The sequence below is a fragment of the Polaribacter sp. HL-MS24 genome (assembly GCF_032758595.1).
In the GTDB taxonomy this organism is placed as follows: Bacteria; Bacteroidota; Bacteroidia; order Flavobacteriales; family Flavobacteriaceae; genus Polaribacter.
On record NZ_CP136415.1, the window covers coordinates 658701 to 774043 of the forward strand.

Here is a 115343-nt window from a genome sequence, read left to right on the forward strand (position 1 = left end):
CATCTCCCGCTGAAACGGTCAATCCATTTAGATTTAGTGCAATGACATTATAGGTATCTGCTGCAACAGTGCTACTTGCGTTAAAGTTGATTCCGAAAGCTTCATCACTACATACCGTGAAAAATTGATCACTGACCACAGGCTCTGGAGCGATGGTAACAGTAATGGTAAAAGGGCTTCCCTCACAGCTATTGACTGTAGAAACAGGGAGTACCGTATATGCAACCGTACCTGAACTTGCACTAGTATTGCTAATGGTTCCTGTGATGTTTCCTATTCCTGAATCACCTTGTGAGACTCCACTAACCGTTCCTGTGATTTGGCTTACTGTCCATGTAAAAGTACTGGCAATGGAGTTCCCTCCAGTTGTAATATTCGCCTGTGGATCAAAATCAAAGGCAACATCTGAAGAGACTGTTTCTACTGAAGCAACACCTACAGGCTCGGGATTTACAGTAACTGTTACCGTAAAAGCATCTCCCTCACAACCATTGTTACCAACAGGGACAAAAGTGTAAATAACATCAACAGCGCTTGAGATGGTATTGCTCCAAGTATCACTACTGATGGCAGTATTGGCATATCCTGTTTGAACTGTACTGTTTCCTGAACCTGGAAGCAATCCATTCTCTTCAATGTTCGTCAGATTGTAACTGGAAACAGGAAGGTTCTCAGAACCATTTAGGGTGTAATTTAGCAATTCATCACTACACACCTCAATGCTTTGAGCAGCAACAACAGGTGCTGGATTGACGGTCACTGTAACCGTAAAAGAATTTCCTGCTGTTCCGTCAGTACTCACAGGAACAACTGTATAGATCACATCAACTGGTGCATCGGTTGTATTGGTAAAGGCATCGTCTGCCAAATCACTTGCCAACAAATCATTGGCAATACTTGCATCTCCCGCTGAAACGGTCAATCCATTTAGATTTAGTGCAATGACATTATAGGTATCTGCTGCAACAGTGCTACTTGCGTTAAAGTTGATTCCAAAAGCTTCATCACTACATACCGTGAAAAATTGATCACTGACCACAGGCTCTGGAGCGATGGTAACAGTAATGGTAAAAGGGCTTCCCTCACAGCTATTGGCTGTAGAAACAGGGAGTACCGTATATGCAACCGTACCTGAACTTGCACTAGTATTGCTAATGGTTCCTGTGATGTTTCCTATTCCTGAATCACCTTGTGAGACTCCGCTAACCGTTCCTGTGATTTGGCTTACTGTCCATGTAAAAGTACTAGCAATGGAGTTTCCTCCAGTTGTAATATTCGCCTGTGGATCAAAATCAAAGGCAACATCTGAAGAGACTGTTTCTACTGAAGCAACACCTACAGGCTCGGGATTTACAGTAACTGTTACCGTAAAAGCATCTCCCTCACAACCATTGTTACCAACAGGGACAAAGGTATAAATAACATCAACAGCGCTTGAGGTGGTATTGCTCCAAGTATCACTACTGATGGCAGTATTGGCATATCCTGTTTGAACTGTACTGTTTCCTGAACCTGGAAGCAATCCATTCTCTTCAATGTTCGTCAGATTGTAACTGGAAACAGGAAGGTTCTCAGAATCATTTAGGGTGTAATTTAGCAATTCGTCACTACACACCTCAATGCTTTGAGCAGCAACAACAGGTGCTGGATTGACGGTCACTGTAACCGTAAAAGAATTTCCTGCTGTTCCGTCAGTACTCACAGGAACAACTGTATAGATCACATCAACTGGTGCATCGGTTGTATTGGTAAAGGCATCGTCTGCCAAATCACTTGCCAACAAATCATTGGCAATCGCTGCATCTCCCGCTGAAACGGTCAATCCATTTAGATTTAGTGCAATGACATTATAGGTATCTGCTGCAACAGTGCTACTTGCGTTAAAGTTGATTCCGAAAGCTTCATCACTACATACCGTGAAAAATTGATCACTGACCACAGGCTCTGGAGCGATGGTAACAGTAATGGTAAAAGGGCTTCCCTCACAACCATTCTCAGAAGTTGGAAGTACCGTATATGCAACCGTACCTGAACTTGCACTGGTATTGCTAATGGTTCCTGTGATGTTTCCTATTCCTGAATCACCTTGTGAGACTCCACTAACCGTTCCTGTGATTTGGCTTACTGTCCATGTAAAAGTACTGGCAATGGAGTTCCCTCCAGTTGTAATATTCGCCTGTGGATCAAAATCAAAGGCAACATCTGAAGAGACTGTTTCTACTGAAGCAACACCTACAGGCTCGGGATTTACAGTAACTGTTACCGTAAAAGCATCTCCCTCACAACCATTGTTACCAACAGGGACAAAGGTATAAATAACATCAACAGCGCTTGAGGTGGTATTGCTCCAAGTATCACTACTGATGGCAGTATTGGCATATCCTGTTTGAACTGTACTATTTCCTGAACCTGGAAGCAATCCATTCTCTTCAATGTTCGTCAGATTGTAACTGGAAACAGGAAGGTTCTCAGAATCATTTAGGGTGTAATTTAGCAATTCGTCACTACACACCTCAATGCTTTGAGCAGCAACAACAGGTGCTGGATCTATAATAACATAAAAGGTGAAAGAATCACCTTCACAGCCCGCTCCTGACACTGGAACGACCGTGTAAACAACAATTACAGAATTACTAGTGGTATTGGTAAAAGCATCGTCTGCTAAATCACTTGCCAATAGCCCATTACCAACACCTGCTCCTCCGCCAGATACCGTCAATCCTTTTAAATTTAGTGCAGTGACATTATAGGTGTCTGCTGCAACAGTGTTACTTGCGTTAAAGTTGATTCCCAAAGCTTCGTCACTACATGCTGCATATATTTGAGTGTTAACCTCTGGTTCTGGATTTACCGTCATGGTTACCGTAAATGGGTCTCCAAGACATCCATTCGGGGCAGTAGGGATTACTGTATATTCAACCGCACCTGAACTTGCACTGGTATTGCTAATGGTTCCTGTAACATTTCCCGTTCCTGAATCACCTTCTGAAACTCCACTAACCGTTCCTGTGATTTGAGTAACATTCCAAGTATAGCTTGTGCCTGATGGAACAATATCACCACCAGCGGTACAACTGTTTAGAGGGATGATGGTATATTCTTCCCCAGAGCAGACCGCTTCAGGTGCCTTATCCTCTATTTGAGGAGTAGGATCTACGGTAAAAACAAAATCAACTGGGTTCCCTGGGCAGCCATCGACCGTAGGAACTACCTGAATTGTGATAGTGCCAGTTTCATTACAGTTATTGACTAAGGTCATGACTGGAAGTGAATTCGTTGTTTGTTGTCCAATTGGAAATCCCGAAATCGGATCTGATGTAGTCGCTTCCCAAACGTAGGTCGTGTTCGCAATATCAGAGGTAAGTACAACTTCTTCAGTTGCATCTCCAGAACAAATTTGTTGGGTCAGATTCGAATTGGTATTGGAAACGGTTGGAGCTTTTTTTAGGGTAAATTCAAAATCATCGGAGTCTCCTCCTCCACAATTTCCAAAAGCAGCAACTTTAATGATATAAACTCCAAATTCTGTAACGCTTATTTGAGGAAATTCTGTAGTTGCTGATGTTCCATTTACAAAACTAAAATTACTTGCCACCGTAACACCATCACTTTCAAAAACTTCCCATAAATAGTTTACTGGTATATATGGCGATTCGCTATAGGTTGGAGCGATTGATGCATCTGAAAAATCTAGGATATATCCCGCTGGTGCTTCCTAGCAAATCTGTTGTGTATCAGGAGAAAATGATACCGTTGGATCTGAGATAATGAGAATTTCTTTGGTCTCGATAACAGTTTCACATGTATTTTCGAGCTGTAAAGAAACGTTGTAGCTACCAGGTTGGGTAAATTCAATACTTACATTTGTTTGATTTTCTGCATTGATCGTATCTCCAGTATCTGCATCTACGATTGTAAAACCAGTAGATGTTGCAGGAGTACCTGCTACAGGTGCTACGCTCCATGTATAAGTAGGGTCTCCACAAGATGATGGATCAATCCCCACCGTATTGGATGTATTATTGAAAGCAATGGTTACTGGAGCACAAAGAGTTGTTGACGGATTATAAGTAAAGTCAGGCGCTGGTGTTGGTTCTACAATAATTGTTTTTTCAATCATTGAAAATTCATTACACCCAGAAGTTGTATTGGTTGTTAACCTTAGGGTGTAACATCCCGGAACAGTAGTAAAGTTACTCGGAACAGTAAGTACTGATTGACCAGAATCTGGATTTATAGTAATCCAGCCTTCATAAGCACTCCCGGGGGTATTACTCAAAACTTCTTCATAGTCGGAATAATACGGAGGAAAAAACTCCCATTTAGAAACATAATCAGTACTACATGTGCCTGAAAGTCCGTATTGTGGCAATGTTGAAGTTTCAATCGCAACGATTTCTGAATTGGCACAAACTTTATCTGGTTTTGTAAAATCTGATATTGGAGATGAGTTTACATTCACCCATTTTGTTGTTCCACTCCCATTCAATAGAGGAGTATCACAATTGTAAACTTCGTTGTCAAAAAGATATTTGTTAAATAGGTTAAAATCTACTTGAAAGTAAAAATTACCATCTTCTGAACTTGGATTTACGACTTGTTCTTCAGCATCGCAGGTAACCTTGGTAAAGACATGAACGATCTCACTACAGTTCATTATTTGATTGTGAGTTAGTTCTATTAGTGGAGATCCATCTCCAAAATTGAAATTGTATTTTGAACCTGGATAGTTGTATTTGATTGCATTCGTATCTATAGTAAAGACCACATCAGAATCTAAACAAACTCGGTCACTAGACAAATTTCCTAGAGATGTATTCCCCGTATTTACCATGAATACGACCCCATAAGTCATGGATATTCCATCAACAGTCTTTGTATACTCAATCAAATAGGTTCCAACACTGATACTATCAGGAACCGAAATTTGAGCTCCAATGGATAAAACAGTTCCTGTATCTATTTGATAATCTATTACTGGGGTTGCTGGATTATCTACTAATTTATAAAGTGTAGCCTTGTTATTTGCAGGAGAAATATTGTCAAAAATTATAGAAAAACCGGTTCCAGTTTGATAGTCACTGGCTGAGTTTAGGATACCGATATGATAATTATTACTATCATAGTCTAAACATTTTGAAAAATCCTGTAAAGACAAAAACCCTCCAGAGGAACCGGATGGCAACGATAAGATTGAATTTGTGATTGTATCTGTGGAAATCGTAAATTCATTTGTAGAAATCTCCACCTGAATATCTTCAGGATTATTAAGAGATAATGCTGTAATTTTTAAGGTATAATTTCCAGGACTTGTATCTGCAGGAATCACTCCATTTAGAATAGGGATATAAAACTCATCTTTAGTACTTAGGAGGGTTTCTGTACTCGTCGATGAGTTTACCAGAAACAATTTGAATTGATTGTCTATTTCATAGACACCTACTGGATTGATAAACACCGTAATATTTGAACCAGGTCCATACGTTAAATCATCTTGAAACTTGAGGATCTCAATTGACTTGGGAGTATCGATACAATTTTGTAGGGTTGTTTGTTGTGAAAAACTTAAAAAGGAAATGGTGACTGCAAAAATAAAAAGCAGCGCTTTTTTCGCAATTGAAGATGGGGAATCTTTCATAATTTATGTGTTGTCTACTGAAATAGTACTATTCTAAAGCATTTTTTCTGTATTTAAAAATATTTTTTTCTCATGATTTAAAAAAAAAGACTGTAATTTAAAAAAAATAAAGATACCAATAATCCCAAAGTTGGTGTGAAAAATTTGATTTAATTATTTTGTAAAAAAGTCAAAATCGTTTTAAATTATATCATTAAAATTGAATTCAAAACTAAATTAATAAAAAAAATAATAAAATAACACAAAAACAACATTTACATAAATTTAGTTTTCATAACTGAACAAATTTGAAAAGATTATATTAAATACTAATAAAAAAAACCATCAAAAGCGAACTCTTGATGGTTTAATTCTAATGATCATATTTGCCTATTATTTCCTCTTTTATGATCGAAATAACGCAAAAAAAAAATAACACACCAACTATCTTGGTGCATAGTTTGTGACGGCGGTTTTTAAAACTTCTGCTCGGTCAAAAGACATGGTTTTTGTTTTAAAATTGGCATACAACTCCATTTGATCGGTATAGTGGGGACTCTCTGGTCTTCGGCTATTCCCGTATGAAATCACTGATTCGTAATAGGTTTTGGTAGGTGTAAATCGTACCAACCCGATATAGGATTCACCGTGTGTTATTTTTAAACGTCCGTCTCCATAAGGTTCTCCTCGCATGGCAGTGACTACATCTGGCATTCCAAAAATAGGGAGCTCTTTGGATCCTCTCACCAACTTTTGAAAATCGCCTAACTGAACACGTTCTTTGTGAAAATGCCTATTTATATATTTTTTTGTCTTTTTCAAGGCTTTGTATAATGCCTCCTCTGTAAAAATACGATCGGCTCCCAACGCATCATAAAATGGTTGCAACTGATAATACAATACAGCATAAGCTCCAGCTCCAAAAGATGCTGGGTCAGTAATTCTATCCCAATTCTGAATCTCTTCCAACAAAATTCGAACGTCTGGATAGTCTTCGCTTTTCATCGCAAACAAGGGGTTTATATCCATAAAATTATAATGAAAAGGAATGGGAAATTGGTGATCGTATTTGATGCTTTTAAAACGTTTATAATTAATCAACTCTTCTTCTTGAAGTAACTTCAATAAGCGTGTAGAACGATTGTTGTCGTAGGTTTCAAAATTCATATCCTTAGAAAAATTTTCCGCTTTCGGATTGTCTGCCGCACCTGATGATTTAAACGGACTATGGTTGGCATTGTACACAAAGCCCGAAGTCGGACTCACCACCTGTGGCAAATCTTGTATGTCATAATAGGTATCCCACAAGGTCTTGCGCGTATTCCCCGGAACCACATCAGTCCAATCATACCCCGATGCTCTAATTGGAATTTTACCATTTGAAATATAAAAAATTGTATCGTTTTTATCTGCATAGCCAATATTATAGCCCGGGAGAGCTTTCATTTCTAGAGCTGAATAAAACTCGGTAAAGTTCGTTGCCTTATTCATATGCCACCATTGCTCAAGGGCATTGATATTGGTTATACTAGGAGTTCTTACTGAATACACACCCGTTTTGTTTTTTAGAGTAGGACCATAGATACTCTTATAAAACTTTTTACGAATCGGAATGTTGATTCCCAAAAATTTAACACTGAGCTTGGCTTTGTATTTCTCTAGTAGATATTCTACCCCATCAACGAGGTATACATCATCTTTGGTCGGATGCATTTCCAGTGCAAAAACGTCTGCTTTGTCGGGATAATTCACTGTATGTGTCCAACCTAAAAACTCGTTTGCTCCAGTAAGTAAACACGGAGATCCTGGAAAAGTAGCCCCAATCATGTTGGTTCCTTCTTTGCTTACCAAATGGGCTTCGTACCAAGAGGTTGGCCCTTCCAAGGGTTGATGTGTATTGATCGCTAAAAAAGTTTCTTCAGACTGGGTTCTACTTCTACTGATTGCCATTAAATTGGAACCCTTAGTGTCTTGTTCAATCTCATAAGGCCATGATAACTTGTTATCGACAATGCCTTTGACCAGCTTATCTGCACCATTTGAAATAAACAGTTGCAATTGTGTATAATGGAGTAATTTTTTAGGCGTGATTGGAAACAATTCTTTTTTAAGAATTTCATTAGGGTGTTTTTCGGCAAATGCGTTCAACCCCTCGGTAAACCCTTCAAGAAGCTTTATAAAATCTTTATCTAGGGTATGATACTGTTCGTCAACCGTTTTTTCAGCTTCAATCAGCTGCACCAAAAAATCGGCACCCGCTCCTTTTAAACCGATGAGTTTTCCAAGAAGTCCATTTCCTGCCAAATAGGCTTTTTGTAGGAGTTCAAAATGATCTTCTGCTTGTGCCCAAGCAAAACCATAAGCAACTTCTGAATCTGTAGCAGCATAAATATGAGGAACTCCATAGGCATCTCTTACAATTTCAATATTGTCTGGATTTATCTGAGCAAAATTCTTAAAAGAAATACATAAAAGGAATAGCAGTAGTACAATTTTTTTCATTTGGAGATGTTTTTCTCAAAAATACAACTTTTTGTATTTAAGGATGATGAAAGAAATTTCGAACTTAAAATGAAGAGTAATCGAATTTAAAAAATGGAAGTAAGTTTCCTAATCCAAAACTTTAAAATAGATATCCCAAAGAAAAAGGGTCTGAAAAAAAAGTGAGCATGTTTAATTTTCAATTGATACTCTTCTTTATATAATTGATAATTATATCTTTTGGAAAGACCATTCAATTCACAATTCGCTATGAGAAGTGGAATTTTTTTTGCCCTAGTAGAGCTGATAAAAAGAGACAAATTCAGCTCATAATCTCCTAAAACTTTCAACGTAGGATCAAAGGCTTTCCGATTGAAAATTTCGCGTTTATAAAATACTGACTGATGGTGTACTGTATTCTTAAACCAAAGAAGGAAACTCCAATTGGAACTAAAAATAGGTTTTTTTGGAACTTCTGAATCATAAGCAATATTTCCAAGTAAGACCTGAATCTCAGGTTCAATTTTATTGTTAAAAATTTCCTCAAGAACAGTAGGACTCTCAAAAACATCTCCTGCTCCAATAAAATAAAGCCATTTTCCATGAGACATTGCGACCCCTTTATTCATTGCTTCATAGATTCCAGAATCGTTCTCAGAAATTGCATAAAAGGGCGCTTTCAATTGCGCAAGATAAGTTTGTGTTTCTGCTGAAGACATACCATCAACAATCCACACCTCAAAGTTTTTAAAAGTCTGTTTTTCAATACTCGATACAGTTTTTCGCAACCCTTCAGGGTTGTTTAAAACTGGAATTACGATGGAGACAGTAGGTTTGATTGGTTTAATTTTTAAAATAGTAATCTAGTTTTTTTACTTCTTCTTCCCAACATAAAATCTCTTTCGCCTTTCGCTGATTTTCTTTTATCTCGGAAATTAAATCTGAATTTTTTAAAATTGTATTGATGGTTGCAGCAATTTTTTTGGGTGAATAATCTTCTACAATCAATCCAACTTTGTAAGTATTAATAATCTTTGCGATTTCAACCAAATTTCCAGCTATTATTGGTAATTCTGCATGAATATAATCGAATAATTTATTGGGTAGCGAAAACTCAAAACTCATCCCTAATGGTTCCTCTAACACCATTCCTAAGGTTGCTATTTTGGTATAATTGGCTAACTTCTCTCTAGAAATTCTTCCTAAAAAATGTACGCGATGGTTCATTTTTTCTAACGCAACAAAATCTTTTATTTCCTGTTCTACTTTTCCGTAACCAATAATCACCAAATCTAAATTCTCTATAAATTTTAAGGCTTTAATCATTGGCTTCAATCCTCTTCCTAGGTTTAAAACTCCTTGATACAAAATCGTTTTCCGATCGGTTGGAAAAGCCACTTCTTCAACAATAACTGTATCTTTTTTAAACGGAACATTACGAATGACACCCATTGAATTCTCATATTTATGGTGGTAAAAATGAGAAATTGAATCGCTAACTGTATAAGATTTTTTAATTCTAGGTAAAAAATAATCTTCCATCTTTCGCCAAAATCCTTGTACAAATTTTCTGCCTTGCAATTCTGGTCCTTCTGAAAAAAGCTCGTGACTGTCATAGACTAAATCAATATTTTTCAACTTACTGACCCAAAAACAGGCAGGCAATGTATCTAAATCGTTGGCAAGAATACAATCAAATTTTTTAAAGAATAAAAAGAAGAATAAACGCACATTGTATTCTGCATAAAACAGAAAATTGTGATTGAAAAGGTGTTTTTTTCGATGAATATGATAACTTCTAGAAACGTCTATTGTATTAGGTAAAACTCTTCCGTACACAGTAACCGAAAAATTCTTTTCCTGCAAATAAGTTGCAATTTTATGAACTCTATAGTCTGTAGAAATATCATTGGTTACCGCAACAAAAATTTGCTTTTCATTCGTCAAATTAAATTGAATTTAAATTACACTACAACTTGCTGTGCTACTTCAAACAAGCTTCCTCCCTCACATTTCATGGTTTTGTGCTTGAATTTTACAATGAGTTGATAATCATGAGTCGCCATTAAAATGGTCTTTCCGCTTTGGTGAATCGTATTGAGAAGCTCCATAACTTCCAACGAAGTTTTAGGGTCTAAATTCCCAGTGGGCTCGTCTGCTAAAATTAATTCTGGATCGTTGAGCAATGCTCTTGCGATAGCAACTCGTTGTTGCTCTCCTCCCGATAGCTCATAGGTTTTTTTGTAATACTTACTTTGGATCCCTACTTTTTCAAGAACTTCGTTGATTTTATTTTTAATCGCAGTTTTGTCTTTCCAACCTGTCGCTTTTAAAACAAATTCCAAATTTCCAAAAACAGTTCGGTCATTTAACAATTTAAAATCCTGAAAAACAATTCCTATTTTTCTTCTTAAAAAAGGAATCTCTTTTTCTTTTAAACTCTTTAAATCAAAATCAACAATAGTTCCGCTTCCACTTTGCAATTTCAAATCGCCATAAAGCGTTTTCATCAAACTACTCTTTCCGCTTCCTGTTTTACCAATTAGATAATAAAATTCTCCTTTTTGCAAAGTCAAATTCACCTTCGACAAGACCAAATTATCTCGTTGATAGATGTCTGCATTTTCTAAATTTAAAACTGTATTTTCCATACAACCGTGTAGTTTTTACAAACTTATAAGTTTCTTTCGATTTTTAAGTGAAAATTACAAACTATTCTTACTTTTGACTTGCTAAAACTATTTTTTTTAGACTATCATCAAACAAAATACTAAAAAGTCCGTTAACCATCTAGAGAAACAAAAACAAATCTATGAAGTTTTTTTCAAGCAGGTTCTTATGCACCTGTTCACTTTCTTTACTGGGGTTCAATAGTGCATTTTCACAGCAATCTTATGGGGACACAAACCCCAAAGCAGCTTTTCAAAACGCCTTAAGATTGTACCAAAGCAAAGCATATTCTGTTGCACAAAAAACTTTTGAGAATCTTTCAATAGAAGCTCCAAAGTATTCCTCCCTACATAGTGAAGCTTCTTACTATGAAGCCATGTGTGCCGTATTTCTCAATCAGAAAAATGCAGAAGAGAAAATCAAACTATTTATAACAGAAAACCCTACAAGTATTCAAAAAAACAATGCTTTTTGGAATGTAGGAAATTATTATTTTTCCCTTAATAACGCAGCTCGTTCGTTGAAATGGTTTCAAAAAGTAGCTCCTGAAACCTTATCCAAAGAACAAAAAAATGAATTGAATTTTAAAATGGGCTATGCGCTACTGAGTACCAAAAATTATGAATTGGCACAAAAACGTTTTTCATCGTTACGCAACAATCCAAAATACGGCAATGATGCAAGTTATTATTATGGTTTTATCGCCTACACCTTGGAAGATTATGATACAGCAGAAGCTTCATTTAAAAAATTAGAAAACAACAATTCATATGCCGCATCTGTATCCTATCATTTATTAGATATTTATTTTAAATCTGGTGAATTTGATCGCTGTATAGCCCTAGGAAATCAGTTATTACTGACAGTAAAGTCTAGGGAACAATCGATGATTTCTAAAATTGTGGGAGAAAGTTACTTTCATCTCAAAAAATACAAAGAAGCCATTCCTTTTTTAAAGGCCTATAAAGGGGAAAGACGAAAATGGAACCACAATGATTATTATCAATTGGGCTATGCGTATTACAAACAAAATGATTTTAAAAATGCCATCAACAACTTCAATAAAATTATAGGAAGTCAAAATGAAGTCTCTCAAAATGCCTACTATCATTTAGGAGAAAGCTATTTGAATGTGCTTAAAAAAGCAGAAGCTCTTAGTGCTTTCAAAGCTGCTAGTGAAATGGATTTTGACTTACAAATAAAAGAAGATGCAGCCTTAAATTATGCTAAATTGAGCTACGAAGAGGGCAATCCTTTTCAAAGTGTAGCCGATATTTTACAAAATTTCTTAAAAGCCTATCCAACATCTACATCCTATCAAGAAATCAATAATTTGATTGTAAATTCTTTTATTCAACAACAAGACTATGTGGGTGCACTGCAGTACCTCTCAAAAAACAAGTCCAAAGAAAATACTACACTCGAATTTGAAGTTGCTCTGTACCGAGGAATTCAATTGTATCAAACAAATCAAATTGAAGAAGCTTTGCCTTTTTTCACCCAAGCTAGGCAGTCAAAAAATCAACAAATTGGATTCAAAGCAAGGTATTGGGAAGCAGAAGCACTCTATCAATTGGAAAAATATGATGCATCCTTAGCGAACTTTCTTCAATTAAAAAAGATCCTCAAATGGAATTCAGATCCCGAATTCTCTGAAATAAACTACGCCATTGGGTACACGTATTTTAAGCTCCAGAAATACGAACAAGCCATTCCTTATTTCGAAAATATTTCTAAAAAAGAAGATCTTCCCAAAGAAATTGTTGAAGACGCATTGATTCGATTGGGAGATAGTTATTATGCCACAAAAGCATATCAAAAAGCAATAATTTCCTACCAAAAACTCATTGACAGATCAGGTATCGGAGCCGATTACGCACAATATCAAATAGGAATGAGTTATGGTTTTACCGATAAAAATGACGCCAAAATCAACGCTTTACAGAAAGTAGTAAATCAATATGAAGTATCCGATTTAAAAGACGATGCTTTGTTTCAATTGGGAAATACCTACACGAAACTCAAAAACAATCGAGCGGCAGAACAGGCGTTTGACCAACTTTTAGAGAAGTATCCAAACAGCACTTTCACGCCCAAAGTACTCGTCAGACAAGGATTACTGTATTATAATGAAGGTGAAAACGAAGACGCTTTGAATACATTCAAACAAATTGCGCGTTTGTATCCAAATTCTTCAGAAGCTTTTGAGGCCGTTTCGAATGCTAGAAATGTCTATATCGACCTAGGAAATATTGAAGAATATGTGAACTGGGTTAAAGAATTAAAATTTATCAATATTACCAATTCGGAAGTCGACAACACCACCTTTGCCGCTGCAGAAAAAAAATATATAGCTTCTACTAATTTAGAGGACATTGTTGCTAGTTTAGTAGACTACTGCACCAAGTTCCCAGAAGGGCTACACATTCTTAAAGCGAACTTTTATTTAGGAAAAACGTACTTTAATCAAAAATTATATCCCGAAGCTATTGCTCCTTACAGTCGTGTTTTAGAAGAGGGACAAAATGAATATAGCGAAGCAGCCCTCAATGAATTGTCTCAGATCTACCTGTTTGATGAAGCGTTTCAAAAAGCTCTTCCATTGTTGAAAAGATTGGAGCGGGAAGCCAATTCACCAACCAATATTTTATATGCTCAAAGTAATTTGATGCAAGGCTATTACAAAATGCAAGCTTACGAACTTGCTATTGCCTATGCTAAAAAAATTCTTTTACGAGAGAAGCTCGATACACTTTTAGAAAATGACGCAAAAGTCATCATAGCACGATCGGCATTTCATACAAATGATCCCACTACTGCTGAAGCATTTTACACAGAAGTTGAAAAAAATGCTACTGGAGAACTAAAAGCCGAATCCTTATATTTCAATGCCTTTTTTAAAAATAAAAAAGCAGCATACGAATCGTCGAATGAAATCGTACAAAAACTAATTGCAAATTATTCATCCTACAAGTATTGGGGCGTAAAAAGCTATGTATTGATGGCAAAAAACTACTACGGCTTGCAAGATGTGTATCAAGCAACCTATGTCTTAGAAAATGTTATTCAGAATTTCAAAGAATTTGAAGACATTGTCAAAGAAGCACAAATAGCATTAGAAACCATTAAGGCAACGGAAGCAAAAAGAGGCAGCTCGATACTGCCAGAAAAAAACAAAAATTAATGAAAAACCGTGGTATCTTATTCCTATTATTGAGTTCTTTTGTTGTGGTTAATGCACAAGAAAAGAAAAGTATAGACACTGTAAAAACGGAAATTGTAACTATAATTACCACATACAATCCAAAAATTGCAGATGCGTCCAAGATAAAGAGGACACCAGAACTTACACTAAGTGAAAAAAGCAAAAAAAGAAAGTTGCAATACCCCATCTATTCAGTCCCAGTTGCATCTACCTTTATGCCCAAAACTGGCACCCCAAAGAGTGTAGACCTTGGTAAAAGAGATCGGATTTATAAAAATTATATTGCAGCAGGGTATGGGAATTATTCAACTCCCTTTTTAGAAGCTGCTCTTCGATCAAACAATTCTCGTAATAAGAGTGGAATGGGATTGACCGCCAAGTATATTTCTTCCAACCAAGACATTCAAAACACCTCTTTAACGAGTAGCTATTCCAACTTTAATACTTCGCTGTTTTACAAACAACAAGAACGTGATTTTGATTGGAAAATTACGCTAAATTCTGCACAAGACAAATACAATTGGTATGGAATTCCTGAGTTTTTGAAACAAACTGCCATTCTGAGTGAGATTGTCCCACAACAAAAATATAATTTCACTCAATTGATAGGGGATTTGAATTTTAAAAACTCCTTCATAGAAAATGGTACTGCAAACCTTTCTTATTTTTCTGATGCATATCAGAGCGTTGAAATACTTGGACTTGTCCAAACAAAATTTAATTTCCCATTGGATTTTATTGACAGACAATTGAATGCACTCCCGGTAAACACCCAATTCGAAATCTTCAAAGGAAATTTTAAAAAAGACTATGTTGGCGATTCAGAAGTTAACTATTCAATAATAACTACCAAAATTCAACCCTCTTATCGCTTTAGTTATGAAGATATTTCGTTCAAAACAGGATTTAAAATAGCGGCTTCTTTTGACACAGAAAATAATGTTACTAATCTGTTATTCTATCCCGATGTAGAAATTTCTGCTCCCATCATTGTAAATTTTTTAACAATTTATGCTGGAGTTACGGGAGATTTAAACACCAATACCTACCGTGGTTTTACTGCAGAAAACCCTTATGTCTCTCCAACTCTGTTTATGACTCAAACGAGTGAAAAACAACATTTTTTTCTTGGCTCCAACACAAGCCTCAACACAGAATTCAGTTTTCATTTTAAAGCGAGTTATAAAAACGAAGAAGACAAACCTTTATTTGTTCGAAATAACTCAAAGTCAAACGGAAATACTCTATTAACCAATGGAAAAGCATTGGAAGGGTATGAATATGGCAACTCTTTTCATGTAGTGTATGATGATGTGACCACCACTCGTTTATTGGCTGAAGTAGAATACCAAGCTACTCCAAAAATTACCACTAGCGCAACTGTGCAATATGATAGCTACCAGCTTACAAATGAAAATGAAGCTTGGAATCTTCCCCAACTGCAAGCATCCATTCTTGGAACCTATCAAAGTGGGAACTGGTACGCTAGTTCAACTCTTTATTTTATGGGTGAGCGAAAAGATGGAACCTACAGCGGAACCTTCCTTTCCAACAGAGATGGAATTCACAGCATCGATTCTTTTATCGATATAAACGTGAATGGCGGCTATCGATTCAATGACCATTTTTCGGTATTTTTAAAACTCAACAACATCCTCAATAGCAGTTATCAACAATTTTCAAACTTCGATGTACAGGGTTTTCAAGCCCTAGGAGGTTTGACTTATCAATTTGATTTTTAAAATAAAAAAAAGCAGGTTTTTATTCAATTTCATTTTCGTAAATTTAGACTTTAATCAATTTACTAAAAATGTACAAATCCTCTCTATTCCTTGCACTCACCTTCGTTTTTTTTTCTTGTCTTCAACAGCAAGAAAAAATTAGTTCTTCTACCCAATTATCCAAAGAAGAAAAAATAGATTCCACAAAAATCAAAAGTCTTTTCAATGCTGCCCTAACCCAAGGTGAGTCTTATGAATGGTTACGAGATTTAACACAAACTATTGGAGGAAGACTATCCGGTTCGCCAGAAGCCGCAAAAGCAGTCGTTTGGGGAGAACAATTAATGAAGAGTGTGGGTTTAGACTCTGTATGGCTGCAACCTGTAATGGTACCCCACTGGGTTCGTGGAGAAAAGGAAATTGCTTACTATTTGAATAATGGAAAACAAATAAATGTTCCAATTTGTGCTTTAGGTTTTTCAATAGCCACCCCAAAGGAAGGACTTTCTGCAGAAGTAATTGAAGTACACAGTTTGGAGGAAGCCAAAGCTTTGGGAGAAAAAATGCGTGGCAAAATCGTGTTTTTTAATCGACCTTTTGACAATACCCTCATCAATACCTTTGCAGCCTATGGAGGCTGTGTAGGACAACGGGTTCAAGGGGCTGCTGTTTGTGGGGTATATGGAGCCAAAGGGGTCATTGTCCGTTCTATGACAAATGCTATAGATGATTATCCGCATACAGGAACCATGAGCTATGGCGATTTAGAACCCGAACAATACATTCCAACTGCGGCCATTAGCTCTCGGGCTGCAACTATTTTGAGTGCAGACCTAAAAGCAAACCCTACCTTGAAATTCTACTTTAAACAAAGTTGCCAAACGTTACCCGATGCACCCTCTTTTAATGTGGTCGGGCAAATTACAGGAAGTGAAACTCCCGAAAACATAATGGTTGTTGGCGGTCACTTAGATTCATGGGATTTAGGTGACGGTGCTCACGATGATGGAACTGGTATCGTACAGTCTTTAGAAGTCGCGGCATTGTTTAAGAAAAATAATTTTCGTCTCAAAAACACCTTAAGAGTGGTCTTCTTTATGAATGAAGAAAACGGAACTCGGGGTGCAAAAAAATATGCTGAATTGGCAAAACTCAATCAGGAAAACCATATTGGAGGTTTAGAATCGGATGCCGGTGGACATACACCAAGAGGATTTTCAATTGATGCAAACCTTGCCAATACAACTCTGCTGCAAAGCTGGAAAAAATTACTAGCTCCCTACGGATTACATGACCTCGAACAAGGAGGTTCTGGTGCCGACATCTCACCTCTTAAAGCAGAAACAGTGACTCTTGTTGGATATCGTCCCGACAGTCAACGTTATTTTGACTACCACCACACAAGCATTGATACATTTGACAAGGTAAACAAACGCGAACTAGAATTGGGAAGTGCATCGATGGCGAGTTTCTTATACCTAATGGACAAATACCTATACAACAACACCCCTATAAAACCTTAAAACATGGAGTATTTCATTCTAAGTTTAAAAATCATTTTTGGAGTTTTTTTTAGCTATGCAGGAATCATGCATTTGATAAAGCCCGAATTTTTCAAACATTTTATCCCGAATTTCTTACCCAAACGAGCGGTGAATTCTATTTTTGGAATCATCGAAATTGCTTTGGGAATGGGTTTGTTTTTTAATCAAACTGTGAAAGAAGCTGCCATGGGAATTTTTGTTTTAATGTGGTTTTTCTTACCCATTCACATTTGGGATCTTACCAAAGAAAGACCCGCCATTGGCTCCAAAAAACTCGCCATTATTAGGATTCCCTTTCAGTTTGTATTGTTGTACCTCTCCTATCTAATCTATACACATTCATGAAAAAAATAACTACCATTATTTGTATTGTATTTACTATTCTTTCTTGCAAACAGGAAACCGCAGACCTAATCGTAATCAATGCGAATGCCTATACAGTGAATCCTTCATTTGATAAAGTAGAAGCCTTTGCAATCAAAGATGGGAAATTTATTGGTATTGGAAGCAATCGAGAAATTCAAAAAAAATACAAGCCAAAAGAAATTGTAGACGCTCAAAACAGCACCATTATTCCAGGATTAATTGATGCACATTGTCATTTTTATAGAATGGGACTGCAACAACAAAAAGTAAGCTTAGAGGGCACTAAAAGTTATGAAGAAGTACTCCAAAAAATTGTTGCCTTTCAGAAAGAAAAAAATGTAGAATTTATTACGGGTCGTGGATGGGATCAGAACGATTGGGAGAGTAAAGAATTTCCTACCAAAGAAAAATTAGACCTTTTATTTCCAAATACTCCAGTAGCAATTGGAAGAGTAGATGGCCACGCCTTATTGGTCAATCAAGCAGCCATTGAGCTTTCGGGAATTACAAAAGACTCCCCAGTTTCTGGAGGAGAAATTATTCTTGAAAACGGCAAAATGACAGGAGTTTTAATCGATGCTGCCATGGATTTCATCAAGTTCCCGAAGGTCTCAAAAAAAGAAGCAATTCAAGGACTGTTGGATGCCCAAAAAATCTCTTTTTCTTATGGATTGACTACTGTTGACGACGCGGGTATTGAAAGACAGACCATCGAACTGATTGACAGTTTACAACAAACCAAAGATTTAAAAATGAGAATATATGCGATGGTTTCAGGTGATTCTCAAGAAGCCTTGGATTATTATATCAACAAAGGAATTCTCAAAACAGACAACTTACATGTACGCTCTTTTAAAGTCTATGGAGATGGTGCTTTGGGTTCTCGAGGTGCAGCCATGCGCAGTCCTTATTCCGATAGAGAACATCATTTTGGAGCCTTGATCTATCCGCCAAACAGATATCAAGAGATTGCCAAACAAATAGCAGCATCCGACTTTCAAATGAATACCCATGCTATTGGAGATTCTACAAATCACTGGATGTTGAAAGTCTATAAAGAAGTATTAGCAAATGCAAAAAATAGAAGATGGAGAATTGAGCACGCACAAATCATAGCTCCCGAGGATTTCAAAAATTTTAACAATATACTTCCTTCAGTTCAACCTACCCATGCTACCTCCGATATGTATTGGGCAGAAGATCGAATTGGAGAAACTCGCATGAAAGGAGCCTACGCATTCAAAGACTTGTTGAATCGATATGGAAAAATTGCCTTAGGAACTGACTTTCCTGTAGAGCAGGTAAATCCATTTTTAACCTTCTATGCAGCTACCGCACGAAAAGACCTCTACCAATATCCCAAAGAGGGCTTTCAAATGGAGAATGCGTTGAGCAGGGAAGAAACCTTAAAAGGGATGACTATCTGGGCTGCTTATGCTAATTTTGAAGAAAACGAAAAAGGAAGTATCTCGGTTGGGAAATTTGCAGACTTTGTCATCCTCGATCAAAATATTATGGAAATTGAAACCAAAGAAATTCCGAAAACAAAAGTGATTCACACCTATTTAAACGGAGAGAAAGTTTATTAAAAATCTTATATTTGCCAACAAATTTAAAACACATTTCAATGAAAAAAATCCTTCCCATATTTTTCGCCTTTTTTCTGTTTCTTTCTTGTGCTAAAGACGATGATAATAATTTTGGCGCTCAAACAGAAGCTGACATTCTGAAATATATTGAAGACAACAATTTATCTGCTGAAAGAACCAATTCTGGATTGTTTTATGTGATAAATGAGCTAGGAAATGGAGCAAGACCTACGAGTAGCTCAAACGTTACAGTAGCCTATAAAGGATATTTTTTAAATGGCAATGTTTTTGATCAAAATCAGAACGGATATACCACAAATTTGAATCGAGTAATTTCAGGATGGACCGAAGGAATTCAGCTTTTTAAGGAAGGTGGATCTGGTGTTTTATTAATCCCATCAAAGCTTGGCTATGGTGATCGTGGAAATAGTTCGATCCTGGAGGGGCTGCTTTGGTATTCGACATCAATTTAATCAGCGTGAATTAAAACATGCGATTTTATGATAAAAAAAAAGCGAAACTTTAAAGTTTCGCTTTTTTTTAGCTTCTGATTGGCTTAACAAAATCATCAATTTTTTCAATTCCGTTGTGGTCTAGGTATTTGATAAAGGCAGAACCAATGATGGCTCCATCGGCGTAAGAACAAGCAGTATTAAAGGTAGTTTTGTCTGAAATCCCAAAACCAACAATTAATTTACTTTTCAATCCCATTGCTTGAATTCTTTCAAAATAGGCAATTTGCTGATTTGAAATTTCTCCTTTTGCTCCAGTAATTGAAGAAGAAGCAACCACATATATAAATGCTTTGGTATAACTATCAATTTTCTGAATGCGTTCAACTTCTGTATTGGGTGTGATTAAAAATACATTGGTCAGCCCATACTTATCAAACAATGCTTGGTAGTGATTTTCAAACTCTACCATTGGCAAATCAGGAATGATTAGGGTTTCTATACCACAATCTACTACTTTTTGACAAAATTTTTCTTCCCCATATTTTAGCATTTGATTTAAATAGCCCATTAATACCAAAGGAGTGGTATTCGTGCTTTTAATCGTCATGAGTTGTTCAAAAATAACATCTAAATTAATTCCATTTTCCAAGGCTTTCTGGCTACTGTCCTGAATAGTAGGCCCATCGGCTAAAGGGTCTGAATACGGCAACCCCACTTCAATAAAATCGACTCCACTTTTTTCTAAAGCAGCAATAACCTTGGTCGTATCTCCTAACTTTGGAAAACCTGAGGTGAAATAAATGGATAATACGTTTTTCTTTTCCGACAATAATGAATGTAACTTTTTCATACTATACCAGTTCTTGTTTGAAACGTTTGAGTTCTTCTTCAATGCCACTCCACAATTGAATTCGCACTTCTAGTGATTTTTTGGCAACTTCTAATACCTCTGCCCATTTTTGAGCATCATTGCCACACAATTCTGTAACCATTTGCAAGGACAATGGTCCATGTTCGTCACCATCCAACTCAATATGACGGTTCAAATAGTAGGTGAAACTTTCAAAACCAATATGTTGTTCAGAGGTTGCTTCAGCTACAATTTTTAGAAACATATCCGGAATCACATCTTCTCTTCCAAAAGTGAAGGCCGATGCAATTTTGTGAGTTTCTTTAGAATCTACTATTTGAAAAGTATAAGATACAAAATCCTTTACAGTAGTGTGAATAGAAGTCTTTTCTAAACAATTTTCTACAGAAGCTTCCAACTCAATTTGTTTGATAAAGGCGTTAATTTTTGAGGTATCTGCTCCAATTTCTCGCATGGCATCAAGATACATTTCAAAATGACTTTTAACTACCCCATCTTTATCAAAATCACTTTCTTCTGCTACCGTTATTTCATTAATAAAACGAGCGAGGACTGCATTTTTTCTTGGAACCCAAGGGGTCGTTACAGTGGTTAGCTCAATTTGTAAAGCTTTTAAAAGAGACATAAAATCCCAAACCGCAAAAACATGATTTTCCATAAAAAGTCTGACATCATGAAGTGATTGAAGATTTTTATAAAGGGAATGGTTTTTTAACTGCGCTCTTAAAGGCGCTATTTCGTTTTCTATAAAATCAATATTAGGATTCATTATTCTTTTAAGTATTTAATAAATATTTCTAAATCTTTATCTCCTCTACCCGATAAATTAATAACGACCACTTGGTCTTTTTTTAATTTCATTTTTGGCAAAACTGCCAAAGCATGCGCTGTTTCTAGAGCAGGAATAATCCCTTCAATTTTAGTCAATTCATAGGCAGCAGCCAATGCTTCTTCATCGGTTGCATTCATAAACTTCGCTCTTTTAGTTTCAAACAAAAAAGCGTGTAGTGGTCCAACGCCAGGATAATCTAATCCTGCAGAAATAGAATAAGGCTCAACAATTTGTCCATACTCATCTTGCATTAAAATGGTCTTACTACCGTGAATGATTCCAACTTGTCCTAATTGAGATGTCGCAGCACTTTCTCCAGAATTGACACCCATTCCTGCCGCCTCCACAGCAATTAGCTCCACATCTTCATCTTCCATATAATGATAAAAAGCACCTGCAGCATTACTCCCACCACCTACACAAGCAATAATGGTATCTGGATTTTCTTTGCCTGTCTTTTCTTTCAACTGCCATTTCATTTCTTCCGAAATTACAGCTTGCAAACGTGCAACCATATCTGGATGTGGATGCGGGCCAACTACAGAACCTATTAAGTAAAAAGTTTCTGGATTCTGTATCCAATATCGAATTGCTTCGTTAGTAGCATCTTTTAAGGTTTTACTCCCACTGGTTGCAGGCACTACCTTTGCTCCCAACATTTTCATTCTAGCAACATTGGGTGCTTGCCGTACAATGTCTTTTTCACCCATAAAAACAGTACATTCTAGACCCATTAAGGCACATACTGTGGCAGTAGCAACTCCGTGTTGCCCAGCACCAGTTTCTGCAATTATCTTGGTTTTTCCTAATTTCTTAGCAATCAAAATCTGTCCCACCGTATTGTTTACTTTATGAGCACCCGTATGGTTTAAATCTTCGCGTTTTAAATAAATATGCGCTCCGTATTTTTCTGACAGACGCTTGGCCAAATACAAGGGAGTTGGACGCCCAACATAATCTTTTAGCAACGATTTGTACTCTTTCTGAAATTCTTCTGACTCGATAATTTGAATATAATTATCTTCTAATTCTTTTACATTAGGATATAACAATTCTGGGATAAATGCTCCCCCAAATTGTCCAAAATATCCATTTTCGTCGGGTTGAAATTTTGATTTCATATCTATATAGTGTAACTGTATTATTATGTAATATTAAATTAGTTCGATAGCCTATTTTTAAACTGTTGTAATTGCTTAAAATCTTTCATTCCTAGCGCGATCTCAAATTGACTATTAACATCCAGGGCATAAATTGGTAAATCTGAAGCGATTAATTTTTGAACTTCCTCCACATCATCCGAACCGATTCCACCGCTTAAAAAAAGGGTTTATCGAAAGGATAGTTTTTCAAAACGGCCCAATCAAATTTTATACCATTTCCACCTCTGTCTTTCCCTTTGGTGTCAAATAAAAAATAGTCAACTACCGCTGTATAAGGTTTTAAACTCTCAAAATCAAAAGTGTCTTTGATACCAAACACTTTGATCAATTCTACTTTTTCTGCAGAAAGAACATGCTTGTTTTTTTCTTTTTTTGACAACGATTTTCTTCAAGAAATAACGCGCGTCTCTGAGCTAAAGCCGCTTGCAATTCTTGAACATATTCGACAGATTCATCTCCGTGCAATTGAACTGCATCCAAACGATATTCTTCTACTAAAGAAATTACAATTTCAAGATATTCATTGACAAAAACACCAGTTTTTTTGATGGTAGCTGGAAGCTCTGGAAGAATTCCTTCAAAGTTTCTCTTCGATTGGTCATAGAAAATAAAGCCCATATAATCAGGTTGCAATTCAGCAACTTGTTGGATGTTTTCTACATATTTCATTCCGCAAACTTTCAATTTCATCCTATAGTCTATTTAAATATTTCTTTATACGATTCACGCTTCCACATGTATTCATTCCTATCGAATTTGACTGATAAATTCTTTACAAGCGTTTTCTGGATCCTCTTCTTTCATAAAATTCTCTCCAATTAAAAATCCTTGAAAACCAAATTCTTTTAATCCTGTAATAATTCTAGGATCTGAAATTCCACTTTCTGATATTTTGATAGCAGAGGTGGGAATTTGATTTGCCAACCTCATCGAGTGCTCTAAATCTACTTCAAAGGTTTTTAAATTTCGATTATTGATCCCAATAATTTTGTTGTCTAAATCATTGATCTTGTCTAAATCTTCTTGAGTATGCACCTCATACAAAACTTCCATTCCTAAATCCGTTGCCAAATTTCCAAAATTCTTCAATTCTAATGGAGTCAAACATGAGGCAATCAATAAAATCACATCGGCACCAATTGCTTTGGCTTCTACTATTTGAAATCCATCAACAACAAAATCTTTGCGTAAAATTGGCTTCTGTTGGTTGATCACTCTGGCTTCCATCAAATCTGCCATGGTACCCCCAAAAAACGAAGTATCTGTCAAAATAGATTGCGCAGCAACGTTAGCATCTAGGTATCCGTTGGTAACCTCAGCAATAGTCGCTTTGTCGTTGATAATTCCTTTGGAAGGAGATTGGCGTTTGTATTCCGCAATAATACCCGTAGAACCCACTTCTAACAACGATTTCTTTAATGATAAAACAGTTCTTCCAAAATTGGGGCTTTCAACTAATTTCTTGACAGGAACTTCTGCTTTGATCTTAGCAATTTCCTTCTTTTTAAATGCAATAATTTTATCTAGTATGGTCATGAATAATATGTAATTACGAATTTTAAATTATCAATTTTGAACGGTCTTATAGATGTTTTCAATACTATTTAAAATTTCTTTATCTCTTTTATTAATAATTCTAATTCTTAGTTAACAATTTCAAACATTGTTTTGCTTTCAATCCAAACAAAGAATTCTTTGCTTCTTCATAGGCAGCTTCAAAACTCTTCGTTTCTGAGACTATTTTTAATGCAAAGGCTGCATTGGTAAGCACTACATTATTTTGTGCTTCAGTTCCTTTTCCGTCTAGAATTGATGTGAATATTTTTGCTGCGTCTGCTACTGAATTCCCCCCAAATATTTCAGATTGAGCTATTCTTTTTTGACCGATATCTTCTGGATTGATTAGCTGTTCTCCTTTTTTGGTAAAAAATTTGAATCCACCTGTTAAAGAAATTTCGTCATAGCCGTCTACTGCGTGAATTATTCCATATTGAATTTCCTTTTCTTCTTGAAGAATGTAATTATACAAACGCGCGACTTCCAAATTAAAGGTTCCCAATAAATGATTTTTGGGAGAACTTGGATTGACTAAAGGGCCTAGCATATTGAAAAAAGTTTTTAAAGCCAATGCCTTTCTTGTAGGGCCAACTGCTTTCATTGCTGGATGAAATTTTGGCGCATGTAAAAAACAAATATTTGCTTTTTCCAAATGTGCTCTTAGGATGTGTTCGTCATTGGTAAACTCATAGCCAAAACTCTCCAACATATCAGAGGAACCCGACTGGGAAGATACGGAATAATTTCCGTGCTTTGCTACCATTTGCCCCGTCCCTGCTACAACAAAAGAAGTTAATGTAGAGATGTTAAACGTGTCTTTTCCATCTCCACCAGTTCCCACAATATCAATGGTATTATAGTCTGAAAAATCAACTTTTATCGCCAATTCTTGCAAAGCACTTCTAAATCCAGAAAGCTCGTCAACGGTAATTGGGCGCATCATAAAAACCGTCATAAACGATGCCAAATGCGCATCATTGTATTTTTCGGAAGCAATCTCAATTAAGATGCGTTTTGCTTCTTCTTTAGACAGTTTCTTGTGTTGATATAAGTCGTTTAATATTGCTTTCATTCGAATTCAGTTCTAAAAATTTGAAAGTGTCAAGTTGAAAAGTACTTTTTGCCTAAAACTTAAAAACTTTTAATTTAATTACTTTTTTACACTTTCTATAAAGTTGCGAACCAATTGTTCTCCAACATCGGTTAAAATTGATTCTGGATGAAATTGTACTGCACTAATTTGAAATTCTTTATGTTGTATGGCCTGAATACCGCCTTCCTGATCTCTTGCCGTAACTCTCAGTGCTTGAGGAAAACCTTCATCGGTTGCTGCCCAAGAATGGTAGCGTGCTGCTAAAAATACTTCAGATACTTCTTTGAAAATAACAGCACTTGAATCGGTCACTTTCATTTCAGTAGCTACTCCGTGATATACAGTGTCTAAATTGATGATGGTTCCACCAAAAACCTCGGTAATTGCTTGCAAACCCAAACAAACTCCGAATATTGGTTTGATGCCTGCATAACTGCGAATGACTTCTTTTAAGATCCCTGCTTCCTCTGGAATCCCAGGATCTTAGTGATAGCATGATCAAGTCGTATTGCCCGACATCTTCGACACTAATTTCATCGTTTCTATAGACTGCAGGGAAATTTCCTGTAATTTTCTCAACCATATGAACCAGGTTGTAAGTAAACGAATCGTAATTATCTAGTATTAATATTTTCATACTATAGTTTTTAGCTTTTAAGAATTTGCCAATAGCAAACTGCTAAAAGGTATTTTTAAATGTTTTCAGCCAAAATCAATGCTTTTTTTAAGGCGGCTAATTTGTTATTGACTTCTTGTAATTCCTTTTCTTCATCAGAATGAATTACAATTCCTGCTCCTGCTTGTGAATACAAGACGTTATTTTTACTTACAAAAGAACGAATGGCAATGGCTAAATTGACAGAACCGTCTAATCCGATAATTCCAACTGCCCCTCCATAAAACCCTCGAGACTGATTTTCATATTTATCGATCAACTCCATCGCTTTGTATTTTGGAGCCCCGCTTAATGTTCCTGCAGGAAAAGTATCTCCAACAATTTCAATTGGTTCTCCTTTGATTTTTCCTTGAACGGTGGATACTAAATGAATGACGTGACTAAAATATTGTACTTCCTTAAACACCTCTACGGTCACTTGATCGGCGTGTTTACTCAAATCGTTTCGTGCCAAATCAACCAACATCACATGTTCTGCCGTTTCTTTTTTATCTTCAGATAATTTCTTTCCCAACTTGATGTCTTCTGCCATTTCTCCCGTTCTTCGGAAAGTTCCTGCTATTGGGTTGATTGTTGCTTTTCCTCCAGAAATTTTTATTTGTGCTTCTGGCGAAGAACCCATCAATTTAAAATTCCCATAATCAAAATAAAACAAATACGGTGATGGATTAATTGACCGCAAAGCTCTGTATACATTAAACTCGTCTCCTTTAAATTCTTGTTGAAATTGACGCGATAACACCAACTGAAATACATCCCCTCTTTTACAATGAGCTTTCGCCTTTGCTACGTATTCTTTAAAATCATCATTGGTACAATTGGAAGTTTCAGCACCTACAATTTCAAATTTGTGGGTATTAAACGATTGGACATCAATAATCGTTTCAATTTCCGAAATTCTAGAAGTTCCATCTTCTTCCATATTTTCAATCAAGGTCATCTCATCGTTAAAATGATTTATGGCAATAATAAAACGATAGAAGCTATATTGCATTTCTGGAATTGCAGAAGGTGCTTTTTTATTTTTAAACCTAATGTTTTCAAAATACTGTACACTATCAAAAGTTGTATATCCATACAAACCATTGAAGGACTTAAGCTCTTTTGGACAATCCAATGCAATGGATTTTTGAAACACATCAAACAGCTCATAAAAGTTTTTATCGACTTGGTGATCAGCGACTTGCACCCCTTTGTGAGATACAGTAAATCTGGCATCTTCGACCTTCATGGTAACCATTGGCGCTATACAGATAAAAGAAAAACTTTCTTCTTTACTGTGATAATCGGAACTTTCTAATAAGAGGGTGTTTGCATATTTATCTCGAAAACGCAAATACAATCCAACTGGCGTAACGGTATCTGAAATCCTAGTAGTACTGGTTGTTTTAAATTGTATTTCTTTCATTTATGCTGAATTTATCTCACTAACTTATTTTTCTAAAAATGAAAAAGACTTATCGTGAGATAAGTCTTTTTTATATGTCTACATATAGGAAAAGTTCTCACTTATGAATTAAGAGAGTTCCACCACCATTTAATGTTTGTATTATTTTTCATTCTCCCACAAAAATAAGGTAGATTTTTAAAATAGACAACCTTTAAAATGATTTATTTTCTAATAATTCTCACATTCATTTCTTCTACCTTTTTATCGGATAGCTGTGAAGGTGCATTAAATAATAAGTCTTCTGATGAACCTGTTTTTGGGAATGCCATTACTTCTCTAATAGATGCTTTCTTTTCTAAAATCATCATTAATCGATCAATTCCCCATGCAATTCCTCCATGAGGTGGCGCTCCATATTGAAACGCTTTATACATTGTTCCTACGCTTTTTAGCATTCCTTCTTTGTCATAGCCCATATTTTTATAGGTCGCCTCTAGGATTTCTGATTTATGTGCACGAACAGAGCCTCCTCCAATTTCATAACCATTTAAAATTAAATCATATTGTTGAGCAATGATGGTACCTATTTCCTCTCCTTCTCCATTCATATGCTTTTCCAAATCGTAAATTGCTGGCATTGAAAAAGGGTTGTGTGTAAAGGTCCAACGGCCTTCGTCTGTTTTTTCGAACATTGGGAAATCAACTACCCAAGCAGGTCTTAATTCCTTAGGGTTGATCAACTTTAAAATTCGTCCCATTTCTTGACGCACCATATCCAACGCTTTATTTGCAGTGGCATAATCTGCTGCAGAGAAAAATACAATGTCTCCAATTTTTGCAGCTGTTGCTTTGATAATGTTTGCGGCAATTTCTTCCCCTAAAAACTTTATGATTGGCGATTGTAAATCGTTTTCATTCACAATAATGTATGCCAATCCACCAAGCCCATTTTGCTGTGCAATGGCTGTCAAATTTTCAATCTGTCCTTTGGACATGCGTTTGTTTCCTTGTTCTTTTGCAGAAACTTTAATACACTTTACAATTCCACCTTTTTCAATAGGTTTGCTAAAAACTTGAAACGTGGTGTCTTTTACAATTTCAGTAATGTCTTGCATTTGTAATCCGAAACGTAAATCAGGTCTATCACAACCATATTTATCCATCGCATCTTTATAAGTAATGACTTCAAACGGATGTAAAACCCATTTTTTACCATAGATTTTTTGCACTACTTCATTAAAGAGTTTTGTGTTTAAATCGATGATTTGCTGCATACTAGCATACGCCATCTCAATATCTAATTGCGTAAATTCGGGTTGTCTGTCTCCACGAGAATCTTCATCCCTAAAACAACGTGCAATTTGAAAATATTTTTCAAAACCACCCACCATTAACATTTGCTTAAACTGTTGTGGCGCTTGTGGAAGTGTATAAAAAGAACCTGATTGTTTTCTTGTTGGCACAATAAACTCCTTGGCGCCTTCGTCTGTTCCTGCTGTTAAAATTGGTGTTTCAATTTCTAAAAACTCTTCATCATCTAAAATATCACGTAATAACTTTATAACTTTATGGCGGTTTACGATAGCTCTGCGAACCTCATCATTCCTATGGTCTAAAAATTTATATTGAAAACGAACAGTTTCATTGGATTTGACAGCTCTTTTAATTTCAAAGGGTAAGGTCTTAGAAAGGTTTACTATTTCCAAACCGGAAGTTTCCAGCTCTAATTTTCCAGTTCGCAAACCGGCATTATAATCGTTTTCATTTCGTTGAATCACAGTTCCTGTTACAGAAATTACAGACTCTGGTTTTAATTTCACCAATTCGTCAATATTAGCAAACGATTCTCTACTCAAACGAACTTGAAAAATTTGATTGCTTGAGTCTCGTAAATCAATGAAAATTAATTCTCCATGATCTCTAACACTTGATACCCATCCTGAAAGTGTTATTTCTTGGTTAATAGAGCTCTCAGATAATTGAGAAATTTTATGCGTCCTGTATTCATCTTTAATGATGATTGGAATTTGTGGGAAAATTTCTTCTTGAATATGGATTTCATCCTGCTTTTTGGCCTCTGTAGGGTGCTCTACTTCTTTCTTGGTACTTGAACCATCTCCAGAAAGTTGTTTCAGAATTCCTTCCCGAATTACTTTCCCAGAAGCTCCTTTTCCTATAATTCCAATTACTTTTCCAACAAGAATGCCTGCTTTTCCCTGACTTCCTGATTGAATATCTTTTGCAATCGCTTCATTTTCAGAAATTACTTTTGCAATTGCTTCAGTAATTTTATCTTCAGAAATTGTGTGGTCTTCAAAATACTTTTTATAATCGAAAGTTCTGTCTTTTAAGTACGTTGTAATTCCATTTTGAACTAAAACAGAGGTAATTTTATCTTCTTTAAATAGTTGAAAAATTTCAATTAAATGATCGATGTCATGAATGCTTTCATAATCATCTGCGCCTATTGTATTCACCAATGTTTTTGCGACAAAAGAGGGGTCTTGAATTGCAGAATTCATTGTCATGAATGTTTTAGATCGAATTGCATCGGCAGTAAAAAACTTAGCGTCTTGAGGCAAAACACCCCCTTTGATTAAAATAGATTCGACGGCATAGGGCAACGCACTTGTATCAATTTTAATATTTTCAACCACGTCTTTTATGGAAACAAAAGGAAGATCTGGCTCAGAAATAAAACGATAATCCGCTTCAAACTCTTTGGTTCGCATTGTTTTGGTTTGCTTTAAATCAGCATCCCATAGAACCGTCGTTTGGTCGGGTCGAAATTCTTTGTGATCAATATAATAGTTGAACTGCTTTTCAATTTCCTCCTTCAATGCCTCCACCATGAACTTAAAAGAATTTAAATTCTTGATTTCTGTTCTAGGATTGAGTTCATAGGTGTGCTTTTTTCTTAGAGAGACAGAAACATCCGATTTGAATTCTCCTTTTTCTAGATTGGCCTCGGAAATTCCTAAATTTTGAACAATTCTTTGAATGTATTGTGCATAAGTAGATGCATCTTCAATATGACGAATACAAGGCGCTGTTACAATTTCTATTAAGGGAACTCCAGCTTTATTAAAATCAACCAAAGAAATTTTCTTTTCGTGCATTAATTTTGCCGCATCTTCTTCAATATGAGTTTGGGTTAAACTTACTGTAAATTGAGATCCGTCATTTCGATAACAAGAAACTTCACCATCGGGAATTACGGGGTTATGAAACTGGGTAATTTGAATGTTTTTTGGATTGTCTGGATATTCATAATGTTTCCGATCCCAAGAAATTATCTCATTTGAAAAGCTCGATTTCACTGCTTTTCCAAAATAAATGGCCTTTACAATCGCCTCTTTATTAATGGCAGGCAACACCCCCATTTGTCCTGTACAAACGGAACAAATATTGGTGTTTGGCGTTTCTGTTTCTTCATTGGGGCAGGAGCAAAACAATTTTGTCTTCGTATTTAAACGAACATGTGTTTCTATACCGATAATCAATTCTAAATCATGTGCTTTTAAAGCATCATTTAACTGTGCTAATTCCATTATAAAATATCGTTTAAGAAGTTAGCAAATTGTAAAACTTCTGCATCTTGTTTCTTGTCAGCTGTAATTTGAATTCCTGTTGAAGTCCCTTTTGGAATTGTTAACGTGGGTAATTCTCCCAGACTAAAACCTACAGTATAAGCATCAGACAAATACATCGCCAAAGGATCATTTAAACTTTCACCTATTTTGGGGGGGCTTGAGGGGGTTACTGGTGACACAATTACATCGACCTCTTTAAAATCTTCACTAAACCTTGCTGAAATTTGATTCCTTAAATGCTGTGCTTTTAGATAAATCTCATCTGAAAAACCTTGAGATAAAACCTGATTTCCACCAACAATTCTTCTTTTTGATTCTTCAGAAAAATTCTCAGAACGCGTAATTGAATAGGTGTCTTTTAAATTTTCACCTTCAATTCTTGCTCCATAATTGGTACCGTCTAAACGCGATAAGTTGGAAGCTGTCTCTGCCATTGCCAATGTATAGTATGTGGAAACTAAAATATCAGCATCAAAAAAAGTTAAAGCTTTTACTTCTATTCCCGTTGCCTTTATTTTTTCAATAATTGCAAGAAAATCGTCTTTGACATCTTTTGAAATCGCTTCATTCTCAATAAAATTTCGATAATACCCAACTGTTTTTATTTTTTTTGAAGAATTCAAATCTTCTGAAATTACTTCAGAACCATAGGTCGTTTGATCTTTTACATCCTTTCCACTCATTGTATTTAAAACAATTCGGATATCTTCAATAGATTTTGCAATCGGCCCCACACAATCGGTAGAAGATGCGTATGCCATCAATCCGTAACGAGAAATTCTTCCATAGGTGGGCTTGAAACCATATACTTTATTGTACCCTGCGGGCTGCCTGATAGAACCTCCTGTATCTCCTCCAATTGAAAAGGCAGTAAACTCTTTGGCCACATTTACGGCTGATCCTCCACTTGAACCTCCACCAACCAAATCTGGGTGTACGGCATTTAGAACGGCACCAAAAATAGTATTCTCAGAAGAAGAACCATGACCAAAAGAATCACAATTTTCTTTAACGATAGGAATCGCTCCAGCGTCTAATAATTTCTGAATTGAAGTTGCCGTGTAGGAAGCTTTATATTCTTTTAAAAATTGAGAACTCGCGGTTGTATAAGTTCCTTGTAACATATACACATCTTTCACTCCAAAAGGAATGCCTTCTAAGATTCCGATTTTTTCTCCATTTGCAATTTTAGCATCTACTTTTTTAGCCAAAGTCAAAGCAGATGTTTCTAATAAAGAATTTACCGTATGATGGGTGTTTTGCTTTAGTAGCGTTAACTTTTCTTGCACTAATTCTGTACAAGAAATTTCTTTATGCATCAATTGTTGATGTATCCTTATAATTTGTGACTCCATATTAATCTTCTATCACTTTAGCAACCACTAAAAATCCATTCTTTTCTTTTGGAAAATTTTCTCTAATAATCTCTTTTTCCAAAGAAGAACTTTCCAAAACGACATCCTCTCTCAAATCATCTAAAGAAACCGCTGAAGAATGCAACGTATTTGGGGCAATAGTATTCTGATTTGCATTTTTAATTACATCGAATAGTGTACGCACCGATTCCGATGGCTTAGCTCCTTTAATACTAGACAAAATGTCTACTGTCATAATTTTACTCATTTCTTTAATTTTAGATTCAAAAAAAAGCCTTCCAATTTTGGAAGGCTTTATCTATATTTTAAACAACAACCTTCCGTCCTATGTATTAGGATTATTGAAATTACGATTGTTATTATTCTGTATCATATGTATTATACGGACAAATATAGGTAGAAATTATGCTACAAGATACTCTTTTTTATCATTTCACTTCAGCATTACATTATTTATAAAATATTGAAATTTAATTATATATATGATAATTTACAGCACAAACAGTGAACAGTTATTAAACATCATTTTTCATTTTTATTATTTAACAACCCTGAAATGGTAATTTCCTCCCAATTACTCGCGAAAAAAGTCGCTCTATTTTAATTACTATAAATAAAATTCAAATTCAAAATAAAAGATTTAAGCAGCTTTTGATTTCGATACCTTTTAGAAGCATGTAGAAAATTTCGAACTCTTTTTCTAAGGTCATTTTTAAGCCATTTAAGCCACTTTTGTGTTTTCAACAAATGTTGATAATTTGAAAATTTCCTTGCTGAAATCGCAAAAAAAAAGAGTGAAAATTCGTAAATTTGAGTATCATAAAATCGTCTCTTATGGATGATTTTCAATTAAAAAAACTTAAAAATTCACTATATAATGAGCGAAGACAAAAAAAACAACTACGATGCATCCAGTATTCAGGCATTAGAAGGAATGGAACATGTGAGAATGCGTCCATCCATGTATATTGGAGATGTAGGCGTTAGAGGGTTGCACCATTTGGTCTATGAGGTTGTCGATAATTCAATCGATGAGGCAATGGGAGGCTACTGTGATACTATTAATGTGACCATCAATGAAGACAATTCTGTAACCACCAAAGATAATGGACGGGGAATTCCTGTAGGAATTCACAAAAAAGAAGGAGTATCTGCATTACAAGTTGTGATGACAAAAATTGGTGCTGGAGGTAAATTTGACAAAGACTCTTATAAAGTTTCTGGAGGTTTACATGGTGTTGGGGTGAGTTGTGTAAACGCACTCTCGGAACATTTAACTGCAACCGTTCACAAGGAAGGGAAGGTTTGGCAACAAGAATATTCAAAAGGAAAAAGCTTATACCCTGTTAAAACTGTTGGAGAAAGCGATTTTACAGGAACCATTGTTACTTTTTCACCAGACAAAACCATTTTTAAACAAACTACTGAATTCAATTACGACACCTTAGCCACACGTATGCGTGAGCTTTCGTTTTTGAACAAAGGAATAACCATTACCCTAACCGACAGACGAAGAACAGATGATGAAGGAGAATTTCCAACAGAAACTTTTCATAGTGATGAAGGCTTACCAGAATTTATTAAGTACTTAGATTCTACCCGCGAGCAGTTGACAGCAAATGTCATTTCAATGGAAGGTGAAAAAAATGGAATTCCCGTTGAAGTTGCAATGGTATACAATACCTCGTATGCAGAAAACCTACATTCTTATGTAAATAACATCAACACTCATGAAGGAGGGACCCATTTGTCGGGTTTTAGACGTGGTTTGACAAGTACTTTAAAAAAGTATGCAGATGAATCTGGACTGTTAAAAAATGTAAAATTTGAAATTGCTGGTGATGACTTTAGAGAAGGTTTGACCGCTATTATCTCAGTAAAAGTTCAAGAGCCACAATTTGAAGGGCAAACAAAAACAAAATTAGGAAACAGAGAGGTGACTTCAGCAGTTTCACAAGCCGTTTCCGAAATGCTAACTGATTACTTGGAAGAAAATCCCAACGATGCAAAAATCATTGTTCAAAAAGTAATTCTTGCAGCTACCGCAAGACATGCAGCGCGAAAAGCTCGTGAAATGGTTCAACGTAAAACGGTCATGTCTATTGGCGGTTTGCCTTAGGAAATTATCTGATTGTTCAGAAACAGATCCATCACAATGTGAAATTTTCCTAGTAGAGGGAGATTCTGCTGGAGGAACTGCAAAACAAGGTAGAGATCGAAATTTTCAAGCAATTTTACCACTTCGTGGGAAAATCTTGAATGTTGAAAAAGCAATGCAACACAAAGTTTTTGAAAACGAAGAAATCAAAAACATGTATACCGCTTTAGGTGTTTCTATTGGAACAGAAGAAGACCCAAGAGCCTTAAACTTAACAAAAGTAAGATATCATAAAGTAGTGATTATGTGTGATGCCGATGTAGATGGTTCTCACATTGCTACGTTGATCCTAACCTTCTTCTTTAGATACATGAAAGAAATGGTTGAACAAGGATATGTTTATATAGCAACACCTCCTTTGTACCTAGTGAAAAAAGGGCAAAAAAGAGAATATGCGTGGGATGACAATCAACGTGATCTAATTGCTCAAAAACTCGGAGGAGGAGTAACCATTCAACGATACAAAGGTTTGGGAGAGATGAACGCTGAGCAACTTTGGGACACAACAATGAACCCTGAATTTAGAACTCTCCGTAAAGTAGTTATAGAAAGTCCTGCTGAAGCAGATCGTGTTTTCTCAATGTTAATGGGAGATGAAGTTCCACCGAGAAGGGATTTTATTGAGAGAAATGCAAAATATGCTAATATCGATGTTTAACAACTTGTTGAAGCTTAAAAGCCTTACGATTTCGTAGGGCTTTTTTTTCTTAAACTTCTAAAATTTATTGATAAAAACTAACATAAAATATGTTAAAACTTTTATATATTTGTGTTAATTAAAAAAAGCTATTAATTATAAATTAAAAAACAATGAAAAAACACCTACTAGTGTCTCTAAGTATTTTCGCACTTTCATTTAGCACAAAAGCACAAAGTGGATTTGAAGCTATTTTACTAGCAGACAAAGCCGATTCTCAAAAACTGATGCAAGCTTATTTTGCTCCAGGAATTGAAGGTTTTATCAATGCAATGAATAGTGGATGGTACCACACGGCAAAAGTTCATAAAACCTTAGGGTTTGATGTAACGATTGGAGTCAGTGGTGCCTTTATTCCTTCTGAAAGAGAACTCTTTACTATTTCAGCATTAAACTTAGGCTCTGTTTCTTCTTCAAGTACTACTGCGCCTACCTTTGCGGGTTCAAGTGAAGGAACTACGATGACTGTGAATCGGACAATTAACGGACAAGTTGTTTCTACAGATTTTAAATCCTCAGGTGGAATAATTGAAGATTTACCTGCAAATGTAGTGCCAGCACCAAGCGTTCAAATAGCTGTTGGATTGCCTTGGGATTTGGAGACAATGGTAAGAATCTCTCCCGAAATTAATTTTGATGACGGAGGTTCTATAAACATGTTTGGAATAGGTTTTAAGAAAGAAATTACAGATTGGTTTGGCCCTATCGGCAAAACTCCTCTGCATATTTCGTTGCTGGCAGCCTATTCCTCTATGGATGTACAATATGGAATTGGAGATGTTTCTACAAGCAATTTAGAAATTAAAAATGGTTTGGCTTCTTTCAAGTTAACTTCTTTCACTGCGCAAGCCATCGCATCTTTAAATCTTCCCTTCATCAATTTTTATGGAGGAATTGGATATAACAATGGATCCGCAAGCTATAGTTCACAAGGAACCTACACTGGAGTCTATTCAACCACAACTGCACCAATAATTTCTATAAGTGAAACCTTGGATGTTCCTTCAAACTTAGATTTTAATTCAAGTGGATTGGCAGCAACGATTGGTACCCGATTAAGCTTGGGATTCTTTAAAATTTTCGGAAGTTATACCCTTCAAGAATACAATACGTTAAACCTAGGTATGGCAATTAGTATTCGCTAAAAAAAAGTAAAATTTAACAAAAAAAAGCATCTCGTTTAGAGACTATTTTTAACTCATAATTAATTTAATAATGCTGTAAAATTTGTATTTTTACAGCATTATTCTCATTTTAATAAAAACTAAAAAATATGAAAATTACGGTTGTTGGAGCTGGCGCTGTGGGTGCAAGTTGTGCTGAATACATTGCTATAAAAGATTTCGCTTCAGAAGTGGTAATCTTAGACATCAAGGAAGGTTTCGCAGAAGGGAAAGCCATGGATTTAATGCAAACTGCTTCTTTAAATGGTTTTGATACAAAAATTTCAGGAAGCACAAACGATTACTCGAAAACTGCAAATTCCAATATTTGTGTAATTACTTCTGGAATTCCTAGAAAACTAGGAATGACTCGTGAGGAATTGATTGGAATTAACGCCGGAATTGTAAAAATGGTTTCTGCTAATTTGATGAAGCATTCACCAAACACTATTATTATTGTGGTTTCGAACCCAATGGATACAATGACTTATTTGGTTCACAAAACAACCGGACTTCCCAAAAATAGAATTATTGGAATGGGTGGTGCTTTAGATTCAGCTCGTTTTAAATATCGTTTAGCAGAAGCCTTAGAAGCTCCAATTTCTGATGTTGACGGAATGGTGATTGGTGGACACTCTGATAAAGGAATGGTGCCTTTAACACGTTTAGCAACTAGAAACTCTGTTCCTGCTTCTGAATTTCTTTCAGCAGAACGTTTAGAACAAGTTTTACAAGACACCAAGGTGGGTGGAGCTACCCTAACAGGATTGCTGGGTACTTCTGCATGGTATGCGCCTTGGTGCTGCAGTTTCTGGATTGGTACAAGCTATTGCTTGTGATCAAAAGAAAGTTTTCCCTTGTTCTGTTTTATTAGAAGGGGAATATGGTTTGAATGATTTATGTATCGGAGTTCCTGTTGTTTTAGGAAAAAACGGTATCGAAAAAATTATTGAAATCAACTTAACAGATGCGGAAAAAGCACACTTGCAAGAATCAGCAGAAGGTGTTGCAAAAACGAACAGCTTATTGGAATTGTAAAATACAGTCCTCGTTTTTAAACGAAAGACTTCTTAAAAATCCAGCTTCAATGCTGGATTTTTTCTTTTTAAAGATTATCAATTCATAACGATCTTGGAAACAATCAAAAAATAAGCCTATTCGTTTCCATACATTTTTTTCCCTCCTACATAGGTTGCAATTACTTTTACATTCTTAATTTCATTGGGATGTATTTTAAAAATATTTGCATCTAACAAAACAAAATCGGCTAATTTCCCTACCTCTAAAGTTCCCTTGATCTTTTCATCAAAAGAACTAAATGCTGCATTTTTTGTATATGCATTGAGCGCTTCTTCTACCGTTATTTTTTCTTTTGCTACCCAACCTCCAGGATGTTTATGATCTAGAGTTCGTCTTGTACTCGCAGCATAAATCCCAAATAATGGAGACGCTGGAGCAACAGGCCAATCGCTTCCAAAAGCTACGACAGCACCTGCCTTAATCAGAGAGTTGAATGCATAGGTTGTTTTTATTCGTTCTGTTCCAATTAATTCTTCTGCCCATCGCCCATCATCGATTGCGTGATATGGCTGCATACTTGCGATGATGTTTAGGGAAGCAAACCGTTGAATGTCCTTTTTATCGAGGTGTTGTGCATGTTCAATTCGGAATCTTCTATCTTTTAACGTTGATTTTTGAATGATTCGCTCATACATATCCAATAAGGATTCATTAGCTCGATCCCCTATCGCGTGAATTGTCACTTGTAAGTTTTTTGCATCAGCTTGTACCGCATCATCAAACAACCCTTCAATACTATTGATGAAAATTCCTTTGTCGGTAGGTTTATCTGAATAGACATTTTTAAAAGCTGCCGTATGCGACCCCAAAGAACCATCAACAAAACCTTTCAACATTCCTTTTTTATACCAAGTTGTATCCAATGAAGTTCCTTTTGTAACCTCTTCCCATTGATCTATAGGATTTGCGTTATACACTCGAATTTTTAGTGCCTGCTCCATGTAAAGTTCCTTTAGAACCTGAAAACTCCCCAAACTATCAACATCATGAATTGAAGTAACACCTTTGGAAAGCAAATACTCTTGAGCAGATTTTATAGCTTCTTTTTTCACTCTAAATGTCAAAGCTGGAATCTTGTTTAGCACCAAATACATGGCTTCACTTTTTAAAATTCCTGTAGGAGTTCCGTCTAAATTCCGAACAATTTCTCCGTTTTTAACATCGGGTGTATTTCGATCTATTCCTGCGATTTTTAATGCTGCCGAATTGCACAGAATCATGTGCCCATCCAGTCTATAGATTGCAACTGGATTGTCGGATGTGCCTTGGTCTATCCATTCCTTATTTGGCAATTCACCTCCCCAAAGTGTATGGTCCCAATTTCCTTCAACAATCCAACTTCCTTTTTGAAGTGTTTTTGCAAAGGAAGTAATTCTGTCACTAAAAATAGCTTTGGTATTGGCATCTCTTAATTCAACATTTAAAAGACTGTTTCCTCCCATTAATAAATGAACATGTGCATCTATAAACCCAGGAAGGACAAAACGCCCTTGAGCATTGATGATTTTTGTATGTATTCCTTTGTATTTTTCCATTGCATCTTGCGTCCCAATGGCAAGGATCGAATTTCCCTGAATTGCAAACGATTCAGCGATAGGTTGATCGGAATTTCCAGTCCAAATAACAGCATTCTGAAGTATGGTATCAGCGCTATCCGTTGAACTTGTACATGAAGTGCACCAAAAACTAATGAAAATACTAAAGGATAGAATAAAACGCATCATGTGTTTGAATTATGAAATTGAAAGTTCGTCTTGAAAAAAGTAAATATATCTACTTTTTGTAATTCTGAATAGATAATCTATTTCTTCTTAGTTGCTACTATTGACCGCAACAGCAATTTTTGAATCTGCAGTTCCATAGTATAGGAACCATTTGTTTTGAAAACGAACCAGTCCTTCAACAAAACAAACTTCATTTACTTCACCAATCTTTTCATACTCTTTATCAGGATAAATAAAATGATTTTCTTTTCGATCGATTAATTTATAAGGAGAATTCCTATCAAAAAGTGCCTGTCCAGCGGCATAGGTAAATTTTGGAAGACTTTTATCATTAAAATTGGCGGCATTACTCGCATTATAAATCAGTACAATTCCTTCTTCTTTATACATTGCATAGGGGCCTGACTCTACCAATCTACTGTCGAAATAGCCCATACGTGGATGTAAAACCGAGATCATTTTTTTACTCTCTTCATTTTCACATACCTGCCAGTTAACCAAATCTAGAGAGCTAGCTATAAAGATATTGGTGTCTCCAAAATACATCCAATATTTCCCATCAATTTTCTTTGCTATGTTTTTTCCATTCAAAACTTCTACTACAATTGCACCTGCTTTACTCCAAAGATCTTTGTATTTCTCATCCTTAAAAGCCAATCCGTGTTTGGTCCAATTGGTTAAATTTTTAGACGAAGCCACACTCAATCTTGCCGTTTTTCCGTCATACGAAGTATAGGTCATGAGATAGGTTCCATCGTTGGTTTCAATAATTCTAGGATCCTCTACCCCATCAAAATAACAGGTTTTACATTCTTTTTCATAGGTTTCGTTTTCCATTTTTTTATAATTCCATTCATACACTTTCATGGCATCGTTGTCTGGATAAAAGACAGGACTTGGATTTTTTTCAAAATGCAAACCGTCGGAACTGATTGCTAATCCAATTCTAGAAGTCCCATTAATGTCCTGAGCTCTATAGAATAAAAAGACTTTGTCATCCTTAACAATCGCAGAGGGATTTAAAACGTTCCGCTCCTCCCAAGAAACTTTTCTCTGAGAGATTGGATCTGTAAATGTTAAACTTGCTTTGGGATTTAAAATAGGGTTGATACTATCTGTTTTTTCAAAAGGACCAAACCCCCAACCAGAAGCCGATTTTGACTCTTGTGGCTCTTGTAACAGGCCTTCTTTGCAACCAATCAATAAAAATAAGATGCAGATTCCCAGTATTTTTTTCATATCACTTGTTTTTAAGTATCATTTATTGGTACCGCTCACAATTTACAGGTCATGGAACGATTTGGAGCAATTTATCATTTTTAAATTTAAGAAACTCATTCTTGAAGCTAAAAAAAAAGGAACTACATTGCTGTAATTCCTTTTTGAATAGTACTATTACTAAAGTTTAGACCACTTCTACAAACAATCCTTCGGCTGTTTTTGATACTTTGGCAACCTCTTTTTTAGTCAATCCTTTGATGGTTTTATCCCATTTTTTATTGGAAAATCCCGATTGAGTTTTCAAGTCGTTTAAATCTATTTTTTCTGTTTTGGCGATAATGGCGAGTACTGCTTTTTCATCATCATTCAATTCGATAGAAGGAGCTTGTTTCTCTGGTCGCATTTGAGGAAAAAACAAAACTTCTTGAATGGATTGATTATTGGTTAAAAACATAATGAGGCGATCCATACCAATTCCCATACCGGAGGTTGGAGGCATTCCGTATTCCAAGGCTCGTAAGAAATCGTGATCGATAAATTCGGTGGCTTCGTCATCTCCTTTTTGTGCCAATTTTAATTGGTGTTCAAAACGTTCACGTTGATCAATTGGATCGTTTAATTCCGAATAGGCATTGGCGATTTCTTTTCCACAAACCATTAATTCAAAACGTTCTGTTAGTTCAGGGTTGTCTCGATGTTCTTTACACAAAGGGGACATTTCTTTAGGATAATCGGTAATAAAAGTAGGCTGAATGTAGTTTCCTTCACATTTTTCACCAAAAATTTCATCAATTAATTTACCTTTCCCCATGGTTTCATCAACAACTATACCCATTGATTTTGCGGCAGTTCTAATTTCATCTTCCGTTTTTCCATGAATATCAAAACCAGTAAAATGTTTGATCGAATCTGCCATCGTAATTCTTGCATATGGCGCCTTAAAATTAATGGTATGTTCACCAAAAGTGACTTCTGAAGTTCCGTTTACGGCAATTGCACAATGTTCTAACAATTGCTCACAAAAATCCATCATCCAATTGTAATCTTTGTAAGATACATAGATTTCCATTGCAGTAAATTCGGGATTGTGGGTTCTATCCATCCCTTCATTTCTGAAGTTTTTTGAGAACTCATACACACCATCAAACCCACCAACAATCAATCTTTTAAGATACAATTCGTTGGCAATCCTCATGTACAAAGGAATGTCTAGAGAATTGTGGTGGGTCATAAAAGGTCTTGCAGCTGCTCCTACAGGAATGGGCTGCAACACAGGCGTTTCTACCTCAAAATAACCAGCATCATTAAAAAACGAACGCATGGCATTAAACAATTTTGTTCGCTTTACAAATACTTCTTTTACATGTGGATTGACCATAAGGTCGGCATATCGTTGTCGATACCGCATTTCTGGATCGGTAAAGGCGTCGTAAGTAACTCCGTCTTTTACTTTAGGCATTGGCAAAGGCTTCAATGCTTTTGAAAGCAATTTAAAATTTTTGACCATGACTGTTTTTTCGCCCACCTGAGTCGTAAACAATGTCCCTTCAATCCCTACAAAATCTCCTAAATCTAAGAGTTTCTTAAAAACATTGTTATACAAAGATTTATCTTCTCCAGTGCAAATTTCATCACGATTAAAATACAATTGAATTCTTCCTACTCCATCTTGTAATTGTGCAAAAGATGCTTTTCCTTGAATATTGATAGCCATCAAACGTCCCGCAATAATTACAGGTCTCCCTTCAACATACTCTTCTTTAATTGTTGTCGAATTTGAATTGATTGGGAATAAATCTGCAGGATATGGATTGATGCCTAATTCACGTAATTTGGATAGCTTTTCTCTACGTACAACTTCTTGTTCTGATAATTGCATTTGCGGTCTTTGTTTGCTTATAACGATTAAAGTGAACAAAGATACAATCTATTGAAGAGTTAGGCAATGCGCAAATAAAAAGAAAATGAATTGTTGCATCTATAAAAAAGTGTATCTTTGTGGACTACTTTTTATACAAAAGTAACATTTAGTTGTGTTGTTTTGGCACTTTCACAAAAGTGTCATGGTTTTGTTAACCAATGGAAAGCTTCCCTGAAATGGGACGCTTTTTTTTTTGCACTTAAAAGAAATCAGTACTATACTCCATGAATTTAAGAACAAACATTACTACATACACTGCAGCAACAAAAAACTTCATGGTCGCAGAAGCCAGTAGTCCAATAAAAGAACCTAAAGAAGCCTTTAGGGCTCGACGTGTATCTTTGCTGTCATAAATCAATTCTCCAACAAAGGCTCCTAAAAATGCACCAATTAAAATTCCAAAAGGAATCGGAGAAAGTAACCCCAAAATTAAACCAATAGTTGTTCCATAGACTCCATAGCGGCTGCCTCCAAATTTTTTAGTTCCCATACTAGGAATGATATAATCGAGAATCCAAATGAATACTGCTACAGCTAAAGTAATTCCTAAATAAGTCCAATTCATAGGAATTACACTCGTAAGGTGCAAGACCAGAAGTCCAAACCATCCAGTCAAAGGACCTTAGCAAGACGGGTAAAAAAGAACCTACAATTCCGAGAAGAACCAACACAAATCCAAGTACTACTAAAAAAATATCCATGGCTTATTCTTATTTTCACTACGAAAATACATGAATATAGATTGATTAAAAAGGAAAATTTTTATTTTATGATGTATTGGGGAATGGACTCAACTAGAAATTGCTTTCTGATTAAATTGAATACTGCCAATTTTAATGATCATTTAGTATTAAAAAAAAATCACAGATAAAAAGGAATCCTATTTAACAGAGAAATCTCTAGAATACTTCTCAATAAAATTTAGTAATTTCACGCAATAATTTATTCTATGTTATTGCGTGTCCTCTCTTTTTTATGTGTGTTCATTTTTTGCAGTTCTTGTGACCATTTCATGGGTATAGGCAGCTCAAATTCGGAAGTACTAGACACTATTGTAGATTATTCAGTGGTAGATGTATCTCCTTCTTTTAAGGTCTGTGATTCTATTATTGACAAAACCCCAAAGTCGTTTTGCTTTAGAAGCACCATTCATCAAAAAATCAGCAATGAGTTAATCCGAGAGCATTTTACGATTCAGGATTCAATCAATGAAGTGATTTATGTTGACTTGTTGATCAGTACCAAAGGAGTCATTTCTTTAGAGCAAATTGAGTCCTCTAAAAAAATACAAAAAGAATTACCCCAATTAGACAAAATACTTCGAAAAAGTATTGAGGAGTTACCCAAAATCAAATCGGCAATCAAACAAGGAATTCCTGTTACGACCAAATACCGATTGCCTATCAAAATTCAGCTAAAGGAATAAAATACTATTTCTCACCATTAGAGAGTTTTCATTGGAAATATTCTTTAGTTCAACATCTCCCAAAGTTTGTCTTTCAGCTCTTGCAAACCTGATTCTGCCACAGAAGAAATGAATAAAGTTTCCACCCCTTTTGGCAAATCAGCAGCAATTTCTGCTTTGAGTTCTTCGTCCAACATATCCGACTTAGAAATCGCCAACAAACGATCTTTGTCTAATAATTCTGGATTGTGTTGTTTGAGTTCATTTAACAGAATATCGTATTCTTTATTGATATCGTCACTGTCGGCAGCTATCATGAACAATAGGGCAGAATTTCGTTCAATATGTCTTAAAAATCGATGTCCTAGCCCTTTCCCCTCTGCAGCTCCTTCAATGATTCCTGGAATGTCTGCAATGACAAAAGTTTGATGATTTCTATGTTCTACGATTCCTAAGTTGGGTTTAAGTGTGGTAAAAGCATAGTCTGCAATTTTAGGTTTTGCAGAAGTCAATACAGACAATAAGGTAGATTTTCCAGCATTTGGAAAACCAACTAAGCCAACATCTGCAAGTAATTTCAATTCCAAACGAAGCCAAGCTTCAACACCATCCATTCCGGGTTGTGAGTATCTTGGGGTTTGATTTGTAGAAGATTTAAAGTGCCAATTTCCCAGTCCTCCTTTTCCTCCACGAAGCAATACCACCTCTTTTTGATGTTCGGTAATTTCTAAGATAATTTCATCGGTATCGGCATCTCTTACGATCGTTCCTAAAGGAACATCTACATAGACATCGGCTCCATCGGCACCCGTACTTCTACTTGCGCTTCCAGAACCTCCTGAATCGGCTCTAAAGTGTCTTTTAAATTTTAAATGAAATAGGGTCCACATGTTTTTGTCACCACGTAAAATGATGTGCCCACCGCGTCCTCCATCACCTCCATCGGGTCCGCCTTTGGTAATAAACTTTTCTCTATGTAAATGCATAGAACCTTGACCACCTTTTCCTGAAGCAGCATATACTTTTATGTAATCAACAAAGTTACCTTCTGTCATTATATTTTATTTAAAAGATTGATTAAAATCGAGGAACAACCTAGGGTTGATCAGTAGATAATTTTAAATCTTTGGTCATTATTTTCATTTGCGACTTGTACAGAAAACGACTTAAAGAGTATCAAAAACTGCTGATAAACTCTTGGTAATCTCTTCTATAGAACCTACACCATTCACTCCATAATAGGTGCCTTGTTCTTGGTAAAATTCTTTTAGAATCGCTGTTTTTGTATTGTACTCATTGAAGCGGTTTCTAATTTTCTCTTCATCAGTATCGTCTGTTCTTCCACTGGTTTTCCCTCTTTCCAACAAGCGATTCACTAATAAATCTTCAGGCACCTCAAGCGCTACCATTCCATTTATTTTTGCTCCTTTTTCAGCTAAAAAAGCATCTAGGGCTTTTGCTTGAGATTCAGTTCTAGGAAAGCCATCAAAGATAAATCCGTTGGCGCCGGCATTTTTTTCAACCTCTGCTTTCAACATGTTGATCGTTACTTCGTCGGGGACTAGGTTCCCATCATCCATGTACGATTTTGCCAAAACGCCCAATTCAGTTGCATTTTTGATATTGTATCTAAAAACGTCTCCTGTAGAGATGTGTACTAGATTGTATTTTTCTTTTAATAAGGTTGCCTGTGTACCCTTTCCTGCTCCAGGAGGGCCAAATAATACAATGTTTTTCATAGTAGGTGGTGTTGTTTGTTGATATACTGCTGCTTTATTTCTACCCAAACCATCGTAATCTAAACCATAGCCAACGATGAATTTATCTTCGATATTCTTTCCTATATAGTCTATTGGAAGTTCTTTTTTAAAGACGTCGGGTTTAAAAAATAAAGTAACTACTTTTAATTGTTGAACGTTTTGATCTCTGAAAATATTGTAAATTTCCTGTAAGGTTGTACCTGTATCAATGATGTCCTCTAAAATGATAACGGTTCTCCCCGATAAATCCTCATTGAGACCAACGAGTTGTTTTACATTTTCTGTTGAAGAAGTACCTTCATAGGAGCCCAACTTTACAAAAGAAACTTCACAATCTTGATTAAATTCTCTAATAAAATCTGCTGCAAATAAAAAGCATCCATTTAGGATCCCAACAAAAACAGGAACTTCTCCTTCGGGTAAATCCTCTCTAACCTGCTTTGCTAGCGAAGATACAATATGAACGATTTCGTCCTTTGTTATAAAAGGCTTAAAGTATAAATCGTGAAGTTTTATAATTTCCATTATTTGTATCCAATTCTAATCGGTTCTTTTTTTCTGTTTTAGGATCTAATATGTAAGTCAAAACAGAAAATGTTTCTGAGAATTTCATGTCACATTTAGATTCAAATCCCTCAATTTTATCAGATATTCCCGATACTAAAAGCTCTCAAAACTTCAATCTCAACCTGAATCTCTTTTTTATTCTTAAAATCCTAACCAACATATTCATCGCAAATTGAGATCGAAAAAAATAAAATTTTTTGCTTGCTTACTTGAAACATAAAATTACCTGGAAGATGTTCTATATTTCTAATTACAAAGGTACTGTCTTGACCTTGAATAAAAAAACCGCTTTGTAGTTCCTGAAATCAATTCAGCAAAAGCAAAACGGTTATACTATATTTTAAAATAGAACTAATTGTTCTTTTCTTCTTTTTTTGTAGTGTCAAACATGATCGGAGTTGCAACAAATAGTGATGAATAAGTACCAACTATAACACCGATAATTAATGCAAACATAAATCCTTTAATCGAATCTCCACCAAATAAGAAGATTGCTAACATTACTAATAATGTTGTCATAGAGGTATTAATGGTTCTTCCTAAAGTAGAACTTAATGCTTTGTCAACTACTTGACTATATTTCCAATTAGATTGTGACCCTGCAAACTCTCTAATTCTATCAAAGATAACCACGGTATCATTTAATGAATATCCTACTACAGTTAGGATCGCTGCGATAAAGGATTGTCCAATTTCCATGTCAAAAGGCATGAAGTTATAGGTAATCGAAAAGACGCCTAATACAATTAAAACATCGTGAAAAACTGCAACTACAGCTCCAATAGAAAAGGATACTTTTCTAAAACGCAATAAAATATATAAGAACACAACCAATAAAGAAGCAAATACTGCCCATAGTGCCGATGTCTTGATATCATCTGCAATGGTAGGATCAACTTTACGGTAGCTCATGATTCCACTCGCATTTTTTGCTTTTTCAAAACCAGGTTTAAAGTCATTATAGGATGTATCTCCGATATACGATTGCAAACCAATGAACAATGCATTTTGCACTTCTTCATCTACATTTTCACCTTCTTCATCAATTCTATAAACCGTTGTGATTTTTAATTGATTGTCAGTACCGTATGTTTTTACTTCTGGAGCAGTTCCAAAAGCATCTTTTAACGTTTCAGCAACTTCCGTAGCGTTCATCGACTTGTCAAAACGAACAGTAAAAGAACGTCCTCCTTTAAAGTCGACTCCCTGTTTTAATCCAATAGAAAAGATGGATACAATTCCTCCTAAAATAATTGCTCCAGAAACGATGTATGCTATTTTACGTTTTCTTAAGAACTCAATATTCATATTCTGAAACCATCCTTTAGAAATCGTAGTATTAAAAGTTAACTTTGATCCTTTTTTGACCGCTCCATCTATTAATAAACGAGTAATAAATACTGCAGTAAATAATGATGTTCCAATACCTATCATTAATGTCAAGGCGAAACCCTTGATAGGTCCTGTACCGAAAATATATAAAATGATTCCCGTTAACAAGGTGGTGATGTTTGCATCAATAATTGCAGACAAAGCTCCCTTTACAGAGAAACCTTCCTCTACAGATTGTTTTAATCCTTTCTTTTTGAACAAACCTTCTTTAATTCTTTCAAAGATAATTACGTTCGCATCTACCGACATACCAATTGTCAAAATGATTCCCGCAATACCCGGCAATGTCAATACTGCATTGAAAGAGGCTAGAATTCCAAAAATGAATAGAATGTTTACCGCCAAAGCGATATCTGCATACAAACCCGCTTTTCCATAATAAAGAGTCATCCATAGCAACACCAATAAGATGGCCAAACCAAAAGATAAAAAACTAGAATCAATTGCTTCTTTTCCTAAAGAGGGCCCTACTACTTCTGCTTCAATAATTCTTGCAGTTGCAGGTAATTTACCTGCCTTTAATACAGTTGCAATATCTTCTGCTTCAGCAACAGTCATTAATCCACCAGAAATTGAAGTTCTACCTCCTGTAATTGGTTGATTTACGGAAGGAGCTGTATAGACATAATCATCTAAGACTACGGCAACAAATCTTCCCGCATTTTCAGTGGTCATTTTTTCCCAAAGTTTTGCACCATACCCATTCATGGTCATGCTTACTTCTGGTTTGTTTAATTGACTAAATTCTTGAGATGCGTCTAAAATTACATCTCCTTCAATAGGTGCCTTGTCTTTTTTGTTTGATTTGATTGCGTACAAAGCGATCAATTCTGTACCATCAGCTGATTTTGATGGTTTGTAATCCCATAAGAATTTCACATACTTTAGTTCTGTTGGCAACAAATCTTTGACTTCTTTGTTTCTAAGTAATTGATTTACTTGAGCAGTGTCTAAAACTCTCGCTTGTGCCACTAAAGAACTCAATTGTTGTTGGCTTTGCGCTACATTCGGAAATAAATAAGTGAATAAGTTTTTCTGAGCAACCTTTGTAGAATCTGTAGTCTCTCCAAGAATGTCATCGAGGTCATCACTTTCAGTTTCTTTAGTAGATTCTTCTGTTGTGGTATCTTCTTTTAATAGCTCAGCAACTTTAGCATTCGCTGTAAAGAAATAGTTTTGTACTTCTGCATTTGAATACACTTCCCAAAACTGTAATTCCGCTTTGCTTGTGATTAACTTGGTAACTCGCTCGATGTCTTTTGCTCCAGGGAGTTCAATTTGAATTCTACCAGAATTTCCAATTCTTTGGATGTTCGGCTGAGTTACTCCAAATTTATCTATTCTACTTCGCAAAACATCAAATGCTGTACGAATAGAACTATTGATTTCTTGTTGCAAAACTTCTTTCACAACCTCGTTGCTTTCATCAAACTTGATTTTATCTCGTAACGATTTTGTCCCAAAAATTGTAGGGTCACTCAACTTGGTAGTTCCAGCAATTTTTTCAAATTCGGTAAAAAATAAATCCAAATAAGTATCATTACTGCTTTTCAAACTTTGATCAGCAGCTGCTAATGCATTGTTAAAGATTTCATTTTGAGAATCATTGGACAATCCTTTCAAAACTTCTTTTACAGAAACTTGTAAGATTGCATTGATACCTCCTTTTAAATCAAGACCAAGATTCATCTCTTTGTCTTTAAGATCATCGTAGGTATACTTTGTTATTGCTAAATCTACAACCTCAATATTAGCGACACTATCTAAGTACTTTCTTTCGAAAGTAGCTTTTTGTCTAGCATCATTGCTTGGCACCATTTTTGTTGCATAATTTGCAGCATCTTCTTCTACCTTACTTGCGAAAAAAGTGAATGATAATTGGTATAAACTTACTAATCCAAACAGGATAGCAAATAACTTAATAAGGCCTTTGTTTTGCATCTTTAATTTATATTTTATGTCGACTTTTTTAGTTTAAAACGTGCAAATATAGTATTTCATAACAGCCCAACCAATTATTTTCTTATATTTATAATCAGTATTTTAAATTTAAAACCACAAAAATAAGGAAAGTCCTTTTCGGCAATCAACTGGGCGTTAATAAAGGATTTTTAGAAATTCGGAAGTAACAATAAAGAATCAACTAAAGGAAGATTCATATGGACCATTTATCAGACATAGAAATTGCACAAGAAAAAAAAATAGCACACATCAAACTGATTGCAAAAAAATTAAACATTGAAGAGGATGATTTAGAAATGTATGGCAAATACAAAGCAAAACTCCCTTTAAAGCTCATTGATGACACTGCAATAGCAACTAATAATTTAATCTTAGTAACAGCATTGACACCAACACCTGCTGGCGAGGGAAAAACTACAGTTTCTATTGGCTTGACAGAGGGGTTGAACAAGATAGGAAAGCAAGCTACCGTAGTACTCCGAGAGCCTTCGTTAGGTCCTGTATTTGGAATCAAAGGCGGTGCAGCAGGTGGAGGATACTCTCAAGTAGTCCCAATGGAAGACATTAATTTACACTTCACCGGAGATTTCAATGCTGTTGAAAAAGCAAATAACTTGCTTTCTGCTTTAATTGACAATGCAATTCAAAGCAAGACCTCTCCCTTGAATATCGATCCGAGAACAATTCTTTGGAAACGTGTTATTGATATGAATGATCGTGCATTGAGAGACATTACTATTGGCTTGGGAGGTACTGCTAATGGAGTTCCTAGACAAGACGGATTCAACATCACCCCGGCTTCCGAAGTAATGGCTATTCTTTGTATGGCAACCAATTTTAACAATCTAAAACAACGTTTGGGGGATATCTTGGTCGGATTTACCTATGACCAAAGACCTGTTTTTGCCAGAGACTTAAAAGCAGAAAACGCCATGGCAATACTTTTGAAAGACGCCATCAAACCAAATCTAGTTCAAACCTTAGAAGAAAATCCTGCGATTATACATGGTGGGCCTTTTGCGAATATTGCACAAGGAACCAATACCATTATCGCAACCAAAATGGGCCTTTCGCTCTCTAATTACGTAGTTACAGAAGCTGGATTTGGTGCCGATCTGGGTGCCGAAAAATTCTTAAATATTAAATCTGTCTTCGCAAAATTGAATCCAAAATGTGTTGTTCTGGTTGTTACAATCAGAGCCTTGCGTCATCATGGAGGTGCTCCTAAAGAAGCCTATAACACTCCAAATTTAGCATTGGTTGCTAAAGGCTTTGAAAATTTGGAAAAACATATTGAAAATATTCGAAAATTCAATATCGAACCCGTAGTTGCCATCAACTCATTCAGTTCTGATTCTAGGGAAGAGGTTCAGTATGTAATCAATGCCTGTGCCAATTTAGGTGTGCATGCAGTCTTGTCTGAAGGCTGGGAAAAAGGAGGAGAGGGCACCAAAGAACTTGCTCATGCTGTGGTGGATATTGTAGAACACAAAGCTACTCAATACAATCCTTTGTACCACTGGGAAACTCCAGTGAAAGAAAAAATAGAAAAGATCGCTAAAGAAATATATGGCGCAACTCACGTTGCTTATGACAACAAAGCACTGTTAAATTTAAGACGAATAGATCGTCTCGGATTCAATAATTTCGCAATCTGTATGGCGAAGACACAGAAATCTTTTTCTGACAATGAACGATTAATTGGGAGACCCTCGGGTTTTACGGTTACTGTTCGGGAAATAGAAATCGCAGCAGGTGCCCAGTTTTTAATTCCAATTTTAGGGAAAATGATGCGCATGCTAAGGCCTACCTCGTGTTCCTGCTTCCGAGAACATGATCATTGATGACAATGGTGTTATTTCTGGATTGTCTTAATGTACTATCTTCTTCTTTGACTTTTAAAACTCTTATTTGAATTTCATGCCAAGGTGCACCACTTTTTTGGTTTCAAAAAAAGGTTCATCAAAATAATGGGGTAAATCGAATATGGTAGCAGATGTATAGATTTTCAGTTCTTCTGACAAATCTCCTCCTTTCAAGTAAAGAATGCCATTTTTCAATTCATGCTGTTGCTTTTTAGAAATTTTCCCTTTGGTCCAACGAACAAAGGTTTCCATTTGCGCCACAGCTCTACTTACAATAAAATCATAGGTATCTTTAACATCTTCTACTCTTCCATGAGTTGTTTTTACATTATTTAAACCCAACCCTTCTACAACCTCATTAACCACTTTGATCTTTTTACCAATAGAATCAACCAAATGAAATTGTGTTTCTGGAAATAAAATCGCCAATGGAACACCCGGAAATCCTCCACCTGTACCTACATCCATTACTTTAGACCCCGGTTTGAATTCAATTACTTTTGCAATTCCTAAAGAATGTAATACATGTCGTAAGTACAACTCGTCGATATCTTTTCTAGATACTACATTGATCTTCAAGTTCCAATCTTGGTACAACTCTTGGAGCTTAGAAAATTGAGCAACTTGAGTTTCTGTAAGGTTTGTAAAGTATTTCTGAATGATTTCCATGAAAAAAATAAAGGTTCGGCGGCAAAAATAGTTATTTGTGACAGAACATTTCCTAACAAAAACTAACATTTATCATTTAAAACGATTTCAAATAGATTATTTTTGTGGTTAAATTAAATACGAAATGAAAACAATCAATTTTTCAAGAGTAGACAAAACTAAATTTTTCAGGACTTTAAATAAAAGGGTGAATTTTTATTTTAATGAAAATAACATAAAAAAAACTGGGAATTGGAAATTGTATACCAAAGCGATTATCATGTTTTTAACATTTTTGGTGCCTTTTGTATTGGTTTTGACAATCTCTATGCCTCAATGGCTTATGGCTATTTTGATGGTAGTTACTGGAATCGGAATGGCAGGTGTTGGAATGAATGTTATGCACGATAGCAATCACGAATCTTTTTCGAGTAAAAAGTGGGTCAACAAATTAATGGGAAGTAGTATTTATATTCTTGCTGGAAATGTTTACAATTGGAAAGTACAACACAATGTACTACACCATACCTTTACGAATATCAAAGATCATGATGAAGATATCGATGCAGGACGAATTATTCGTTTTTCAAAACATGCCAAATGGTTGAAGATTCATAAAATTCAAAAATACTATTCCATTTTTTTATACGGTTTGCTGACCATTAACTGGGCAATCACCACGGACATCAAACAAATGCACGATTACTTAAAACGTAAATTATCCTATGGTAAATTTCCAAACCCGAAAGTAGAATGGACGAAATTAATCATTTCCAAGATTGTCTATTATGCACTTTGGATTGTTTTGCCTTTGTTGGTTTTAGATATTGCGTGGTGGAAAGTCTTATTAGGATTTTTTGTAATGCACTATACCGCAGGGATGATTTTAAGTCTTGTTTTTCAATTGGCACATATTGTACCCAAAACAGAAATGCCTTTACCAGACAAAGATGGAAATTTAGAACACACTTGGGCAGTCCATCAATTGTATACAACTTCGAACTTTGCCCCTACGAACTGGTTGGTAAGCTTCTATACTGGAGGTCTAAATCATCAAGTTGAACATCATATTTTTCCACACATTTCTCATGTACATTATAAAAAATTGGCTAAAATTGTCAAAGAAACAGCGAAAGAATTTAACTTGCCTTACAATGAATACAAAACGATGACCAAAGCCATTGTAGCGCATTTTAGCCATTTAGGAGCTTTAGGTCGGAAACCAGAATTAGCATAAACAACAACCAACTACTATTAAAGATGACACATCCATTATCGGACAGAATTAACAGTTTACCAGTTTCTCAGACCTTAGCAATGGCTGCGAAAGCAAGAGAATTAAAAGGTCAAGGAATCGATATTATCAGTTTAAGTTTGGGAGAACCCGATTTCAATACCCCCGATTTCATTAAAGATGCGGCTATTGAAGCCATCCATCAAAACTACAACTCCTATTCACCCGTGGATGGATATGTAGAATTAAAAGAAGCTATTTGCACAAAATTTAAACGCGATAACGACTTGGTGTATGAACCCAATCAAATTGTTGTTTCTACTGGAGCAAAACAATCAATTGCTAATATTGCACAAGTATTGCTAAATCCTGGAGATGAAGTATTACTTCCTGCACCTTATTGGGTAAGCTATTCTGCAATTGCGATCTTATGTGAAGCAAAATTTGTTGAAATTCCATCTTCAATTGATGATGATTTTAAAATTACACCTGCGCAACTAGAAGCAGCAATCACTCCAAAAACAAAAATGGTGTTTTTTAATTCGCCAAATAACCCAAGTGGATCTATTTATAGCGAAAAAGAATACAGAGCCTTAGCGGCCGTTTTAGAAAACCACCCACAAATTTATGTTTTATCTGATGAAATCTATGAACATATTAATTACGGAGCAAAGCCTTTTAGTTTTGCTGCCATAGAAAGCATGTATGATAGAACCATTACAGTAAACGGACTTGCAAAAGCATTTGCGATGACTGGATGGAGAATTGGGTATATCGGTGCACCACAGTGGATTGCCAAAGCTTGTACAAAGATGCAAGGTCAGATTACCTCAGGAACAAATTGTATTGCACAAAGAGCTGCAATTACTGCAGTATTAGCTCCTGTGGAAAAAGTACAATACATGGTAGATGAATTTAAAACACGTAGAGATATTGTTTTAGATTTATTAGGAAAAGTAGAAGGATTCAAACTGAATGTTCCAGAAGGAGCATTTTATATTTTTCCTGATGTCTCTGCTTTTTTCGGAAAAACCATTAAAGGATTCAAAATTGAAAATGCAAATGACTTTTCTTTATTCTTATTAGAGAAAGCAAACGTTGCTACCGTAACAGGAGATGCTTTTGGTGCACCAAATTGCATTAGAATGTCTTATGCAGCATCAGAAGCTCAATTAAGAGAAGCTATTCAGAGAATTCAAGACGCACTAAGCTAATTGAAATTTCTTATTATTCTATAAACTCTCAGGAAACTGGGAGTTTTTTTTATCATAGAGGGGCAATTGTGAGCATCAAAGTCAGCAGAATTTGCAGCGCAGAGCGAATTTGATTTGATTCGTTTGTGAACCAAATGTTTAAAAAAAAATCACCTCAAATGAGATGATTTTTAAACTATTCTTATTGAACTTCCTTTAATCTACATTGTCATGTAGAAAAGAATTGTTCGATTTTAACTGAATCTCATCATTCTCTGAATTCAAGCTGGTCTTCGATTTGCTAATAGAAGAATCTACAGCGTCTAAATCGATTCCCAATCTTTTATATGCAGGTTGACGTTCGATATCATCAATATTTTTATTCATTTGATCTGAAAACTTATAGTTGAACCCTTTCATGGTTTTTCTTCGTTCTTCAGCTCTTTTTTGAAGCTCTGTAATGGTCAAACTCAAAGGAGAGACTTCTTCACTTTCTGTTTGTATTTGATTGATTTCTGCTTGAGGTATCGTTGTTTTAAGTTCAAACTGCATAGCGTCTTCCTCTGCATGTGCTGACGATATTGAAGAACTCTTTCCAATCGTTGGCTTTGCATCAAAATCTTCTAAAACATATCTTGTTTCTTGTACAGGTTTTTCAAAAGTAATTACTTCAGCACCAAATACCTCCATATCATTTACATCGACAACTGCTGAGATTTCCTCTTCCTCATTCAATTCAAAACGAATTTCATTAGTAGGTGTAATTTCAGTGTACGAATTCAATGGCAGATCGAATAACAAATCTTGTTGCATGATTGGAGATTCTAAAACTTCTTCTTCAATTTGGTTTTCTTTTGGGGTCACATCTGTAATGACGAATTCATCTTCAGAAACTTCCTCAGGAGCAATCTCATCAAAAACGACTTGAGTGTTTTTGATAGTTTCCGTCGTCGCAACCAAATTCGTTCTTGGCGCTTCTTCTTCCACTTCCTCTTCTAAAATATGAACAATTTTTGGAGTAGGTTTGCTTGATAATGGTGCATCAAAAGCTGAAGTTTTCTGAACTGTGTTCTCCGTAAAATTATAGGTTGCTTTCTGCTCGTCTTCTAACGTATGGACAATTTTCTTTACTTCTGTGTTGGTAATTGTACTTTGCTGATCAGACGCAAAACCTGTAGCAACAATAGTCACTGCGATGGCATCTCCTAAAGATTCATCTTCGCCAATTCCCATAATAATGTTGGCTTCATATCCAGCTTCGGTTTGGATATAATCGTTGACTTCTCCAATTTCGTCCAAGGTTACTTCGTTGGTTCCAGAAACAATCAATAACAAGACATTTTTTGCACCTGTAATTTTATTGTCATTCAGTAAAGGGGAATCTAAAGCCTTTACAATGGCATTCTTAGCCCTACTAGTACCCTCTTCTTTTGCAGACCCCATGATAGCGGTACCGCTATTCGAAAGAACTGTCTTGGCATCGTGTAAGTCAATGTTTTGTTTATAGTGATGAGTAATTACTTCTGCAATACCTCGAGCTGCAGTAGACAATACCTCGTCTGCCTTAGAAAAACCAGCTTTAAAACCGAGGTTTCCATAGACTTCTCTTAATTTATTATTATTGATAACAATTAAAGAATCTACATTATTGCGCAAAGTGTCGATACCAATCTGAGCTTGTTTGGCACGCATTCTTCCTTCAAATTGAAAGGGCATGGTAACGATTCCTACCGTTAAAATATCCATGTCTTTTGCAATTTTTGCAATAATTGGCGCAGCACCCGTTCCGGTTCCCCCACCCATTCCTGCAGTAATAAAAACCATCTTCGTTTGTGTGTTGAGCATCTTTTGAATCTCTTCAATACTCTCTTGCGCTGCTTTTTCTCCTACATCAGGATTCGCTCCAGCTCCTAAGCCAGAAGTCAAATTTGCCCCTAACTGAATTTTATTAGGTACTGGGCTATTTTCCAAAGCTTGCGAATCTGTGTTGCAAATCACAAAATCAACGCCTTTAATGTGCTGAGTAAACATGTGGTTAACTGCATTGCTTCCTCCACCTCCTACACCAATCACTTTAATGGTATTGGATTGTGTTTTTGGCATGTCAAATAATATGTTATCAAATTCTGTGCTCATAATAACGTACTTATTTTTTAGTGTTTATTAATTTTATTCTTCTTTTTTTTGCTTAGCAACTTTACAATGCTACTCTGCATTATCTAAAAAATCTTTCAAACCGTCGGTAAACTTTTTAAAGAAATTTCTAGTAACCTTTTTTGTTTGTTCTGGAGCGACTTCAGTAACCTCTACATCAACCTCTGGTTGATCTAAAAGCTCAGCTTTTGGTTCAACAATTTCCTCTTCTTTTCCTTGGCTATTCAACCCTTCCATCAACAAACCAACTGCGGTTGCATAAGAAGGGCTCGACAAGGCATCTTCTGAATCTCCAGCAAGATGTTCGTTTGGATACCCAATTCTGGCATCCATTCCTGTAATATATTCTACCAATTGACGCAAATGCTTTAATTGAGAACCTCCTCCTGTTAAAACAATTCCTGCAATGAGTTTCCCTTTTTGGGTTTCGTGCCCGTAATTTTTGATCTCTAAATACACATGCTCAATAATTTCTTGAACTCTCGCATGAATGATTTTGGATAAATTTTTAAGGGTAATTTCTTTTGGCTCTCTACCTCTCAATCCGGGAATAGAGACAATTTCTGATTCTTTATTCTCTCCATAGTAAGGCTGAACCAAATTTTATTTTCAATAATTCGGCTTGTTTTTCAATAATTGAACAGCCTTCTTTGATATCGTCAGTAATGACATTTCCTCCAAAAGGAATCACTGCAGTGTGTCGAATGATTCCGTCTTTAAAAATGGCTAAATCAGTAGTTCCTCCACCAATATCAATCAGTGCAACTCCTGCTTCTTTTTCTTCCTGACTCAATACAGCAGATGCAGAAGCTAAAGGTTCTAAGGTAATGTCTGACAAATCTAATCCAGCACTTTTCACACAGCGTCCAATATTTCTAATCGAGGAAACTTGTCCTACAACCACATGAAAGTTGGCTTCTAATCGTCCTCCATACATTCCGATAGGCTCTTTGATATCTGCTTGAGAATCTACTTTAAATTCTTGTGGCAATACGTGGATTATTTCTTCTCCGGGGAGCATTACCAATTTGTGAACTTGATTGACTAGGTTGTCAATGTCATTTTCATCAATCACCTCATCAGCATTAGATCTCGTAATATAATCTGAATGATGCAAACTTCGAATGTGTTGCCCTGCAATCCCAACGACAACGTCTCCGATTTTTTGTCCTGAAACACTTTCTGCCTCATCAACCGCCTGTTGGATTGATTGAATGGTTTGTGTAATATTACTAACCACTCCTCTTTTAACACCCAAACTTTTTGCCTTTCCAACTCCTAAAACTTCTATTTTATCGTATTCATTCTTACGCCCAATCATGGCAACAATCTTGGTGGTACCAATATCTAAACCAACTGCTATTTTACTGTTTTCCATTTTGATTTATTTTGTGCACACAACTTGGTTGTGAAATTTTACGTTAATCGTTTTATATTCTTGTATGGTTTTGTCTTGAAAAGCTTTGTTATAAAACGCTTTTAGCTTTTTAAATTTTACGTCAATGTTGATTAATTTTCCAAAATCGATCGTATAATTTCCACTTCGAACAACAAATTGATACTCGTTGTTGTCTAATTGATGAATCCCTACCAACTCTTTCTTTAAAAAATCATCTTCTAAAATTCGATTGACCAAAGCAACAATTTCTTTGTAACTTTCCTCTTTCTTTACCCCCCATATCAACAATACTCTTGCAGAATAATTGTCGGACAAAGGCATTTTCACTCCCTGTGTATCAATATAATAAGATCCCTCTTTATCAATAATTCTTGCGATGGGAGTTCGTTGTTTTACGATTGTTTTTAGCGTACCATCAATATGTAAAAAAACCGAAGAATTTTCTACATATGGATTGTGATTCACTTGGTTTTCTAAACCATATAAATCTATTACAGATTTTTGTAAATTCTTTACTGTTTGCGCATTTTGTATTAACAATTTATCAACCATTGAATTTGTTAAAAAATGAGTGTTTTCTCCTTCAAATTCAATCTCAATATTTTCTACCTTTTGGCGTAAGTTACGTGCAGAAGAAAAACTGTAAAGCATCCCTAAACCTATTACAAATAGTACAAAAAACAAATATTTTAACGCTCTTTTAAGCCTCATGGTGCATGCTGTTTAATAAGTGATCTGTCACTTGGTTGATCTCTACTCCGATATCTCCAGCCCCTAACATTACCACAACTTTTGCGGTCGAATTTTTAATAACTTTTACTAAATCAATTTTTTGTACCAATTTTTTATGCTCAGTATCTATCTTACTCAACAACCAAGAAGAATCGACTCCCTCGATTGGTAATTCTCTTGCTGGATAAATATCCAATAAGGCAATTTCATCAAATTTTGACAGGACTTTTGCAAAATCATCAATAAAATCTCTGGTCCTAGAAAATAAATGAGGTTGAAAAATTACCAAAACCTTTTGGCCTGGATACATCTCTCGTATCGAGTGCTCTACTGCCCTGATTTCTGTAGGATGGTGTGCGTAATCGTCAATCAAAACAAAATCTGCTGTTTTTATCTTATAAGAAAACCTTCTTTGTACTCCTTTGAAAGAAGCTAACTGTTGTTTGATTTCCTCAAGCGGAACTCCGTATACATCTGCCATCGCCAAAGCAGCCAATGCATTCATCACATTGTGCTTCCCAGGAAGATGAAAATGGATGTTCTCTACACTTCCCGATGGGGTTTGAACATCAAAAATATACTTTCCACTTTCAATTTTTAAATGAGATGCTCGATAGTCTGCAGGTGCATCAATTGCATAAGTCAACCCTTTTATTGGCAATCCTTTGGCGACAATCAAGGTTTGACTTACCTTCTCTGCAAAGGCAACAAAAGACTCTTCCAAGGCAGCAGGGTTTTCGTAGATATCTAGATGGTCTGCATCCATCGAAGTAATACAAGCAATGTCGGGTGAAAGTTGTAAAAAAGATCTGTCAAATTCATCGGCTTCTACCACTGTAATTGCGGCTCCTCCTAAAATTAAATTGGAATTGTAATTTTCTGCAATCCCTCCTAAAAATGAAGTTGCCATCTTCGACTGCATCAAATGCCCTAAAATTGCCGAAGTTGTTGTTTTACCATGGGTTCCTGCAACGGCTAAGCAAAATGAATTTTCAGTAATTTTCCCTAAAATTTCGGCGCGTTTTACAACCAAAAAACCATGTTCGAGAAAGTAATTTAATTCGGAATGATTTTTTGGAACAGCTGGAGTGTAGACTATCAAAGTCCCTTTTGAATCTAAAAAAGAACTCGGCACATTTGTAATTGCATCGTCAAAGTGAATAGAAATTCCTAAATCAAAAAGTACCTCTGTTATTTTGCTAGGTGCCTTGTCATAGCCAGCTACTTGTTTCTCCTGAGCCACAAAATACCGTGCAAGGGCACTCATTCCGATGCCTCCTATACCAACAAAATAAACCCTATGTATCTCTTTTAAATTCACTTCTTTAGTAATTTCTCAATTTCGTTAACAATGTCAGTTGTCGCAGTAGGTAAAGCCAATGCTTTGATGTTTTCCGATAAGCTTTCTTGTTTTCCTTTGTCTTTTAAAAGGGTTTCAAAAACTACTGAAAAAGTATCTAATTCACTCTCTTTTAATAAAATTGCAGCATGATGGTCTACCACCGATTTGGCATTTTTGGTTTGATGATCTTCTGCAACATTTGGAGAAGGAATAAAGATGACGGGTTTTCCTACAATACACAATTCGGAAACAGAACTTGCTCCTGCTCTTGAAATAATAATATCGGCAGCAGCATAGGCAACATCCATCTGATTGATGAATTGATGCACTTGAACCCCTGGTACATCATTGTATTTTTGATACTCTTCAAGATATAATCTTCCGCACTGCCATATTACTTGAATTTCTTGTTCCTTGAAAAAATTCAATTGATCCTCAATCAACTGATTGACCCTTCTTGCTCCCAAACTTCCGCCCAAAATTAGGACTGTCTTTTGGCTGCTCTTTAAATTGAAGAAATCGAAGGATTCCGCTCTTTTAGTGTGAATTTGCAATAAATCTTGTCGAACGGGATTCCCAGTCTTTAAAATTTTATCTGCTGGAAAAAAGCGTTCTAAATGATCGTAAGCAACACAAATTTTAGCAACTTTTTTAGCTAATAGTTTATTTGTGATTCCTGGATAAGAATTCTGCTCCTGAATAATACTTGGTACTTTATATCTGCACGCCATTAACAATGCAGGACCACTTGCAAACCCACCAGTACCAATGGCTACATGTGGCTTGAATTGTTTGATAATCCTTCTTGATTTCAATAAACTACTGATAAGCTTGAAAGGAAACAATAGGTTTTTAAGCGTTATTTTTCTCTGAATACCTGAAATCCACAGGCCTTTAATATCGTATCCTGCTTGCGGAACTTTTTCCATTTCCATTTTGTCTTTTGCGCCCACAAAAAGAAACTTCGCCGCTGGGTATCGCAATTTTAATTCATTTGCGATCGCAATTGCTGGGTAGATATGTCCACCTGTTCCACCTCCAGAAATTAATATGTTAATCGATTGCTTCATGTAAAATATCTAAAGGGTTATCATCTAAGATCTCTTCTTCTGTTTTCTCTTTGGAAGCGCTAACACTTAGAATCATTCCGAGTGCAAAACAAGTCATCCAAATTGAAGTTCCACCACTACTAATGAGTGGTAGTGTTTGTCCAGTAACAGGAATAAGACTCGTAGCAACAGCCATATTGATGGTTGCTTGAAAAATGATTGGCACTCCAACACCAATGACCAGCAAAGTTCCAAAAATTGTTTTTGTTTTTTTGACCACCACAAAAATTCGAAAGAGTAATAAGAAGTAAATAAAAATAATTCCTAAACCTCCCATCAAACCGTATTCTTCGACGATAATTGCAAAAATAAAATCGGAAGAAGATTGAGGTAAAAAATTCTTTTGTACACTTTTTCCTGGACCCAAACCGAAAGGACCTCCAGTTGCGATGGCTATTTTTGCTTTTTCTACTTGATATGCATCTTTTCCTTCTTCGTTTGAGAAACTCTCAATTCTACTTTGCCAAGTTTGAACTCTATTGGGCATTGCATCGGGAAATGCTTTAGCAATTAGAACAAATATAGCAAGGGCAATAATGCCTGTGCCTAAGATAACTCCAAGATATTTTAAAGGATAGCCACCCATAAAGGTAACAAGTAAAACCATGGTAAAAATAATAGCTGTAGTCGAAAAGTTAGCAGGTAAAATAAGAATTAAAATGAGAGAAACAGGTAACCACAGCTGCCATAAACTTTCCTTAAAATTAATAACACTCTCTTTATTTTTTGCTAAATAACGCGCCACATAAACCATGAGAACCAACCCAGCTAGTGTAGATGTTTGGAACCCAATTCCTCCAATACGGATCCACCTGCTCGCATTAGCACCACCAATGGTAGTCCCTTGTGCAAGTGTAAAAATCAACAAGACAATTACGATCGGTATCATGATAACAGAACCCCCAGAAAAATATCGGTACGGAATTTTATGCACTCCATAAATAATTCCAAAACCAATAATTAACAATGCAATGTGTTTTGCCAAATGACCAATCGTTGAACCCGATCCAACAACATATACCAAATTTGTACTGGCGCTATATACTGGCATGAAAGAGAATATCGCCAAAATAGCTACGAGTGCCCAAATAGTTCTATCTCCTTGTATGTGTTGAAAAATGGTTTTCACTTTTTAATTTTAAAATTTTAAAAAATAGCACGCTTAGAAGTATCCAATTTACAAGTTTCGAACTGCAACTTTAAACTGACGTCCTCTGTCTTCATAATTTTCGAACAAGTCGAAACTCGCACAAGCAGGAGACAATAAAACAGCATCTCCAGTTTCTGCTAATTTTTGGGCTACCTTCACCGCTTCTTCGGCACCAGCAGTCTCAACAATCATATCAACTACTTTCCCAAAAGTATCTTTAATTTTTTCATTTTCTAAACCCAAACAAACAATCGCTTTGACCTTTTCTCTCACCAAAGGCAATAAATCTTGATAGTCATTTCCTTTGTCTACACCCCCTACAATCCAAACAGTATTTTTATCCATACATTCCAATGCATAAAAAACGGCATTAATATTGGTTGCTTTAGAATCATTGATATATTCTACCCCCCGAACTTTTGCAACAAATTCTAATCGATGTTCAACACCTTCAAAATTTGCCATACTCTCTTTAATAGCCTCTTTTCGAACTTTTAACAATTGAGCAGCCATAGTAGCAGCCATTGCATTCTTCGTATTGTGTTTTCCTTTTAATGATAGTGTAGATAGTGGCATCTGTATTTTTTCTTTATGAATGTTGATAATAATCTGTTGGTCTTCAATAAAAGCACCGTATTCAATTTTTTTTTCTAATGAAAACGGAACTAATGTTGCTTTTATAGGGTTGTTTGCTAACCAATTATTGATGGCGTCGTCGTCTGCGTCATAAATAAAATAATCGGTAGCTGTTTGATTCTTTGTAATTCTAAATTTTGATGCGATATAGGCATTAAAATCATACTCATATCGGTCTAAATGATCGGGAGTGATATTGGTTAAAATAGCAATATGACTCTTAAAGTTTTCAATTCCGTCCAATTGAAAACTGCTCAACTCCAAAACATAATTGTCATAGGATTGAACTGCTACTTGCTGTGCAAAACTATCACCAATGTTTCCTGCAATCCCGACATTCATTCCTGCATTTTTCAACAGATGGTGTGTTAACAGAGCGGTAGTTGTTTTTCCATTCGATCCCGTAATCCCTATAATTGTTGCGTCGGTATAAGCGGCAGCAAATTCGATTTCAGAAATTACTTTGACTCCATTTTTCTTTAGTTTTACAATCAACGGAACACTGTCTGGAATTCCAGGGCTTTTTACGACGATCGTTGCGTTGAGTATCTTTGCTTCTGTATGTTTATGTTCTTCAAAATCGATATGGCTTTCCAAAAGAGCCTCCTTGTATTTTTTCGCAATGCTACCTTGATCGGAAACAAAAACGTCAAATCCTTTTTGCATGCCCAGTACTGCCGCTCCTGCACCACTTTCACCTCCACCAAGAATTACAAGTCTTTTCAATCTTATCTTAATTTTAATGTTACGATTGCCAATACTGCCAGCAGAATCCCTACAATCCAAAAGCGAACTACGATTTTACTTTCGTGGTAACTTTCTTTTTGATAATGATGGTGTAATGGCGCCATTTTAAATATTCGTCTTCCCTCTCCAAATCTTTTTCGAGTATACTTGAACCAAGTCACTTGAAGAATGACTGATAGGTTTTCAACTACGAAAATTCCAGCTAAGATTGGCAGCAACAATTCTTTTCGAATTGCAATTGCAATCACTGCGATAATTCCTCCAATGGTTAAACTACCAGTATCTCCCATAAAAACTTGAGCTGGAAATGTATTGTACCACAGAAACCCTATCAAAGCTCCTGCAAATGCCAAGATAAAAACCGTCATTTCTCCCGAATTAGGAATGTACATGACGTCTAAATAATCGGCAAAAATGATGTTTCCTGAAACCCATGCAAAAACTGCGAGTGTAATGACAATGATCGCGGAAGAACCGGCTGCCAGACCATCGATCCCGTCCGTTAAATTTGCACCGTTTGAAACTCCTGTGACAATAAAAACCACAATAAAAATGAACACAATCCAACCATAGGCTTCGTATCCTTTTCCTAAAAAGCTCAATGCTTTCGAATAATCTAATTCGTTATTTTTAAAAAAAGGAACTGTTGTTTTAGTCGATTTGTGTGCTTCTCCAAAAACTTTGACACGCCCATTTTCTTGAACTACTCTTTGTGTTGTTGGCAATTGCTCTTTGATCGTTACGCCATCATTAAAATACAACATAGAGCCCACAATAATTCCAAGCCCCACTTGTCCTAAAACTTTAAACTTTCCTTTAAGTCCTGCCTTGTCTTTTTTAAATACTTTAATATAATCGTCTAAAAAACCAATCAAACCCATCCAAACCGTAGTAATAATCAGAATAACGATATAGATATTCTCTAACTTTGCAAATAATATCACTGGGATTAATGTTGCAAAAATGATGATCAATCCTCCCATAGTAGGCGTTCCTGATTTCTGATTTTGCCCATCCAACCCTAAATCTCGAACCGTTTCTCCAACTTGTTGATTTCTTAAAAAATTGATGATTCGCTTTCCGTAAATGGAAGAAATCAATAAGGAAACCATAAATGCTGTTGCGGCTCTAAAAGTGATGAATTGAAACACACTTGCGCCAGGAAAACGAAACTGACTCTCTAAATATTCAAATAAATAATACAGCATTCTTAATTGGTTTTTAATTGATTAAAACATTCTTCCACCTCTTCCATGTCATCAAAATGTTCGCGAACGCCATGGATTTCTTGATAATTTTCATGGCCTTTTCCAGCTATTAAAATAATATCCCCCGCTTTTGCGAATTTACAAGCGGTCTTAATGGCCTGTTTTCTATTTAAAACAGTGAGTGTTTTGGAATAATTTTCTGGCAAAACTCCCGTTTCCATTTCATCTAAAATCGTTTGTGGATTTTCGGTTCTCGGGTTGTCTGAAGTAAAAATTGCTTGAGTACTTAGCTGCGATGCGATATGCGCCATATGGGGTCTTTTGATTTTGTCACGATCACCACCACAACCAACAACAGTGTACACTTTTTCATTTCCCGTTCTAATATCATTGATTGTTTCTAAAACATTTTTCAAAGCATCTGGCGTATGTGCATAATCTATAATTGCTGTAATTCCGTCATTTGAAATCACATATTCAAAACGCCCACTAACACTTTCTAACTGACTTATAATGGTTAAAACCTCAAGCCTTTCCATGCCCAATAATTCTGCGGTCGCAATTATGGCTGTCAGATTGTAGATATTAAAAACTCCAATCAGTTTTGTCCAAACCTCAACACCTCCGACAGAAATTAGAGTTCCAGAAAGCTGCTTTTCAATGATTTTGGATTTAAAATCCGCAAGGGTTTTTAGTGCGTAGGTTTTCTTCTTGGCTATGGTATTTTGCAACATAAAGTTGCCGTTTTTATCGTCAATATTTGTCAATGCAAATGCCGACTCGGGTAAGGCATCAAAAAACTGTTTTTTTACATTTCTATATTCCGCAAAAGTTTCGTGATAATCCAAATGATCGTGAGATAGGTTGGTAAAAATTCCCCCCGCAAAAGTTAATCCTGCTGTTCTTTTTTGGTGAATTCCATGAGAGCTCACTTCCATAAAACAGTACTCAACACCTGCTTCAACCATGGCATCTAAATAGTGATTGATAGTCACAGAATCAGGTGTGGTATGGGTTGCCTTAAATTCGACAGTATCGACCAAAATTTTGACTGTAGAAAGTAATCCCACTTTGTATCCTGCCTTTTGAAACAATTGATACAACAGAGAGGCTATTGTTGTTTTCCCGTTGGTCCCTGTAATTCCTATTAGACAAAGTTTTTGAGAGGGATGCTTGTAATAGTTGGCTGCCATTACTGCCAAAGCACTATTTGCATCTGCTACTTGTACATAGGTAATTCCTTTATGAATTTCTTTTGGAAGCGTTTCACAAACAATGACCGTTGCACCTAAAGAAATGGCTTTGGCGATGTATGCATGTCCGTCAACAGAAACTCCTTTTAGAGCCACAAAAATATCTTGTTGTAAAATTTTTCTTGAATCGAAAACAAGGGCATTTACCTCAATATTTGTTTGACCAAATAATTGAAGTATTGCAACCTGAGACAGTATGTCTTTTAAATTTTTCAACTTATGACAATTTTAAAATAATGGTTGCTCCTTTAACGAGCTTTTCTCCTTTTTTGAGGGATTGTGATGCTACTTTTCCAATTCCTGTAATCTGTACTTTTAATCCTATATTCTCCAACAAAGACAAGGCATCCATCCCAGACATCCCTTGAACGTTTGGAACTTCCGTATGAGATTCAACCAATTGGTTATCGTATTCTAAATACTTTTGATTAATAGCTGCAAACTGAGTCATCTCGGATACTGACTGATGATCTTCTGGAGTGGTCGTATAAATTTTTTGGGCAATTTCTTTAAAAACTGGCGCTGCTACAACGGCTCCATAATATCCTTTTTCTTTCTTTGGATCATGAATCACGACAATACAGGAATACTTTGGCTTGTCGGCTGGAAAGAAACCCACAAATGATGCTGTATAATGCTTAGAAGAATAATGCCCCGAAATGGTTTCTCCTTTGCTATTTGTATAAGTAGAAATGTATTTTTTTGCAGTTCCAGTTTTGCCTGCCATAGAGAAATTTGGAGAATAAATATTCTCAGCTGTTCCTTTAATCACCACATCTTCCATCACTTTCCGAATCTTTTCCAAGGTTGTGTCTGAAGCAATTTTTGGGTGTACAATTTCAGTTTTAAATATTTTTTCTATTTTGTCTTGACTTCTTAATTCCTTAATAAATCGAGGCTTTACCATTACTCCGTTATTGGCAACAGCGTTGTAAAACATTAAGGTTTGCATAGGCGTCACTGAAACGCCATATCCCCATGACATCCATTCTAAAGAAATTTTATTCCAGCCTTTATCGTTTGGTTTTGGAACAATTGGGTTTCCTTCTCCTTTAATTGAAAATCCAATGGGTTTTGTAAAACCATATTTTTCTAGTTTGTCGATGAATTTTTGAGGCTGATGATCGTAATGTTTTCGAATTAATTTCACAATTCCAACATTGGAAGACACCTCAAAAACTCTTGCAGCAGATATTTTGCCATAGCCTCCTCTTTTCGAATCTTCTACTTTAGAACCGTGAATGAAAATCCTTCCTTTTTCGGTATCAACAACGGTTGATGTGTCAATTACTTGATCGTCTAAGGCAGCCATCAAGCTTGCCAATTTAAATGTTGACCTGGTTCGTGACTTTCCCAAACGGCATAGTTTCTTTTCTCGTAGTACTTTCCTTGTGAAGTTCTTCCAAGATTAGCGATGGCTTTAATTTCTCCCGTTGCGGTTTCCATTACTACTGCACAGCCATGTTCTGCTTCAAAATCTTCCATCTGACGCAATAGTGCATGATGGGTAATATCTTGAATATTAACATCGATAGTCGTGATGATATCATGACCGTCTATCGGTTCTTTTTCGTTGATATCATTGATCGGTTTCCATTGATCTTTTGCGATTTTCTGCTTCCATCGCAATCCATCTTCACCTTTCATATAATCAGCAAAAGCACCCTCTATTCCAGCGCCTCCGCTTTCATCGTCATAACCAATAGTTCTCTCTGCAATTTTTCCAATAGGGTGTTCTCGAACCGTATGATGTTCGGCGATAAATCCACCTTTGTAAACACCCAATTTAAAAATTGGAAATTTTTTCATCTTCAAATAATCATTGTACCCAATATTATGGCAATGAAAAAATACCGCTTATTGGTTTTTTTTGCATTCCGAAGACTTCGTTCATAATAGCTTGAAGACTTCCCTAACATTTCAGAAAGTGCTTCGGACAACCCAACAATATTTTCCTCAAACACTTTATCTTGAACTGCTACCAAATCCATTCGGATTGTAAATTTCGACAAGGAAGTTGCCAATAAATTTCCATCTGCTGCATAAACGTTTCCTTTGTTTGCAGAAATGGTGAATTCTCTTACGGTAAGATCTTTGGAAAGTTTCCTGTATTTATCTCCATGTGCATATTGAAGATTGAATACTCGAAACATTACGAACACTAGAAAAAGGGTCATAAAAGCAGCTACCAAGTAGAATTTTGCCAATATGCCATTTTTTTGAGTTGCCAATGTATTATTCTTTAATTGTTACTTTTATTTTTTTTGGAGGTGTTGTCGAGGGCGCTATCCCTAAAGACTGAACTCTTCTCCGAATACTCGACTCCATTTTCATCCGCTCTAACCTCGAACTCATATCTACATAAGCCTCTCGCAATTCTCTTTTCTGCTTATTCAAAGCTGCAATTTGAATTACTTTTTGATCGGCTTGATGTCCACTCGATATCATTATCAATAAGAGCACAACGATAAAAATGATGACTCTCCAATTTTTAAATGCCGAATCGTCAGTTAAGAAACTCCCGCGCAAAAACCCGTACAATCCTTTTTTAACTTTAGACATTATCAATTAAGCTTTTATGCGTTCTTTTTTTAATGTTGCTATTCGAAGCTTTGCGCTCCTTGCTCTATTATTGATTTTAATTTCTTCTGCAGAAGGCACAATCAACTTGCCTATTTTCTGCATCGGTTCTTTGGTGTTTCCAAAAACATCCTTTTCTAGTTCACCGCTAAACATTCCAGTGCTGATAAACCTTTTCACCAATCGATCTTCCAAAGAATGATACGAAATCACACTCAATCTCCCTTCTGCTGTTAAAAGACTCGGTATTTGTACCAAAAAATCTCGTAATGCATCCAGCTCTTCGTTAACTTCAATTCGGATGGCTTGAAATATTTGAGCCAATATTTTATGTTCTACCGCATTTGGCAGGTACTTTTGAAGCACTTCCTTTAACTGAAAACTCGTCTCAATTTTTTGCTCTGCTCGTTTTTCTACAATAGTTTTTGCGATGTTTCTTGAATTCCTTAATTCACCGTATAAAAACAAGATTTCTGCTAATTTTTCTTCAGAATACTTGTTGATAATTTCTTTTGCAGATAACTTGGATTTTTGATTCATTCTCATATCTAAATCACCATCAAAACGAGTTGAAAAACCTCTTTCAGCCTCATCAAACTGATGTGAAGAAACTCCTAAATCTGCCAAAATACCGTCAACTTTCTTGATTCTGTAAAACCGTAAAAATCTTGAAATGAATCTGAAATTTTCAGGAATCAATACAAACCGATCATCATCAATCTTATTCTCCAAAGCATCAGGGTCTTGATCAAATGCAAATAACTTTCCATCAGGACCAAGCTGTTTCAAAATTTCTCTTGAATGTCCTCCTCCACCAAAAGTCACATCTACATAGACTCCATCTTTTTTGATCGCCAACGCATCAACACTTTCTTTTAGTAATACTGGATTATGATAATTCATCGGCATCGGTATTTCCCATTACATCTTCGGCTAAATCTGCAAAATCTACAGAAGCATCGTCAATGGCTTTTTCATATTTCTCTTTGTCCCAAATTTCTATAATATTGACTGCAGAAGACAATACAAGTTGTTTTTGAATTCCTGCAAAATCGCACAAATCTTTAGGAATTAAAATTCTACCGGAAGCATCCAATTCTACCATTTTTACACCGGCAGTAAATCTTCTAATAAAATCATTGTTTTTTTTCACAAATCGGTTGAGCTTATTGATTTTCTCCATCATTAGGTTCCACTCACTCATGGGATACAGCTCTAAACAGGGCTGAAATACAGCACGCTTTACCACAAAGCCTTCTTGCAACACTGCATGTAACTGCTTCTTGAAAGCTGATGGCAACATCACCCTCCCTTTAGCATCTGCTTTACACTCGTATGTCCCAATGAGATTCACCATTAAAAAAAACAATTTATAGATATCAAAAATAAATAAAATTTACCACATTTTACCACTTTTTACCACTTTGTTCATAACTTTGTCTTTTTTTAACACAAGAGTCATTTAAACAATGAAAATAACTCCATTTTAAAAAAATAACTATGTAACAAAAAAGAAGTACATTTGCGATTCAGTAAATTGTAAAACCCGAATGACCGATTATTTAAAGATTGAAGATAAATTTACGTACGCTGAGGCTGGAGAAGGACCTACAATCATAGTTCTTCACGGACTGATGGGGACTCTTAGCAATTTTGAAGACACCTTTAATCATTTTTCAAAAAATGGTTACAACGTTGTAATCCCAGAATTACCTCTATATTCACTCCCTCTTTTGAAAACAAATGTCAAGAATTTAGCAAACTTCTTGCAGGAATTTATGGAGTATAAGAAAATAGATAATGCTATTTTATTAGGAAACTCTTTAGGTGGACATATTGCTTTATATTTTACAAAACACTATCAGGAAAGAGTCACTGCACTAGTACTCACTGGAAGTTCTGGTTTGTACGAAAAAGCAATGGGAGACAGTTTTCCGAAAAGAGGAAGCTACGAATACATCGAAGAAAAAACAAAAAGTGTCTTTTACGATCCTGCTGTTGGAACCAAAGAAATGGTCGACGATATTTTTAAAATCGTAAACGACAGGAGTTCTGTCATCAGAACCCTTGCCATTGCCAAAAGTGCTATCAGACACAATATGGCAAATGATTTACCTGAGATGAATATGCCAGCCTGCATCATATGGGGAAAACAAGACGCAGTTACGCCTCCTGAAGTTGCTCATGATTTCCATAAATTATTGCCCAATTCAGATTTATTTTGGATTGATAAATGTGGACACGCAGCAATGATGGAAAGACCTGAGGAATTTAATTCCATTTTACACAATTGGCTAAAAGATAGAAATCTATAATTCTATTTTTTTGTTCCTTTAGGTATTAAACAACCAAATTTGTTATTGTGAAAATAAAATCTGCTCAATTTATAATGAGTAACAGCAATGTTACTAAAGCACCCAAAGAGCGTCTTCCAGAATACGCATTTATTGGGCGATCTAACGTAGGGAAATCTTCGTTAATCAACATGTTAATGGAGCGAAAGGATTTGGCGAAAATTTCTGGAAAACCCGGAAAAACACAACTGATCAATCATTTTATCATCAACGATTCTTGGTTTTTGGTTGATTTACCTGGATATGGATACGCTCAAATTTCAAAGAAAAAAAGGACTATTTTTCAATATTTTATAGAAAATTATTTTAAAGAAAGAGAGCAATTGGTCTGTACTTTTGTATTGATTGACTCGAGGCATGATCCTCAAAAAATTGACATCGAGTTCATGCAGTTCCTGGGAACCAATCAAATTCCATTTTGCCTTGTTTTTACAAAAGCTGATAAACTGGGAAGCTCAAAATTGAACAAGCAAATTTCGACCTACAAGAAAAAATTATTAGAACACTGGGAAGAATTACCGACGTGTTTTCTAACCTCATCTTCAAGTGGGTTGGGAAGAAAGGAGTTTTTAGAATTTATCGATGGCGTCAACCAAGACGTTGCGAAAGACTTTACATAGCCCCTCATATTTATGCAATCCACCAAAGAAAATTTACAGGTTTTGTTTGAAGATAATCATCTTATTGTCGTCAACAAAAGAGCTGGAGATATAACTCAAGGGGATAAAACTGGCGACAAACCCCTCAGTGATGTTGTCAAAGAGTATATAAAAGACAAATATAAGAAACTATGAAATGTATTTATTGGAACAGTACATCGTCTGGACAGACCTACTTCTGGAATTGTAATTTTTGCAAGAACTTCGAAGGCATTAGAGCGATTAAACAAAATGCTCCGAGACAAAACCATCCAAAAAACCTATTGGGCGATTGTTAAAAAAACTCCTGAAATTATTGCCGACAGCTTGACAAATTTCCTAAAAAAAGACAGTAAAAAAAACAAGTCTTTTGTATACAAAAAGGCAATTGAAGGCAGCAAAATAGCAACGCTACATTACAAAGTCATTCAAAAATTAGACAATTATTCGTTGTTAGAAATTGACCTAGAAACTGGGAGACATCATCAAATTAGAACCCAACTATCACACATTGGAAGCCCCATTAAAGGAGATTTAAAATACGGTTTTGAAAGGAGCAATAAGGACGGAAGCATTTCTTTACACGCTCGAAAAATTCGCTTTATCCATCCCGTAACTAAAGAAGAAATTCAAATTACCGCGAACACACCCAATGACAGCATTTGGAACGCTTGTGTCTAATTTTTGTATATTTAGACAAAAGTTTCCCAAAAATGAAGTCACTAAAATACCTCTCAGTACTAATTTTACCTATTGTTGTTTATATTTCCTTTACTTCTAAAGGATGGCTAACACATCTCCCAGCAATCGTTTTCTTCGGACTGGTTCCATTTCTTGAACTCTTCATTCAACCAAACAAAGAAAATTTTACGGCAGAGGAAGCTAGAATCGAAAAAGAAAACAAAAACTATACCTATATATTATATGCAACACTCCCCCTCCAATTGATTTTTTTAGGGTTCTTCTTATATGCAATTCAAGAAACTGGGTTGACAACCTCAGAATTGGTCGGGCGTATTTTTGGAATGGGAATCATGTGTAGTGTCATTGGGATCAATGTAGGTCACGAACTTGGCCACAGACCCCATCGTGGAGATCAACTGATTGGAGAAATCCTACTGCTCACGTCTTTAAACACACATTTTCTACCCTACCATAACGGTGGACATCATTTACATGTAGCAACACCCAAAGATGCAGCAACAGCAAGAAAAAATGAAATCCTTTTTTTATTTTGGATTCGCTCTCATTGCATGAGTTATGTACAAGCATGGAGGCTCGAAAACAAGCGTCTTCAAGCAAGTGGTAGAAACTGGTTTCACCCTCAAAATAGAATGCTCATCTATACATTTTGCAACTTCCTTTTGGTTGGCGGAATCTATTTTTTATTTGGAAAATTCGTTTGCATCTCTTTTTTAATAGCCGCTATTTCTGGAATTATTTTGCTAGAAACTGTAAACTATATTGAACACTATGGACTTCTAAGAAAACAGGATGTAAATGGGCGTTATGAAAAGGTAAAAAGGAATCATTCTTGGAACTCAGATCATCAAATTGGACAAATGCTCTTGTTTAATTTATCGCGTCATTCAGACCACCATTACAATGGCTCAAAACAGTATCAACTCTTAAAATCATTGCCCGAGAGTCCGCAAATGCCTACGGGTTATCCAAGGCATGATGATTCTTGCATTTTTACCTCCTTTGTGGTTTTTAGTGATGCATAAAAAAATCAACTCAATTTCTTAAATTAGTATATGAATTCAGAAAAAACAGTGTCAGAAGCAATACACTATCGGCGCTCTGTAAGAGTTTACGACGCCCAAAAAACCCTTGACAGCAGTCTTGTCAAAGAATGCCTCAAATTAGCTGTATTGGCACCAAATAGTAGCAATATGCAATTGTGGGAGTTTTACCATATTACCTCCAAAGAAACAATTGCCCAACTTGCCCCTTTATGCTTCAACCAAAATGCAGCAAAAACAGCACAACAATTAGTGATTTTTATCACTAGGAAAGATCTATGGAAAAAACGCGCAAAGGCCAACTTGGAAATGGTAGACACCCTTTTTCCACAGAAACCCAAAGAAGAACAAAGTAGCAGGGAGAAAGTGATTCGAAACTATTACGGAAAAATCATTCCGTTTGCCTATGCAGATTTTTTTGGAATTTTAGGCTTTTTCAAATACCTCTTTGTCTTTGCAATTGGAATCTTTAAACCTATTTATCGACAAGTGAAAGGAAGCGATATAAGAACCGTAGCGCACAAAACCTGTGGATTGGCAGCTGAAAACTTTATGATCTCTATGGCTGCAATTGGATATGACACCTGTCCTATGGAAGGCTCCGATACCCTAAGAGTAAAAAACCTATTAAACTTGCCCTCTGGTGCAGAAATAAATATGATTGTTTCTTGCGGAATTAGAGATGAAAAAGGGATCTATGGGGAACGTTTTAGAATTCCTTTTGAGGAGGTTTATAAAGAAATTTAATCTCAAAACCCTTCTATGAATTCGACCAATCACTCTTCTAGGTAAATTTTACTTTTTTGGGTATAATACCAATCGGTTGGGACTCTTTTCGATGATGGCTTGATTCATTTCCATTTTAACAAATTCTCCATTCAAATATTTAGCTGCTTGATCTTTGTAATGCGCACTAAAAACACGTCCCGATTGTCCTGTTGGTATAATTGCCATACTGTTTTCAATATCTGAAAAATCGACAATTCTTCTTGTAGAAGGCCCTGCTTTTACCTTGTAATATCCGGTAGCATCAATATCATAAATTTGATTGTTAATTACCTGATCTCCTCCAGAAGTGACAAATGGCCCCACATTGAACAACATTCTTAAGGCATCAACCTGACCTAACGCATGCTTATGTTCAACAGAAACCACTCGATCCCAAGTCCAATTAACAACATTTTCGCCCAATTGATTTTGCAAAAAAGAAAAAGCATCTTGAAACGATTTGTTAATAATTTCTTTTTTGGTCTCAACCTTATCTTTGGTAGAAACATCATCCCACCAAACCGAATTTTCTCTCGCCATTTGAACTGGCAATACCTTTTCGATCAGAGGGGTATTTGTAAATTGTTCAAAAGCATCCCCCAACTCATCGCTAAAAGTGTTTTTCTGAAATTCGTAGACAATACGGTTATAGATAACTGGCCCTATTTCGAAAGTATCAAAATTTCCTTTCCATTTTTTCAAACTTGAAAGGGCGATTTTTTGACTAGGAGAGAATCCTTTTTGATCAATTTCTTTGATAAAATCAGTAAGAACTTTGGGTGCAGAAAGTGAGGTAACGTCATTCAACATGGTTGCAACTTCTTCTTTTGTCCAGTCGTTTTTGGATTCTAACAAATTCACAATTCTTTTGGCTCTGTTTTCAAATAAATAATACCCAGGATACAATGTACCATCTATTGACTCCGTTTGATTATTTGCAGAATACACATAATTCGAGCTAGGATTCACAGCTTGTGGATTTTGTTTAAAATCCAAATACTCTAAAATTTCATCCTTCCCAGAAGCACCATTTAAATAGGTTTTTGTGTATAAAGAGTCTCTATATCGATACAATTTTCCCGAGGCAAACCATGCAATATTATTGAGTGCATCTCCATACATCATGTTCAGACCTGGAGCATGCAATTTACTGGCTCCCTTTTTAAAATCTTCCAAACTTTTGGCATGCGAGATTGCATAGGCAGCATCTAAAATTTTATTTTCTGCCTTGGTATAAATCCACTGCATTGCAATAGGTCTTTCGTCATCGATATGTGTGACCAAATCATTGATAATAGGACCATGTTGGCTCACTTTTATTTGATATACTAGATCTTCTCCTTCTTTAACTTTAATCCGTTTATCAACCAAGCTATATTTTTCATACCCGTTTGGTGTTTTGTATTCCATTGGGTTGTTTGGATTATTTTCTTCCGTATAAAAATCGACATCATCATTTTCAAACATAGTCAACCCATAAGCATAGGTTCTATTGTGACCTAAAAGAGGAAAAGGCACTAGGGCCAAATTGAACCCATAGATTTCATAATTTGGAGTTTTGATATGCGATTGATACCAAACCGAAGGCTGTGAATAACCAATATGTGGGTCGTTGGCAAAAATTACTTTACCACTTTTTGTTTTTTCTGGACCTATCACCCATGAATTACTTCCTATAAAAGGAGAAATCGGTAACGCATTAAATAGCTTTTGCATTGCACTTCCCAACGCTCCTTTTAAAATTGGATTTTTTTGGGTTTGAATGAGTGTTAAATTTTGAGTTTCGGCACCGATTAATTCATTCAAGTAGGCTTCTCCTAAAACCTCTTTTACTTCTGTTAAAAGCGGATCGGTTTTGTGGGCCATTGCAAAACTAAATGCCATGTATCCAAATACATTGTACATGTCTTTTAGGGTGTATTTTTCTTTTTCTACTCCTACCAACGTAAACTCCAATGGAGTTTTTCCATTTTCTATGTATTGATTTATTCCATTTAAATATGCCATTGACAATTGGTACATTTCAGAATTCTTGTCTAAATTCTGTATGGTTTTTTGGGCATTTTCTTCAATTCCTAAGCCAGACATAAATTTGTCAGTGTCAATTAACTTTTCACCAAAAATTTCAGACAATCTTCCTGCCGAAATTCTACGAATCAATTCCATTTGCCACAATCGATCTTGTGCATGCACATATCCTAAGGCCGTGTAGGCATCGTGTTGATTTTGGGCATTGATATGTGGCACCCCAATGGTGTCATAATAAATTTCAACTTCTTCGACAAGGTTTTCTAGCGCAATATCACCTTTGTACTCAGGGTATAATGTTTTGGTATACAACCAAAATCCAACCGATACAAAAAGTATAAGAAGGAAAATATATTTGGTAATATTTTTAACTATTTTCATAGAAATCTATTTGATATACTCAAAGATACTAGAATTATATCGTATTTTTGATATTGATTATAAACAATCCTTTATGAAGAAAATCCAAATGGTAGACCTCCAAGGTCAATATGCTAAAATCAAAGACACGGTTAACGATTCTATCGCACAAGTACTCAATACTTCTGCATACATAAACGGTCCTTTGGTGCATGAATTTCAGGCAGATTTAGAAAAATATTTGGCTGTAAAACATGTCATTCCATGTGCAAATGGAACGGATGCTTTGCAAATAGCAATGATGGGATTGGGATTGGAACAAGGCGATGAAGTCATTACGGTCGATTTTACTTTTGCCGCAACTGTAGAAGTCATAGCGCTCTTAAAATTGACTCCCGTTTTGGTGGATGTAGACCCAAAGACCTTTAACATCGATTTAAATGCCTTAAAAAAAGCAATTACACCAAAAACAAAAGCAATTGTTCCCGTTCATTTATTTGGACAAGTTGCCAATATGGAAGCGATCATGGAAATTGCCAAAGTACATGACCTTTATGTGATTGAAGACAATGCGCAAGCAATTGGAGCAAACTATACCTTTAAAGATGGTCGAAAGCAAAAAGCAGGAACTATCGGACATGTTGGGACGACCTCTTTTTTCCCCTCAAAAAATTTAGGCTGCTATGGTGATGGTGGTGCCATTTTTACAAATGATGACACACTAGCCAATACGCTAAGAGGAATTGTAAATCACGGAATGTATACTCGCTATTATCACGACGTAGTGGGAGTCAACTCTAGATTGGACTCTATTCAGGCTGGAGTTTTAAAAGCTAAATTACCAAAACTAGATGCCTATTGTGATTCCAGAAGAGATGCTGCACGTTTTTATAATAAAGCGTTTGAAAATAACCCAAAAATAGTGACACCTACGACACAATCGAACAATACCTCTAATTGTGAACAACTTTGCGACAGTTGTGATTGTCACGTTTTTCACCAATATACCTTACAAATCAAAACGGGTAAAAGAGATGCCTTGCACAACCATTTGTTAGAGAATGGAATCCCCAACGCTATCTACTACCCAGTCCCTTTACATGCCCAAAAGGCATACAAAGACAGTCGTTATAAAGAAGATGACTTTAAAATAACCAATCAATTAATTGAAGAGGTCATTTCTTTACCGATGCACACCGAATTGGATACAGAGCAATTAGAATTTATCACAAAAACAATTTTAGAATTTGTTGGCTAAATAACACCTATGAAAAAAATACTTGTCACTGGAGGTTTAGGATTTATTGGCTCACATACAGTTGTAGAATTGCAAAATGCGGGTTATGAGGTGGTCATTATTGATGATCTTTCGAATTCAAAAATTGACGTTTTAGAAAAGATCACAGAAATCACAGGTGTGCAACCCGATTTTCATCAAATTGATTTACGAATAAAAGAAGATGTTCACCGCTTTTTTAATTCAGTAGCGATTGACGGAATCATCCATTTTGCGGCTTTTAAAGCCGTTGGTGAAAGTATGCAGAAGCCTTTAGATTATTATGAAAATAATATCGGGAGTTTGGTCTATTTACTACAAGAGATGAAAAATAGAGCTCTCGACCATTTTATTTTTAGCTCTTCATGCACCGTCTATGGACAAGCAGACTCCTTACCTATTAACGAAAATGCCCCTATTAAAAAAGCTTCTTCTACCTACGGAAACACCAAGCAAATTGGAGAAGAAATCATTGCAGAAAGTTGTAATGCCTATGGAATGAATGCGATTGCATTGCGCTATTTCAATCCGATCGGCGCTCACGAAAGTATCAAGATTGGAGAATTGCCTTTAGGAGTTCCCCAAAATTTAATCCCTTTTATTACACAAACCGCAGCAGGTATCCGAAAAGAATTGTCCGTTTTTGGAAATGATTATCCCACTCCAGACGGTACAGCTATCCGTGACTATATTCATGTGGTCGATCTTGCAAAGGCACATCTCAGTGCTTTAACAAGACTCCTTCATAAAAAAAATAATTCTAATTTTGAATTTTTCAATGTAGGAACTGGAACAGGGAGTTCGGTTTTGGACGTGATCAAGGCATTTGAAACAGCTTCAGGAAGCTCGTTAAATTATGTCATCAAACCCCGAAGGGAAGGTGACATTACAGCTGCCTATGCAGACACGACTCTTGCAAACAAGGAACTGAACTGGAAAACAGAAAAAAGTTTGGAAGAGGGATTGAGTGCTGCATGGAAATGGCAACAAAAACAATCTTAACCACATAAAAAATCCCGCTCAAAGCGGGATTATATTTTTTACACAAGTTTCAAATTAAACCGCAAATGTTGCAGCACTTGCCGAAACACTTCGGTCAATTTTTCGGAGTAAGCCTTGCAATACATTTGCAGGACCTACTTCAATAAATTCAGTTCCTCCGTCAGCAATCATTGCCTGAATAGATTGTGTCCATTTTACAGGAGCTGTTAACTGAGCCATCAAATTCTTTTTTATCTCCTCTGGATTCGTGACTGCTTTTGCAGGTACATTTTGATATACAGGGCAGCTTGGGGCACTAAAAGTAGTAGCGGCTATGGCTGCAGCCAATTCGGCTGCTGCTGGCTCCATCATTGGTGAATGAAATGCTCCACCTACAGGCAATATCAAAGCCCTTCTTGCTCCTTTTTCAGTCAACACTTTACAAGCAATTTCAACAGCTTCAATTTCACCAGAAATCACCAACTGTCCTAGGCAATTGTAGTTTGCAGCTACGACCACACCTTCAATTTCAGCACAGGTTTCCTCTACAATCTGATCGTCCAATCCTAAAACAGCTGCCATGGTAGAAGGTGCTAATTCACAAGCTTTTTGCATTGCCAACGCACGTTTTGAAACCAATTGCAAACCGTCTTCAAAAGATAAAACACCATTAGCAACTAAAGCGGACAATTCTCCTAAAGAGTGTCCTGCAACCATTTCTGGCTGAAAAGAATCTCCCAAAACTTTAGCTAAAATAACTGAATGTAAAAAAATAGCTGGCTGGGTAACTTTGGTCTCTTTTAATTGTTCGGCTGTCCCTTCAAACATGATGTCTGTAATTGAAAATCCTAGAATTTTATTTGCTTTCTCGAAGTACTCTTGTGCCAAAGCAGAAGCATTGTACAGGTCTAAACCCATACCCGTAAATTGTGCTCCTTGACCTGGAAAAATATATGCTTTCATCTAAACTGTTTTTGTTATTTCTTGAATTAACGACAAAAATAATGATTTTTAGGAGAAGACAATCTAGCTTTTGATTTCTTATGAATCCAAAAAATAGAACTTTTTTTTTGTAAAATCATTAACAATTGCGAAAATCAATGGAAGACAGCCTTATAAACATCCACTTTCTATTCAAAGTCTGAGTAGAATTTAGTATTTTCGTTTGGGATCCTTTTTTGCAAAGTATCGCCTTTCGGTTCGTCTCCATTAGCACCAAACTATTATTATGAAAAAAATTGTATGGACTCTCTTACTCACGCTTCTCCCGTCGCAATTTTTTGCACAACATTCTTTGTTCAATGAATTGCTAAGTACCTATGTGAGTGATAAAGGAGTCGTTGATTATATGAATTTTAATGGAAAAAAATTACGTCGCTATTTGAATTCCTTAGAAAAAAATTCACCCGATCACAGCTGGTCTGTCAACAAACAAAAAGCTTTTTGGATCAATACTTACAATGCCTATACGATCTATTTGGTGCTACATGCCAGAAATTCAAAAGAGCTAAAAAATAGTATTTTAGACATCAAAAGAAAGGGGAAATCTGCATGGAAGATTCCATTTGTAAAAATAGGAGACCATACATATACCCTTGATCAAGTAGAACACGAAATTTTACGCAAAAACTTCAAAGACCCTAAAATACATGTTGGCGTCAATTGCGCTTCGAAGTCATGCCCAAAATTATCCAACAAAGCATTTACAGAAGAAAATATTGACCGTGAATTAGAGAAATTAATGATTGCCTTTATCAATGATTCAACCAAAAATACAATCACAACAAAAAACATTATAATTTCAAAAATTTTCAACTGGTTTGAATCTGATTTCACAGAAAAAGGGAGTCTTATTGATTTTTTAAATCAGTATTCAAATATCCCGATTGACAAAAATGCAACAATACATTATCAAAATTACGATTGGACTTTAAACAAAAAATAAATTATGGCAAAGCCTTATTATGATGCCTCCGATTTGAAAAAATTTGGAGAAATTACAGAATGGAGTGAAGAATTAGGGACTAAGTTCTTCGATTATTATGGAAAAGTTTTTGAAGAAGGGGCATTGACAGCTCGTGAAAAATCTTTAATTGCTCTAGCAGTAGCACATACAGAACAATGTCCGTATTGCATCGATGCTTATACCAAAGATGGACTCCAACGCGGAATTACCAAAGAACAAATGATGGAGGCCATTCATGTTGGTGCTGCCATAAAAAGTGGCGCAACCTTGGTTCATGGAGTTCAAATGATGAAGAAAGTGAATCAATTAGAAATGTAAAAATGTCCATAAAATCATTACACGCAAGAAATAACGATTTGGCAAATACCGCTCGTCAGTTAGAAATTTTATCCAACGGAATTTTTGCTGAAGGGAAACTATCCACATTTGCTAAAAAAATTCAGGAGACCAATCAACTTCCTCTGCGTCCAAAAAAACTAGAGGTACTTCAAATCAATTTGGGGTATATGTGCAATCAGGTTTGTGGACATTGCCATGTAGATGCTGGCCCAGATCGGAAAGAAATCATGACGCTAGAAACCATGCAGCAATGTTTGGAAGTTATCAAAAACACAGGAGCTCACACCTTAGATTTGACAGGAGGAGCCCCCGAAATGAATCCGAATTTTAAATGGTTTGTTGAAGAAGCAGCAAAAGTGGGAATTAAAGATTTTATTGTTCGATCCAATTTGACCATAATCCTAGCAAATAAAAAATACCACGATTTGCCCGATTTTTTTAGGAGCCATTCCATTCATGTTGTTTCATCGATGCCCCATTGGACACGTGGAAAAACAGACAAACAACGAGGCGATGGTGTATTTGACAAATCAATCAAGGCATTACAAATGTTAAACAAAGTCGGTTACGGAATCGAAGGATCCGACTTAAAATTAGATTTGGTTTACAATCCTTCTGGGGCCTTTTTACCAGGCGATCAAAAAGCTTTAGAAAATGATTTTAAAATGGCATTAAAGAGTGAGTTTCATATTGATTTTCATCACTTATTTGCCATTACCAATTTACCTATTAGTCGTTTTTTAGATTACTTAATCGCTTCAGAAAATTACGAAGACTACATGTATTCTTTGGTAGAAGCCTACAACCCTTCTGCAGTAGAAAGCGTGATGTGCACCAATACCCTTTCAGTAAGCTGGGACGGTTGGCTGTACGATTGTGATTTCAATCAAATGTTAAATCTGAAAGTAGCCAGTAAGGCAAATCATATTTCAGCATATAATGAAGCTATTTTACAGGATCGAAATATCATCATCAATCAACACTGTTATGGTTGCACAGCGGGTGCAGGAAGTAGCTGTCAAGGTGTAATTGCCTAAAATAGCCTTGAAAATGAAAAAACCAATCCTTATTTTCTTACTGATTTCTATCAATACCTTTGCACAGCAAACACTAAAATCCCTATTGGAAAAACACAATTCAGGAAGCATTCCTTATATTTCGGTGGACAGTTTAGCAGCGATTCTTGAAAAGTCGTCTGTCTCCTCTTACGATAACAAGAAAATACTTCTCTTTGATACGAGAGAAGAGAAAGAGTTTCAAATTAGTCACATTCAAGATGCAAATTTTGTGGGTTATGATAATTTCAACATTCTTCAAACGTTAAAAAAACATCCAAATAAAGAAACCCCTATCGTCGTATACTGCTCTTTAGGAATCCGTTCCGAAGACATTGGTGAACAACTAAAGAAAGTAGGGTACTCGACAGTTTTCAATTTATATGGAGGAATTTTTGAATGGAAAAATCAAGGAAATCCGGTGTATACCTCCAATCACCATAAAACCAATAAAGTTCATACCTTCAATCACGAATGGAGTAAGTGGCTTCTTAAAGGCGAAAAAATAAATGACTAAAAACTTACTCCTCATTTTTACAAGAAACCCCGAACTGGGAGCAGTAAAAACTCGTTTGGCAAAGACCATTGGTGATAAAGCAGCACTTTCCATCTATCTTGTTTTATTAAACCATACCCATGCAGTGACTCAAAACCTCTCCTGTGATAAGGCGGTTTACTATTCTGTAAAAGTGAGAGACCATGATCTTTGGAATCCTACTCATTATCTCAAAAAACAACAATTTGGAGCCGATTTAGGGATCCGAATGCAAAATGCATTTCAAGATTCGTTTAACGCTGGTTATCAAAAAGTAATTGTTATAGGAAGTGACTTAATTGATTTGTCCGAAGAACTTATTGAAACTGCTTTTTTAAAATTAGACAGCAACGAGGTGGTTATCGGTCCTGCAGAAGATGGGGGCTACTATTTGTTGGGCCTGAAAGAACTTGAACCGAAGCTCTTTACTAATAAAAAATGGGGAACCGCATCAGTAAGAAGCGAAACCTTGTCCGATTTAAAAGATAAAAAAGTACATTTGTTAGAAACATTGAATGATATTGATGTTTTTGAAGATATCAAAGGGCACCCTTCTTTGGAACAATTTTTAGAATAATTAGTCGCCTTTTACCATCCAACTTTTTAAAAACATCACGAAGTCTAGCAAAATGAAACAACAACAATTGAATGAAACTGTCGCTTTTTTAAAATCAGCAGGAATAAAAAATCCAAAAATTGGAATTGTACTGGGAACTGGCTTAGGAAAGTTGGTCGACGAGATAGCAATTGAAAAAGAAATTGCCTATGCGGAAATACCAAATTTCCCTCAAGCAACAGTGGAGTTTCATTCTGGAAAATTAATTTACGGCGAGCTGTCTGGAAAAAAAGTGCTAGTCATGGCTGGACGTTTTCATAAATATGAGGGCTACGATCTCTGGGAAGTAACCTATGGAATTCGAACCATGCACGCATTGGGGATTCAGAATTTACTTATTTCAAACGCAGCAGGCGCTATCAATTTATCCTACAAAAAAGGAACATTAATGTTGATTGAAGACCACATCAATTTACAAGGAGATTCCCCTTTGGCCTTTAAAGGGGCAAATGTTTTTGGAAATATTTTTGCAGATATGTTGGCTCCGTATTCAAAAGAAATCAACCAAAAAATTAAAACAATCGCCCTCGAAAATAACATCCTATTACACGAAGGAATCTATACCAGTGTGGTGGGGCCACAGCTAGAAACCCGAGCAGAATATCGAATGTTACAAATTCTGGAAACAGATGCTGTAGGAATGAGTACGGTACCAGAAGTCATCGTTGCCAAACAATTAAATCTTCCTTGTGCAGCCATTTCGGTATTGACAGACGAATGCGACCCTAAAAATCTACAACCCGTAGATATTTCAGAAATCATTGCAATTGCTGGAAAAGCAGAACCAAAAATGATTCTTCTTTTTAAAGAATTGATAAAAATTATATAACATACAGTTTTTTACATCCTAATACAACTATAAAGACTTACTGAAATCCAAACTATGAGTTACTTAGAAACCACGAACGACGTTTATAAACAAGCAGCACTGACCCCCGATATTGGGCTTTGTTGTACCACCAATCCTATTTGGGAATTTCCAGGTCTCAAAATCCCTCGCATCATGCAAGAAATGAACTACGGTTGTGGTTCTACAGTCCATGCAAGAGATTTGACCAACAACCCTAAAATGTTGTATGTAGGTGTTGGCGGCGGAATGGAATTGCTGCAATTCTCTTATTTCAATAGAACCAAAGGCGGTGTAATAGGACTGGATGTGGTAGACGAAATGCTAGAAGCTTCCAGAAACAATTTTAAAATTGCTGAAGAGCAAAACGATTGGTTTCAGAGCGATTTTGTCGACCTTCGAAAAGGTGATGCAATGGATTTGCCTGTTGCAGATAATTCGATTGATGTTGCTGCACAAAATTGTTTGTTCAATATTTTTAAATCTGATGATTTAAAGAAGGCCATAGCAGAAATGTACCGCGTTTTAAAACCCCACGGTCGTTTAGTAATGAGCGATCCAACCTGTGAACAGCCAATGAATGATGCACTTCGAAATGATGCCCGTTTGCGAGCCTTGTGTTTAAGTGGAAGTTTGTCTATCGCAGACTATGTAAAAGCACTTACAGACGCTGGATTTGGAACTATAGAAATTAGAGCTAGAAAACCGTACAGAATTTTAGATCCCAAGAATTACCCTACCGATGAATTGATCTATATCGAATCTATTGAAGTGGCTGCTATCAAAGACCCCATGCCTGCAGACGGTCCCTGTATTTTTACGGGAAAAGCCGCCATTTATTATGGTAGCGAAGACTATTTTGACGACGGAGAAGGACATACCTTATTGAAAAACCAGCCTCTTGCAATTTGTGATAAAACTGCCGCTGCACTAAAAGCTTTGGGAAGAGATGATCTTTTCTTTTCAGAATCTACCTTCCATTATGATGGTGGTGGATGTTGCTAATTCCCTCGTAAAAAAAGTAGTTTTCTAAAACAGTAAACTGCTTTTTTAAGGGGAGGTTACTCATAGGATTGATGAATGTATTTTGCATGTTTTTCTTGTTGTGATCCATCACCCGTTTTGTAATATTCAACTGCGTCATGGGTACGTATAAAAAAATGAGTCTTATCGATACTATCCAACAAACCTGCTCTGAATAACAAATCTCTCACAGGTCCTTTTAAACTTGAGAAATAAAAGATAATATGTTTTTTTTGATAATAGCGAACCCGTTCTTTTAGCATTTCTATTCCCGTACTGTCAATTCTATTGATACTTTCTGCATCTAACACAATCAGTTTTAATGCAGCTCCTTTTTCCTCAACCATTTGATCTAAAGAATCTCTAAAATAACCAGCATTGGCATAAAATAATTGTGCATCAAATCGAAATACCAAAATATCATGTTCGATACTTACTTCTTCAAAACGGCTTTTGTTGCGATAAAAATCGGCATGTGGAACTTTTCCTAATTCGGCAACATGAGGTCGTGAAGTTCTGAATACTAGGACAATCAAAGACAATGAAACTCCCACAAAAATTCCTTGTTCGATCCCTAGAAATAAGGTTGCAAAAAAAGTCACCAACATCAACCAAAAATCAAGTTTGTTCGTATTCCAAAGAAAACGACCTTCTTTAAAATTGATTAATCCAAAAACAGCCACAATAATAATTGCTCCTAATACCGCCTTCGGTAGAAAGTAAAATAAAGGAGTTAAAAACAGGAGAGTGATAACGACCATTGCAACCGAAATTAACGCAGCCATACCTGTTGTTGCTCCACTCTCTTGATTGATGGCAGAACGTGAAAAACTGGATGTTGAAGGATACGCTTTGAAAAAAGATCCCACAATATTACTCAACCCTAAGGCAATTAACTCTTGATTAGGCCGTACACGATATTCATCTTGGGTTGCTTCCAACGTCTTTCCCATTGAGATAATTTCCAAATACCCCACCATCACTAACGTAAATGCAATGGGCAATAAATCTTTGACTAATTGGAAATCAACTTCAGGGATTCCAAAACTCGGCAAACCCGATGGGATTTCTTTCACGATATCAACTTGAGGAAAAGAATTTCCAAAGAATTTCAATAGTATAATTCCAATAATAACAACAATCAATGCACTGGGTAATTTCTTATTGATTCTCTTGAGAATGACTATCAATACTATCGAAAAGAGACCTATAAGGGTAGTGTTTATCTGAAAGTCTGCGAATTGATGCCAAAAATCTGCCACAAGAACATGGATTTGGTCACTTTGAATAAAATTGACCCCAAATAAATTTCGAAATTGATTCATCCCAATAATCAATGCTATCGCTGAAGTAAAACCGAGAATGACTGGTTTTGATAAAAAATTAACAATAAAACCTAAGCGAAATACCCCCATTAAGAATTGCAAACTTCCCACTACTAATGCTAAAAATATTGCAATGGCAATATAACTTTCAGATCCTGCTAAAGCGACGGTAGAAACTCCTGTTGCAACAATTAAAGAATCCATTGCTACTGGCCCAACTGAGACTTGTCTGGACGAACCAAAAATAGCATAGACTAGTTGAGGTAATAAGGCACAATACAATCCATAGATTGGGGGTAGGCCCGCTATTAAAGCATAGGCAATCCCTTGTGGGATTAAAACGATTCCCACGGTAATTCCTGCAATTAGGTCTCCTCTGAACGACGAGGCTTTATAATTAGGGAGCCAATCAAAAATTGGAATGTTCTTTTTTAAATTCATTTTATTGATTGCAATTTGTATTCGGGAATGTACCTTCTACGAAGTACTACTTCATTCTTATTTCTTAGAATAATTCTCCTGGATTCCTTCCTTTGACTCTTCCTAGGTGTTTGTATGCCAATTCCGTGACTTCTCTCCCTCGTGGGGTTCGCATGATGAACCCTTGCTGAATTAAAAAAGGCTCGTATACTTCTTCTATCGTTTCTGTATTTTCACTCACAGCAGTCGCTATGGTACTAAGTCCAACAGGCCCTCCTTTAAACTTATCAATGATGGTCGTTAGGATTTTGTTATCCATCTCATCCAAACCGTGTGCATCAACATTTAGGGCTTTTAAGGCATACTTTGCAATCTCTATGGAAATAGATCCATTCCCCTTGATTTGTGCAAAATCTCGTACCCTACGCAATAACGCGTTTGCAATTCTTGGAGTTCCTCTACTTCTCCCTGCAATTTCGATAGCAGCTTCCATAGAAATCGGAACGTCTAAAATATCGGCACTTCTTTGTACAATTGTTGTTAGTAATTCTGTGGTATAATAATGCAATCTACTATTGATACCAAAGCGCGCTCTCATAGGAGCCGTTAGCAATCCTGACCGTGTGGTTGCCCCTATTAAAGTAAATGGTTCTAGATTGATCTGAACCGTTCTTGCATTGGGTCCAGATTCGATCATAATATCGATTTTATAATCTTCCATCGCAGAATACAAATACTCTTCTACAATGGGACTTAAACGATGGATTTCATCAATAAACAACACATCTCTTTCATCTAAATTGGTAAGTAGCCCTGCTAGATCACCTGGTTTGTCAAGGACAGGTCCTGATGTAACTTTGATGCCTACTTCCAATTCGTTGGCAAGAATGTGTGCCAAAGTGGTTTTCCCTAAACCTGGAGGTCCATGAAAAAGGGTATGGTCTAAAGCCTCGCCTCTCTGATTGGCAGCTTCTACAAAAATCTTAAGATTATCAATTGCTTGATCTTGTCCTGAAAAATCGTCAAAAGACAGTGGCCGTAATTTTTTTTCTACGTCTAGTTCTTCATTTGATAAGTTGTCATTTTCAGGGTTTAAATGCTCATTCATAAATACAAAGATACTATTAATTGTAGTGAATAATTTAGGATTTTATTTCAAACAAAAAACCTTTCCGAAAGTGGAAAGGTTTTTGAATATTTAAATGCCGCTTCTTTTCTAGTAAGAATCAGTACTTTTTTTAAGAAGGTTCTTCACCTTCTAATGGTGGTGTTGTTTGTAAAACAAAATCTTGACCATGTAAGAAATCACTATCGTCATCATTTGGATCTACACGTTTGCTGTAGTCATAGGCCCAACGGTGTACTTCAGGGATTTTACCTTGACCAGTTTCCGTGAACATGTTCTACAGGAGTTGTCCATTCTAATGTATTGGACTTCCATGGGTTCTGAGTTGCTTTTGGACCTCTGTACATTGAGATGAAAAAGTTTGCAATAAAAATTAACTGAGCTATACCTCCAACTAATGCGAAGAGTGTGATGACCACATTGATGTCAGTCAAATCGTCAAACATTGGAAAATTGGTGTTGGTATAGTATCTTCTCGGTAAACCAGCTAATCCAATGAAGTGCATAGGCCAGAAAACACCATAAGCACAAACAATCGTTATCCAGAAATGCCAATATCCTAATGTTTTATTCATCATTCTCCCATACATTTTTGGAAACCAATGATAAATTCCTGCATACATTCCAAAGATTGCAGAAACACCCATTACTAAATGGAAATGCGCAACTACGAAATAGGTATCATGAATGTTGATGTCCAAGGCAGAGTCTCCTAGAACGAGCCCAGTTAAACCTCCTGTTACAAATGTTGATACCAAACCAATAGAGAATAACATTGCGGGATTTAATTGCAAGTTACCTTTCCACAAGGTCGTTAAATAATTGAATGCTTTTACAGCAGAAGGAATGGCAATTAATAGGGTTGTAAAAGTAAATACAGATCCTAAGAAAGGGTTCATTCCAGAAATAAACATGTGGTGACCCCAAACTATTGTTGACAAGAAAGCAATGGCTATAATTGACAAAATCATTGCTCTATATCCAAAAATTGGTTTTCTTGAATTGGTTGAAATTACTTCGGAAGTAATTCCCAGTGCTGGTAATAATACAATATAAACTTCAGGGTGACCTAAAAACCAGAACAGGTGTTCAAACAATACTGGTGAACCTCCTTGATAATGCAATACTTCTCCTGAAATAAAGATATCTGATAAGTAGAATGAAGTCCCAAAACTTCTATCAAAAATTAATAGTAGGGCTGCAGATAATAAGACTGGAAATGAAACCACACCAATAATTGCAGTGATAAAGAAAGCCCACATGGTCAGTGGCAATCTTGTCATTTTCATACCTTTTGTCCGTAAATTTAAAACCGTTACGATATAGTTTAGTGCTCCAATTAAAGAGGAAGCAATAAAAATCGCCATTGAGACTAACCATAGGGTCATTCCTGCTCCGGAACCTGGAATCGCTTGTGGCAAGGCAGAAAGTGGAGGGTAAATTGTCCAACCTGCTGAAGCCGGTCCTGCTTCCACAAATAGAGAAATAACCATGACAACACTCGAGATAAAAAACAACCAGTAAGAAATCATGTTTAAAAATCCAGAAGCCATGTCTCTAGCTCCAATTTGCAATGGAATTAATAAGTTTGAAAATGTTCCACTCAAACCTGCCGTTAAAACGAAGAATACCATAATGGTACCGTGAATGGTTACCAAAGCCAAATAAATATCTGGATCCATAATTCCATCGGTTTGGTGAGAGCCTAAAAATGCTTCAACAATGGTAAATGAGGTATCTGGCCAAGCCAATTGTAAGCGAAATAACATCGACATTAATACCGCAATAATTCCCATGAACATTCCTGTCACCAAGAATTGCTTTGAAATCATTTTATGATCCTGGCTAAAAATGTATTTTGTTACAAATGTTTCTTTATGATGATGATCTGACATAATCTTATGTATTTGTAGTGTCTTTAAATTAGTTTTTTATTACTTCTGATAACGTTGGTCTAGCTGCAATCCAATCATTGTACTCATCTTCTTCCACTACTGTAATTTTCATTTGCATGTTGTAGTGAGATTGCCCACAAATTTTATTACACAAAAGGAGATAGTCAAACTCATAGAGGTCTTCCCCTTTTGCTTTTCTAATTTTGTTAATAGCATTTGTTTTTGCCATGACCTCAGGATTCAACCTCATTTCTTCTGTAGTGAATTTTGGTGTAAAACCAAACTCGGTAACCATTCCTGGAACACAATTCATTTGTGCTCTAAAGTGAGGCATGTATGCAGAATGCAATACATCTTGTGAACGGAACTTAAAGTGTACTTTCCTTCCTTTAGGTAAGTACAACTCTGTTACTTGCTTGTCATCTTGTGAGTTCTTATCCGACATGTCAACTCCCATTGTATTCAGGCTATTGATGTCAATATAATTTACATTACCTAATCCTAGAGTATTGTCTTCACCTGCATAACGAGCATCCCATCTAAATTGTTGAGAATAAACTTCAATAACAACTGCATCTTTTTCATCAGATAAGTCCATTACATTGTTCCATTGCCATAATCCGTACCCAATCAAAACGACTAATACAACAGCAGGAATAATGGTCCAAATAATTTCTAATTTGTGACTATCTGCAAAGAATTTTGCTTTTCGATCTTGTCTTCCTCTGTACTTGTAAGTAAAAAAGAAGATTAAAAATTGCATTACAAATTGCACAATTCCAATCAACCAAAAAGAAATATTAAAGAGGTTGTCATCATGCTCACCTTCAATAGAAGCAGATTCGGGTAACATTATTACATTCATTGCAATTAAGCAATAAATCATCATTGCATAAATGAAAACTGTAAATACTAAAAAGTACTTTCCTTGTTTGTCATTGTCACGATCGTCTGCAATAACGGTTCGTAAGTCCATTACTCTGGTTATCTGCCAAAAACTGACTCCAATTGCAACACCTATAAAAATATAAAATAGAGCTAACATATGTATTTTGTCTTAATTTTTTAATTCAATTATTATTAGTGGTGATCTCCAGATCCTTCTCCTGAGTGTTCAATATTGTAATAGTGAAAATGCTCACTTTCTTTTAAAAATGGGTTTCCTTTTGCAATTGGATTCGCTTTCGCAAATGCAGTAAAAGTTGTATACATAAACAATCCAATAAAGAAAAATAATGCACTGATTTCGGGAATACCTATAGACCATTGAGCTCCAACAGTTGAAGGCATTACCATGACAAAAACATCAATATAATGTCCTATCAAAATAACCGCTCCTCCAATAAAAACAAACCATGGCTTGCTTTTAAAGTCACTGTTGATTAGAAGTAGAATAGGAAATACAAAGTTCATCACAACCATCCCTAAAAACGGTAATTTATATTCTGTAAATCTTGCTACAAAATAGGTAGTTTCTTCTGGAATGTCTGCATACCAGATGAGCATAAATTGTGCAAACCATAAATAGGTCCAGAATACAGAAAAACCAAACATGAATTTTGCCAAATCGTGAATATGACTATCATTAATTCCAGGTAAAGCATTTTTTGAACGTAAATAGATCGTTACAAATGCAATCACTGTTAATGCACTGACTAATAAAGTTGCTAGTACATACCAACCAAATAAAGTTGAAAACCAGTGAGGATCTAATCCCATAATCCAGTCCCATGACATCATGGATTCTGTGATCATAAACAAGAATAAGAAAACTACTGATAAGTTATAGTTTTTCTTGTACGTTTTATTTCCATCGTTAGCTGTATCTTCTTTGATAGATCCTTTGCGGATAAAAAAGCGATATGCATTCCAAATCAATAAATAAGCAATACTTCTTACAAAAAATCCTGTTGAGTTCATCCACCAAGATTTCCCATCAATAATAGCATCATAGTGCTCACTTTCTGGATCGAAAGTTCCTTCTGCCATCCAAGGAAATAAATGATTGAGTTGCATTACTGAAGCAGCTAAAACAAGTATCATGATAATAGACACTGGCAATAAATTAGCAGTGATCGCTTCCATGACTCTTAAAATTACAACGGACCATCCTACTTGAGCAACTCTTTGGATTGCATAAAATGCTAACACTAAAAGTGTAACACCTAAAGAGAAAAATAAGGCGACATAAAATGCTGACCAAGGTCTATTTTGAAGTTGGTGCAACACATGAATGGCATGTTTGTCATCATGCACTTCTGCATGTACTTCATTTGTTTCAGCGTGTGCATCGTGCGCAACTGGTGTTTGATGCGTATCAACAGCAACTGAATGACCATTTCCATGACCATCATTACTAGCTGCTTCTATTGCATGCTTAGCGTCTTCTAATGTATTTTGAGATCCCGCATAAAAACTATATGCTAATCCTAAAAATCCAAAAAGGATTAGTGCTAATGAGACTGTTTTTAACTTACCTGAGAATTGATACATATCTTTCGTATTCTTTCTTTTTAAACTTTATTTTAACAAATTTGTACGCAATACTTCTACGTATTGTACAATTTGCCAACGCTCCTTATATGTTAATTGAGATGAGTGAGAACCCATTAAGTTTTTACCATGAATTAAAACGTGATAAATACTCCCTTCTGTAATATCTCTATCTTTATAGTTTGGAATTCCTAAAAACTTATCTGCTTGCGATAAATAACCATTTCCATCTCCTTTAGTTCCATGACAGGTAGCACAATAAATGGCATACATTTTTTTTCCATTTTCTAAATTCTCGGCACTCTTGGCAAAAGGCGATTTCAATGTTGTCTTTGCTTTTTCATACCCTTCATTAGTGTCCGCAATGTCATAAGCAGGATGTCCTCCTCTTGGAATTGTGCCTGCTACAGGTTTACTATTCACTGGTTTTCCTAGCAAACCATTTTCTGCATCAGCATCGTATGGGATAGACTCATACATATCTGGCATGTATTGAAGCTGTGGAGTTCTCTTATCGCCGCAAGAAGCTAAACTTGCTGCAAATACTAAAACGATAATTAATTTAAAATTCTTCATTATCTATTGATTAGTGCTTATCTACTACATTAATTTCTACTGCGCCTGTTTTACTTAATAAAGAAGTCAATGCTTCAATATTGTGATGTACCGGAATTTCCATTAAAAAATGGTCATCTGTAGTCCTTGGATCTGGATTTTCAGCTTTTTTAAATGGCCAAATTCTACTTCTCATATAGAAAGTAATTACCATTAAGTGAGCTGCAAAAAACACGGTCAATTCAAACATAATTGGCACAAAGGCTGGCATATTTTCAATCCAACTGAAACTTGGCTTTCCACCAATATCTTGTGGCCAGTTGTCAATCATCATGTAATTGGTCATCCAAATAGCAATTGCAAGACCCGTAATCCCATACAAAAATGCAGTAATTGCCAATCGTGTTGGAGCTAATCCCATTGCTTTGTCTAGTCCATGGACTGGAAAAGGACAGAATACTTCTTCAATATGATGATGTTCTGCTTTGACTGCCTTGACAGCATCTAACAAAATTTCGTCATCTGTGTAAAACGCGTGAATAACTTTCGATGATTCCATAATTATCCGTTTAAATTGTTATCAGAATCTTCCTTTGAAGCTGTTGTGTTTAAAACTACAATAGCCGGTTTGGTTGGGATTCCTTGTTCACTTCTCTTCTTGTAAAATTCACCAGAAGATTTTAAGATTGTTTTTACTTCCGCTTGTGCTATTACTGGAAATGTTCTTGCGTATAATAAGAATAACACAAAGAAAAATCCAATGGTACCGATAAAAATACCCACATCTACGAAAGTTGGCTCAAAACGCCACCAAGTAGATGGTAAATGTCCTTTACTTAGTACAATGGCAATAATATCAAAACGCTCAAACCACATTCCAATATTGATAAAGATTGAAATGATAAAAGACCAGATAAAACTTCTTCTAATCTTCTTAAACCATAAAATCTGTGGTGTTAAGATGTTGAAAAATAATAGCGAATAGAATGCCCAAGCATAAGGTCCTGTTGCTGCTCCTACAGATAAATAAGTGTAGTTTTCGTAAGGAGAACCCGTATACCATGCAATAAAGAATTCTGTCGCATAGGCTACAGCAACAATACCTCCAGTTAGGATGATAACGATGTTCATATACTCAACGTGCAACCTAGTAATATAGTCTTCCATGTTGGTCACTTTTCTCATGATCCCTAATAAAGTCTGTACCATTGCAAATCCTGAAAAAATTGCTCCAGCAACAAAGTAAGGAGGAAAAATGGTAGAGTGCCATCCTAGGTTGATTGACGTAGCAAAATCCATCGATACAATCGTGTGTACAGAAAGTACTAAGGGAGTTGCCAAACCTGCTAACACCAATGATACTTCTTCAAAACGTTGCCAATCTTTTGCTCTTCCCGACCATCCAAATGACAATAATGAATATATTTTCTTTTGAAAAGGCTTTACTGCTCGATCGCGGATCATTGCAAAATCGGGTAATAAACCAGTCCACCAGAATACTAAAGAAACTGATAGATATGTTGAAATTGCAAATACATCCCAAAGTAATGGAGAGTTAAAGTTTACCCATAATGAACCAAATTGATTCGGAATTGGCAAAACCCAATATGCGTTCCAAGGTCTACCCATGTGAATAATTGGAAACAATCCTGCTTGAAAAACAGCAAAAATAGTCATGGCTTCCGCAGAACGGTTGATCGCCATTCTCCATTTTTGACGGAATAATAATAGTACAGCAGAAATTAAAGTTCCGGCATGACCGATACCAACCCACCATACGAAGTTTGTGATATCCCAAGCCCATCCAATGTTCTTGTTCAATCCCCAGACTCCAATACCTGTACCAACAGTATAAAAGATACATCCAAATCCCCATAGCATTGCTGCTAAGGAAATATAGAAAGCTATATACCAATTTTTATTTGCCTGACCTTCAATAGGCTTTGCAATATCTTCCGTAATATCGTGATAACTTTTATCACCTAATACTAAAGGTTCTCTGATGGATGCTTCGTAATGAGACATATTGATTACTTAGTTTTTATTTATCGTTATAAAGTTTCTAGCTTTAAGAGTTGAAGAGTCAAATACCGAGGTTGATGACTTTTTTACTTTTAAGCTTTTTTACTTTTTCACTCTTTTACGCTTCGTTTGTATTTCTAACTTTCACTTGATACACTACATTCGGTTTGGTCTGTAGATAATCTAACACGTGATATGCTCTTTTATCTGCTGCCAGTTGCGTAACAATTTCCTTCTCATTGTTCACGTCTCCAAATTGTAAAGATCCAGTTGTACAAGCAGAGGAACATGCTGTTGCAAATTCTCCAGCCTCAATCTTTCTTCCTTCTTTTTTGGCTTTCAGGATTGTTGCCTGTGTCATTTGAATACACATTGAACATTTTTCCATAACCCCTCTAGAACGAACCACAACATCTGGATTTAACACCATTTTACCGTATTCGTTATTCATGTGGAAGTCAAACTCATTATTGTTTGAGTAATTGAACCAGTTAAAACGACGAACTCTATACGGACAGTTGTTTGCACAATATCTTGTACCCACACATCTGTTATATGCCATGTGGTTTTGACCTTGTCTACTGTGGGTTGTTGCAGCAACTGGACAAACCGTCTCACAAGGAGCGTGGTTACAGTGCTGACACATCATTGGTTGGAAAGTTACTTGAGGGTTTTCTGCCTCAGTTTCAATTGCCGCATACATTTCAGCTCTACTTAAGCCTAATTCGTCAGTTGCAAACTTTCTAACTTTTGGTGAGGTAGGTTCATGACCAGTAGCCTCTCTGTATTCTTCTTCAACGCCAGAAGAATAATATCTATCAATACGCAACCAGTGCATATCTCTACCTACTCGTACTTCATTCTTCCCTACTACAGGTACGTTATTTTCGGCATGACAAGCAACGACACATGATCCACATCCTGTACAAGAAGTCAAATCGATGGATAGGTTAAAGTGATGACCTATTTCTCTGTTGTGTTCTGCCCATAAGTCAATCGATTTTGCCTCAACTTCTTGATGATCGTAAGAAACCATTGCTGGAATGTTCCAACCATTTTTGTGATCTTTCGGCTCAATATTTACATAATCTTTTAAAGAAACCTCTTTCAAAATATCATGACGACCTGCGATTGTTTTTTGTACTTGTGTACAAGCGAATTTATGTGTTCCGCTTACTTTTTCAATAGAAACACCGTATTGTACAGTCTTTCCGTCTTTGTATAATGGGTAGGCATTTACACCTACTTGCATCTCTTCTTTAAGACCTAATGTTCTCCCGTATCCTAAGGCCAAACCTATGGATCCTGGTGCTTGACCTAGTTGGATTAATACTGGCACATTGGTAAGCGTAACTCCGTTTACCGTAATGTTTGCATAATCTCCATCAATAGCTCCATTATCTTTTATTGGGTTTGTAAAGTCCAATCGTTTGGCATCTGCCATCGACATGGTGATATAGTTGTCCCAAGCTGCTCTTGTAATAGGATCTGGAAATTCTTGTAACCAAGGGTTGTTGGCTTGTTTTCCGTCTCCTAGTCCAGTGGTTGCATACAGAACCAATTCCAATTCGGATGCTTTTACAGAACTGAAAAGTTTTGCTGCTACATCTGAAACTGAAATCTCTTTCATAGTCACATTGCTAGAAACTTCTTTTGAGAAGAATCCATTATGCAATGCAGTACTCCATGACGAGCCTCCTAAAATTTGGCTTGCCCAAAAAGATTTTAAATAATCGTAGTATGAAGTTGTATTTCCAGACCACTGCAATAAAATTTCTTGAAGCTGACGTGTTTTGAATAACTGCTGAATTGTCGGCTGAACTAAACTGTAATTTCCTTCAGAAATAGAAACATCTCCCCAGCTCTCTAAAAAGTGAGTTGCTGGTAATACATAATTGGAAGCTGCTACAGTATCGCTATTCTCTACTGCAATCGCAACTGATAATTTATTCTTTAATGCTTCAGCAAATTCATTTCCATTTGCTAAGCTGTAAACAGGATCTACGTTGTAAGAAATGACTCCTGCAACTTTTCCTGCTTTTAAATCTGAAATTAATTGCGCAACCGCTGTATCATTTCCTTGACGGATATTTAAGGTTTGTACAACATCAATAATTTCACTCTTTAAAATTCTATTGATTTCTAATGCAATTAACTGCGCATTTATGTCATTCAAGCCAGTTATGACAACTGCTTTAGGACCTGCTTTCTTTAAAGCTGCTGCTACTTTTAATATTTCTGCATCTTTGGAAGTTGCTTTGGAAGCAACCTTATTTCCAGAAACTGCATTGTATAGATTCAACAAAGCGAATACTTGATCAGATGGTTTTACTACCAAACGTTTATCGGCATTTGCACCTGTCAAAGACATGTTGCTTTCAAACTGCACATGGTAAGACATGCTTCCGTTTTCTGGCTTTCTACCAGCAACATAAGCTTTTTCGAATCCTCCGTGGAAATCTCCTAAAAAATCTGCTCCAAAAGAAACAATCACTTCTGCTTTGTCTAAATGATAATTTGGTAAGGCTCTTTTTCCAAACGTTGCTTCAAATGCATCAGCAGCTCCACTTTCTGAAATTGCATCATATACGACATGCTTTACATTTGGATAAGCTGCAGTAAATTCTTTAACAATTTTATCAGTAGAAGGACTTGCCAATGTTCCTGTCAGTAAAACTACAGGTTTGTTTTGAGCTTTCAGTTCTGCTAGAGTAGCACCAATTTCCGCATCGGCATCTGCCCAAGAAATCGCATTTCCTCCTTTGGTAGGTTCTTTTAAACGAAGACGTTCATCGTATAAGGAAAGTACCGAAGCTTGAACTCTTGCGTTGGTAGTTCCGTGAACATCTTTATTAGGCATGATCTGGATAGGACGTCCTTCTCTTGTTTTTACTAAAACATTTGCGAAGTCATATCCATCAGCAATAGTGGTTGCGTACCAATCTGCAACACCTGGAATGATATCATTGGGTTTTACAACATAGGGAATCGATTTGATTACCGGTCCTTCACAAGCAGCTAAAGATGCTGCTGCTGTAGTAAATCCAACATACTTTAAAAAATCTCTACGTGAAGTAGAAGTAGTTTCAAGAGTTTCTTTATCACCTAAAAATTCGTCTGTAGGAATAGGTTCTACAAATTCATTTTTACTTAGCGTTTCAATAACAGAACTATCTTTTAGTTCTTCAACACTTTTCCAGTATTTTTTGATTGAAGCCATTTACTTATTGGTATTAGTTTTTAGTTTGCGCTGTTCGTTTTCACGACAACAAAAACATATTTCTTCTTTGATTAATAATGACACTTCCCACACTCTAATCCACCTAACTGTGCAGCTGTAACTTTCTCTACACCGTACTTTTCAGCCAATTGCTCGTGAATTTTTGCGTAATATTCGTTTCCTTTTAAATCTACTTTGGTTTCTCTATGACAGTCAATACACCAACCCATTGTTAAAGGAGAATGCTGATACATCTCTTCCATTTCTTCAACTGGACCATGACATTGCTGACATTTTACCCCTGCAACAGTTACGTGCTGTGAGTGATTGAAATATACAAAATCAGCTAAATTGTGAATTCGAACCCATTTGATAGGCTTCGTATTCCCAGTATACTCCAACTCATCAGCATCCCAGCCTGCAGCTTTGTATACTTTTGCAATTTCTTTATCTAATTCTGCTTTACCTAAAGTTCTATCTTCCAATTCTACCACAGTTGTTTCAGCAACTTCAGCAATATTTTTATGACAGTTCATACAAACGTTTACAGAAGGAATTCCTGAATGCTTACTATGCTTTGCCGATGAGTGACAATATTGGCAATCAATTTTATTGTCTCCTGAGTGAATTTTGTGAGAAAAAACGATCGGCTGTACGGGTTGATATCCTTGATCGACACCTACCTTAAATAAAGTTCCAAAAAGAACATAGGCAGACATTAACAAAGCAAAGACGACAAACATCGCTTTCAAGAAGGTATTCTGTTTGATCCCTTCCCATAATTCATGTAGATCTCTTTTAAGATCTGAAGTTACTTCTGGTTTTTTCTTCCCTTTTAATTCGTTGACTTGCTTTAACAAAGAAGCAATCATAATAAAAGCAACAACTATTGCAGCAGCTAAAATAAAGATTACCCATGAAGGAGCAGATCCTCCACTTGAACTTCCTTCAGTGCCAGCTACAACGGCTTCAACTGGTTTTTGCAGTTCTCCAACGGTCGTATAGTACAAAATATCATCGATATTTTGATCTGACAACGCTGGAAAAGCAGTCATGGAAGAACCATTATACTCTTCGTACACCGCAATCGCATCTGCATCTCCAGAAGCTCTCAATGCTGCGTTGTTTTTAATCCAAGCTTTTAACCAAGAATTCTCTCTTCGACTCTCAATACCACCTAGTGCAGGTCCTACAAGTTTTTTATCTAACTTGTGACATGAAGCACACTGTGATTTGAATAAATTTTTCCCTTCCTTTTGACGTGCCTCATCTACATCTTGAGCGTTTAAGGAAAAAGTAATCCCCAAAAATAAAAGAAATGTAAAACTTTTAAGAAGCAATCTCGTAAGTCTAATGTGCAATGCTACACTTTTCATATTTGTAAACTATATATATTATTCTAGTTAAAAACTGATTCAAAATTGACGTATGTTTCAGTTGTACAAAAGTACTACATATTGCTAAATTTTAAAAAGCGAAAGGAATCTTAAATATTAATTTATACCAATTCTAAATAAGATTTTTATCAAGATATTCTGATACAAGTTGTTACTTTTGTAAAAAGATTAGAAACGATGAACTTACAATCAATTTTCATATCACTTGCCTTCATGGTAGTCCTTGGTAGCTATACAAGTCATGCACAGTCACAAACTACTGATTCTGATAAAATTAAGCGATTTATAACAAAGAAACGAGACTATAATAAGAGAAAAGGTTTTGGATATCGGATTCAACTTTACAATGGAAGTGAGGATCTTTCAAAAGCAATTCGGACTCAATTTCAAGAAGAATTTCCTACCATTGAAACACACCTAATATACAATGCTCCAGAATGGAAAATACAGGTTGGAAATTACAAAACAACTTTGGAAGCCGACAAGGCGATGGTTGAAATTAATTTGAAATTCTCAGGGGCTATTGTCATTCCAATTGGCAAATAAAAACTCCTTTTTACAAACACAAAAAACGCCGCAAATTGCGGCGTTTTTTTATGATTATTATTGAATTATTATTATTTCAATTTCTTTTTTACTGCTACTTCTTTGTAGGCTTCAATAGTATCTCCTTCAACAATGTCGTTGTATCCTTTGATTTGAAGTCCACAATCGTATCCTTTAGCGACTTCTTTCACATCATCTTTAAAACGTTTCAATGAAGTTAAGAAGCCATCGTGTACAACGATTCCGTCTCTAATGATTCTAATTTTAGAATCTCTAAAGATTTTACCAGAGATGACCATACACCCAGCTATATTTCCAACTTTAGAAATCTTATAGACCTCTCTAATTTCTACATTACCACTTACTTCTTCTTTCATATCTGGAGACAACATGCCTTCCATCGCATCTTTCAAGTCACCAATGGCGTCATAAATAATCGAATAAGTTCTAATATCTACTTCTTCTCTGTCTGCAATAACTCTTGCGTTTCCTTGCGGACGAACGTTAAAACCAACAATAATTGCATCTGAAGCAGTTGCTAATAAGACATCACTTTCGGTAATGGCTCCAACTCCTTTGTGTAAAATATTTACTTGAATTTCTTCGGTAGATAATTTCTGGAACGAATCTGTTAAGGCTTCGACAGAACCGTCTACATCTCCTTTTAAGATAATGTTCAATTCTTTAAAGTCTCCTAATGCAATCCTACGTCCAATTTCATCTAACGTTAATGTTTTTTGAGTTCTAACAGATTGTTCACGTTGTAATTGAGAACGTTTGGAGGCAATTTGTTTTGCTTCACGTTCATCATCAAATACTTTAAATTTGTCTCCTGCTTGAGGGGCACCATCCAATCCTAAAATTGAAACTGGTGTTGACGGTCCAACTTCTTTTAAGTTGTTCCCTTTGTCATCAAACATTGCTCTCACTTTTCCACTGTGCTTTCCTGCTAAAAGATAATCTCCAATTTTCAAAGTTCCTGCTTGTACTAGGATAGTAGAAACATACCCTCGTCCTTTATCTAATAATGCTTCAACAACAGCACCAACTGCATTTTTTTTCGGATTTGCTTTTAATTCTAAAACTTCTGCTTCCAATAAGACTTTTTCTAACAATTCTGGAACTCCTTCTCCAGTTTTTGCTGAAATATCTTGCGACTGAATGCTCCCTCCCCAATCTTCAACTAATAAATTCATAGCTGCTAATTGTGTTTTCACATTGTCTGGATTGGCGTCTGGTTTGTCAATCTTGTTAATTGCAAAAATAATAGGCACTCCTGCTGCTTGGGCATGCGAAATGGCCTCTTTTGTCTGTGGCATTACATCATCGTCTGCTGCGGCAACAATAATTACTAAATCGGTTACTTGAGCACCACGAGCACGCATTGCGGTAAAGGCCTCGTGATTATGGTGTATCTAAAAATGCAATTTGTTGATCTCCTACGGCTACAGAATACGCTCCAATATGTTGTGTAATTCCTCCACTCTCTCCATCAATAACATTTGCTTTTCTAATATAGTCTAATAAAGATGTTTTTCCGTGATCTACATGTCCCATTACCGTAACAATTGGAGCACGTGTAATTAAATCTTCGGGCTTGTCTTCTACCTCTTCAATAGCTTCTTCAACCTCTGCACCTATGAACTCTACTTTATAGTTGAATTCTTCTGCAACAATTACCAAGGTTTCTGCATCTAGACGCTGATTCATGGTAACCATCATTCCTAGCATCATACAGGAAGAAATGATATTTGTTACTGGAACATCCATCATGATGGCAACCTCACTTACAGTAACAAATTCTGTTACTTTTAAGATCTTGTTATCTAACGATTGCGCCTCTAATTCTGCTTCGGTTTGCTCTCTGTGAGCATCTCTTTTATTTCTACGATATTTTGCACCCTTTCCTCGACTAGATTTTCCTTGAAGTTTTTCTAAGGTATCTCTAACTTGTTTTTGGATTTCTGCTTCTGTAGGCTCTTCTTTTTTGACTGGGGATGCTTGATTGGTTCCTCTTCTAAATGGGAGTTTTCCACTTCCACTTCTTGGAGGAAGTTTTCCGCTTCCACTTCTAGGGGTAGCTGCACCTGGAGTTACTGGCTTATTTATTCTTTTACGTTTCTTTCTAGGATCGTTAGAATTTGCAGGTCGTACCTCTGGCTTTTTCTTCTTTGGTTTTTCAAATTGTTTTAAGTCGATAATTTTCCCAGTCATTCTAGGTCCATCTAACTTTTTGTATTGTGTAACAATTGCTTCAGCATTTTCAGCATTTACCTCTTTTTCTTCGACTGGTTTTTGCTGATTTCCTTTTGGAGCGGTATTGACTACGGGAGCTCCTTTTTCTGAAGCTTCTTTGATCACATCTACTACATCTTTCTTCTCAACTGCTTTTACAACTTCTTCATCAACTGTCTTAGGCGCTTCAGGAACAACCTCAATTTCTTTTGGTGTTTCTGTTACAACTTTTGGTGTTTCTGCAATAGGTTGAACCTCCTCTTTCACGATGGTAGGGGGGCTGCTTTAACTTCAGTAGGTTTTTTGCCTGTTGGATTACTAATGTCTATTTTACCAACGGTTTTGAACTCTAATTTTTCTGCTCTGGCTTTTAAAACAACTTCTTCCTTCTTCTCTTCCTCAGCTCTTTTCTGCTCTAACTTTGCTTCATATTCTAAACGAATCGCTTCCTTCTCTTTTCGCTTTTCCTCGCCAACTTCTTTAGATGCAGCTTTTTTGCTTGCGTCAGTTTGAAAACCATCAAGCAAAACTTGATATACGTCTCCAGATATTTTAGTCGTAGGTCTTGCTTCAACGTCGTGTCCGTTTTTTGCTAGAAATTCTACGGCTCTATCTAGAGAAATATTTAATTCTCTTAAAACCTTATTAAGCCTCATTGTTTTGCCTTCAGACATATAATATTTTTTAACCTTTAATTCTGTAAAAATAAACCTTTTACTTTAATTCTAATTTTGGTTGACTATTCTTCGAATTCTTCTTTCAAAATTCGTTGAACATCGATAATAGTTTCTTCTTCTAAATCGGTTCTTTTTACCAATTCTGCAACACTCGCGTCCATTACTCCTCTTGCAGTATCCAAACCTATTTTTTTGAATTCAACAATGATCCAATCTTCTATTTCATCGGTAAATTCTGTCAACTCAACATCCTCTTCTTCCAAACCTTCTCTCTGGACGTCGATTTCATATCCTGTTAGCTCACTTGCCAAACGGATATTCACTCCACCTCTACCAATCGCCTTGGAAACTTCTTCTGGCTTCAAAAGTACGCTTACACGTCCTTTCTTTCCATTTTTTTCTTCTTCATACATTTCAATCTCCATTGAAGTCACTTTTGCAGGACTCAAGGCTCTTGAAATAAACAACTGTTCGTTTTTGGTAAAATTAATCACATCAATGTTTTCATTCCCCAACTCACGTACAATTCCGTGAATTCTTGATCCTTTTACACCGACACAGGCTCCTACTGGATCAATTCGATCATCATAAGAATCAACTGCTACTTTTGCTTTTTCATAAGAATTCTTGCTACACGTTCAACCGTAATTAAACCATCAAAAACTTCAGGAATTTCCTGTTCAAATAATTTATTTAAAAAATCAGGAGAGGTTCTAGATAAAATAATTGCGGGTTTGTTTCCTCGCAATTCTACCGTTTTAATCACTCCTCTTACTGAATCTCCTTTACGGAAAAAGTCGGAACGAATCTGTTCACTTTTTGGCAATACGATCTCGTTTCCATCGTCATCCAACAAGATGATCGCATTGTGGCGAATGTGGTGCACTTCTGCACTGTACAATTCTCCTTCTAAGTCTTTAAATTGCTTAAAGATATTGGTGCTGTCGTGTTCGTAAATTTTAGAAATTAAATTTTGGCGTAAGGCTAAAATCGCTCTTCTTCCTAAATCAATTAGTTTCACTTCTTCAGAAACATCTTCACCAATTTCAAAATCGGGTTCAATTTTTCTTGCTTCGGTTAGTTCTATTTCCTCATTGTCATCTTCAGAAAAACCGTCTGCGACAACAACTCGATTTCGCCAAATTTCTAAATCTCCTTTGTCTGGATTGATAATGATATCAAAGTTATCATCAGAACCAAACTTTCGTTTTAAGGCAGCTCTAAAAACTTCTTCTAAAATAGACATAAGAGTTACCCTGTCTATACTTTTGTTATCCTTAAATTCCGAAAACGAATCAATTAATGCTATATTTTCCATTACATTCTTTCTTAAAATACAATCTTCACTTTTGCTTCTTTAATATCTGTATACAGAATCGTTGCTGTTTTATCCACAGTCACTTTTCCTTTACCTATTGGCTTGGGTTCTCTTGCTTTCCACTCTAGAACAATCTCATTGTCTGTTGTTTTAACCAAAGTCCCTTCAAAATCCTCTTCTGCAGTCGTTACTTTTAAAATTCTATTGATATTTTTAACGTACTGTCTTTTTACTGTTATAGGGTGTGCAATATCTGGGGTTGAAACCTCTAAAGAAAAATCATAGACTTCTCTATCGATATTGTGCTCTATGTTTCTACTGATACGAATACATTCACTTAGCGGCACTCCATTGTCACCATCTACAACAATTTGAATCTTATTATTTGTTGAAATCTCAAAACTAATCAAATACAAAGATTCGTTGAGTGCTAGTGCTTCTTCTAATAAATCTTTTACCTTTTCGTTCATCTTAAAATATAAAAAGAGGGGACTTTTGGTCCCCTTCATTTTCTCAATTGTACTGATTTCGCTGCAAAGATACTAAATGTTTGCCAATTATCAAAAAGACTTGAATTCATTTATAGACAACTTCTTTATTTTCTGTATTCAATCTCTAGTTTTACTTGATGTTTCAAAGCATAGAGTAGACCGTCAGGTCTTTGCAATAGGAAAATTCCACAGGGAGGTTGATACTCATTCAATGAAAACCCCAAGGCAAAGTCTCGAGGAATTTTTTCGATTAGAATTCTCAAATATCCGAAACAAAAATGAAATCCAAAGGAGATGTTAGTGACACCTTGGTAAGTGAAAAAATTTTATTTTCATTTTATTATTATTTACCGCTTATTTTAAGGTAGTCATCATTAAAATCCAACACATCTGGACGCACTACCGGTCTTGTAAGGTCTTGTAAGCCCTTATAGGCGTAAGGGTCTTTTCCTGATACCATAAAGATGTCTCTAAAATCTATAATGTGGTTAGAGTTTCCGTCAAAATTCCAAGGTAACATGGATTCGGCACTGCTATAATGAGATACTAATGCCCTACGAAAACTATCTGTTGTTTTATTTTGAAGTGACATATGCAATAAATAGCCATGAAATATTATGGCACTCCCTTTTGTTACTTCTGCTTTTACAAAATCGTCTGGTGTATAATTTCCTATGTCTGCTACATCTACATCAGCAAATTCCTGATTGTTATTTTCTATCCGTCTTCTTATAAAACCTTCTTTATGCGACCCCGGAATTACCCACAGACATCCATTGTCTTGTTTAGCATCATCTAATGCCATCCATACACCTACTAACGATTGGTCTCTTGTTGGAATAAAATATTCATCCTGATGCCAAGATTGACCTTTTTTACCTGGGCCTTTCATGAACAGCATAGTTTGTAAGCACTTCATATTTGGACTTATTAATCCTGATAGAATTGCTGCTATTTTTTTATTTGCTGCATAGGCTTTTATTAATGGTGAAATTTTATGCGGAAAGTGGATGGCACTGTATTTTTTAAGCAGCTCTTTATCTGATAGACAATCTACATCATCTATCAAACCTTCTACATGTCCTCGTTCTCTTTTTACAATGCTTAATGTCTCTTTCTTTAATTCGTTTATTTCTTGTTGGTTAATGATGTTTGGCACGATCAAATAACCATAGGATTTATAAAAGGCTTTATTTTGTTGTGTCAGTTTCTTTGTTACAATAGATGCTTCCATGTGATGCTTCTGTAAAAGTGATTATAGTACTATGTCAATTGTATTTTCTTCATAGGTCAATAACTCCAGAAATTTTTTTGTTTCAATTTCTGCGCCTCCTTTTCTGTACTGATTGTCTTCATAAGTAAAGTTTATAGCCTTTCCATTGATATGAATTGTCTTTGGATGACAAGTTTCTTTTTTTAATGAAAAATTTAAGTTTAATGGATACCCTGAATACACTAATGATGCCGATAAGCCATCTAATGCTTTTGGAATCACAGGGTCAATGATGGTTTTTCCGAATTCGGTACGCAACCCTAACAAATGCCATACTACTAATCCCATATAAATTCCGGGACCGCTTGAATAAATTCGCCAACCTCCTTTCAACAGAGATTTGCCGTCTTTTAAATCCTCATATCGCTCATCGGCTTCGTAACGATTTTTAAAGACAACATCGGAACTACTGTAATAACAGTTAGACTGACGTAAATCTCCACAGGTAACAATTTCGTTGTAAGCAATTGGATTTGCCTGTCTAAGTGCTTTGATAAAGGCTTTTGCATTACCCATGATTGCTTGAGTTTGGGCATAACGCAAATGAGCATGCATATACATGATACCAATTTCTCGTCCAAAATAAGAGCTACTTTCAGCTCTTTGAAAAATGGTTTGTATACCTCCATTATATTTAGGTGGTCGATTCATTAATCTTGCTCCATCAGGTCCCTTTAAATGTATCTCAATTAAGTTTTGATGGAACATAGCTTGTTCTTTAGTAAAAATACCACTAATTATTCCCCTTATCATTGGTAATAAACGGTATTGAATATTGGTTTTAGAATCTGTTGGATGTAATAAGAGACTTATACTGTTATCATCTTCTAACAAACCATGTCCTGCTACTACATTATCTTTTATCAGGTATTTGTTAAAGTCTGACTTTATCTGTGCTGAGATATCTTTTAATCGGGTTGCCTTTTTTGTAGCTCCCAATACTTCATAAACATTTTGAAAGCTTGTAAATGCCTGATAGTTGAGTGCTACTGTCCAACTCGATATTAAACATTTTGCTAATGTTTTGCTTGCTGGTTGCATAGAATCGTTCCAATCGCCTCCTCCAAATGGCACTAAGGCTGTATTGTGTATAAATGATGCTATCAACATATCTATGAGGCGTTCTACATGCTTTAATAATGGTGTTTTTTCTGCTGCTGTTTCACCTTTTTCGTGGTAATATGGTAATTCTTCACTTAAAAAATTTATATCTCCTGTGGCTTTAATATAATTTGCTAAGGCTATAATACACCAATGATGAATATCTCCATGAGAACTCCCAGCTCTTATTTCTGAATAGCTATCAAACATCCACCATTGTGGCCATCCACCATCACTATTTTGATGTGAAAATATAATACGTAAAATTTCTTTTGCTTCATCATATTTTTCGGTGCATAATAACAATTCAAATGGACCTTGAGTAGTATCTCGCGTTCCCCATGCTGCACCATCAAACTGCTCTAAGCCATGTGGTGTCAAAAGATGCGTCAAAGCATTTATTCCATACCATGGTAAAATATCTTGAATAACACTGATATCCTTTTCATTACTAGTTAACTGTAGGTTAGATGATAGTTTTTTCCAATCTTTTTGTACATGAACACAATCTGAATTCCATTGTAAATCGGCATCATCAATCGTAACAAAATCACTACTTGTAACTACTTCACCTAAAAAACTCATACAAAAATGAGTAGCATTGTCAACCTTAAAATTTAGAAAAGAACCTCCATGGGCTTTGCCATCAAAATAAAGTGATTCACTTCCTAAAGTTTGATAACGTACTTGTTTCGATTGTATTTTTAGCCTAAATTGAGCATTAGGAAACTTGCTTACCAATAAGCTTTTTTTATTTGGTTTAGCGATAAACTCTTGATCTGATTCCAATGCAATAATTTTCCAATCAATTGACTCATCAAAATTATTGGTTATCAATAAATCTATTTTTTCTCCTTTAAGGACTTTAAAATCCATATTAACTTGTGGAGCTTCTTTTGATGTCCAAGTTCGAATCTGAAAACACGAATCTCCAATTTTATAAATCCACCTACAATGGTTTAAACCCATTTCAAATGCTGAAGGAATCCCTAATAAATAGGTTTTTCCCTTTAAGGTAACAAATATTCTTTGACCAGTTTCATTTTCTAGATTAAACTGACTTGTACTTAATGACAAAAAACGATTAAAATTGGTATTTCCCTGTGTAATATGTGAGTTGAATATCCCACAAGCATATGCTGTTGTAGACACAATATTTTCATCTGGTGTATAACCAGCTTTCGCTTGTAAAATATGTCCATGTGGTCTATCTACCAAGGTCTCTTTAACTTTTAACACCACATGACTGTTTTCTTTATAAAAAAATGATAATAACTGACTTTCTTTTTCTTCTACGTGTCTCTTTTCTTCACTGAAATAAGAATCTATTTCATTCGAATTTAAATCATTAACTGGTAAAAAAGAAGCCGAATTAAACTTATTGCCATGGACAATAAATGAGTTTCCTTCTCCCTTTGAAGATGGTTCTTCATTTAATTCTTCCATTAATTGTGGTAAACAATCTAAATCTTTACGACTAGTTGCTTCTGGATGATCACTAACATAACTAGCTATGAAAACACTCGTATGACTTTCTTCTGAAGCTAAAGTAAAAGGGGTTTCTTGCAACGCAACAATGCTCAATTCAGCAGAGCACTCTCCACCTAAATCATCTTTCATCAAACCTTCAGGCATCCCTTTTTCTCTGAACGTTTTTCCATAAAATTGCATCCCATCAGTACTTGCAGATGCTCCATTTTTAGAAGCTAATAGTAACCATGGCGTCTCTAAATCATCTTTAAAATTTTGACGACAACAAATGACCGGACCATAAACTTCATCCTTTAATATAAGTCGCTCTAAATACTGACTCACATAATATTCGTTAACCAATGCATCTGATATCTTCTTCAAACCAACATCTTGAACATTAATCAAATCCAATGTCACATCATTTTTTTTCGTGTTTTTTGTTGTTATAATCCATTGCCAACTTGTACTTTTTTGTGAGAGGATAAGTCTACAAGTGTAAATAACACCTTCCCATACACCTTGAACAAAAAAAGTATTGTTTTCAATTGTGAATTCATTTTTATCTTCTGCACCTAAAAGTGCTTTATATTTATAACCTTCTTTTGATTTTTTTCTAAGATAAATATTAGCTCCTGCTTTTGAAAACAGAGAAGCCTTTTTTAAGCTAATTCGAATGGGTGAGGCATCAATACTTTTTATCAATCCACTTTCTAAAAATTTAAATTCTAAACCTAAATTATTTTTAATTCTTAAATTAGTACTCTTATTCATTTTTGACTTTTTTCCTTACTGCTAATAAAAAACAGTAGGTACGTTATTATTATTTGTGACTATTACTGTGTTTTTATAAGATTAATATGCCTACTATGATAAGGAACATAAAAACCACTTTTTATTGGAGAAACAGCTTTAAAATTATTACTTCCATCTCCTAGAACAGAACCAATTCAAGCATCATAACGTGTGATTTCTACTCCTGCACCATTGTATATCTGGCTGTAATACAAGTGGTTTTTTGTGGCTGTTTCTTGTATCGTATTTTTAAAATCTAAAGTGATTTCCAATTCTCTTTCGGATTCATTTGTAACATCAAAGCTTTGTTGCCACTGCCCATATGAGCATTGAAGAAATTAGCAGGTACAAATTGAAATAAAACACAATTTTATCTTATTCATATATTTAATCTATTATTTCACCAATCTTGTGAACCGTTAATGCACGTTGTACAGTAGATACTATTTCAATAGTATTCTCCAATATTTCCGGGTTATCAATCTCCAATACGTAGACACCTTGTTTATCGATAAAGTCTGCAGTGGCAATTCTGTATAGATTAGAATTTGGAATGTTTTCAAGCTCACTGTCAATTTCCATGAGAACAACACCATTTTCTTTTTTAATTCTTCCCTTTAGTCTGCCCTTAGGTTTTGTAGAACTTTTTAAAGCAATATCGATTCCTCGCTCGGAATGGTTAAGCCCTATCGTTACGTTAGTTTTACCGTCTTTATTTGTGAATAACTCAGCTGGACAATGAAAAGCATTTGGCAAAATAAAATGTCCGTAGGGTTGCCAAACAGCTTCAAAACCTTCTAACTTAAAACAATATGCGTATTTCAAGTTATCAGACCTTACTCCTGTCAAATCCAATGATATTGTTTGGTTTTCGTTTATGGTATAAGGTATATCACCATATCCCAATAGTTGGACTTTCCCTTTATCTTTTCCAGTAATTTGAATCGCATTCAAATCAACCTTTTCATTTGCTGGCCAATCCATAATAAAAGCATATACCTTCTTGAAATCTTTGCTGCGGGTATACCTAATTTCTCGCTCAGTGTAGTCTTCTTCATAGTGCATCTCAGTATTGACTGCTTTATTAAATCCTGTTGATGCTGATTTAATTCCTTCTCCATAATTGTACCATGGCCGAGTTCCAAAGATACCTTCTCCATTAATGAGATTCCACTCACCAATTTCCTTTAGAATTTTCACAAGCGGTTTAGGGATTTCACCATCTGCATCAGGGCCTACATTTAAAAGGAAAACCCCATTTTTAGAAACAATATCTACCAATCTGTCAATGATCTTATTAGTAGGTTCAAATTGGGCGCCACGTGAATGAAACCAAGACCCTGGTGAATTATCTGTAAGCCAAACATGATTAGCAACAAATGCAATTCCCCCTCTCTCTAAATCCAAAGTTGAATATTGATGTTCAGGGATTGATTCCCTAACTTTTTGAGCCACTGTGGATTCTTGCCCATTCTCTCTTGCATGCTTATAATAACCATTGTACATCTTTAGTTTGATGTCTTCATCATGCCAACCCAACCCAAAATCAAAATAAATTAAATCTGGATCATACTTACCGGTAAACTCCAAAACCTTATCTACGAAATCTGTTTGAACCTCACGGGGAATACTTCTCCATACATCAGGATTTTCTTGTTCACTAGGACCTGAGTAAAAATTATCCGGGCGCTTTGGACCATACAAATCTGGCTCTTGAGCTACAATATTCCTTGGCACGCTTTCATAAAACCGATAGCTGAATCCGTGATGAAAAGAGGCCATGAATTTCATGTCATTTCCTAGAATCGCCTTTCTCAATTCTCCAGAAATGTCTCTTTTAGGGCCAATTTCAACCGAGTTCCATGGGGATAATTTAGAGTCCCACATTAAAAAATTATCATGATGCACTGCCACGGGACCAGCAAATTTAGCTCCTGACTCCGCAAACAAATCAGCCCAAGCATTAGCATCGAACTTAGCTCCTCTGAATTGTTTTAGTAACTCATGATAAGGAACTTCATTTTGATTACCAAAATACTCACGATGGTACTGATAGGCTGGATCATTTTCGAAATTCATCTGACGGGCATACCACCCATAGGCATAACCATCATTAAATTGGTTTCCATAAGTACTTCCTCCCCAATGGGTATAAATACCATATTTTGCATCTGCCAACCAAGTTGGTGTTGTGTAATTTTCTGCTATGCTTTCGTGAGAAATTACAGGTGTATTGCTTTTTTTTGTTTTTTTAGTACATGCAAAAGCAAATAATATTATTATTAAAAATTTTAGTTTCTTCATGATTACGATGTTTAAAAAAATAATTATTTTATAGAGAACCCTGCTGTTTTATTCAATTTTTTAATATTTATCCAACGTCTAAAAGTATTTTTATGCTTTCTTCAGGAACTTTACCATTGCCATCTGGTCCGATATTTAATAAAAGGTTTCCTGCTTTTTTTGCAGTCTCTACAATAAAGTTTGCATCAAAATCTTTAGGACTGAATGTATGGGTTAGCATAGCGTATTCTTGTGGTGTAATATCTGCGGATGCTTGTATCCATTCAGCATACCCTTCTTCTATTTGCTCTCCTTTCCAAACTCCTCCTAGTTGTGCAGAAAGACCAAAACAAATAAGCATTCCATATTTGGCTTTACCAACCCATTCTATCCTAGCATTAAATTCATCTTGAGACTCATTAATAAAATCTTTATTTTCTTGCACATTTGCCAATAAACTTATCATTAACACAAAAGTTGTAGTTATTTTTCTCATTACTTTTAACTTTATTTATTTTTAATATGAATAGCCGCTCCACCACCTTTAACTAATTGGATTTTTAGATGCGTTTTTGAATTCACACGAACTCTTTTTATTTCGTATGCTGTTGGGTTGGTTTCGTAATGTGCATTTTCTCCATCTTGGTAAATGATGGCTTCATATTCTAAACCTTCTTCTAAAAAATCTAAAGTGATTTCCAATTCTCTTTCGGATTCATTTGTAAGACTGCCTATAAACCAATCTTCCGAATTTTTATCTTTTCTAGCTATGGTTACATATTTACCTATTTCAGCATTCAATACTTTGGTGTCATCCCAATCTACTGGAACATCTTTTATGAATTGAAAAGCGTCTAAATGCTCTTGGTAATGCTCTGGTAAATCGGCTGCCATTTGTATAGGGCTATACAACACGACATACAATGCCAGTTGATGTGCAAGGGTAGTTCTTACAGTATTATCCTTTCGATATTCATCAAATTTTAAGTTGAATATCCCGGGTGTATAGTCTATTGGTCCTGCAAGTATTCTTGTAAAAGGTAAAGTTACCGTATGCTCTGGTGGATTTCCTTCGCTCCAAGCGTTAAATTCTTGCCCACGCACACCTTCTCGCGTCATCATATTGGGCTAGGTTCTACTCAACCCTGTTGGTTTGATAGGCTCATGAACTATAAGCATTATTTTATGCTTGGCTGCTGATTCTACCATTTTCTGATAAAAGTTTACCATCCATTGTCCATGATGGTGTTCTCCTTTTGGTATTATGTTACCTACAAAGCCCACTTTTAAGTAGTTTATACCATGTGCTTTTAAATATGCCATAGCAGCATCCATGTGCTTTTCATAATTCAACACATGAGCTCCGGTTTCATGGTAGCCAACTAATTCTACTCCTTTTTCTTTGGCATAGGCTACTACTTTTTTTAAATCGTAATCTGCTGTTGGGGTTTGAAAATTAGGCAGCTCTTTACTTTTACCCACAAAATATTCAATGCCTTTATTCCAGCCTTCTATCAAAAGTCCTTTAATGCCATGTTCTGAGGCAAAATCGATATATGCCATAGCATTTTCTGTGGTTGCTCCATGGTTTGGTCCGGGCTCAAAAGTGTACTTTCCTATGTGTATGCCCCACCAAATACCCATATATTTTGTGGGTTGAATCCAATCAGTATTCTTTATTTTATTAGGCGCATTCAAATTTAGAACCATCGATGATTCAACCAACTCTCCTAGTGTATCTGCTATTTGAATGGTTCGCCATGGTGTTTGAAATGATGATGGCAATGTTGCTTTTGTGCCATCTGAAGCTGGCACTAAATCACAGTTAAAGCCATATTTACTGTCGTTCAATTCCAAAGTCATTGATGGATAATTCACTAATGCAGCCTCGTGTATACTTATATAATTACCAGCATCTGTTTTCATAGTTAATGGCGTATGGACTGCTTTTTGGTTTTCTATGCCTTTTACCAAAAAATAATTGAGCTGCTCATCTGTAACTTGAATATCACTTATTTTTGAATTAACTGTTGGATGTTCGTAGCTGTTATAGTTGGCAGGTATCCATAAGGTTTCATGATCTCCTGTTAAGTTGAATTCTGTTTTTTCATCTAAAACAACTACTTCTTCTAAACCTTCTTGCTTAGGAAATTCATATCTGAATGCTATTCCGTCATTAAATACACAGAAGATGATATTGAGTTTTAACTTCCTATTCGTTTTTTGCTGCAAACATACCTGTATCTCATTATAATTACTTACAACTTCTTTGTACTGTCCCCAAACCGGAAACCAGGTTTCATTTGAACTTGTTTGTTTTACTTCTATTATTTCAAAGTTGTTGTTTAATGAATCCTTTTCTAGTATAAGGCCTAATTTTGATGGTTTTATAATATCTTTATTATTCTTAATAATATTGTATTGTGGTACTCCTTTATCAATTCTAAACTGAACAGAAACTTGACCTTCTGGAGCACTCACAAAATACTCTTGAGGCATTTCGCAAGCATTTGAAATTACCAGCATTACCGTTAAATAAATTTTTATATATATTCTACTCATTCTTGAATAAACTATTTGACATTTTTTTAATATCTGGATGGGACATAAAAAGGTTCCAAAGCAATCCTGTTCTATGATTTTCTATCATTACCACTATAGGTGCTTGGTTAAGCCCCATATAAATTTCTGAAACCCAGTTTTCCGTCTCATTATAAGCATCTTTAAAACCATAAATACCCCAAAGATTTTTTCCTTTATTGTAATAAAAATGTTTTAGTGCTTTCATGGACTCTTTAGGTGTATAAGGCATTGCCCCAAGTGCGGCTGTAGGGGTTATGGTTCCATTATCATTTTTTTGCGATGGGTCATGCGCCAAATATCCTTTGTAATTATCACTTGCTGTTAAACCCATAGGCATCTTCTCCGTATCCTTTATACCCTTTTGGATTATCTACGCAGTAGGCCCTGTTTATTAATGCTAACTTTCTATTATTTTCAAAGTAGTTTGTGTATTTATCTGTTTTGTCTCTTGGGTCAAACCCCATAAAAGAGTAGTGGGTAAAAAACAAAGGACCTCCTGACCCGACACCAACATCCAGACGAATATCATAATAGGTGTTTCCATTTTCATAATGGTCTCCATGACTGGTTTTACCCCAGTCTTGCCGATACTTTATTGCTACATCACTTTGTCCTGCCCACCCAGTATGATACATACTTTCTGGTACTGCATGTGTTGGTGAAGCTATGGCCAACAAATAAGTAATCATAGTCTCATTCCAACCCACAAGCGGGTGATTGATTGCCCATTCATAATCAGGAGACCAATGCCAATAAAGAAAATCACTTGTGGGCTCTTTTCGATACCAATCCCATTCTATACTTTCCCATAGTTTGGTAATTTGTGAACGTATACTTTTTTCCTTTTTGTTGTTTCTGTCAAAATATTGCCTAACAGTTAATAAGCCCTGCATTAAAAAAGAGGTTTCTACCAAATCACCACCATTTTCTTTAGGTCCAAAAAGTGCAATCGTTTTTCCTGTAGCATCATCTAAAAAATGAGGCCAAACCCCATGAAAGCGATCAGACTTTTCAAGAAAGTTTAAAATCTGAATAATTCGCTCTCTACCTTCTTCTCTAGAAATAAAATTACGTTCAATCCCGACTAG

79 protein-coding genes and 11 pseudogenes (2 of these 90 cut by a window edge) are annotated in these 115343 nt (G+C 35.9%); 28 read left to right on the forward strand and 62 right to left on the reverse strand.

Going from position 1 to position 115343, the window contains the following annotated elements; translation table 11 throughout:
- From RRF69_RS03195 to RRF69_RS03220, 6 genes are all read right to left on the reverse strand, one after another.
- Window positions 1-3595: the beginning of a PKD-like domain-containing protein gene (locus RRF69_RS03195; protein WP_316940531.1), read on the reverse strand. 5744 nt of this gene lie to the left of the window's left edge; 3595 of the gene's 9339 nt are visible here — the first part of the coding sequence; the start codon lies at window positions 3593-3595; its stop codon lies off the left edge, out of view.
- A 120-nt stretch (window positions 3596-3715) separates the two neighbouring features.
- Window positions 3716-5638, reverse strand: a complete 1923-nt coding sequence (locus RRF69_RS03200) for a hypothetical protein (protein WP_316940532.1) — start codon at window positions 5636-5638, stop codon at window positions 3716-3718.
- Window positions 5639-6061: 423 nt separating this feature from the next.
- Window positions 6062-8119: an acylase gene (locus RRF69_RS03205; RefSeq protein ID WP_316940533.1), complete on the reverse strand. Its 2058-nt coding sequence runs from the start codon at window positions 8117-8119 to the stop codon at window positions 6062-6064.
- An 86-nt stretch (window positions 8120-8205) separates the two neighbouring features.
- The gene (locus RRF69_RS03210) at window positions 8206-8886 is read right to left on the reverse strand and encodes a glycosyltransferase (protein WP_316940534.1); all 681 of its coding nucleotides are present in this window, start codon (window positions 8884-8886) and stop codon (window positions 8206-8208) included.
- A gap of 55 nt (window positions 8887-8941) precedes the next feature.
- Window positions 8942-10045 carry a glycosyltransferase gene (locus RRF69_RS03215; protein ID WP_316940535.1) on the reverse strand — a complete coding sequence of 368 codons (1104 nt, stop codon included), beginning with the start codon at window positions 10043-10045 and terminating at the stop codon, window positions 8942-8944.
- A gap of 17 nt (window positions 10046-10062) precedes the next feature.
- Complete coding sequence (locus tag RRF69_RS03220; protein ID WP_316940536.1) at window positions 10063-10749, reverse strand: cell division ATP-binding protein FtsE; 687 nt, start codon at window positions 10747-10749, stop codon at window positions 10063-10065.
- Between the two features lie 161 nt (window positions 10750-10910).
- Here RRF69_RS03220 and RRF69_RS03225 point away from each other — a divergent pair, with 161 nt between their 5' ends.
- The 6 genes from RRF69_RS03225 to RRF69_RS03250 all read left to right on the forward strand — a co-directional run bounded on the left by RRF69_RS03225 (window position 10911) and on the right by RRF69_RS03250 (window position 19666).
- Window positions 10911-13952 carry a tetratricopeptide repeat protein gene (locus RRF69_RS03225; protein ID WP_316940537.1) on the forward strand — a complete coding sequence of 1014 codons (3042 nt, stop codon included), beginning with the start codon at window positions 10911-10913 and terminating at the stop codon, window positions 13950-13952.
- Window positions 13952-15715 (forward strand): hypothetical protein, encoded by a 1764-nt coding sequence (locus RRF69_RS03230; RefSeq protein WP_316940538.1) that lies wholly within the window; start codon window positions 13952-13954, stop codon window positions 15713-15715. The genes RRF69_RS03225 and RRF69_RS03230 overlap by 1 nt, the downstream gene beginning before the upstream one ends.
- Before the next feature lie 68 nt (window positions 15716-15783).
- A complete protein-coding gene (locus tag RRF69_RS03235; protein ID WP_316940539.1) occupies window positions 15784-17217 on the forward strand; it encodes a M20/M25/M40 family metallo-hydrolase in 1434 nt (477 codons plus the stop codon).
- Between the two features lie 3 nt (window positions 17218-17220).
- Window positions 17221-17583: a MauE/DoxX family redox-associated membrane protein gene (locus RRF69_RS03240; protein ID WP_316940540.1), complete on the forward strand. Its 363-nt coding sequence runs from the start codon at window positions 17221-17223 to the stop codon at window positions 17581-17583.
- Window positions 17580-19193, forward strand: coding sequence for an amidohydrolase (locus tag RRF69_RS03245; RefSeq protein WP_316940541.1), 1614 nt, complete (start codon window positions 17580-17582; stop codon window positions 19191-19193). Before RRF69_RS03240 ends, RRF69_RS03245 begins: the two co-directional genes overlap by 4 nt.
- A 38-nt stretch (window positions 19194-19231) precedes the next feature.
- Window positions 19232-19666 (forward strand): FKBP-type peptidyl-prolyl cis-trans isomerase, encoded by a 435-nt coding sequence (locus tag RRF69_RS03250; RefSeq protein WP_316940542.1) that lies wholly within the window; start codon window positions 19232-19234, stop codon window positions 19664-19666.
- A 67-nt stretch (window positions 19667-19733) separates the two neighbouring features.
- On the opposite strand, the gene trpA is transcribed toward RRF69_RS03250, so the two are convergent.
- The 12 genes and pseudogenes from trpA to RRF69_RS03310 form a co-directional block, all read right to left on the reverse strand.
- Window positions 19734-20498 carry a tryptophan synthase subunit alpha gene (gene trpA, locus RRF69_RS03255; protein WP_316940543.1) on the reverse strand — a complete coding sequence of 255 codons (765 nt, stop codon included), beginning with the start codon at window positions 20496-20498 and terminating at the stop codon, window positions 19734-19736.
- Between the two features lies 1 nt (window position 20499).
- A complete protein-coding gene (locus RRF69_RS03260) occupies window positions 20500-21288 on the reverse strand; it encodes a DUF3050 domain-containing protein (RefSeq protein WP_316940544.1) in 789 nt (262 codons plus the stop codon).
- Window positions 21288-22472 (reverse strand): tryptophan synthase subunit beta, encoded by a 1185-nt coding sequence (gene trpB, locus RRF69_RS03265; RefSeq protein ID WP_316940545.1) that lies wholly within the window; start codon window positions 22470-22472, stop codon window positions 21288-21290. The genes RRF69_RS03260 and trpB overlap by 1 nt, the downstream gene beginning before the upstream one ends.
- 196 nt (window positions 22473-22668) lie before the next feature.
- Window positions 22669-22833 (reverse strand): hypothetical protein, encoded by a 165-nt coding sequence (locus tag RRF69_RS03270; RefSeq protein WP_316941103.1) that lies wholly within the window; start codon window positions 22831-22833, stop codon window positions 22669-22671.
- A gap of 11 nt (window positions 22834-22844) precedes the next feature.
- Window positions 22845-23204: a hypothetical protein gene (locus RRF69_RS03275; RefSeq protein WP_316940546.1), complete on the reverse strand. Its 360-nt coding sequence runs from the start codon at window positions 23202-23204 to the stop codon at window positions 22845-22847.
- Window positions 23205-23261: 57 nt separating this feature from the next.
- Window positions 23262-24050 carry an indole-3-glycerol phosphate synthase TrpC gene (gene trpC / locus RRF69_RS03280; RefSeq protein ID WP_316940547.1) on the reverse strand — a complete coding sequence of 263 codons (789 nt, stop codon included), beginning with the start codon at window positions 24048-24050 and terminating at the stop codon, window positions 23262-23264.
- A 100-nt stretch (window positions 24051-24150) separates the two neighbouring features.
- Window positions 24151-25143 (reverse strand): anthranilate phosphoribosyltransferase, encoded by a 993-nt coding sequence (gene trpD / locus RRF69_RS03285; RefSeq protein WP_316940548.1) that lies wholly within the window; start codon window positions 25141-25143, stop codon window positions 24151-24153.
- Window positions 25144-25221: 78 nt separating this feature from the next.
- Window positions 25222-25801 (reverse strand): annotated as a pseudogene (locus RRF69_RS03290) (anthranilate synthase component II).
- A 55-nt stretch (window positions 25802-25856) separates the two neighbouring features.
- On the reverse strand, window positions 25857-27248 hold the full coding sequence (locus tag RRF69_RS03295; protein WP_316940549.1) for an anthranilate synthase component I family protein: 1392 nt from the start codon (window positions 27246-27248) through the stop codon (window positions 25857-25859).
- A gap of 203 nt (window positions 27249-27451) precedes the next feature.
- On the reverse strand, window positions 27452-30781 hold the full coding sequence (gene gatB/aspS, locus RRF69_RS03300; protein WP_316940550.1) for a bifunctional amidotransferase subunit GatB/aspartate--tRNA ligase AspS: 3330 nt from the start codon (window positions 30779-30781) through the stop codon (window positions 27452-27454).
- Window positions 30781-32178 (reverse strand): amidase family protein, encoded by a 1398-nt coding sequence (locus RRF69_RS03305; RefSeq protein ID WP_316940551.1) that lies wholly within the window; start codon window positions 32176-32178, stop codon window positions 30781-30783. The genes gatB/aspS and RRF69_RS03305 overlap by 1 nt, the downstream gene beginning before the upstream one ends.
- Before the next feature lies 1 nt (window position 32179).
- Complete coding sequence (locus RRF69_RS03310; RefSeq protein ID WP_316940552.1) at window positions 32180-32446, reverse strand: hypothetical protein; 267 nt, start codon at window positions 32444-32446, stop codon at window positions 32180-32182.
- A 630-nt stretch (window positions 32447-33076) separates the two neighbouring features.
- On the opposite strand from RRF69_RS03310, the pseudogene gyrB reads away from it, so the two are divergent.
- The 3 genes and pseudogenes from gyrB (at window position 33077) to mdh (ending at window position 37255) form a co-directional block, all read left to right on the forward strand.
- Window positions 33077-35015, forward strand: a pseudogene (gene gyrB / locus RRF69_RS03315) (DNA topoisomerase (ATP-hydrolyzing) subunit B).
- A 152-nt stretch (window positions 35016-35167) separates the two neighbouring features.
- Complete coding sequence (locus RRF69_RS03320) at window positions 35168-36199, forward strand: DUF6588 family protein (protein WP_316940553.1); 1032 nt, start codon at window positions 35168-35170, stop codon at window positions 36197-36199.
- A gap of 128 nt (window positions 36200-36327) precedes the next feature.
- Window positions 36328-37255: pseudogene (gene mdh, locus RRF69_RS03325) on the forward strand (malate dehydrogenase).
- Window positions 37256-37371: 116 nt separating this feature from the next.
- Here mdh and RRF69_RS03330 read toward each other — a convergent pair.
- The 4 genes from RRF69_RS03330 to RRF69_RS03345 all read right to left on the reverse strand — a co-directional run bounded on the left by RRF69_RS03330 (window position 37372) and on the right by RRF69_RS03345 (window position 42728).
- Entirely contained in the window at window positions 37372-39021 is a 1650-nt protein-coding gene (locus tag RRF69_RS03330) for an amidohydrolase (RefSeq protein ID WP_316940554.1), read from the reverse strand.
- Window positions 39022-39108: 87 nt separating this feature from the next.
- Window positions 39109-40260: a glycoside hydrolase family 130 protein gene (locus RRF69_RS03335; protein ID WP_316940555.1), complete on the reverse strand. Its 1152-nt coding sequence runs from the start codon at window positions 40258-40260 to the stop codon at window positions 39109-39111.
- A 166-nt stretch (window positions 40261-40426) separates the two neighbouring features.
- Entirely contained in the window at window positions 40427-42121 is a 1695-nt protein-coding gene (lysS, locus tag RRF69_RS03340) for a lysine--tRNA ligase (protein WP_316940556.1), read from the reverse strand.
- A gap of 241 nt (window positions 42122-42362) precedes the next feature.
- Window positions 42363-42728 carry a DUF456 domain-containing protein gene (locus tag RRF69_RS03345; protein WP_316940557.1) on the reverse strand — a complete coding sequence of 122 codons (366 nt, stop codon included), beginning with the start codon at window positions 42726-42728 and terminating at the stop codon, window positions 42363-42365.
- A gap of 447 nt (window positions 42729-43175) precedes the next feature.
- Here RRF69_RS03345 and RRF69_RS03350 point away from each other — a divergent pair, with 447 nt between their 5' ends.
- Entirely contained in the window at window positions 43176-43589 is a 414-nt protein-coding gene (locus RRF69_RS03350; protein WP_316940558.1) for a hypothetical protein, read from the forward strand.
- Window positions 43590-43633: 44 nt separating this feature from the next.
- On the opposite strand, the gene obgE is transcribed toward RRF69_RS03350, so the two are convergent.
- The 3 genes from obgE to secDF form a co-directional block, all read right to left on the reverse strand.
- Window positions 43634-44623, reverse strand: coding sequence for a GTPase ObgE (gene obgE / locus RRF69_RS03355; RefSeq protein WP_316940559.1), 990 nt, complete (start codon window positions 44621-44623; stop codon window positions 43634-43636).
- A 111-nt stretch (window positions 44624-44734) separates the two neighbouring features.
- Window positions 44735-45853: an adenylate kinase gene (locus RRF69_RS03360; RefSeq protein ID WP_316940560.1), complete on the reverse strand. Its 1119-nt coding sequence runs from the start codon at window positions 45851-45853 to the stop codon at window positions 44735-44737.
- A 393-nt stretch (window positions 45854-46246) separates the two neighbouring features.
- Window positions 46247-49228, reverse strand: a complete 2982-nt coding sequence (gene secDF / locus RRF69_RS03365; RefSeq protein WP_316940561.1) for a protein translocase subunit SecDF — start codon at window positions 49226-49228, stop codon at window positions 46247-46249.
- Window positions 49229-49446: 218 nt separating this feature from the next.
- On the opposite strand from secDF, the pseudogene RRF69_RS03370 reads away from it, so the two are divergent.
- Window positions 49447-51124 (forward strand): annotated as a pseudogene (locus tag RRF69_RS03370) (formate--tetrahydrofolate ligase).
- Window positions 51125-51156: 32 nt separating this feature from the next.
- On the opposite strand, the gene rsmG reads toward RRF69_RS03370, so the two are convergent.
- Entirely contained in the window at window positions 51157-51783 is a 627-nt protein-coding gene (rsmG, locus tag RRF69_RS03375) for a 16S rRNA (guanine(527)-N(7))-methyltransferase RsmG (RefSeq protein WP_316940562.1), read from the reverse strand.
- 124 nt (window positions 51784-51907) lie between these two features.
- On the opposite strand from rsmG, the gene RRF69_RS03380 reads away from it, so the two are divergent.
- Both RRF69_RS03380 and RRF69_RS03385 read left to right on the forward strand, forming a co-directional pair.
- A complete protein-coding gene (locus RRF69_RS03380; protein ID WP_316940563.1) occupies window positions 51908-52999 on the forward strand; it encodes an acyl-CoA desaturase in 1092 nt (363 codons plus the stop codon).
- A 23-nt stretch (window positions 53000-53022) separates the two neighbouring features.
- Window positions 53023-54210: a pyridoxal phosphate-dependent aminotransferase gene (locus tag RRF69_RS03385; RefSeq protein ID WP_316940564.1), complete on the forward strand. Its 1188-nt coding sequence runs from the start codon at window positions 53023-53025 to the stop codon at window positions 54208-54210.
- Between the two features lie 195 nt (window positions 54211-54405).
- On the opposite strand, the gene ftsZ is transcribed toward RRF69_RS03385, so the two are convergent.
- The 13 genes and pseudogenes from ftsZ to mraZ form a co-directional block, all read right to left on the reverse strand.
- Window positions 54406-56325, reverse strand: coding sequence for a cell division protein FtsZ (gene ftsZ, locus RRF69_RS03390; RefSeq protein ID WP_316940565.1), 1920 nt, complete (start codon window positions 56323-56325; stop codon window positions 54406-54408).
- Window positions 56326-56394: 69 nt separating this feature from the next.
- Window positions 56395-57721 (reverse strand): annotated as a pseudogene (ftsA, locus tag RRF69_RS03395) (cell division protein FtsA).
- A gap of 6 nt (window positions 57722-57727) precedes the next feature.
- Window positions 57728-58453, reverse strand: coding sequence for a cell division protein FtsQ (locus RRF69_RS03400; protein ID WP_316940566.1), 726 nt, complete (start codon window positions 58451-58453; stop codon window positions 57728-57730).
- Complete coding sequence (gene murC / locus RRF69_RS03405) at window positions 58443-59795, reverse strand: UDP-N-acetylmuramate--L-alanine ligase (RefSeq protein ID WP_316940567.1); 1353 nt, start codon at window positions 59793-59795, stop codon at window positions 58443-58445. The genes RRF69_RS03400 and murC overlap by 11 nt, the downstream gene beginning before the upstream one ends.
- Complete coding sequence (murG, locus tag RRF69_RS03410; RefSeq protein WP_316940568.1) at window positions 59792-60886, reverse strand: undecaprenyldiphospho-muramoylpentapeptide beta-N-acetylglucosaminyltransferase; 1095 nt, start codon at window positions 60884-60886, stop codon at window positions 59792-59794. Before murG ends, murC begins: the two co-directional genes overlap by 4 nt.
- Window positions 60870-62054 (reverse strand): FtsW/RodA/SpoVE family cell cycle protein, encoded by a 1185-nt coding sequence (locus RRF69_RS03415; RefSeq protein WP_316940569.1) that lies wholly within the window; start codon window positions 62052-62054, stop codon window positions 60870-60872. Before RRF69_RS03415 ends, murG begins: the two co-directional genes overlap by 17 nt.
- A 48-nt stretch (window positions 62055-62102) precedes the next feature.
- Entirely contained in the window at window positions 62103-63437 is a 1335-nt protein-coding gene (gene murD / locus RRF69_RS03420; RefSeq protein ID WP_316940570.1) for a UDP-N-acetylmuramoyl-L-alanine--D-glutamate ligase, read from the reverse strand.
- A gap of 2 nt (window positions 63438-63439) precedes the next feature.
- Entirely contained in the window at window positions 63440-64666 is a 1227-nt protein-coding gene (gene mraY, locus RRF69_RS03425; protein WP_316940571.1) for a phospho-N-acetylmuramoyl-pentapeptide-transferase, read from the reverse strand.
- Window positions 64667-64668: 2 nt separating this feature from the next.
- Window positions 64669-66135, reverse strand: coding sequence for a UDP-N-acetylmuramoyl-L-alanyl-D-glutamate--2,6-diaminopimelate ligase (locus RRF69_RS03430; RefSeq protein ID WP_316940572.1), 1467 nt, complete (start codon window positions 66133-66135; stop codon window positions 64669-64671).
- 1 nt (window position 66136) lies between these two features.
- A pseudogene (locus RRF69_RS03435) lies at window positions 66137-68096 on the reverse strand (penicillin-binding protein).
- A 58-nt stretch (window positions 68097-68154) separates the two neighbouring features.
- Window positions 68155-68481: an FtsL-like putative cell division protein gene (locus RRF69_RS03440; RefSeq protein WP_316940573.1), complete on the reverse strand. Its 327-nt coding sequence runs from the start codon at window positions 68479-68481 to the stop codon at window positions 68155-68157.
- 6 nt (window positions 68482-68487) lie between these two features.
- A complete protein-coding gene (gene rsmH, locus RRF69_RS03445; RefSeq protein WP_316940574.1) occupies window positions 68488-69402 on the reverse strand; it encodes a 16S rRNA (cytosine(1402)-N(4))-methyltransferase RsmH in 915 nt (304 codons plus the stop codon).
- Window positions 69389-69856, reverse strand: coding sequence for a division/cell wall cluster transcriptional repressor MraZ (gene mraZ / locus RRF69_RS03450; protein ID WP_316940575.1), 468 nt, complete (start codon window positions 69854-69856; stop codon window positions 69389-69391). The genes rsmH and mraZ overlap by 14 nt, the downstream gene beginning before the upstream one ends.
- 193 nt (window positions 69857-70049) lie before the next feature.
- Between mraZ and RRF69_RS03455 the strand changes: the two genes are divergently transcribed.
- The 5 genes and pseudogenes from RRF69_RS03455 (at window position 70050) to RRF69_RS03475 (ending at window position 73983) form a co-directional block, all read left to right on the forward strand.
- Window positions 70050-70814: an alpha/beta hydrolase gene (locus tag RRF69_RS03455; RefSeq protein WP_316940576.1), complete on the forward strand. Its 765-nt coding sequence runs from the start codon at window positions 70050-70052 to the stop codon at window positions 70812-70814.
- A gap of 47 nt (window positions 70815-70861) precedes the next feature.
- Window positions 70862-71473, forward strand: coding sequence for a ribosome biogenesis GTP-binding protein YihA/YsxC (yihA, locus tag RRF69_RS03460; RefSeq protein ID WP_316940577.1), 612 nt, complete (start codon window positions 70862-70864; stop codon window positions 71471-71473).
- A gap of 12 nt (window positions 71474-71485) precedes the next feature.
- A pseudogene (locus RRF69_RS03465) lies at window positions 71486-72172 on the forward strand (RluA family pseudouridine synthase).
- 32 nt (window positions 72173-72204) lie between these two features.
- Complete coding sequence (locus RRF69_RS03470) at window positions 72205-73218, forward strand: alkane 1-monooxygenase (RefSeq protein WP_316940578.1); 1014 nt, start codon at window positions 72205-72207, stop codon at window positions 73216-73218.
- A gap of 30 nt (window positions 73219-73248) precedes the next feature.
- Entirely contained in the window at window positions 73249-73983 is a 735-nt protein-coding gene (locus RRF69_RS03475; RefSeq protein WP_316940579.1) for a nitroreductase family protein, read from the forward strand.
- A 48-nt stretch (window positions 73984-74031) separates the two neighbouring features.
- Here the strand turns inward: RRF69_RS03475 and RRF69_RS03480 are convergent, their stop codons facing one another.
- On the reverse strand, window positions 74032-76413 hold the full coding sequence (locus RRF69_RS03480; protein WP_316940580.1) for a penicillin acylase family protein: 2382 nt from the start codon (window positions 76411-76413) through the stop codon (window positions 74032-74034).
- Between the two features lie 73 nt (window positions 76414-76486).
- On the opposite strand from RRF69_RS03480, the gene RRF69_RS03485 reads away from it, so the two are divergent.
- Together RRF69_RS03485 and galE are read left to right on the forward strand one after the other, a co-directional pair.
- Window positions 76487-77650, forward strand: a complete 1164-nt coding sequence (locus RRF69_RS03485) for a DegT/DnrJ/EryC1/StrS family aminotransferase (protein WP_316940581.1) — start codon at window positions 76487-76489, stop codon at window positions 77648-77650.
- A 9-nt stretch (window positions 77651-77659) separates the two neighbouring features.
- Window positions 77660-78670 carry a UDP-glucose 4-epimerase GalE gene (galE, locus tag RRF69_RS03490; RefSeq protein ID WP_316940582.1) on the forward strand — a complete coding sequence of 337 codons (1011 nt, stop codon included), beginning with the start codon at window positions 77660-77662 and terminating at the stop codon, window positions 78668-78670.
- A gap of 54 nt (window positions 78671-78724) precedes the next feature.
- Here galE and fabD read toward each other — a convergent pair whose 3' ends face one another.
- Entirely contained in the window at window positions 78725-79612 is an 888-nt protein-coding gene (gene fabD, locus RRF69_RS03495; RefSeq protein WP_316940583.1) for an ACP S-malonyltransferase, read from the reverse strand.
- Between the two features lie 265 nt (window positions 79613-79877).
- Between fabD and RRF69_RS03500 the strand changes: the two genes are divergently transcribed.
- Genes RRF69_RS03500 through arsM form a run of 7 tightly spaced genes read left to right on the forward strand, consistent with a single transcriptional unit; the run spans window position 79878 to window position 85012 of the window.
- Window positions 79878-80594 carry a DUF547 domain-containing protein gene (locus RRF69_RS03500; protein WP_316940584.1) on the forward strand — a complete coding sequence of 239 codons (717 nt, stop codon included), beginning with the start codon at window positions 79878-79880 and terminating at the stop codon, window positions 80592-80594.
- A gap of 3 nt (window positions 80595-80597) precedes the next feature.
- Window positions 80598-80933 (forward strand): arsenosugar biosynthesis-associated peroxidase-like protein, encoded by a 336-nt coding sequence (locus RRF69_RS03505; protein ID WP_316940585.1) that lies wholly within the window; start codon window positions 80598-80600, stop codon window positions 80931-80933.
- A gap of 2 nt (window positions 80934-80935) precedes the next feature.
- Window positions 80936-81991, forward strand: coding sequence for an arsenosugar biosynthesis radical SAM (seleno)protein ArsS (arsS, locus tag RRF69_RS03510; RefSeq protein WP_316940586.1), 1056 nt, complete (start codon window positions 80936-80938; stop codon window positions 81989-81991).
- A 13-nt stretch (window positions 81992-82004) separates the two neighbouring features.
- Window positions 82005-82526: a rhodanese-like domain-containing protein gene (locus RRF69_RS03515; RefSeq protein ID WP_316940587.1), complete on the forward strand. Its 522-nt coding sequence runs from the start codon at window positions 82005-82007 to the stop codon at window positions 82524-82526.
- Window positions 82519-83121 (forward strand): TIGR04282 family arsenosugar biosynthesis glycosyltransferase, encoded by a 603-nt coding sequence (locus RRF69_RS03520; RefSeq protein ID WP_316940588.1) that lies wholly within the window; start codon window positions 82519-82521, stop codon window positions 83119-83121. Before RRF69_RS03515 ends, RRF69_RS03520 begins: the two co-directional genes overlap by 8 nt.
- 52 nt (window positions 83122-83173) lie before the next feature.
- Complete coding sequence (locus tag RRF69_RS03525; RefSeq protein ID WP_316940589.1) at window positions 83174-83989, forward strand: purine-nucleoside phosphorylase; 816 nt, start codon at window positions 83174-83176, stop codon at window positions 83987-83989.
- Window positions 83990-84043: 54 nt separating this feature from the next.
- Complete coding sequence (gene arsM / locus RRF69_RS03530; protein WP_316940590.1) at window positions 84044-85012, forward strand: arsenosugar biosynthesis arsenite methyltransferase ArsM; 969 nt, start codon at window positions 84044-84046, stop codon at window positions 85010-85012.
- Between the two features lie 56 nt (window positions 85013-85068).
- On the opposite strand, the gene RRF69_RS03535 is transcribed toward arsM, so the two are convergent.
- The 10 genes and pseudogenes from RRF69_RS03535 to RRF69_RS03580 all read right to left on the reverse strand — a co-directional run bounded on the left by RRF69_RS03535 (window position 85069) and on the right by RRF69_RS03580 (window position 99462).
- On the reverse strand, window positions 85069-86796 hold the full coding sequence (locus RRF69_RS03535; RefSeq protein ID WP_316940591.1) for a solute carrier family 26 protein: 1728 nt from the start codon (window positions 86794-86796) through the stop codon (window positions 85069-85071).
- 64 nt (window positions 86797-86860) lie between these two features.
- Window positions 86861-87883 (reverse strand): Holliday junction branch migration DNA helicase RuvB, encoded by a 1023-nt coding sequence (ruvB, locus tag RRF69_RS03540; protein WP_316940592.1) that lies wholly within the window; start codon window positions 87881-87883, stop codon window positions 86861-86863.
- Between the two features lie 130 nt (window positions 87884-88013).
- Window positions 88014-89796 (reverse strand): annotated as a pseudogene (locus RRF69_RS03545) (cbb3-type cytochrome c oxidase subunit I).
- Between the two features lie 28 nt (window positions 89797-89824).
- Window positions 89825-90841 (reverse strand): cytochrome c oxidase subunit II, encoded by a 1017-nt coding sequence (locus RRF69_RS03550; protein WP_316940593.1) that lies wholly within the window; start codon window positions 90839-90841, stop codon window positions 89825-89827.
- 35 nt (window positions 90842-90876) lie between these two features.
- Complete coding sequence (locus RRF69_RS03555; protein ID WP_316940594.1) at window positions 90877-92289, reverse strand: quinol:cytochrome C oxidoreductase; 1413 nt, start codon at window positions 92287-92289, stop codon at window positions 90877-90879.
- A gap of 27 nt (window positions 92290-92316) precedes the next feature.
- Window positions 92317-92865: a cytochrome c gene (locus RRF69_RS03560; RefSeq protein ID WP_316940595.1), complete on the reverse strand. Its 549-nt coding sequence runs from the start codon at window positions 92863-92865 to the stop codon at window positions 92317-92319.
- 10 nt (window positions 92866-92875) lie between these two features.
- The gene (locus tag RRF69_RS03565) at window positions 92876-93403 is read right to left on the reverse strand and encodes a DUF3341 domain-containing protein (RefSeq protein WP_316940596.1); all 528 of its coding nucleotides are present in this window, start codon (window positions 93401-93403) and stop codon (window positions 92876-92878) included.
- 2 nt (window positions 93404-93405) lie between these two features.
- Window positions 93406-94869, reverse strand: coding sequence for an NrfD/PsrC family molybdoenzyme membrane anchor subunit (nrfD, locus tag RRF69_RS03570; RefSeq protein ID WP_316940597.1), 1464 nt, complete (start codon window positions 94867-94869; stop codon window positions 93406-93408).
- 115 nt (window positions 94870-94984) lie between these two features.
- Complete coding sequence (locus RRF69_RS03575) at window positions 94985-98086, reverse strand: TAT-variant-translocated molybdopterin oxidoreductase (protein WP_316940598.1); 3102 nt, start codon at window positions 98084-98086, stop codon at window positions 94985-94987.
- 71 nt (window positions 98087-98157) lie between these two features.
- Window positions 98158-99462, reverse strand: coding sequence for a cytochrome c3 family protein (locus tag RRF69_RS03580; RefSeq protein WP_316940599.1), 1305 nt, complete (start codon window positions 99460-99462; stop codon window positions 98158-98160).
- A gap of 198 nt (window positions 99463-99660) precedes the next feature.
- On the opposite strand from RRF69_RS03580, the gene RRF69_RS03585 reads away from it, so the two are divergent.
- Complete coding sequence (locus RRF69_RS03585) at window positions 99661-100029, forward strand: SPOR domain-containing protein (protein WP_316940600.1); 369 nt, start codon at window positions 99661-99663, stop codon at window positions 100027-100029.
- A gap of 71 nt (window positions 100030-100100) precedes the next feature.
- On the opposite strand, the pseudogene infB reads toward RRF69_RS03585, so the two are convergent.
- The 11 genes and pseudogenes from infB to RRF69_RS03640 all read right to left on the reverse strand — a co-directional run.
- Window positions 100101-102938 (reverse strand): annotated as a pseudogene (infB, locus tag RRF69_RS03590) (translation initiation factor IF-2).
- A gap of 65 nt (window positions 102939-103003) precedes the next feature.
- A pseudogene (gene nusA, locus RRF69_RS03595) lies at window positions 103004-104259 on the reverse strand (transcription termination factor NusA).
- Between the two features lie 11 nt (window positions 104260-104270).
- Window positions 104271-104729: a ribosome assembly cofactor RimP gene (gene rimP / locus RRF69_RS03600; protein WP_316940601.1), complete on the reverse strand. Its 459-nt coding sequence runs from the start codon at window positions 104727-104729 to the stop codon at window positions 104271-104273.
- Window positions 104730-105093: 364 nt separating this feature from the next.
- Window positions 105094-105984 (reverse strand): phytanoyl-CoA dioxygenase family protein, encoded by an 891-nt coding sequence (locus RRF69_RS03605; RefSeq protein WP_316940602.1) that lies wholly within the window; start codon window positions 105982-105984, stop codon window positions 105094-105096.
- Window positions 105985-106005: 21 nt separating this feature from the next.
- Window positions 106006-109368 (reverse strand): GH36-type glycosyl hydrolase domain-containing protein, encoded by a 3363-nt coding sequence (locus RRF69_RS03610; protein WP_316940603.1) that lies wholly within the window; start codon window positions 109366-109368, stop codon window positions 106006-106008.
- A gap of 408 nt (window positions 109369-109776) precedes the next feature.
- Window positions 109777-111693 carry an alpha-L-fucosidase gene (locus RRF69_RS03615; protein WP_316940604.1) on the reverse strand — a complete coding sequence of 639 codons (1917 nt, stop codon included), beginning with the start codon at window positions 111691-111693 and terminating at the stop codon, window positions 109777-109779.
- A 67-nt stretch (window positions 111694-111760) separates the two neighbouring features.
- A complete protein-coding gene (locus RRF69_RS03620) occupies window positions 111761-112168 on the reverse strand; it encodes an alpha-L-fucosidase (RefSeq protein ID WP_316940605.1) in 408 nt (135 codons plus the stop codon).
- Window positions 112169-112179: 11 nt separating this feature from the next.
- On the reverse strand, window positions 112180-112566 hold the full coding sequence (locus tag RRF69_RS03625) for a glycoside hydrolase family 97 C-terminal domain-containing protein (protein ID WP_316941104.1): 387 nt from the start codon (window positions 112564-112566) through the stop codon (window positions 112180-112182).
- Window positions 112558-114234, reverse strand: a pseudogene (locus RRF69_RS03630) (glycoside hydrolase family 97 catalytic domain-containing protein); the annotation flags it as partial. The gene RRF69_RS03625 and the pseudogene RRF69_RS03630, both read right to left, overlap by 9 nt.
- Window positions 114227-114586, reverse strand: coding sequence for a glucoamylase family protein (locus RRF69_RS03635; protein WP_316940606.1), 360 nt, complete (start codon window positions 114584-114586; stop codon window positions 114227-114229). The pseudogene RRF69_RS03630 and the gene RRF69_RS03635, both read right to left, overlap by 8 nt.
- A protein-coding gene (locus tag RRF69_RS03640; protein ID WP_316940607.1) for a glucoamylase family protein crosses the window boundary here: on the reverse strand, window positions 114567-115343 show its 3' end. Its footprint extends 1089 nt past the window's final position; only the last 777 of its 1866 coding nucleotides appear in the window; the start codon falls outside the window, past its right edge — the gene reads right to left on this strand; the stop codon is at window positions 114567-114569. Before RRF69_RS03640 ends, RRF69_RS03635 begins: the two co-directional genes overlap by 20 nt.

Bases quoted from the DNA above. Each gene is read 5' to 3' on its own strand.
- RRF69_RS03555 (WP_316940594.1), bottom strand. From the start codon at position 92,289: ATGTATCAATTCTCAGGTAAGTTAAAAACAGTCTCATTAGCACTAATC.
- RRF69_RS03200 (WP_316940532.1), bottom strand. From the start codon at position 5,638: ATGAAAGATTCCCCATCTTCAATTGCGAAAAAAGCGCTGCTTTTTATT.
- RRF69_RS03505 (WP_316940585.1), top strand. From the start codon at position 80,598: ATGGCAAAGCCTTATTATGATGCCTCCGATTTGAAAAAATTTGGAGAA.
- RRF69_RS03250 (WP_316940542.1), top strand. From the start codon at position 19,232: ATGAAAAAAATCCTTCCCATATTTTTCGCCTTTTTTCTGTTTCTTTCT.
- RRF69_RS03480 (WP_316940580.1), bottom strand. From the start codon at position 76,413: ATGAAAATAGTTAAAAATATTACCAAATATATTTTCCTTCTTATACTT.
- RRF69_RS03500 (WP_316940584.1), top strand. From the start codon at position 79,878: ATGAAAAAAATTGTATGGACTCTCTTACTCACGCTTCTCCCGTCGCAA.
- RRF69_RS03525 (WP_316940589.1), top strand. From the start codon at position 83,174: ATGAAACAACAACAATTGAATGAAACTGTCGCTTTTTTAAAATCAGCA.
- RRF69_RS03240 (WP_316940540.1), top strand. From the start codon at position 17,221: ATGGAGTATTTCATTCTAAGTTTAAAAATCATTTTTGGAGTTTTTTTT.
- arsS (WP_316940586.1), top strand. From the start codon at position 80,936: ATGTCCATAAAATCATTACACGCAAGAAATAACGATTTGGCAAATACC.
- galE (WP_316940582.1), top strand. From the start codon at position 77,660: ATGAAAAAAATACTTGTCACTGGAGGTTTAGGATTTATTGGCTCACAT.
- RRF69_RS03330 (WP_316940554.1), bottom strand. From the start codon at position 39,021: ATGATGCGTTTTATTCTATCCTTTAGTATTTTCATTAGTTTTTGGTGC.
- RRF69_RS03585 (WP_316940600.1), top strand. From the start codon at position 99,661: ATGAACTTACAATCAATTTTCATATCACTTGCCTTCATGGTAGTCCTT.
- trpD (WP_316940548.1), bottom strand. From the start codon at position 25,143: ATGAAAGCAATATTAAACGACTTATATCAACACAAGAAACTGTCTAAA.
- RRF69_RS03380 (WP_316940563.1), top strand. From the start codon at position 51,908: ATGAAAACAATCAATTTTTCAAGAGTAGACAAAACTAAATTTTTCAGG.
- rimP (WP_316940601.1), bottom strand. From the start codon at position 104,729: ATGAACGAAAAGGTAAAAGATTTATTAGAAGAAGCACTAGCACTCAAC.
- RRF69_RS03350 (WP_316940558.1), top strand. From the start codon at position 43,176: ATGGGTATAGGCAGCTCAAATTCGGAAGTACTAGACACTATTGTAGAT.
- RRF69_RS03635 (WP_316940606.1), bottom strand. From the start codon at position 114,586: ATGGGTTTAACAGCAAGTGATAATTACAAAGGATATTTGGCGCATGAC.
- obgE (WP_316940559.1), bottom strand. From the start codon at position 44,623: ATGACAGAAGGTAACTTTGTTGATTACATAAAAGTATATGCTGCTTCA.
- RRF69_RS03475 (WP_316940579.1), top strand. From the start codon at position 73,249: ATGAATTCAGAAAAAACAGTGTCAGAAGCAATACACTATCGGCGCTCT.
- ruvB (WP_316940592.1), bottom strand. From the start codon at position 87,883: ATGAATGAGCATTTAAACCCTGAAAATGACAACTTATCAAATGAAGAA.
- RRF69_RS03560 (WP_316940595.1), bottom strand. From the start codon at position 92,865: ATGAAGAATTTTAAATTAATTATCGTTTTAGTATTTGCAGCAAGTTTA.
- rsmH (WP_316940574.1), bottom strand. From the start codon at position 69,402: ATGAATTATCATAATCCAGTATTACTAAAAGAAAGTGTTGATGCGTTG.
- RRF69_RS03620 (WP_316940605.1), bottom strand. From the start codon at position 112,168: ATGAGAAAAATAACTACAACTTTTGTGTTAATGATAAGTTTATTGGCA.
- RRF69_RS03235 (WP_316940539.1), top strand. From the start codon at position 15,784: ATGTACAAATCCTCTCTATTCCTTGCACTCACCTTCGTTTTTTTTTCT.
- RRF69_RS03225 (WP_316940537.1), top strand. From the start codon at position 10,911: ATGAAGTTTTTTTCAAGCAGGTTCTTATGCACCTGTTCACTTTCTTTA.
- RRF69_RS03310 (WP_316940552.1), bottom strand. From the start codon at position 32,446: ATGAGTAAAATTATGACAGTAGACATTTTGTCTAGTATTAAAGGAGCT.
- mraY (WP_316940571.1), bottom strand. From the start codon at position 64,666: ATGCTGTATTATTTATTTGAATATTTAGAGAGTCAGTTTCGTTTTCCT.
- arsM (WP_316940590.1), top strand. From the start codon at position 84,044: ATGAGTTACTTAGAAACCACGAACGACGTTTATAAACAAGCAGCACTG.
- RRF69_RS03565 (WP_316940596.1), bottom strand. From the start codon at position 93,403: ATGGAATCATCGAAAGTTATTCACGCGTTTTACACAGATGACGAAATT.
- RRF69_RS03610 (WP_316940603.1), bottom strand. From the start codon at position 109,368: ATGAATAAGAGTACTAATTTAAGAATTAAAAATAATTTAGGTTTAGAA.
- RRF69_RS03455 (WP_316940576.1), top strand. From the start codon at position 70,050: ATGACCGATTATTTAAAGATTGAAGATAAATTTACGTACGCTGAGGCT.
- RRF69_RS03515 (WP_316940587.1), top strand. From the start codon at position 82,005: ATGAAAAAACCAATCCTTATTTTCTTACTGATTTCTATCAATACCTTT.
- RRF69_RS03615 (WP_316940604.1), bottom strand. From the start codon at position 111,693: ATGAAGAAACTAAAATTTTTAATAATAATATTATTTGCTTTTGCATGT.
- RRF69_RS03440 (WP_316940573.1), bottom strand. From the start codon at position 68,481: ATGTCTAAAGTTAAAAAAGGATTGTACGGGTTTTTGCGCGGGAGTTTC.
- trpA (WP_316940543.1), bottom strand. From the start codon at position 20,498: ATGAAAAAGTTACATTCATTATTGTCGGAAAAGAAAAACGTATTATCC.
- RRF69_RS03470 (WP_316940578.1), top strand. From the start codon at position 72,205: ATGAAGTCACTAAAATACCTCTCAGTACTAATTTTACCTATTGTTGTT.
- RRF69_RS03260 (WP_316940544.1), bottom strand. From the start codon at position 21,288: ATGAATCCTAATATTGATTTTATAGAAAACGAAATAGCGCCTTTAAGA.
- RRF69_RS03580 (WP_316940599.1), bottom strand. From the start codon at position 99,462: ATGAAAAGTGTAGCATTGCACATTAGACTTACGAGATTGCTTCTTAAA.
- RRF69_RS03305 (WP_316940551.1), bottom strand. From the start codon at position 32,178: ATGGAGTCACAAATTATAAGGATACATCAACAATTGATGCATAAAGAA.
- RRF69_RS03625 (WP_316941104.1), bottom strand. From the start codon at position 112,566: ATGGCAGCCGATTTACCAGAGCATTACCAAGAGCATTTAGACGCTTTT.
- RRF69_RS03335 (WP_316940555.1), bottom strand. From the start codon at position 40,260: ATGAAAAAAATACTGGGAATCTGCATCTTATTTTTATTGATTGGTTGC.
- RRF69_RS03535 (WP_316940591.1), bottom strand. From the start codon at position 86,796: ATGAATTTAAAAAAGAACATTCCAATTTTTGATTGGCTCCCTAATTAT.
- RRF69_RS03230 (WP_316940538.1), top strand. From the start codon at position 13,952: ATGAAAAACCGTGGTATCTTATTCCTATTATTGAGTTCTTTTGTTGTG.
- RRF69_RS03550 (WP_316940593.1), bottom strand. From the start codon at position 90,841: ATGTTAGCTCTATTTTATATTTTTATAGGTGTTGCAATTGGAGTCAGT.
- lysS (WP_316940556.1), bottom strand. From the start codon at position 42,121: ATGCAATTATCAGAACAAGAAGTTGTACGTAGAGAAAAGCTATCCAAA.
- RRF69_RS03485 (WP_316940581.1), top strand. From the start codon at position 76,487: ATGAAGAAAATCCAAATGGTAGACCTCCAAGGTCAATATGCTAAAATC.
- RRF69_RS03295 (WP_316940549.1), bottom strand. From the start codon at position 27,248: ATGAAAGAAATACAATTTAAAACAACCAGTACTACTAGGATTTCAGAT.
- rsmG (WP_316940562.1), bottom strand. From the start codon at position 51,783: ATGGAAATCATTCAGAAATACTTTACAAACCTTACAGAAACTCAAGTT.
- RRF69_RS03520 (WP_316940588.1), top strand. From the start codon at position 82,519: ATGACTAAAAACTTACTCCTCATTTTTACAAGAAACCCCGAACTGGGA.
- trpB (WP_316940545.1), bottom strand. From the start codon at position 22,472: ATGAAATCAAAATTTCAACCCGACGAAAATGGATATTTTGGACAATTT.
- RRF69_RS03205 (WP_316940533.1), bottom strand. From the start codon at position 8,119: ATGAAAAAAATTGTACTACTGCTATTCCTTTTATGTATTTCTTTTAAG.
- nrfD (WP_316940597.1), bottom strand. From the start codon at position 94,869: ATGTCTCATTACGAAGCATCCATCAGAGAACCTTTAGTATTAGGTGAT.
- mraZ (WP_316940575.1), bottom strand. From the start codon at position 69,856: ATGGTGAATCTCATTGGGACATACGAGTGTAAAGCAGATGCTAAAGGG.
- RRF69_RS03385 (WP_316940564.1), top strand. From the start codon at position 53,023: ATGACACATCCATTATCGGACAGAATTAACAGTTTACCAGTTTCTCAG.
- secDF (WP_316940561.1), bottom strand. From the start codon at position 49,228: ATGCAAAACAAAGGCCTTATTAAGTTATTTGCTATCCTGTTTGGATTA.
- RRF69_RS03245 (WP_316940541.1), top strand. From the start codon at position 17,580: ATGAAAAAAATAACTACCATTATTTGTATTGTATTTACTATTCTTTCT.
- gatB/aspS (WP_316940550.1), bottom strand. From the start codon at position 30,781: ATGGAATTAGCACAGTTAAATGATGCTTTAAAAGCACATGATTTAGAA.
- trpC (WP_316940547.1), bottom strand. From the start codon at position 24,050: ATGACCATACTAGATAAAATTATTGCATTTAAAAAGAAGGAAATTGCT.
- fabD (WP_316940583.1), bottom strand. From the start codon at position 79,612: ATGAAAGCATATATTTTTCCAGGTCAAGGAGCACAATTTACGGGTATG.
- RRF69_RS03400 (WP_316940566.1), bottom strand. From the start codon at position 58,453: ATGAGGCTTAAAAGAGCGTTAAAATATTTGTTTTTTGTACTATTTGTA.
- RRF69_RS03575 (WP_316940598.1), bottom strand. From the start codon at position 98,086: ATGGCTTCAATCAAAAAATACTGGAAAAGTGTTGAAGAACTAAAAGAT.
- murG (WP_316940568.1), bottom strand. From the start codon at position 60,886: ATGAAGCAATCGATTAACATATTAATTTCTGGAGGTGGAACAGGTGGA.
- RRF69_RS03275 (WP_316940546.1), bottom strand. From the start codon at position 23,204: ATGAAATTGAAAGTTTGCGGAATGAAATATGTAGAAAACATCCAACAA.
- RRF69_RS03320 (WP_316940553.1), top strand. From the start codon at position 35,168: ATGAAAAAACACCTACTAGTGTCTCTAAGTATTTTCGCACTTTCATTT.
- RRF69_RS03220 (WP_316940536.1), bottom strand. From the start codon at position 10,749: ATGGAAAATACAGTTTTAAATTTAGAAAATGCAGACATCTATCAACGA.
- RRF69_RS03360 (WP_316940560.1), bottom strand. From the start codon at position 45,853: ATGGAAATTATAAAACTTCACGATTTATACTTTAAGCCTTTTATAACA.
- RRF69_RS03605 (WP_316940602.1), bottom strand. From the start codon at position 105,984: ATGGAAGCATCTATTGTAACAAAGAAACTGACACAACAAAATAAAGCC.
- ftsZ (WP_316940565.1), bottom strand. From the start codon at position 56,325: ATGAGCACAGAATTTGATAACATATTATTTGACATGCCAAAAACACAA.
- RRF69_RS03345 (WP_316940557.1), bottom strand. From the start codon at position 42,728: ATGAATTGGACTTATTTAGGAATTACTTTAGCTGTAGCAGTATTCATT.